This window comes from Chryseobacterium sp. FW101-FHT12H09 (genome assembly GCF_058790395.1).
This window is the reverse complement of the sequence record NZ_JBYTCP010000001.1, coordinates 1114316-1229658: the sequence shown is the minus strand read 5'-3', so window position 1 is coordinate 1229658 and position 115343 is coordinate 1114316. Positions and strand designations below refer to the sequence as shown.

Genomic DNA, 115343 nt, shown 5'->3' with positions numbered 1-115343 from the left:
GAAAAAATAATTAGAATCCAACCGATGAGGTTGGATTTTTTTATTTGAATATTCTTGATATAATATTTTTCAAAAGGATAAAACAGATCACTGTTTTTTTACTTATTTAGAAATTCTTCTCTTTATCTCAGATCTTCTGTTTAATTTAATGACTGACTTGTCTTTTGAGAAAAGCATTTTCATATATCCAAAAAAAGCAGGAATTAAAATGGTAACAAAAAGACTGCATATTCCCAATGCCCAAATTGGCATGTCATCTCTTTTTCCTTGAAAATACTCCCATATCACCCAGGACATTACCCCTATAAAAAAAAGCATTGCAAGTGGAAAGACGATATATACCACAAATCCTAAAGCAATACGGAGAACGATTGAGTAATCTTTACCCACAGCATGTAAGAATATTGCTGATACAGCTAAACCCAGGACGAAAAAGAAAAGAAGAACTGCGCCAACAACAAGCTTTTGCGTTCCAAAACTTAGATTTGTCACGGTTTTATCTCCGTTTTCGTATCCTATTGTAATCATTTTTCCAATTTCGACAGGATCACTTCCACCATAGTTCAGAGGTTTTTTGATCAGTAGGTTATTACTGTCCTTAAATTCCACCACTGCACGATATGTATCTTCAGAACTTGAGGCTTCATGCTCTACAACCCGGGCTTCATACTTAGTTTTGAATAAAAGGGAGCCGATGGTAGAAGAACACATTGCAACAAGTCCAAAGAACAGGGCAGATAATGCATAAACAACTACACCTTGAAAAACAACGGTGAGCAAAGAGATTTTTTCATCTTTCGACTTCTTTTTTCGGTAATTCATAAAAAGAATAAAAGCTGTAAAAGCCAACGGTATGTATAACATGAAATTTCCCATCAATTAAAATTTTCGATTTTGTTTATCTTTTAATTTTGATGCCTCTTTTATAAAGTTTACAGTTTCTTCGGTATTAAATAGTGTGTAGACCGTTACACAAAGTAAGATAGATAAATAAATGAGACTAAGTTTCAACTTATCAAAACCAACAAAAGCCGAGAAAAAAACAAAAGGAATAAGTATGATAATAGATAATCCGAAGGTGAGAATAATAAACTTCAGGATCTTTTTTATAAAAAAAACATTTTTAAAAATACCGTATAAACCAAACAATCCAAAGGTGAAAACCGGAAATCCAATAGCCAGACTTCCAAAAAATTTTTGAGAATTGATAAAACTGCCAATAATACCTAGATCTATTTCCATGATAATGTTTCTTTGCTGTTATGTATTTCTGACTCAGAGAATTTCAACATTTCCTTTTTTTGATAGTTCATCATTTTGGCGAAAATAAAATCAGGAAAGACTTCGATACCCGTATTATATAAATTTACAGATTCGTTGAAATATTCTCTTCGGTCTGCAATGATGTCTTCCAGCTCACTTAATCTTTTCTGAAGCTCAAGAAAAGACTGAGTTGCTTTTATCTCTGGATAGTTTTCTACGGTAATCATAAATGACTTAAGCTTGCTATCGATATGTTCTGCAATTTTCATCTTTTCGTTGTCTTTATTGGAATTAAAATACTGAGAACGGAGTGAAACCAAGTCTTTAAGGGTGGTATTCTCATAAAGAGCAGTTGCTTTCACTGTTTTTACCAGATTAGGAACCTCATCCGCACGTTGTTTTAAAACCACATCAATGTTGGCAAAAGATTTTTGCATGTTATTTTTTAATAATACCAATCGGTTGTAGGTGTTGATTAGAAATGTAACCAGTCCAACGCTAACGATAATTAAAATTAAAAGTGAAATCATATTTAGTTATTTCTTTATGAACCAGTCAAAAGGATTGGACTGAAAGGTTTCTTTCCAGTTTTTTTGTTCTATAATAATTTTATTTCCTACCATCCTGATTGGTGTAAAAAGAATGAATGCTGAGAAAATAGCTATAAAAGATAAAGTAGTTAATGCTCTTAATTTTAAAGGTCTCCATTTATTCGAGAAATTAACAATATCTAATGGTGCAATGCCGAAGACATTCTTGTTTTCATCAAAACGGAAAACCGATTTTGAACCTTCATAAAAAGCCTGACCTATTAAAAGGAAATCCGTTTTTTCGTCAATGATAAATTCCCGGTATCGACGTCCCAGATCTTCTCTGGAATTTGTAGCTGAAAAATTAAGCCATTGCAACTTATCCGGGATAATTTCTATTTTCCCTGTCTCGTCTTCGATGTGGAAGTTTTTAATTTCAGTTTTCCTGGAAATTTCGTGGTATGAAGTTGAGGTTCTGCCATCATCATCTCTGGAAGTACTTATTTCATCAACAGTGTAAATGTATCCTACACATGGAGTATCTGTATCGGGAGAAATAACCGTTTCTATAGCCTTAGCCCTCCCTGAAATTTCAGCAAGACCCATAGCAATACTTTTTATAGTTGAGGTCGGCAAAGTCCTCTGGTAAAAATAAAACCTGTTTTTATTATTGGGAAGTAAAGAGCTTAAGATGATCAGAAAAAAAATAATAAAGAAAGAATAGATTCCCAGATAGAAGAAAGCTAAGTAAGCAAAAAGAGCTAAAAATGCACCGCCAATAATTTTCCATACAGGAGTCTTATTTTTTCGTTGTTCCCTGAAAGATTCTATGGTCGATTCTATTCCGTTTTTAATAAAACCAATGATGGCCATTATAAAAACGGATACAAATAATCCGATAAAAATAATTCCTGATTCTTTTGGGACAAATAAATAAGCAAGGATTAAAATAACCGGATCTATAATGAACATCAACCAGCTTGGCTTTAAATTCACATTAAATATTCCGGATAAAATTAAAGTATGGAATAAGGCAATCCCTAAACTGAATAGGACTAAGAAAGGAAGAATTTCAGGAGAGATCTCAAACATTTATTAGGTTTTGAACAAATGTAAGAATATTCGGTAAAGAATTAAATATCAATTACAAATTGACAAAAACCTTACAGCTAAATAAAATTAAAGCGAGATGAATCTATGTACTCTTACCAGAAAAGGAAATACAGTATAATAAAAAAGCGGTACAGATCATCTGTACCGCTTTGATTGTATTATTTCTCAAGCTGCTTATAACTTCTTTGAATGAAGTCTGTAAGATCTTTCCCTTTTAGTAAATTTTGAGAAAGCTTAGCGAGGTCTAATGCATATTTTATAAGATTTTCTTTTTCTTCAGGGCTCTCTGTTTTCAGGATCTGACCAGCAAATTCACTATTTGAATTCACAGCAAGATTGTACATCTCAGGGAAACCTCCCATTCCGAACATTCCGCCTCCACCGGTTGCCTGCATTTCTTTCATTCTTCTCATGAATTCTGGTTGCGTAATAGTAAAAGGTGCATCCGTACTATCAAGGTCTTCCAGCTGAACAGTGAACTTTTTATCACTAATTGTTTCCTCAACATTCTTTTTCAATGATTCCTTTTCAGTATCATTCAATTTAGAAATAACAGGCTCATCCTTCTTGATCAGATTATTAACGTGATCTGCATCCACTCTTACAAATGAAATTTTCTCTTTTGAACCTTCAAGCTTTTGAATAACGTGAGGTGCGATTGGAGAATCTAACAGAAGAACCTCATAGCCTTTGTCTTTTGCAGACTGAATATAGCTGTGTTGTTCATCAGCATTGGATGCATAAAGAATGATCAGATTGCCGTCTTTGTCAGTTTGTATCGGTTTTACTTTTTCTGTAAGCTCATTCCATAAGAAGTAAGTTCCATCAACAGTAGGGTATAAAGTAAACTTATCAGCTTTTTCATAGAATTTCTCTTCAGAGATCATTCCGTATTCAATTACGATCTTGATATCATTCCACTTTTTCTCGTAGTCTTCACGGCTTTCATTGATAAGAGAAGCCATTTTATCAGCTACTTTTTTAGTAATGTAAGAAGAGATCTTTTTTACTGCGCCATCAGCTTGTAAGTATGAACGGGAAACATTCAACGGGATATCCGGAGAATCAATTACTCCACGAAGAAGCATTAGGAAATCAGGTACAATTCCTTTTACCTCATCAGTAACGAATACCTGATTCTGGTATAACTGGATTTTATCCTTTTCAATATTCAGGTTGTTAGCCAGTTTAGGGAAAAACAATACTCCTGTAAGGTTAAATGGATAGTCAACATTCAGGTGGATATTGAATAATGGTTCTTCAAACTGCATAGGATATAGCTCGTGATAGAACGCTACATAATCCTCTTTCGTTAGATCACTTGGAGCGATCGTCCATGCTGGATTTGGATTATTGATAATATTGTCCACTTCTTCCGTTTCAGCTACAGCATCTTCTGCCGCGTCTTCAGGTAGTGGAAGTGTATGCGTTTTAGTACCGAATTTAATCGGAACAGGCATGAACTTATTGTACTTTAATAGTAATTCACGAATTTTTGATTCCTCAAGAAATTCTGTAGAGTCTTCTGCAATATGAAGAATAATTTCAGTTCCTCTTTCAGTTTTATCTGCAGTTTCCTCAAGAGTAAATTCAGGACTTCCATCACATATCCAACGAACAGCAGGTTCATCACGATATGACTTTGTAAGAATTTCTACTTTTTCAGCAACCATAAATGCAGAATAAAAACCAAGACCAAAATGTCCGATAATTCCTGAATCTTTTGCGCTGTCTTTATATTTTTCTAAAAATTCTTCAGCTCCGGAAAAAGCAACCTGATTGATGTACTTTTCAACCTCCTCTGCAGTCATCCCGATTCCCTGATCAATAATACGAAGTGTTTTTTCTTCCTTATTGATTTTTACTTCAAGCTTAGGATTTCCATATTCTACTTTAGCTTCACCAATGCTTGTTAAGTGTTTTAACTTTAAAGTAGCATCAGTGGCATTGGAAATTAATTCTCTTAAAAATATTTCGTGATCACTGTAAAGAAATTTTTTGATAAGTGGAAAGATATTTTCCACAGAAACATTAATATTTCCTTTAGTCATAATTTTTGGGTTTTAAATTTCCTATAATTTCTCAAAAAAAATACCATACCAAGGAAAGTGACAGATTGACAGGCTTACCTTAATTTAAAAATTTAAAAATTTAAAAATTAAAATAGATAAGAATTAAAACGCGTTTATATATGAATATGATGATTAATCAGAAATAAGTAAACTTTATTATAACAAAAAAGACAGCACGATGGCTGTCTTTAATTATAGTGTTTTGAAAAACTATTTTACTTTGGTTTTCAATTCTGCCTTGATCTTGTTTTCAAGTTCCTCAGAAAGTTCAGGATTGTCTTTCAGAACATCTTTTACGGCATCACGCCCTTGTCCTAATTTTGTTTCTTCGTAGCTGAACCAAGAACCGCTTTTCTTAACAATTCCTAATTCAACAGCCTGGTCAAGAATTTCTCCTGTTTTAGAAACCCCTTCTCCATACATGATATCAAATTCAGCCTGTTTGAAAGGTGGAGCTACTTTATTTTTAACAATCTTCACTTTCACACGGCTTCCAACTGCTTCATCGCCATTTTTAATCGGTGCACTTGCTTTTCTGATATCTACTCTTACAGATGCATAGAATTTCAAAGCATTACCCCCTGTTGTCGTTTCAGGATTTCCAAACATGACACCTATCTTTTCTCTCAACTGGTTGATGAAAATTACGGTACACTTTGTTCTTGAAATAGTAGCCGTTAATTTTCTTAATGCCTGAGACATCAATCTTGCATGAAGACCCATTTTTGAATCTCCCATTTCGCCTTCGATCTCCGCTTTTGGAGTAAGAGCCGCAACAGAGTCAATAACAACAATGTCAATAGCTCCTGAACGGATAAGATTGTCAGCAATTTCCAAAGCTTGCTCACCGTTATCTGGCTGCGATATAATTAAGTTTTCTAGATCAATACCTAATTTTGAAGCATAGCTTCTGTCAAAAGCATGCTCAGCATCAATAAATGCTGCAATTCCACCTGCTTTTTGAGCTTCCGCAATAGCGTGAAGAGTTAAAGTTGTTTTACCAGAAGATTCAGGACCATAAATTTCAATGATTCTTCCCCTTGGGTATCCGCCTACTCCTAGTGCAATATCTAATCCCAAAGATCCAGAAGGGATAACTTCTATTGTGTTATCAACAGAATTATCTCCCAATGTCATTACCGTTCCTTTTCCGTATGTTTTATCTAGTTTATCAAGCACTAATGCCAATGCTTTTTTCTTATCTTCAATGTTACTCATTTCTATAAAATAATTTCTCAAAAGTACATAATTTTGGAATCAAAAACTAATATTTTTCTATTTCAAAATCTCTTTTTAACGTTAAAAATCCAATAAATCCGATTGGCTAAATAAGTGCTATCTTATTCTGAATGAAATGATAGGATACCTAAATTATAGTTTAAGACAATTTGGTTTAATGAAAGTTGGAAGCTGCTGTAATTCTTAGGTAATCCTCCAGAACCTTGAGATGTTTTTTATTGCCGGCTTCAATTCGTGTATTACGGCTTATCAAGGTATTGTAAACTTTGTTGATCATTTTTTTTACTACTGGAAATGCATTCTTATTGGAAACATCGGGTATGCTTAACCGTTTGCACACTTCATCATCCAAAAGATACCAGGTGCAGCAGATATGGAGATATCTCAGATTTTTTCTTTGAAACTTAAACTTTAATATGGGATTCTCTAAAGATTCATTCAGGAGAGAGTGGGCGAGAAGTGCCGAATCTTTATCCGAAGGTGGCTGAATAGCTGTCCATAAATAAAAATATTCTGTAGCCTGCTTTTTATTATCAGGTAAAAGACTCTCCGGTATACCCAATAAATATCCAACATATTTCCAAAGATGGAAAATACCCAACTCTTCTTCCTTAGAAAAAGTGTTTCCCAATTTTTGTAAACTGTGTAGAAAAACCAGGCTAAAACCAATATAGGTTGCCATCATATCCCATGAATTAATGGGTTCACCCCAGTTCTCAGTATCCCAGTTTTGATAATGTTTTTTAATAGAAAGTCTGGCGTAGGAGTGAATAAGGCGAGTTTTGATGGCGAATTCATAACCTTTAGAATGGATTTCTAACGCATTATAGCGAGTAGCATTAACCCAAAAATCAAGGGTTTCAGAAAGACGTTTTACAGCTCCTTTTTTTAAAGCTTCAGTTACAATAAGAGGTTTGTTGAGGTAAGCATAATCGTAACCGCCGATTAAACAATAATCCCGCAAAGAAATTAAGGCATCCAATCCGCTTCTCATACAAAGTTCAGCACCACTTTTCAGTAAATCATCATTCAGCCATTCCGGTTTTCTTTGAGTTTCTATGAAAAGTTTTTTTACACTTTCTGGTACATTGTCATCTTGTAAAACTCCATTACGAATATAGTGTTCAATCTCTCGTGATGCTTCATGAAACTTTTTAGTCAGATAAACATCTTTTACAACCTGGTCACCAATTTCATCTACGTGATAGAAATACGCTGCAAATTTTCCAAAATCTTTGAAACTTATTTCTGCTCCGGAAAACTCAATAAGCTGTTTTCCATTTCCTTTTTCCCAGAAGTCTTTGAAATGAGGTGAATTTTTAAAACGTGGTTGTAAAATAGGTCTTTCCATCTCTTATAAAAGTACAAGTTTTACACCGAAATGTATGAGTGAGATTTATCAGTTGGAGAAATGTTTTTTTATATATACATTAAATAATACCCCATTCGAAAGCTTTTTTTAAAAGTTCTTTGCCGTTCCTTGAATTGGTTTTAGTTAAAATGTTTTTGCGATGAGAGCGAACTGTATGTTGTGATAAAATAAGTATATCCGAGATCTCTGTACCCGAATAACCTTTTGCAATGAGAGATAGTACCTCCACTTCCCGTTTAGTTAAGCTTTCCAAACATTGATGGGTAGCTAGAAAAGGATCTTCTATTTTAATCTGGTGGAAATCATTTCTTGGGCCTATTCCTGACACCAGCACGGTATACGGATTTTGTTTGGTAATGTGATTAATGTTGGTATGTATATTAATTGCCTGAATAAGATTACCATTCTCATCTTCCAGTGTAGGCATCGCCTGATGATGGAACAGTTCATAATTTCCTTTTGCTGTTTTCATCCTGAAACAGTAGCTGGATTTAAGATAAAGATGGTGTTCTACACCTATTTCCAACATTTTTGTAATAACAGCCTGCTCTGCTTTTATAACAAAAGGAATATCTTCTGGATGGGTAAGATCAATGACTTCTTTTAAATTTTCCGGAAACTTCTTTAAACCATGCAATTTTAAAATATTTTCATGGTGGTGAGAAAGGGTACTGTTGGTAAGATTCATTACATAATAGTAAAACTCCCCGATGGCAAACATTTCACCTATGATACGCTCGATAGGAGGCTTTTTCAATATTTCCTTCTTCTCTTTCCTGGTACCTGGATAAGTATTCCAAACCTCGATTAATGGATGTTTTTTTTCAGAATCTTCCATGAATATTGCTTTGTTTTAAAAATAGTTAAAATTTTCTTAAAAAATCCCCCCAAAGGGGGATTTTTTTGCTTTGAAAAAAATGCAAAATTTGTTGTAAACTAATAACCCTGAAAACTTAATTTCCAAAACTGTTTTAGAAATTTTATTTTAATTGTCATTTTAGGTAATTTAATTACAATTCGGAAATATATTAATTTATTAAATTAAAGTAATTATAAAGTAGTATATTATTTCGTAATATTTATTTTTTAATGAATATTTAAACATATATCCTTTTGAGTGTATGTGCAGTATGGAAAAAAGTCTTCAGGAAAATAATAGTTTATACTTTCTTTATTAGTTGTTTGGAAATGATAAACTAAAAACCCCGCTCAAATTCTGAGCGGGGTTTATATATTTAATTGCTTAGTTAATTACTATAAAGAAGCAGCGTGAACAAGCATATCAACTAATTTGTTAGAATAACCCATTTCGTTGTCATACCAAGAAACAAGCTTTACAAAGTTAGGTGAAAGCATGATACCTGCATCTTTGTCGAAGATTGAAGTTCTCTTATCTCCTACAAAATCCTGAGAAACTACTGCATCTTCAGTGTATCCAAGAATACCTTTTAATTCTCCTTCAGAAGCTGCTTTAATGGTAGCACAGATTTCATCGTAAGAAGTCGCTTTTTCAATTCTTACTGTAAGGTCTACTACAGAAACATCTACTGTTGGTACTCTGAAAGACATACCTGTTAGTTTTCCGTTCAATGAAGGGATTACTTTTCCTACTGCTTTAGCAGCACCTGTAGAAGAAGGAATAATATTGTTAAGAGCAGCTCTACCACCTCTCCAGTCTTTTACTGAAGGGCCATCTACTGTTTTTTGAGTAGCTGTTGTAGCGTGTACTGTTGTCATTAGACCTTCAACAATTCCAAAGTTATCGTGGATAACTTTAGCTAAAGGAGCTAAACAGTTTGTAGTACATGAAGCATTAGATAAGATTTTGATATCATCTGTAAGCTCTTTGTGGTTTACACCCATTACAAACATTGGTGTATCATCTTTAGAAGGAGCAGAAAGGATTACTTTTTTTGCACCCGCATTAATGTGAGCCTGAGCAGTATCTTTAGATAAGAAAAGACCTGTAGATTCTACAATATAGTCAGCTCCTATTTCATTCCACTTTAGGTTGTTCGGGTCTCTTTCTGCAGTTACTCTGATTTTTTTCCCGTTTACCACAAGATCGTTACCTTCTACAGATACCTCACCTGGGAAGATTCCGTGTACAGAATCGTATTTTAACATGTAAGCCATGTATTCTGCATTGATAAGGTCATTGATTCCTACTACCTCAATGTTGTCTCTTTCAGTCATTGCTCTGAAAACAAGACGTCCAATTCTACCAAACCCGTTGATACCTACTTTAATTGTTGACATAATATTTTGATTTTTACAATTATAAAAATTAGATTGCTAATATTTCTGAGATCAATAAAAGATCTTTATTAATTTCGTTATGTTTTTTAATGGCTTCTTCAATCGGTGTATAAACCATATCATTAGATCGCATTCCAGCCATTACATTCGTTTTTCCTTCCATTAATCCGACTACAGCTCCATAACCTAATCGACTTGCCAGTACTCTGTCTGCACAACTTGGAGAACCACCTCTCTGGATATGTCCCAAAATAGCAACTCGAATATCGTAATCAGGAAACTCCTGCTTGGTTTTCTCTGCAAGTTCGTAAATATTTGCTAGTCTTTCGCCTTCTGCCACCACAACGATGCTGGAAGCTTTACCCGTTTTTTCAGCATTTCTGAACGTTGCAAAAAGCTCGTCTATGCTGTCTTTTTTCTCGGGAATCAGAATATCTAAAGCACCGGTTGCTAATCCGCTATTCAGAGCGATAAAACCAGCGTCACGACCCATTACCTCAACAAAGAAAACTCTATTGTGAGAAGTTGCAGTATCACGGATCTTATCAATGGCTTCCATAGCAGTATTTAAAGCCGTATCGTAGCCAATAGTATTGTCGGTACCGAAAATATCATTGTCAATAGTTCCCGGAACTCCAATTACTCTGATGCCAAATTCTTCATTGAAGATCTTTGCTCCGGTAAAAGTTCCGTCCCCACCAATACAAACGATGGCCTCAACACCGTGTTTAACACAGTTATTGTAAGCTTTTTTACGGCCTTCTTCAGTTCTAAATTCTACGGATCTGGCGGACTTTAGAATGGTTCCACCCTGGTTGATTATATTTTTTACGGAACGTGGTCCCATTTTTAAGAAATCATCGTTGATAAGGCCATTGTAACCTTCTCTTACTCCGTAACATTCGATATCATAGTAATTTGCCGTTCTTACCACCGCTCTTAATGCGGCATTCATACCCGGAGCGTCTCCTCCGGAAGTAAGAACTGCAATTTTTTTTACAGCACTTTCTTTCATCTAGTAAAAAATTTCGAACACAAATTTACAAAAACAAGTTCAGATTATAGTAGTAACTTGACAATAGTTTGGATATAAATTTTTAAAAACTTCTAAAATTTGTTGGTTTAAAAACATATCTCGCAGTTTTCGTCTCTGGAGCATTTACATCCAAATCGTACCATGGCGAAATATTTTTATCAAAAGGATTGGAAAGAAGGTGGATAGATTGGGCTGGTGTGAAGCCTTCGCTTAACAAAAATAGGCTTTTACCTTCTTTATTTCTGCATATTCCGGTTATCAATACAACATGTCCTGGACTACCGGCTGTTATTAAAATATCCCCGGTTTTTAAGTCTGTATTTTTTGTAATTGGTGTAGTTTCTTTGTTTAAAGAAATGGTTCCTGCATAATTAAAGATCAATTCTAGATAATTCCTGAAATTTTGATAAGAATCGTCGAAACTAGCTGTTTTCCTAAAGCTTACAGAATTACCATTTATATAGGCTCTTATTCCATTTTTATAATCATTCCAACTAACCAGATCTCCGTTGGTAAAATGGAATTTTATGTCATCAAATTTTTTTATTTTGAATAAATACTCAGCCCTTAGTCGAATGACTGCATCAGCACATTGTTGTAAATCTTTATTTCCGGTATCTATATCAAACACAGCTTCATGAAGATGCTGGGTGGAAATAGGAGTTCCGTCATATTTAAGGATTGGACTTTCATAAGGTTTTAGTTTAAAGTTTTCGAGAAAATATCCAAATGTTTCTGGCTTTTCATTGATCCATTCGTAACCATCAGGAGTAGAAAATCTATTCTTGATGGTATTTTTATCTTTATTGATTGTAACTAAAGTTTTTGGAGCTGAATTTTCTTTTGTGCCACTTTTGATACCTGAGGTTTTATCATTGTTACAACTTAGAATTGTTGTTAAAGTGATTGTTAATAGTATTTTTATCATCATAGTTCATTTGCCTAAGCATGTTATCAAATAGTTGGATTTAAAATCTGCATTTTATCTGCAGGAGGACCTATTGTTGAAATTAACTCTTCTCTGTCAGATACTTCCAATACCTTCTTGGAACATGCTGAATATGAAGTTTTAAATTCTTTCTTTCTACAATGTTTGTTTTAGTGAAATAACGCTGCCAGAGTTTTTGATACTGTGCTTCTTCTTCATGGAATTTCTGTTGATACTGATCTAGGTTTAATTTTTCATCGGGATAGAAGAAATCACAGTTTTCAAGATCATATAGGATCCCATAATTTCTTCTGAGATCATAAATCATCCATTTCTGGTCCTGATATCGGTCTTTAAAATGTTTTCTGATCAGCGGGATCACATTGAAATCCGTGTCTATTTTTGCAAAGAAAACACCATCCTGCATTTTTTCAAACCTTACAAAAGCGGTCATCCGATGTCGTTCTCTATCTACAGATTTACAGATCTTTGAGATTTTTAAAATATCATTATCAGCATAATTTTGAAGGATATTTTCTACGGGATGTTGAATGGATTGTTTTATGGCAGATAAAATGATTTGTTCTGACTCTGGGTCTTCTGATAAAAAGACTTTTAATAATTGATTGATTCCGGATTTATCTATATTTTGTTCCAGTTTACTTAAAACCCTTTCTGCTTTATCATTTTGGGTGATTACCTCGTGTATTTCTGCAAAAATATTTTCCTGATGAAACCTTTCTCTATTGAAAATTTCCACATCTTTATAACGGTATTCGAATACTTCAAATACCGCAGTTAAAAGTCCGTCAAAACTGCCGTCATAGAGTAGGGTGATCATTATTTAATATAGCAATGTAAAAGTTTCGTGTTCATTTCTGAAAAAAAATAGTGTCTAAAACAAAGTAAGTTGCTGCGAAAACTGATTTTGAAATTTGGAAGAGCTTCCGCCAATAAGTAGCCTTCTGAAATTCTTATCGGTAAGATATCTTAGGTACATATTTCCAGCATCAAAGTCAATGAAATATTTTGCCCTGTTTACAGCGGCTCCCAGTTTTTTAAGATGATCGATGTTTAAGACCTGAAAACGTCGGGCATGAACGATTTTTTTTGCGGTCTTTACACCAATCCCAGGAATTCTAAGAATCATTCGATAATCTGCTGTTTGCAGGTTTATGGGAAATTGGTTCAGATTTCTGAGTGCCCAACTTAATTTAGGATCAATCTCAAGATCTAGAAACGGCATATTGGGATCTAGAATTTCTTCTGCTTTAAATCCATAAAATCTCATTAGCCAGTCAGATTGATATAATCTGTTTTCCCTCAACATCGGAACTTCTGTTGTTAAGGATGGTAATCTTTTATCTTCTAAAACGGGAACATATCCTGAATAATAAACTCTTTTAAGATTAAAATTTTTATAAAAATGGTCAGCGACTTTTATAATCTGGAGATCATTTTCATTGGTCGCTCCCACAATCATTTGGGTGGACTGTCCAGCTGGAGCAAATTTTGGAACGTTTCGGAAGATTTTCTTTTCGTCATTATACAGCGAAATTCCATTTTGGATATATCGCATTGGACTGATCATATCTGCTCTGTTCTTTTCCGGAGCAAGTAATTTTAATCCACTTTCAGTTGGAATTTCAAGATTTATAGATAGCCGATCTGCATATAAGGCGGCTTCCTGCATCAGTTCATCACTCGCTCCAGGAATAGATTTTAAATGAATATATCCATTAAAGTTTTCTTCCAGACGCAACTTTTTAGCTACTCTTACCAAACGCTCCATGGTAGTATCAGCATTTTTGAAAATACCTGAACTTAGGAAAAGTCCTTCAATATAATTTCTTCGGTAAAAATTTATAGTTAAATCAACCACCTCTTCCACCGTGAAGGCTGCTCTTTTGATATCATTGGAGCTTCTTGAAACACAATAAGCACAATCATAAATACAATGATTGGTTAAAAGAACTTTGAGAAGTGAAACACATCGTCCGTCTTCTGTATAGGTATGACAAATTCCGCTTATGGAACTGTCTCCTAAAGCCCCTTTTTTGTTCTTTCGGGTACCTCCGCTTGAGGAACAGGAAACGTCGTATTTCGCTGCGTCAGCAAGGATTTCAAGTTTTTCTTTTAGACGGTCAAAGTTCATTTGTTATAATGTAACGTCGGTTTAACGTCATGAATTTAAGATCAAATGTAATTCCAAAATTGAGAAATGTCAGGCTTTTTAACATAAAGTTATCAACAGAATAACGCATCAAAATCATTATATTTACGGTTCTTTAAAGTTAAACTATGAATCATCAACCGATTGAAGGTTTTTCCAAGTTGACGAAACAAGGGAAAATGGACTGGCTCGTTAATGAGTATCTTGACGGAAACCAGGAATATCAAAATATATTGCAACAATACTGGAACGAAAATACTGATCTTCAGAAACTTCATGATGAATTTTCCGAAAATACAATTTCCAATTTTTATATGCCTTACGGAATTGCTCCGAACTTTTTAATAGACGGCAAGCTAATCGCTTTGCCAATGGCTGTGGAAGAAAGTTCGGTAGTAGCAGCAGCATCTAAAGCGGCTAAATTCTGGATCGATAAAGGAGGTTTTAAAACAACGATCATTAATACAGAGAAACTGGGACATACCCATTTTATATTTAATGTAGAGGCTCACAAATTGTTACACTTCTTTAATTTTAAATTGAAGAAAAAGTTATTTGAAGCTACGGAAGCAATAACAGCCAACATGAGAAACCGTGGTGGTGGAATTTTAGATATCAAACTGGTAGATAAGACCACTGAGATGGCTAATTACTACCAGTTAAAGGCAAGTTTTGATACCGTAGATTCAATGGGAGCTAATTTCATTAATTCTTGTCTTGAGCAATTTGGAAAGACATTGAAAGAAGAAGTAGCAAAAGAAGAAGATTTTAACCAGGAGGAAAAAGATTCTTTACAGATCGTTATGAATATCCTTTCCAATTTTACGCCTGATTGTATAGTAAGAGCTGAGGTTTCCTGTAAGATTGACGATCTGAAAGATGATAGTGGAATTTCTAACGAAGAATTTGCCAGAAAATTTAAGCAGGCGGTAACCATTGCTGAAATAGAACCGTTTCGTGCGACAACCCATAATAAAGGAGTCATGAATGGGGTAGATGCTGTAGTAATTGCTACAGGTAATGATTTCAGAGCAACGGAAGCTTGTGCTCATGCATATGCTTCGCGAGATGGGCAGTACAGGTCACTGACTCATTGTACTACGGATAATGGGATATTCAGATTCTGGATTGATCTTCCTATTTCTGTTGGAGTTGTAGGAGGGTTAACAAATCTTCATCCTTTGGTAAAATTCTCCTTAGCACTTCTTGGTAAACCATCGGCTCAGGAATTAATGAGTATTCTTGCAGTATCAGGATTGGCACAGAATTTTGGAGCACTCCGTTCCTTAGTGACAACAGGAATTCAAAAAGGACATATGAAAATGCACTTACTGAATATTTTGAATCAGATGGGTGCTACAGAAGATGAAAAACAACACTTTGTCACTTACTTTAAAGATAAAACGGTAACTCATCATGAGGTTATCAATGAATTTAACAGATTAAGGGCCCAATAACATGTTTGGAATTGTATTGTCAGCTTTTATGTTGTTGTTCGGGATCTTTCTAAGCATTACTAAAAATCCGGGTTTTGCAAAGAATAAAAAATTAGCCTGGGTTTTTATTGCCATTGGAGCTTTAGCATTGATATTCAAAATTGTAAACTATAAATAGAAAACAGATTTTCAATTGATCTGTTTTCATAAATTGATAAAATGAAAACAATTACTTTAGTATTTGGTGCCGTTTATGGCATGCTGTCGGTAATTTTAGGTGCATTCGGCGCGCACGCTTTAAAGAAAATTTTATCCGTTGAAAGACTGGAAAGTTTTGAAACTGGTGTAAGATACCAAATGTATGCTGCTTTCTTTCTATTGATTGTAGGGTATATTTTGAAATTTGAAACCTCATCAGAAAAATGGGTTTCCATATTAATGATTGCCGGCACCATGTTATTTTCATTCAGTATTTATTTTCTGAGCCTTCAGGATTATTTAGGTGCTAATCTTAAATTTTTAGGACCAATTACACCACTTGGAGGATTACTAATGATCCTTAGCTGGGGGATGCTTATTCTTTATTTTGCTAAAAATAAGATATAGTTGCAATGAAGATCAACAGAAGAAGGAGGTTAATAAAAACGTTCAATCTTTTAGATCAGCCTATAAAGTTTAATCCTTTTGTATTCAGCCGGACTTTTTTCATGTGGGCACTTACTGGATTGGTGGGCGGTGTGATCGCAGGATTATATTGGATCGTTCTTGAACATTTTACGGAATTTTTAGCACAGTATCAGGGATGGATGGTGATACCAACCATGGCAATCTGCGGATTGTTGGCAGGCCTTGTGATTCATTTTATTGGTGATCCCGGAGAAATCCATTTGATCGTTAATAATATCAGATTTAATAAAGGAAAGCTTGATCCTAAAAATAATCCTTCAATGATTTTGTCATCACTTTTTTGTGTGGCTTCTGGAGGGAGTTTAGGTCCAGAGGCACCATTGGTCCAGGTTACGGGATCTACAGGAACCTGGCTGGGAAAGATTTTCAGATTGAAAGGTGAAGAACTGCGTTCTCTAAGTATTGCAGGAATGGCTTCCGGTTTTACAGCTTTGTTTGGTGCTCCACTTGGAGGGAGTCTTTTTTCACTCGAAATATTACATCACAAACATGCGGTAGAATATTACAGAGCGATAATACCGGCATTGGTTGCTAGCTGCTTTAGCTATGTCATGTTTGCATTGATCATTCACTTGGGTATTGGAGCAACATGGGATCTGAAGGCTTACCATTATTCAGGGGTCTACGATTTTGCCTTCGCTTGTCTGTTTGCGGTTGTAGCTACTTTCGTTGGATGGATCTTTATTTTTGTAGTTAAATTTTTCAAGAAAGTTTTTGAATACAGAAACTTTCCGATCTATATTAAGACATTAGTTGGCGGAATTATTTTAGGAATTATCGCCTATTATTTTCCAATTACAAGATACTTTGGACATCATGAAGTCAATGAACTTATCGGGGGGAATTTTGGATTAAAATTTTTAATTTCGGTTTTGATCTTTAAAATTTTAGCCATAGCCATTACCGTAACTTCTGGTTGGAGGGGAGGCTTTATCATTCCATTATTCTTTGTGGGAACTACTTTAGGTTTAATCATTCATCATCTTTTTCCTTCTGTAGATACCACGTTGGCAATAGTAAGCTGTATGGCGGCAATCAACGCCTGTGTCACAAGAACTCCTATGAGTACGACTATTATTTTGGGGACCTTAACTGGGTTTACTTATTTTGTTCCTATACTTTTTGCGAGCTTAACAGGATATTTCCTGGCGCCTAAAATTCCTTTTATAGGTTCACAGTCTGAAAAATTAACTGAAGAATAAAGAAAATTTCTAAGACCTGTTAAAAATCAAGATGCTTAACCTTTAATTTTTGGACTTAGAATCTTGAACTTCCATGTCTTTTTAGTAAATTTGTCAACCTTTAAAATTTAAAATAAAATAATAAAAATAATATGAATCTTCACGAGTATCAATCAAAAGAGATTTTATCAAAGTACGGAGTAGCAATACAACGTGGTTTCGTAGCTAATAATGTAGACGAAGCTGTTGCAGCTGCTGAAAAATTGACTGCTGAAACCGGAGCACAAGCTTGGGTTGTAAAAGCGCAAATTCACGCAGGTGGTCGTGGTAAAGGTGGTGGTGTAAAGTTCTCTCCAAATATGGATAAACTTAAAGAAAATGCACAGAACATCATCGGAATGCAGTTGGTAACTCCACAAACTTCTGCTGAAGGTAAAAAAGTAAACTCTGTTTTGGTTGCAGAAGACGTTTATTATCCTGGAGAATCTGAAACTAAAGAATTTTATGTTTCTATTCTTTTAGATAGAGCTGAAGGTAAAAATACAATTGTATATTCTACTGAAGGTGGGATGGATATTGAGCACGTTGCAGAAGTAACCCCTCATTTGATCCACAACGAACTTATTGATCCTGCTTTAGGTCTTCAAGGTTTCCAGGCTAGAAAAATTGCTTTCAACCTAGGTCTTGAAGGAAATGCTTTCAAAGAATTTACAAAGTTCATTACTTCTTTATATAACGCTTACGTAGGAATTGATGCTTCTCTTTTTGAGATCAACCCTGTATTGAAAACTTCTGATAACAAAATTATCGCTGTAGATGCTAAAGTAACTTTGGATGGTAACTCATTGTTCCGTCACAAAGATCTTGAAGCTTTAAGAGATACAAGAGAAGAAGATCCTATGGATGTTGAAGCTGGTGAAGCTGGTCTTAACTTCGTAAAACTAGATGGTAACGTTGCTTGTATGGTAAATGGAGCTGGTCTTGCAATGGCAACAATGGATATCATCAAATTATCTGGTGGTAGCCCTGCAAACTTCCTTGACGTTGGTGGTACTGCTGATGCTCAGAGAGTACAAACTGCTTTCGGAATTATCTTGAGAGATCCAAATGTAAAAGCAATCTTGATCAACATCTTCGGAGGTATTGTAAGATGTGACAGAGTTGCCCAGGGTGTTGTAGATGCTTACAAAGCTATGGGAAGCTTACCTGTTCCGTTGATCGTAAGATTACAAGGGACTAACGCTGTAGAAGCTAAAAAATTAATTGATGAGTCTGGTCTTCCAGTACACTCTGCAATTACTTTAGAAGAAGCTGCAAACAAAGTAAAAGAAGTTTTAGCATAAGCCTGAAATTTTTAAATAAATAAAAAAACCGTTTCAAAACTGAAACGGTTTTTTTTATTTTTCTATTGATTTCCTGCCAGATTACTGTCTCCACTTGTAATACTGATACTTGTTGGGGTAACAAGTAAGATATTATCGGAATCGAGGCGTTGTTTGATCTGTAAATAAGCATCACTCTTAACACGGGTGATATTAGCACCTACAGTCATCCAGAATTTAGCCTGAAGATTAAATACTCCCTGTTTAAGATCTGTAAATACAACTTCAGCGGTATCCAGTTTATCGACATATTCTAAGCCTTTTATGACTTCTAAGATTCCTTTTTGAGCTTTGTTGATATCTTCATCTGCAGGAATTTCAAAATTCAATATGATTCTTCTCTGTGGTGAAGCGGTAATATTTGAAAACGGAGAATTGAAAATGACCTGATTAGGAATATATACTTTTTTTCCGTCATCCGTAATTATTTTTGTAGTAAGAAATCCAATCTCCTGTACAGTCCCGGAGTTGGTTCCGATAGATACATAATCACCCACCTTAAAAGCTTTATCAATTCCTATCAGCATCCCAGAAAATATACTGGATACAAGATCTTTTAATGCAACCCCGGCAATCACCCCGGCAACTCCTAAACTTCCGATAAATTTCCAGAGAAAGCCACTGAATCCCATTATTTCTAAAGCTATAAAACTTCCCATCATCATAATGATGAATCGAAAAACAGCTAGTAAAGTAACCAGAGAACTTTCTTTTTGGCTTTTGGGAAATAATTTATGGAAGACCTTAACCGCAATCTTACTCAGATATTTACTTGTAAATAAGAAAAAAGAAAAAACCAGTACTCCAACAATCAATTTAGGGGTAAGTTCTGCAAATTTCAGATACCAGCTTTGCAAGACTTTATAGACCACATCAACATAACTTAAACCAATTTTCTCCATGTATTAATTTTTTTTTAATCTAATATATAATTTTTCATCAAAAAATTTGCCAGTTTGAAAAAGTCTACTAAATTTGTAGACTATAAAAAGAGAATATTATGTCAATTAAACTAGGAGATTCCGCGCCAAACTTTCAGGCAGAAACAACTGCCGGTGATCTTGATTTTTATAATTATCTGGGAGATTCCTGGGGTATTCTATTCTCACACCCTGCAGATTATACTCCTGTTTGCACTACCGAGCTCGGTTTTACTTCTAAACTGAAGTCAGAATTTGAAGCAAGAGATACAAAAGTAATTGCGCTGAGCGTAGATGGAGTGGAAGATCATCAAAGTTGGATCAAAGATATTAATGAGACACAGAATACAGAAGTTCAGTTCCCGATTATCGCAGATAAAGACAGGAAAATTTCAGAGTTGTATGATTTTATCCATCCAAATGCTTCAGCGACTGCTACAGTTCGTTCTTTATTGATTATTGATCCGGCAAAAAAAGTCCGTTTAATTATTACTTATCCGGCATCCACTGGACGGAATTTTAATGAAATTATCCGAGTTCTCGATTCTCTTCAGTTAACAGATTCTCATAAAGTAGCTACCCCTGTAAACTGGAAAAATGGAGAAGATGTTATTATACCACCATCCATATCAACAGAAGATGCTCGTAAAATATTCCCTAAAGGAGTTACAGAAATAAAGCCATATTTAAGATATACACCTCAACCCAATACGTGATTTATTTGATTTTTTATAGTTTAGTTTTAATTTGTACGAAAAGTGCCTCGAAATTCTTCGAGGCACTTTTATGTTTTGTAAAAGCTAATCTTTTTACAGATTAATTTTTTACGTCGTTCATAATTTCTTTTCCTTTAGATGTAGGTAAATAAATACTAAATCCAATATTGAAAGTTAATGTAGATGTTAAACCTTCATTACCAAATCCTGCAACACCATTGTATTTAACCAGACCTTCAACACCGATGTTAGGTGTAATGAAATAAGAATATCCAGGACCAGCACCAAAATCTAAACCTGTTGTAGAATTACTACCTTCAGTAGATGTTCCTCCGATACCAACATTACCTTCAAAGAACCAACGTCCGTGGTGTAAAAGATTATTTATACCTTGTTCTCCTGGCGATACATAATAACGTCCTAAAGCACCAACTTTATATACAAAATTTGTAGGTGTTCCCTTTGTAACTTTATTAAAACCTAAATCAACATAACCACCGACAGCGATATTATCTTCAATAAAATAAGCTGCTTTCGGTTGTAAAGAAATGTTGTATCCGCCACCTGTATTAAGACCAAAATTACTAGCTACAATACTACTACCAACCATCCAGTTACCTTTTTGAATCTGAGCATTCATTGTTGTAGCTAAACCAGCCACTGCTAGTATTCCTGTTAAGATTAGTTTTTTCATAATTTATAATTTTTAATAATTAATGTTTATTATTCTATAGATGGTGAAAATCAATAAATGTGCCATAGTACTCATTTTTAGCTAATTTTACCAAATTAATGTTAAATTAAGAAAAATGAAAATCCAATTTTAAAGGGCGTTTCATTAAGTATTTTATAATTTCTAAATAAAGACCAATATAATAGAAATGATAAGTCCCGCAACAGTAAAAATCATTCCCCGTTTGAAGGCTTTTGTTTTTGGATTGAACATCCAGAAGCTGGAAATAACAAAGAAAAATAAAGCGACTCCGAAAAAAGTATTGAGTGGTGATAGGGTATCTTTAGACTGTGCTTTGTGAAGTTTTGTCATCTTATCAAGTACAAAAGGCAACTCTTTTTTTACATATTTTGCTTCACCGGTTGTCATATTGTAAGCTCCCTGCTTAAAATATGCGATATTGCCAACCTTACTTTCTATTTCAAAATTTTTAATCTTTAGCTCTTTACCTAATGCTTTTTCAGAAAGATCTTTACCGACAATTGTACTGTAATTTTTTTCTTTTTTTAAGAGGTCCGTATCCCTGTAAACGAGGAGAACACCACTTACTCCGTAAACGGCCATAATTCCTGCCAGAAAATAACCCAAATATCGATGGGTAATCCTCATAAAACTTCTTGTATCCTTTATTTTATCCATATCTATTGTTTGTTATTTAAAAAAGTGAAAGCTGCAAAAATGCAACTTCCACTTTAAATGAAAAAATAATTTATGTTATTATTTTTAAAGTTTGTAAGTCAATGTAAAGTAATAGTTTCTTGGAGTTATTGGATTTACAGAGTAATTTTCATGAACGTTGTAACTCAGAGTATCAAATAGGTTTCCTACTTTTCCTTGGATCGTAAACCTTTTCCATTCATATCCTAAACTAAAATCTACTGTGGTAAAACCATTGACGTCAATCATTCGTGTAGTTTGGCTTTGCCCTTTCACATCATTCCATCCAGCTTTTCTGTCTCCTGTATAAAATAGGGATGCTCCGACTTTCAAGCCTTTAGCAAAATCAGTAAAAGTATAAAAAGCAGATGCGTTAGTAGTAAACGCTGGAGTTCTTACTAATCTTTGGTCTTCAACAAAACCATTACCTGGGGTTTTAGTATAAACAGCATTATTATAAGAAATCCCCCCTATTAAAGATAGATTACTCATTGGGTTTCCTGTAATGTCCAATTCCACCCCTCTGCTTCGGATATTTCCTGCATACACTCTATATAGGGCAACAGATCCACTTGGTAAATAAGGTGCAGTATAAGTGTCTCTATTGTTAATTTGATAAGCTGTTAAATTCACTGCTAATGCATTATTCCACAGATTTTTCTTAATTCCTACTTCATATTGATCTACAGTAGAAGCCTTTAAGGCACTTCCTGATTCATCAAATCCTGTGTTTGGAGCAAATGAATTAGTATAAGTGGCAAAAACAGAAAGATTTTCATTAGGATTGTAAATTAAACCAAATTTTGGAGAAAACGCAGTTTCTTTAGTACCACTATTTTGCGTTGGTTTTTCTTCATTTGTTAAAAAGTTTTTCACTTTTGTGTCATCATTCTGGATACTGGACCAACGTAAACCAGCTAGAACTTTAAATTCCTTTGTTAAGCTTATTAAATCCTGCGCATAAAAACCATATCTCGTTGTATTTATCCTATTTCTAGATGTTCTGCTTGTGTTTGGCATTGGACCTTCATTAGTCCATGTTGACGGATTATTGAGGGATAATACAACAGGTGTATTCGTGTCGATTTTATAAGCATAAGTGTCTGCTATTCCATAGTCTCCGTCAGTTCCAAATAAAACTTTATGATTAATGCTTCCCGTATTAAATTCACCATTCAAATTCACTTGTAAAGAAGTATAATTTTGTTCCGTATAACTTCTTCCTAATGGTCTGGTCCAAGTTGGATCTAAATTATTTATTGACGAATTATAAGTCCACTGTACTCTTTCTGTAGAGAAGTAATCTTTTGTATAGTTTTGGTACGAAGCAACTGCGTTCAATGCCCATTTATTGTTAATTTTATGATTTAAAATAACATCTGTAGTAGCTTGTTGATTGGTTTGATATTGCCAGCCTGTTCCAAAAAATTGTTTTCTGTTGACTTCTGTTGCAAGTCTTGATATTCCTGTAGCATTATCTGTAACACTTCCTATTCCAAAATCAGGAGTGAAAGTATGGTATAAATAATCTCCTTCTACAATAAGTTGAGTGTTTTCACTAAGGTTAAATACAAAAGAAGGATTAAAATAATTCTTTTTAGATTCGATGAGGTCTCTGAAGTTTTCAGCATATTCATATGCACCGTTTACTCTGAAAGCAATATTTTTACTTAAGGGACCATAAATGTCTACTGTAGGTTTATATGAATTCCAGCTTCCTGCACTGAATCCAACCATACCTCCAAAATCAAATTTTGGCTTTTTCGTAATAAGATTTATTATTCCGCCAGGACCCACATTCCCATAAAGCATAGCATTTGCTCCTTTTAATACTTCCACTCTTTCTAGACCACTTACTTCGGGAAATACTCCGCTATTAACTCTTGCTCCATTTTTGAAAATATTATCATTCCCAAAAGTAAAACCACGACCACCAAAACTATCTTGAGAGCCTCCTCTTGCAGAAGTAAGATAAAGTCCGTTTACATTTTTTATTACATCACTTAATTGCTTGGCCTGCTGTTGTTCAATTACTTCATGAGTAACTATGGCAATGGGCTGCGGGTTCTCCATTACCGTAAGGTTTGACTTTGTAGATAATGATTTAGCTTTATTTGGATTACCTGTTTTATGGAGATTTACGTCTTCAATAGTTTGAATTCTGATAGTGTCGGTTTCAGATTTATGTCCCATTTGCGCACTTAGCGAAAGGGATATTATCATAAAACCTAAAGTAGTAATTTGTCTTTTCATTTTGTTTTATTTAGAGTGGGTTTAAATAACGCGCAAAAGTAAGTATTTAGCATATCATTATTTAGAATCAATAAAAATGATTGCAGTGATATTTATCATGTTTTAATAAATGATGAATTATTACTATATCAATTATAGTAGTCACAGAGAAAATTTTTCTCAATATCTTTGTTAAAAAATAAAGTATGCAATTGGTAAAAGTGGGTCTTTGTGCCTTTGGAATGAGCGGAAAGGTTTTCCATGCACCTTTTTTGAAAGAACATCCTGGTTTTTTCATGTCTGCTGTAGTAGAAAGAAGTAAAGAAGAATCAAAAGAAAAATATCCTGATGCTACGATTTATCGTTCAGTAGAAGAGATGTTGAATAACTCAGATGTGGAAGTAGTAGTAGTTAACACTCCTGTTCAGACACATTTTGAATATGTAAAAATGGCTCTTGAAGCGGGTAAGAATGTTATTGTAGAAAAACCCTTTACAGTAGATGTTTCAGAAGCTGAGCAATTGGTGAAACTGGCTGAAGAAAAAGGTTTGTTTTTGAGCGTCTACCAAAACAGAAGATTCGATCGTGATTTTCTTCAGGTAAAAAAAATTATTAATAGCAAAAAGCTTGGAGACATCAAAGAGGTTGAAATACGATTCGATAGATTTCGTACGGAGCCGAGTGGAAAACAACATAAAGAAAATCCGCAGCAAACGGGTTCAGGATCACTTCACGATTTAGGTGCTCATCTGGTAGATCAGGCAGTTCAACTTTTTGGATTTCCGGAAAAACTTTTTGCCGATGTTTTTTCAATGAAGGGGGTGGAATATGCGAATGATTATTTTGAGATTCTGTTGTATTATAAAAATAACATGAGGATCAGATTAAAATCATCTGTTTTTAGCAAGGAGGCACATTATGCTTATATTGTTCATGGTAACAAAGGGAGTTTTTTACAGGAAAGGACGGACAATCAGGAAGCTGAATTGGTAGCAGGAACTTTACCTACCTATGGTGAAAACTGGATGGTTCCATTAAAGGATTCTGATGGGATTTTAAATTATATCCGTGACCACTCTGAAACAGAAAGAATTCTAACAACCAGTGAACCTGGAAACTATATGAACTATTACCAGGAGATTTATGAACATATTGTTTTTGGATATGACTTGCCTTCCCCGGGAAAACAAGTCATTCAGAATATGAAACTTATTGATGCTTCTATAAAAAGCTCGAACGAAGAAAAAGTTCTTAACCTGACATAAAAAATTCGGCTTCACTTTAAGTGAAGCCGAATTTTTTTATATTTTAATTGATCATCTTAAGCTTCACCCAGGATTTCCTGAAACTCCAGCCATTTCATCTCATGGTCTTCCAGCTTTCCTGAGATGGTTTCCAATTCCGCAGAAAGTTTTGAAATCTTTTCATAATCTTTCTCATTGTTAAGTTGCTCAAGGATCTTCTCACGCTGTTCTTCCAATTGAGGCATTTCCTTTTCAATAGTTTCCAGCTCTCTTTGTTCTTTAAAAGAAAGTTTTCGCTTCTTGGAATTTGTTGGTGGAGCTATAACAGGAACTGGTGCTGTTTCTTTAACTTCCGTTTTTTGAGGTGCATTTTTTTCTAAAGCATCCTCACGGCTTTTTGCTTCTCTGTATTCTGAGAAAGTTCCAATAAAATCTTTTATTTTTCCTTCACCCTCAAAAGCTAAAATATGATCAACAATTCGATCCATAAAATATCTATCGTGAGAAACAATAATTAATGAGCCTTGAAACTGCTGTAAAAAGTTCTCAAGAACCGTTAATGTGGGAAGATCGAGATCATTGGTAGGCTCATCAAAAATCAGGAAGTTTGGATTCTGATAAAGAATATACATCAAATGCAGTCTTCTTTTTTCACCTCCGGAAAGTTTTGAAATAGGAGAGTATTGTGTTTGATCATCGAATAAAAAGAGTCTTAAAAACTGAGATGCTGAAAGGCTTTTTCCATTCGCTAACGGATAGAATTCTGCAATTTCTTTAATAAAATCAATGACCCTTTCATCCTCTTTATAAGTTAGCCCCTTTTGTGAAAAATAACCGAAAGAAATGGTTTCTCCTGTTTCAATTTCTCCGCTATTGGCCTTTTCAAATCCTTGAATAATATTTAAAAGAGTAGATTTTCCCGCACCATTCTTACCTACAATTCCTACTTTCTCTCCACGTTGGAATGAATAGCTGAAATCTTTTAATAATAATTTATCACCAAAACTCTTGTCAATATTTTTAAGTTCCAGGATTTTATTACCCAGACGTTTCATTTCAAAATCAAGTTCAAGACCCTGTTTTGAAGTGTCTGTTTTAGCTACTTTTTCAGTTTCATAAAAAGCGTCAATTCTACTTTTTGATTTTGTGGTTCTCGCTTTAGGCTGTCTTCGCATCCATTCCAATTCCTTTCTGTAAAGGTTATTTGCCTTATCAATGGTAGAATTGAGATTGTCTTCTCTTATCATTTTATTCTCAAGATAAGTAGCATAAGAACCATTATGGAAATAAAGATTATTGTCTTCCATTTCCCAGATAATATTACATACACCATCCAAAAAGTAACGGTCGTGGGTGACCAGTAGTAGAGTAATTTTAGCTTTATTTAAATAATTTTCAAGCCATTCTACCATTTCCACATCCAGATGGTTGGTTGGCTCATCCATTATTAAAAGAGTATGACGATGCTCCGCTCTGGTTTCTGTTAGTAATTTTGCCAAAGCAACACGTTTGATCTGTCCACCCGAAAGTGTTCCCATCTTAGCTTCCAGATCTGTAATTTTAAGCTGCGAAAGGATCTGTTTCATTTCATTCTCAAGATCCCAGGCTTTATGAACTTCCATATCAGCCAATGCCTTTTCAATAAAATCAAGATCTGTTGAATGTAGGGATTTATGATAATTTTTAAGAGCTGCAATAGGTGCAGAATCAAGAGTCATCATAAATTCATCGATCGTAAGATTGGTATCATAGTCAATCTCCTGATCAAATAAAACAACCTGTATATCTTTATTGATGATTACATTCCCACTGTCAGTAATTTCCTTTCCCATCAATATTTTCAACAGAGTGGACTTTCCACTTCCGTTTTTAGCAACAATAGCTATTTTGTCCCCTTCATTGATATTGAAAGAAATATTTTTAAATAAAACTTTTACCCCATACGATTTAGTAAGGTTCTCAGCCGCAACGTAATTCATTCTATAAAGATTTCGTAGCGCGAAAATACGAAATATTGAAGGTTTTACAGGATAAAATATTTTTAACGATATTTTTGATCCTTAACGTCTATTTAATGCTGCAGTACAGTGATATTTACAACCCTTTTTTTCCTTCTATCCAATACGCTTGTGATCTGATATTTGCAGAACGCACTCCTTTTTCTTTGAGGTATCTTCGTAAAAAAGACATTGTTTTACCATTACCGGTAAGGTAAAATGTAACTTCGTCATTTTCTACAGCTTTCTTTTCCTCTCTTAAAAATTCATTGATTTGATTTAAAATAGACATCCAATTATTTTTGGAAGTGTAATAACCGTAAAGACCAAGATTTTCCAGAACGAAAGGGTCTTCCACCTCATGGAGGCATACAAATGAAGCATTGGATTCTTCAGCGGCTTTCTGAATTGAAATTGAACTTCCTAAAGAAGTTTCATCACCTATTGAGAAGTGGATCTTTGCGTCGGGATCGAAAAATCTTTTTCCTCTGGGGATGATCATTTTAAGAGATTCACCTACAGACAAACGATTGATGAAATTACAACCTACAGCATCTGTATCATGAATATGGAAAAGAACATCAAAGCTTCCTTTTTCTTTGTTAAAATGAAAGGGTGAATAATTACGGAAATCCCGGTCATTAATTCTAAATCCTACAGCATAGGCAGGCTCAAAATATATATCGGAAAGATCAGTCAGGAAAGTTATCCGTTTAAGATAATTTGTGATATAGTTTGTTTCTGTAATGGTACAATCTTTAAATTTGGACGGCAATAGATTCTCGACGGCATCATTGATCCATTTTGGTAAACTTGACATAATAATATTTTATTGCAAAGGAAGCTGCAAACTGAAAAAATACCAATAGTCATTTCATGGAATTGATTGGACTATTCACGGTGAGGGAATTTGTTTTCTGCTCTTTCCTCTAAAAGACAATGGTGTAATTCCTTCCAATTTAGAAAATAAACGGGAAAAATAGGTGTGATCATTGTATCCCAACTGATAGGCAATTTCTTTAACGGTGCAATTGGTGAAAAATAGTAAGCGCTTTGCTTCTACTAAAATTTCCTGCTGAATCCAATATAACGTTGATTTTCCTGTTGTCTTGCTTACGGCTTCATTTAGATAACCTGGTGAAATGTTTAAAAGTTCTGCATATAAAGATGGACTTTTTAGGGTGATAAATTCTTTTCGTACCAAAATTCTAAATTGTCGGGTAAGTTGCCAGGCACGACTTTCTTTTAATTTTTCAGGCTTATTTTCATTTAAAAAAAAAGAGGCAAACATTCCTGTGTAAGCATTAAGTAAAGACTTAGTAATAAAAAAGCCTTCCTTGGTAGACAGCATTTCTTCTGTGTACGAATTGTAAAGTAATTGAGCAAAATCATGAAACTTTCCAGCGCATATACTGTTCAATGGTAAAGGGTTGAAATCCATTATAGATTCTTCAAAAACAGAACGGATAAAATCAGGAACCAGATCTACATTTACTGCAACAAACCATCCGCAAACTTTGTCCATCAGAAGACCCTGATGTACCTGCCCTGGCAAGAGACAGTAGATGTTAGCATTTTCAGCCTCTATAACTTTAAAGTCTACCATCATTTTTGCATATCCGGTTTGCAGGAACATAAAGATATAATGACTGTCCCTGTGAATTCCTTTATCCATAAGGTTGTCATCGGGGCTGCTAATGCGATCTGTAATTTTTTCCACAATGAAACCATGTTTGGAAATAGAATTTAAGCTAAAGGTAGGAATCGTCTGTTTCATCTACTGGAATCAATATGGTAAAGGTAATAATATCCTTAGACCTTCAAAAATTTAGTTTTTAGGTGAGAAGTTGTTTGGAATAATTTAACTAAAAAGTGATAAATTTTAATAACGTGTTGTGATTTTTTAATCAGATAAAAGTAGATTTTTGTGTCAAACTTTTATCATGAAAAAAATCAATTCTTTATTCCTTTTGTTTTTTGCATTCTATCTTAATGCCCAGTTGATTTCCGGAACCGTATTTTCTAAAGAAGAGAATCTTCCAATTCCTTATGTGAAAATAGGTGTGGAAAAAGAAAATATAGGGGTTATCTCTGATGAAAAGGGAAATTTCTCAATTGATCTTTCTAAGGCTAATATGGGTGGGAATATCAGGATTGAAGTAGCTGGATATGAAAGTTATACCGAAACGATTCAGAGCTTTGTAAAGTATAATTCTCAAAAAATACTTTTAAAGGAAAAAGTTAAGAATATTCAAGAGGTGAAACTAACGCCTAAAAAATTAGTCGATAAAAATTGGGGGGTGAATACAAAAACGAAAAGTATTATGTATTCAGTAAATCCGGAATTTAATCAAAAGAACTTTCTTGGAGAAACGGCATTGGAGTTTAATGCAAATAAAAGATCGAAGATCAAAAATATTAATCTGAATATAGCAAGTTATGTTTCTGATCAGCCTGTATTGATGCGTTATACTATTTACAGTGAGAAAAATGGCTTTCCTGATAAGAATATATTAAATGAAGAGATTACAGTTGAGCTTACTGAAGACATGATAAAATCAGGGGCATTTACATTAAATGTAAATGACTATAATATCTGGGTGCAGGGGAAATTCTTTATTGGGATTCAGTTTTTGAAGAAATTCAATGGTAAAATAAATATCAGTGCAGCCCTTTTCAGAACTGGATTTTTAAGAGAATTTTATGGAGACTGGCAAAAAGTAACATTAGCCGCACCTGCCATTAATATTGATGTTAAAGTAGATAAGAGTGGAAATAACATAAAGGATGAATCTGAAAATCAGGATGAAAGTCTTGAAGATCTGATTCCTGACCTCAGTCAGTACCAAAAAGCATCTGAAAACTCTATATATGGGAAAAACTCCTCTGTGGGGAAATTTCTGAAAGTGAAGAATGCCGATTTATATTATGAAGTTTATGGGGAAGGAGAACCCATAGTATTGCTCCATGGAAATAGCGGAAGTATTAAAGATTTCTATCAACAAATTCCTGTATTATCCAAAAAATATAAAGTGATTGCTTTAGACACAAGGGGACAGGGGAGAAGTACAGATACTTCTAAAAATAATTTAACTTATTCCATTTTTGCAGATGATCTTAAAGGATTGACCGATGAATTAGGGTTTAAAAAGATCAATATTGTAGGTTGGAGTGATGGTGGAAATACAGGGCTTGAATTTGTTTTAAAATATCCGGAAAATGTAAGTAAGCTGGTAACAATAGGGGCTAATGTTCAACCTGATGGAGTAGATGAGCGTCTTTTGAATCATATGAAAACGGAGCTTCAGGTTTTAGAGCTTGAAAATAAACCTGAAAAATTTAATCAGACCAGAATTTTGAAAATCATGATTAAAGAACCCAAAATCAGTAAAGGTTCTTTACAAAAAATTCAAAGTCCGGTATTGGTGATAGCAGGAGAAAATGATGTGATAAAAAAAGTGCATACAGAATTTATTGCTAAACAAATTCCCAATGCTAAGCTTAAGATTTATGCAAAGGCGACTCACTTTATCCCATTCGAAAATGCGGATCAACTTAATGCGGATATTTTAGAATTCTTAGGGAAATAACTAATCTAAAGTCAGTCTTTTCAAAGACCAGGAGCTGCCATTGTATATATCCAGATCTACTTTGGTATTGATGCCATGAACAATCCCGCTTTCTGTGAATTGCCAGAAATCCCATTCATCATCAGGAGAAGGGATAGGGACCTCATTATAATTAGCTAACCAAAGTGGGTAGCCATCAAACTCACCTTTTAGAAAATCTTTATAGTAATGATAATACGTATAGATAATGGGTTTTTTACCGTAGGTTTCTTCAATGATTTTACACCAGACTTTTAAATCCTCGATCAGCTTTTTATTAGTTTTACGTTTGGGGATTTTTTCAATGTCTAAAATTGGAGGCAGATCTCCACTTTCCAATTTTACATTGGCTAAAAAATTATTGGCCTGAATAATTGGGTCTTCGTCGGCTCTGTAGAAATGATAAGCTCCCCGAATAAGCTCATGCTTTTTAGCTTGCGTCCAGAATTCATCAAAATGTTTATCCGCATTTTTATTTCCCATTGTCGCTCTCATAACAACAAATTCTAAAGGAATCGTTTTGTTTCCAATGCTTAAGCTGTCCCATTTAATGTCTTCTCTGTTTTGATAATGAGAGACATCAAAACCATAGGTTTTATCGAGATTATCAGAAAGGATTTTTTGAATTCTTAAAGTTTCTTTTTCGCTGTTGTGAAGCTTTTTATGAGTGAATTTATTAAAGTATAAGGCGTAATAATAGCTGATGGATTGCTTTAGATAAAACCCTGTCCCAATAAGAGCTATGATCAGGATAGCCAATACCACCTTGCGACGAAAAAAATAATTCTTCCGTCTTTTCTTATGAACGTTTTTGGCAGTTTTTTTGGTATACTTTTTTCTCGTCATAAAGTTTTGCAAAACTAACTTTTTAACAAGTAAAATGCTAAATAAAATCAGTAAATTTGTATATTATGGAAACACGCGAAAAAATCATCATTATCGGAGGAGGTTTTGCGGGATTGCAGCTTGCGAAAACGTTGAACAATAAAAATAAAAAAGTAATTGTTCTGGATAGGGTAAACCATCATATGTTTCAGCCTTTATTCTATCAAGTAGCGTGTGGGAGGATAGAACCTTCCAATATTTCTTTTCCGTTCAGGAAAATTTTTCAACAATCCAGAAATACTCAATTTCGTTTAACAGAGGTAAAAGAGATCGATCCTTCACAAAATAAGGTGATCACAGATGAGGCTGAATTTCGTTATGATAAGTTAATTATTGCCACCGGTTGTAAGACGAATTTTTTTGGAAATAAGGATCTTGAAGGTAGAGCTTTCGGAATGAAAAATACCCAGGAAGCAATAGGAATCAGAAATCATGTTTTGATGACCTTTGAGAAACTCATTCTGGAAAAGAGCCGAAGTGATGATGGAAACTGGAATATTGTAATTGTAGGTAGCGGTCCAACCGGAGTAGAGCTGGCAGGAGCTTTTGCAGAAATGAAAAAAGATATCCTTCCTAGAGATTATCCTTACATGAGTTTTGATAATCTTAAAATTATTTTAGTGAGTTCTACAGAGAAGCCCCTTGCTGTAATGAGTAGCGAAGCGCAGGAGAAGTCTGAAAAATATCTTAAAGACCTTGGTGTAACGTTCTTAAGTGGAGAAATAGTTACAGATTATGATGGTGATAAAGTGATCATGAAAAGCGGCAAAGAAATTCCGTCCAATAACGTGATCTGGGCAGCTGGAGTAACCGGAAATACAGTAGAAGGATTTCCTGAAGAAAAATTAATTAGAAACAGATATATAGTAGATCGATATAATAAAATAAAAGGTTACGATAATATTTTTGCCATTGGAGATATTGCCTATATGGAAACTCCAAAATATCCACAAGGCCACCCTCAGGTGGCAAATGTAGCAATCAATCAGGCGAAAAATTTAGGTAAGAATCTTTTAAAGAATAATAATGAGTGGACAGAATTTGAATATCATGATAAAGGATCTTTAGCAACTATTGGAAAGCACAGAGCAGTTGTAGATTTGCCATTTATAAAGTTTCAGGGCTTTTTAGCATGGTATTTCTGGATGTTTTTACATTTGATGCTGATTTTAAGTGTTAGAAATAAGCTTGCCGTATTTTTCAATTGGATGTGGAGCTATTTCAATAAAGACTCATCATTACGATTAATTATTTCGCCTACTAAGAAAAATGGAACATTACAATGAGAATTGATATTATAAGCGTACTTCCGGAACTGATGGAAAGTCCATTCAAAACTTCTATTTTGAAAAGGGCAATGGATAAAGGATTAGCAGAAGTACATTTTCACCACTTGAGAGAGTGGGCAATAAATAAGCACAGACAGATAGATGATGAGCCCTATGGTGGTGGAGCAGGAATGGTGATGATGGTTGAACCCTTGGATAAATGTATTTCTAACCTTAAATCCCAAAGGTTATATGATGAGGTTATTTACCTTACACCCGATGGAGTTACATTGAATCAGAAAATAGCTAATTCTCTTTCCATAAAAGGTAATTTAATTTTTATATGTGGACATTATAAGGGGATTGATCAAAGAGTGAGAGATCTGCATGTTACTAAGGAAATTTCGATTGGAGATTATGTTCTTACAGGTGGAGAACTCGCGGCATGTGTTTTAGCAGATTCCATCATAAGATTAATTCCAGGTGTTTTAAATGACGAGCAAAGCGCTCTTACAGATAGCTTCCAGGATGATCTTCTTTCGCCACCGATTTATACGAGACCTGAAAATTATAAAGGCCTGGAGGTTCCTAAAATTTTACTGAGTGGAAATTTTAAACAAATCGAAGAATGGCGTCATGATGAAGCTGTAAGAATAACTAAAGAGAAACGACCTGATCTAATGTAATTTGTTGAGAGATTTCTTTGTTTACTAAATTGTTTTTTTCTTTTTTTGCAAAATTTGTATAAAATGGAATAATAATTGTAATAGAAAGCAAAATAATAAAGTAAAAACTATTATGGATTTATAGTCGTTTTTAATAAATTATTATTATTTTGCTATTTTGATTTTGTTTCTTACGATTTAAGATCGAATTTGTTAAGGGTTTTCACAGATTGTATTTATTAAAATGTCCTTAAAATTTTTTTTTTAGTACAAAATCAAAAACAATATTTTGTAATTTGACCTACCAAAAATTAACAACCTCAAAATCAAGATTATTTAAAAATAGAAATATGCGTTAATGGAGCTTTTCACTTTTTACAATGTAGAAAATTTATTTTTGCCGGATGTAAAACCTGTTCATAAATATGATCCGACAAAATCAGGTTTGAGGAACTGGGATGAAAGAAAGTACTCCAATAAGCTTTTTAAAATTGCGCATGTTTTTCAATTGATAAAAGAAGAAAATGGTGTATTGCCATTTATAATTGGTTTATCTGAAGTTTCCGGAAGGAAAGTTTTAGAAGAGCTTGTGGAGATGGATCCTTTTAATTCTCAATATGGAATTGTACATTACAATTCTATGGATGAAAGAAAGGTTGATGTTGCCATGTTATATGATAAAAGCAAAGTAGAAGTGATAGATTCAGAAACTATTACATTCTTTTTTGAAATTACAAATAAAAACACTGAATATTACGACACAACTAGAGATGTACTTTATTCAAAATTAAAATATAAAGGAGAGATTATTAATGTCTTTATCGCTCACCTTCCCTCTAAGAGAGAGAAAGACGTTAATAAACCAAAAAGAGACTTTATAATGGAAGAAATTCGTAACAGAATTTTGAATATAGTGAGCAGTAGTAGTGAGCATATAATTTTGTGTGGAGATTTTAATGAAAACCCAGATGATGAAAACCTCACTAACATTCTTTATGATAATAATCATGAAAAAATGTTAGAAAACCCCTTTAGTGAACTGTTTTTTACTGGAAATTATTCTACTTTTCATTATAAATCTGGTCTATTGTTTGACCAGATTATATTGTCAAAGTCATTTTTTAATGATCAGAATAATGAAGGTGTGTCATTTGAAAGTGCCGGAATATTTAAGTCTGAAAAGATTAGCAGCCGAAATAAGCAATTTGCAGGCAGGCCTTTCAGAACATATGCTGGTACAAGATATTTAGGAGGTTACAGTGATCATTTTCCGGTTTTTGTGAAATTTAAATAATAAAAAAAACATAAATAAAAAAAAATTACAAGATGAAAAATTCAACAAATGCAAGCTATCATTTAGATTCAATTGACAAAGAAATTATCTACATGCTAATGGATAATGCTAAAACTTCTTTGGCTCACATCTCGAAACATGTAGGGATTTCAACAACTGCAGTACACCAAAGAATTAAAAAACTGGAACATGCTGGGGTTATTGAAAATTCAATTTCTTTTCTGAATCCTAAAAAAATCGGGTATAAAGTAATTTCTTATATCGGTATCTTTTTAGATCAGCCAAGTCATTATCCAGATGTTGTAAAATCTTTAAAAGAGGTAAACGAAGTGGTAGAAGCTCATTATACCACAGGAAACTATACAATTTTCCTTAAGGTTCTTTGCAAAGACAATGATCATTTGATGCAGATTCTTAATAAACTTCAAAAATTAAAAGGAGTAACAAGAACAGAAACTTTCATATCTTTGGAACAAGGTATAAGCAGACAATTGAAAGTATAATTAACTATGGATATTGCCAGATATTTGGACTCAACATATTTGAAAACTCCTCAACAGTCGGGGATTTCAGAAAATGAAACTTTACAGAAAGATAAAGGTCTTACACAGGAAGCCATTGATAATGGTATTTTTGCGGTTATGATCCGTCCGGATTATGTATCAGAGATCAAAAAATATATTCAGGAAAGGAATTCAAATGTTGTAGTAGGTACTGTAATAGGTTTTCATGAAGGAACTTATTCTATTGAAGACAAAATAACAGAAGCTTCTAAGGCAATTGAAGACGGAGCTGATGAATTGGATTTTGTAATTAATTATAAGGCTTACCTTGAAGGAAATCTTCAATTAGTAAAAGATGAATTTGTAAGATGTACCTCATTATGTGTACAAAATCATAAGGCTGTAAAATGGATCATTGAAATTGCAGCTTTAAATGATTCTCAAATTGCCGATCTTACTAAAAATATTTCCGAATGGGCAGAGGAGAATTTTCTTGAAAAGGATTTACATTCTATTTTTGTGAAATCTTCAACAGGATTTTATGTAACCACTGATGGGAAACCTAATGGAGCAACATTTGAAGGCATTAAAATTATGCTGGATAATGCCGGAAAACTTTCCGTGAAAGCTGCAGGTGGTGTAAGGACTCCTGAAGATGCTGAGAAAATGATCAGTATGGGGGTAAAGAGAATTGGAACTTCCTCGGCATTATCTTTAATTAGAAATGAATCTGCTTCAGAAGGTTATTAAAATTATTAAATTTAATTAATCATAAAAAAGCCATCAATATTTTGATGGCTTTTTATTTTTATACTTGTTCCTGATACTCTTCGTAGAAATGTTGTGTTTCTTTTATCAGGGTATCCATTTCGGCTAATGTAAAAACCTCAAGAAACTTTTTTCTGAATTCTTTAAAATGAGGGACACCACGGAAATAATTACTGTAATGTTGTCTCATCTCTATTAAACCCAGTTTTTCACCTTTCCATTCTGCACTCCATTCTGCATGTTGGCGTACGGCCAATAGTCTGTCTGAAATAGTAGGTTCCGGAAGATGTTCGCCCGTTTTAAAGAAGTGTTTTATTTCATTAAAGATCCAAGGGTATCCAATGGCTGCACGGCCTATCATAATTCCGTCACAGGCATATTTCTGTTTATATTCTAATGCTTTTTCAGGAGAATCGATATCTCCATTTCCAAAAATCGGAATTTCTATATTGGGATTTTGTTTGATTCTTGAAATATGTTCCCAGTCAGCTTCCCCTTTGTACATCTGACCTCTGGTTCTTGCATGTATAGTTAAGGCTTTAATCCCTGTTTCCTGCAAACGTTCCGCCACTTCATCAATATTGATAGATGTACTGTCCCATCCTAAACGTGTCTTTACTGTTACAGGTAGATGAGTCGAACTAACAACAGCTTTTGTAAGACGTACCATAAGGTCAATGTCTTTCAGCACTCCAGCTCCAGCACCTTTGCAGACTACTTTCTTTACTGGGCAACCAAAGTTAATGTCAACTAAATCTGGGTTTACGGTTTCCACAATCCTTGCAGACATCGCCATAGCTTCTTCATCACCTCCAAAAATCTGAATTCCAACAGGTCTTTCATAATCGAAGATGTCCAGCTTTTTTCTGCTTTTCATAGCATCGCGAATTAAGCCCTCAGAAGAAATGAATTCTGAGTACATCATATCTGCACCATGCATTTTGCACAAACGTCTGAATGGAGGGTCACTTACATCTTCCATTGGTGCCAGTAAAAGCGGAAATTCCGGCAGTTCTATATTGCCTATTTTTATCATGGTGCAAATTTACGAAATTCTAAACTTTCATAGAGACAGATATTATCTATGGAAATTATCAGTAGAGAAATGACAGATTATTACTGTTTAATTATTGATTAGAAGCTTGCTTTCACCTGCATACTTCCGATATGTATGGTTCGGTCACCTGAATTCCGACCTTCATAGTTTAGGTTTAACTGTAAGAACGAGTTGATCGCTTGCTGAATAAAGACACTCCACACCTGGTTTTTTCCAGGTTTTAACCCGTCAAGCATTTGATTTCCTACTATACTGAAGTTATTTCCGGTGAAATTATTATTGATAAATGAGAAGTTTCCTCTAATGGATGTTTTTTTACGATCCCATTGTATAGTTCCGGTAACATCAAAAGCTTTTAACGATTCTTCACCATCTACTCTCTGTTTTTGGCGGAAAGCAGAAGAAAGCTCAGCTTGTATGGCGTCTGTAAATTTGTAAGTGGCTTTGGGTTTGGTTTCGAAATTATTTAATCTGTAATCTCTCGTTGTAAATAACTGTGATGAATTTTTAATATCGTGAACAGAATTCTCCCAATCTACTCTGAATTCTTTGTTGAACCAATACCCTAAATTTAAGAAATGGGAAGTCTGCTCCCGCTCTTCATTGCTGAAATTGGCATTGATGAGGTTGTCATTTGATATATATCTGTAATTTCCATTCCAACCTGATTTTTCAGTAGGATTAAACTGTACTGAGGCTAAGATATTTTGATTTTTTAAGATCTGATCGCTGTTTTTTTCGAATGGATTTATAACAAGGACCTTGTCTTTTTTATAGAAAGAGTTTTGAGAATTTAGTGAGATATTGAAATTCCAACGTTTTAAAAATGCGTTTTCGGAATTAAAAACGATGGCCGGATTGACAAATAAAGCCAACTGTATCTTATTCTTATTGGAAGGAATATATCGTACAGAGTTGGTATATACCCTGATATATTTGGCTAAGTCGGAATATTCTGCAATTTCGAACTCATCAAGCTGTTGAATACCATCGCCATTATAATCGGTCCATTTGTAGATTCCCTGGCCGTCTGTCACTTTAATATATTGGAATTCCCTTTGAGCCTCCTGTCCATTTCCAAGCTCATAGAAAGCCTGTAAGCGCATACCATTTCTGAAGAGCTGTTGGTTGTAAAGAATGTTTCCAACTACAAAATCATTATTTCTGCTTACCTCCATATCCTGCTGATTCTGATAGAAGAATTTTCTATAATGGATTAAAACATTTAAAGTAGTCTTTTCTGTTTTTATAAGCTGACTTTCTGCCATGATCCCCAAAATATTGTTCATATTTTGAAGCCTGTTATCACGAACCGAGTCATTATCTCTCATGTATACTTTAGCCAACAACTTCGTTCTTGTACTGTCACCGATCTTCTTTTGAACAAATAGTTCTTTCCAGCTGAAACTCGTAACATCCATTAATTGGGTGTCATTGTATTTCTTTTCATTATGCTCCATGCTTCCTCCAAAAGCCCAACTTCCTTTTTTACCTGTATATTCTGTAGAAGCACTCCCTCTGATAAACTTTGTATCCTGTTGGATGGCATTCGTATTCAGATACGATAAAGTTCCTTTGGTGAAAAATTTCCCTTTGATCCAGCCGAAATCTAAATCATTTTTAAAGCCTTTATAAGTATCCTGCTCATCTAAATAATTAAGACGATAGTTTAATGTTGATTTATTATTCCATTTGTTCAGGAAACTAAAAATAAATCTATTCTGAGTTCGCTGGCTGAATTCTTGAGTTAGGTTGAAATCTCTGGAAAATTCTACATCATTAATTCTGTCAAGAATATGAAATTGTTTATCAATATGCTGATATTCGAAACTCGGTGTTCCTTTCCAGTTGTCTTTTGTGAACGTTTTATTACCATAAATACGACCTGCATATCCTATATTCTGATCAGAGTCTTTAGAGGAAAACAAGTTAAGGTCGTAGTTGCTTAAGGCGATATCTGCGCCAATTTTACCGTCTTTCAATAAGAATTCAGAATTTGCTGAAAACACCTGCGATTTTTGTGGTGAAGGAAGTTTTCTTACAGCTCTGTAATCTCCGGAATTAGGACCCACATATTCAAAAACCCGACCATTATTAGTCGTTTGGGATAATTTATAATCCCCAAGATTAGGTCCGAAATAAGTGAAAGAGACCTGATAAAGTGTTTCAGTGGGGGCCGTGGAAAATTCATAATGACTACTTCCTCCGGAATTTTGAACTAAACGATATAAGATTTTATTAACATCATATTCGGTAATTACTCCAGACGGGGCGTACATCAAATTAGGATCATTCCCGGCATTGGCCAAAATCTGTTCATCCTCTTTAGATAAATTTAATGCCAGTGGGGCATTTTTATTATCATTTTCCATGAACCAGCTTAAACCTACTTTCATCTTTTCTCTTCTATGTTCAACCTTACCGGTGAATAGATATCTGGAGTAGTTTCTGTTGGTATAGTTATAAGAAATGGTGATGAAATTCTGTTGGAAAATAGGTCTGAAACTGGTAAAAGTAACTTCTCCTGTATTATAATTAATAGTATAATCCTGGTTCTCTCCACGTTTCATTAAAATACCATCAATAAATACCTGTTCAGAGCCGGAGATCAGAGTAATAAATTGCTCTCCATTTTTACCTGTTAAACGATAGGGCCCCTGGTTACCTTCAACTCCCTGAAAACGGACTCTGTGAAACTCACTTCGTGCAACTCCCATAGAAACATCAACAAACGTTTTGTTATCTTGTCCAAATTCGGTTTGGAACTGAAGTCCCATGCTTCGCCTTTGATATTTTGAAAAATAGTTTTTAGCTTCAACCAAATCCAAATGACCAGCTCTAAGAATTGATTTATCCTTTATATTAAGCTGCATATAGATTTTATCAAATTCCTCCAGGGTCTGCGTATATCCATCTGCCTGAATGGGAAGATTGTGATCTGAGATACTGGCTAATATGGTTACATCTTTAGAAAGCCTTCCTGAGATCTGAAGATCCATTGAACTCTGTACCGACTGCCCCTGATTATTACCAAAAGTAATCCCACGAATAATAGAACCTTTTGAATTTAATTCCCCTAGAAATCTCTTTTTATCATTTTTAGCAAGAACCGCTTCATCTACAATGATCCTGTTTCTTGTTCGTACAAAGTCCAATGTGTCTTTGGCAAAAATATCCTGTTCAAGCTTTGCAGCTAAAATACTATCCTTTTTTATGGTGTCTTCTGGAAGATTGGGATTTTTCCATGAGAAAATTTGAGCATTTGTTGTCAATGTGCCCATAATTAGAAACAAGAATACTAGAATAAAATTCCGCAAATTTTCCAAAATAATTGGTAAAAATACTTAAAAAATGTTAAAGGTGGACGGTTTAGCTTTATTAACAGAAAATTGCTCTAATTATTGTTTTTCGTCAAAAAATACCCTTAAGTTTGATATGAAAATTATTAAGAACACAAAGATGAAAAAGATCTATTCTCTATTTGTTGCTTTGGCAACTACTACAAGTGTGTATTCACAAACCGTAATTACCCAATGGAATTTTGATGGAAGTACAAATGCTGCGACAACAGGTTCTGGAGCTGCCACCATAGTAGTGGCAAGTGGTATACCATCGTTTCCTTCCGGGAATCCCGGTTCGGGTAAGTCATGGAGTGTTTCAGGCTTTCCGGCTCAGGGTTCCGGGTCTGGTACAGCAGGATTTAAATTTGCTGCCAGTACAGTAGGATACACTGGAATTTCTGTGTCACTTAGCATAGTGGGCTCTAATACGAGTTCTAAGTATTTCCAAATGCAATACACCATCAATGGTACAGATTGGGATAACGTAGGTATTGCAACGGAGGTTGGTTCAACTTCAGGTTCTAACTGGACGAGTATGAGCAATGCTATTCCTCCTACAGCCAACAATAATATCGATTTTGCGGTTAGAATTGTATCTGTATTCAATCCTTCTAATAACAATGTATACACACCGATTAGATCATCTTCGAATTATGCAACAGCAGGAGCAATAAGAGTGGATAATGTAACAATATCAGGAACAGGAAATACTTTAGCCGTTTCTAATATTAACAATTTGAAATATAATTTTATTAAAAACACATTCATTAAGGATGGTGGAATTACTTTCGGAACTCCAGTTAAAGATGTGAAAGTATATAATATATATGGTCAGATTGTGAAAACAGCTTCCATAAAAGAAAATGCAACTTTAAATGTTTCAGAATTACAAAAAGGAAACTATTTCGTTACAGGTATTGTGAATGGGCAACCGATCTCTCAAAAAGTCCTAATAGACTAATTTTTACTTTTCATAGATATTTAAAACAGTCACTTTTATAGTGGCTGTTTTTTCATGAATTATATAGCAAGATTTATGATGTTATAATCGATTGAATGTGAATTTTTTAGTACAGGATTATTAATGGAAATTTAATCTATTTACCGTTTTATCGTTTTAAAATACAAGTAATTTTGCCATACTAATTGTTAAAAAACAATAATTATGAAAAAAGTCTTTACAATTTTAAGCGTTACTGCATCATTGGTTTTTGCTACAGCGCAAAATTTAGTACAAAATCCAGGTTTTGAAACTGGAACCTTAGCACCATGGGCTGCTGGTTGGAACACATCCTATACTGCACCTGGTATTATAGCAGATGCTCACACTGGTTCTTTTGGAGCGAATTATGCAGCAACTGCAACAACTGGATTTTATCAAAATGTGAACGTTACTGCAGGACAACAGTACACCTTAAGCTTTTGGTTTAAGATAGGTGGGACAGGTAATGGAGGAAGAATCTGGAGTAACTTTTTAGATGCTGCAGATAATCCGATTAATTTAGTGTCAAATGCAGACAATGATCCATTAAGAACTAATAATCAGTATTTGCCTAAAAGTGCAGCATGGCAACAAAAGACAATTATATTTACTGTGCCTGCTAATGCTACAAGATTACAGTTACACCTTCGTGCATATAATAACTCGAGCGTAAGTTTTGATGATTTTTCGCTAACAACAGGAACATTAGCTATCGGAGAAGTTACAGCATCTAAGTACAGACTTGTTAAAAATACTTTGGTTAAAGATGATGGAATTACTTTCGGAGCTCAGGTTAAAAATGTAAAAGTATATAACATGTTCGGACAGGTTGTAAAAACTGCTTCTGTAAGAGAAAATGAAACTTTAAATGTTGCTGAATTACAGAAAGGAAATTATATCGTTACAGGTATGGTTAACAATGAACCGGTTTCTCAGAAAATCTTAATAGATTAATTTTACTTTTTTAGATTAAAAAACAGCCACTTTATAATGGCTGTTTTTATTTTATCATCGAATAAATTTTAAATGTAAATTAATACCAACCTCTTCTTGCGGCATTAATAATAGAACCCAGATTAAGAATTAAAGTATATCTGATTCGTCTTCCATAATCTTTAAATGCAGGTTCAAAACCTAAAGAGGATTGGATAGGGAAGTAGACTTCAAGAAAATCAGGAACGATCTTTATCTTGATGCCGCTGTCCCAGATAAACTGTGTAGGATTGTTTTTATTTTTATAAAGCCCACCATCTGCATAAATATGGAATATTTTCCAAACACTGGTATCTACATTAACAGAAGTGATCCATTGGTTGACAGTTCCCGGGATAAAAGATTTAAAACCACCATCAGCTAAAATAAACTGTTGAGATAAAAGCCCGCTATTTGCACTTTCCCCTAAGAGATTATAGGAAAAAGAATAATTTGAGACCCTGGAAATTCCATAATTAAATGTATTATTTCGTGTTTCGTTCCTTGCAAAATATCCTGCAAATACTCTGATACTTAGTTTTTGCCTTGGAGCAAATTCCCATCTATAAAATCCTTCTGCCGTTATTTTATTAAAATCTTCCATTCCCTGAGTACTAATGCTGAAACTCTTTTCATGGATCATTTGACTATCTGTGTATCCATATCCTACACTCCACAAGTTATATTTATCATAATCTCTATTGGCGATCCTTAAAGGACTTAGATCTCTTTCAAAATAGTTGTAAGATGCACTTACTCCTCTGCTTACCGTACTTCTAGGGTTTTTCCTAAAATTAATATTCGAAAAAATAGAACCCTTTCTGTAGGCAAGATCGTAGTCGTAGTGAAAATAAGATGCTGAAACACCAAAAGTCAGGCTTCGAATAATACTTTCTGCAGGAAGGAAAGAATAAGATACTGCTCCTGAACCTGTTAGTTTTCCTGTACCTGTACTGTATGTAGGAGTAAAGGAATAGAGGAATTTTTGATCGAAAAAAGATTGATTTTTTATATTAAATCCTAAAAGGAATTTATCATAGGTATTATTGAAACGGATTCTTGGGCTGATATAAATTTCATTAAACTCAGGATTCGGGATATCTTTTATAAGTTTTAGTTTAATTTTTTTTGCATTTGAAAATAAACCTTTGGAGTAAAGAAAATTATCCCGGTATTTTGATTCTGGGAAAATATAATCATTATTCAGTGTGATCTTGTAAATATCCAATGCCGGAATTGAAACTGTTTTTGTCATTTCATCTCCATCCGTTTCTACCCAGTATTCTTTCTTTTCGTCCTCTGTGGTTCTGGTTTCTAGTTTGACAGGAATAGGAGATAAGGTGTTTTTATTGATCTTAATATGCAAAGAGTCGTCCTGTTTTTTGAATTTCTGTAATTTAAAGTTGACCCTGTTTTTTTGTTTTAAAAAATCAGTTAGATAGCTCGTTCTACTATCTTTTTCTGAAAGCTCTTTTAAGAAATCTTTGGGATCGATTTGCTTGTCAGTGTTTTTAGCGATATAATTTTTTAGTAAACTGTTGAAATTCTCGTATCCCATTTTATCTGCAGAATAGTTGAATAAAGTTCCAGTTTCAAAACTACTTATAGCCATCACATTGAAGTTACTTAAGACGGCGAATTTCTCTCCGATTTTTTGATCGAGATTCTGAGACATGATATACTGATAGGTGAGGCCATAACGATCGATCAGCTTTACACTGGAAGCATGGAATAATTTCAAAGGCTTCATTCCAAAAATGGTAGCTTCTGGTAGTTTGCCTAAAAGCTTTGTTTCACCATAGAATTTTTTAAGGTATTGAATTTCTATATATGATTTCAATCCATTTTTAAACCAGTGGTTATCCTGTTTATCTGTAATAATACTTTCATCAAGAATTTTTTTGGCAATAATTCCCAAATAATCAAGATCTACCTTTTCTGCATCACTAAACAATTGAAACTTGAATTTCCAAAAGCTGATATCATTATTTCCAAAAAAATCTTCATCTCTTCTGAATTTCTCAGAAATAAATAATCTGCCAGGTATATAACCGATTTTTTCCTTGATAAATTTTAAATGCAATGGAAGATAAAATTCTAAATTTTCCTTTTCCTGGGGCTTCAGGGCATACCCAAATTGTACTTCCGTATCAATATCTCCGGTATTTATTTTTATGGAAGGATACTTATTTTGAGAGATCACAAACTCTGGATCTGAGTCTAAATATCCTTTAAAGTAATTGTGCTGAATTTCCGGTAAATTACTCTCAATAAAAGAATTGGTAGGGAGGTCAAATTTAACTATCCAATGGGTGTTAAAACTGATAGACTCTTCAATATCATGGTAATTTCTTTCAGAAATATTGTCCGGATCAAAATGATCCGGAACAATAAAGAAATATTTTAAGGCTATATCTTTGTCAGATGTACCATATCCTGTGAATGTTTTATCAGGAAGCTGCATGGTATATTGCAACTGTAACCTGATGCTTTTACCAGATAGTAATGGCTCATTCAGAGAGACAAAAAGATTTTCTTCGGATGTACTCTTGCTGATTGAAACAGTTTGGTCGTCAGAATCTTTGATATTTATCTCTAATAGCTTACCTACCTGTTCAGGTTTTGCGAAATGCAGATCATTATTTCGGTCTTCCAGTTTTCTGTAAACTAATGAGGTTCCTCTTTTCTGGTAAGCAGATACCCAATTTAATAGCTTTATGCTTTTTAAATCTTTTTCAGAATTGTTATAATAAACCAGTTCCTGCTTTATTTCCAGTGTTTTATTATCCAAAGATAATTTAGCTTCAATGTATATGCTGTCTTTTTTTTGTGCAGAAGCCTGTACAATTCCTAAAAATAAAATAAGACAAATAATAATCTTTCTCAATGTGGTGATAAAGGATCAAATATAACTTATTTTAAACAGATTTTGTAAATTTACTATTAAGCTTTTTTTAAGGAATTTACATAGGCATTCCAACCTTCATTTTTATAAGTTACAGCGGCTGATTCAGGATTTTCAGATTTGTAGATCCCTCTTCCTACAATAATAAAATCGGTGTGAAGATTTTTGAAGACGTGTTCCGGTGTATTATATTGCTGTCCTTTTCCATCCCCAGAATCTGCTAAATTTACCCCTGGAGTAAATAACAGTAGTTCTTCAGGGATCTGGTTCTGAGAAACCCCTCCGATAACATTAGGATGAGACAAAGATACTTTAAGAGCTTCTTCACGGTAGCTGTTTGTCGTTAATGTTCCTTTAGAAGACATTCCTATAATAGCAACAACGCCTACATTTTTGAAACAGTCTAAGGATTCAAAACCTCCGATTACCTGCGATGTTACAAAATCTGCCCAATCGGTGATTTTGAAAACACCACTTGTAAATTGTAATTCTTGAGTGTTTCCGATGTCTGCGAATTTTCTGTCTTCCATTAATAAAAACTGATGTTTTGCAGCTAATTCTTTTAATGGAGTAATTGTTTTTTCATACTCAAAATCAGAAATGATATCGATATGTGTTTTTAATGCAATAACGTGTGGACCTACTTTTTCAGCAAGCTCTAACAATTCCCTTGTTGTCGTTACATCTGCAGAAGCGATAAGGTTGGATTGTTTTGTAATAGCTAATTCTAATAATTTTTTAGAAACAGAATGTTGAGATGATTGTAATTTTTGCTCATAAGTGCTTCTTACTTTTTCTTCGAACTGAATGTGATTGCCTAAAAGAAAATCCTGAATTCTTTTTACCTCTTCATCGGAAAGTTCTCCGTTTTCCTGAAGAATAGTACAGACTTCTGAAATATTAAAAAGAGTGTGAACTCTGAAACCTTTACTTTCTAAAAGCTGTTTTCCACCTTGTTCTCTGTCAAGAACAACTACGATATCAGATACTTTAAGATCTTCTTGCTCAACTTCAGCGATGGTTTCTAACAAAGATTTTCCGGAAGTAATTACATCTTCTACCAAAAGACAGTTCTGGCCTTTCTGGTAAATCCCTTCAATCATTTTCTTGGTGCCATAATCTTTCGCTTCTTTTCTTTTAATAATAAGAGGAATATAGCTTTCCAATGACATTGCTGTAGCCATCGGAAGAGCAGCATAAGGAACTCCACATATTAAATCAAAATTATCCAAAGGAAGCATTTCCAATAAATAATTAGCTAGATTTTTTAAAATTTTAGGATCTGAAGCTAAAGGTCTTAGATCTACATAAAACGGACTTTCAATACCGCTTTTTAAAGTGAATCTCCCAAATTTAATGATTCCTAGCTTGTAGCACTCCAAAAAGAATTCTTTTTTACTTTCCATTATTTTTTATTAGATAGTGCAAATTTAAGGATTTGTAATAAGGCTTAAAAATTTATAGGTAAATTATAAATAAAAAGCCATTCCAAGAATATCGGAATGGCCTTAAATAATTGTTGTTTATAAATTATTCTACGATTTGAGCGTTGATTACTTTTGTACTTCCTGCATTTAATTTCTGTTCAGCTTCCCAAAGCAAAAATTTATCTACTTCTTTAATCAGTTTAGGAATAACCAGGTATAAAACCGCCAGATCATCCAACACCCCAAGAACAGGAACAGCTACTTCTGGAATTAAATCAATCGGAGAAATAATATATAAAATTCCTAACATAGGTAGAATGATATCAATGGACCTCATCGGATAGATTCCTCTTTTCCAATATTTGACCATTCTGAAAATGTCGGGTATTTTTTTTACAAAACCTTTATGGTTGATGGCCTCTTTAGCCAGATTTAATTTAGAATATTTCATTTTGTGTTTGGTTTAAATAAATTCTTGACGTAACAAAATTCGCAAATTCTATACCAAATAATTATAAAAATTCGTTAAAAGATTTATTTAATGATATTATCGATAAACTGATGGACTGATTCCGTATTCCAATCTCTGTAAGCATCTTCTTTTATAAGGATTCTCCCGGTTTTATCTAATAAGAATGTAGTAGGGAATACTTTTGGTAATAACTTTTCTGAAATTGGGCTCTGAGCAATGTATACGGGAACAGTATAATTATTTTCTTTAAGAAATTTTCTTACCGCTGATTCTTCATCTTTCATCGCGATCAACACAAAATCTACATTCCCTTTTCTTGTATCATACAATTTTTGAATCGTTGGCCATTCTTTCCTGCAGGGAGGACACCAGGTTCCCCAAAAATTTAAAAAAACAGGTTTATCTTTAAAGTTCTTAAGATTTGTACTGGGAACATTGATTCCCTGAAGGTCAATATCGTAATCATCTTTATTTATGGTAACTGCATTTTCAATGGCAGCAATAGGAAAAAACTGATCTTTCAGAAAATTTCTTACCCCCGGAATAAAAGCAATAATTCCAATAATAACAATAAGTACAAGGTAGATTATATTTTTTTTCATAATAATTCTAAAATTTCCTGAACTGCATCTTTACCTCTGTTTTTAGCATAATAAATCTGCAGATCATTATAGAACTGATCTTTGGGATAGCCTTCAGGATCAGCTTTATATTTTAACAATAATTCTTTGCCATATTTTGGACGTGGGCCCCAAGAGTTTTTTACCGTAAAATCATTATTTAAAATAATGACTTTTGGAATTGATTCTGTTCCGTTGGTAAGAAACTGGTTGATTAAAGTTTTATCACTGTCTCTTAGGAAGATTCTAACTTCGTTATGACCTTCAAAAAATTTCACAAAAGCAGGAACGGTTGCACTGGCATCTCCACACCATACTTCAGAAATAATTAAAATTTTGCCATCAAAGTTTTTAGATTGTAATATATTGAGCTGTTCCTCGTCTGGAATATACTTTTTTAAGGTTCTATCCATTCTCTGAAGACCCAGTTCATAATATTGTTTATAATCTATGTCGTTCTGATTGTCAGGGCTCTCAAGTCTTTGTCTTCCAATATGTACATATTCCTCAAAATTGATCCCTTTATCCCAATAATCTTTCATGACTGATATTATTTGTGTTTAAAAATTATTTAAATTTCTTGTCTTGTTAATTAAAAACAGATCAGCCAATACAAATGCAGCCAAACTTTCTACAACAGGGACAGCTCTTGGAACTACACATGGATCGTGTCTTCCTTTTCCTTCAACAATCACAGCGTTTCCATCTCTGTCGACACTGTCCTGAGGTCTTAAAATAGTGGCTACAGGTTTGAAGGCCACACGAAAATAAATATCCATTCCATTTGAAATTCCGCCCTGGATCCCACCTGAAAGATTAGATTTTGTAGTGAAGTCCTGGTTGAAAGCATCATTATGTTCTTTACCAGTCATTTTAGCACCGCAGAATCCGCTTCCATATTCAAAACCCTTACAGGCATTAATATTAAGCATAGCTTTAGCCAGTTCAGCTTGAAGTTTTGAGAAAATAGGCTCACCAATTCCTACAGGAACATTTTTAATGACGCAGGTAATGGTGCCTCCAATAGTATTTCCTTCTTTTTTTATCTCTTTAATTCTGGAGATCATCTTTTCAGCAGTCTCTGCATCCGGACAACGTACATCATTGCTTTCCGTTTTTGAGAAATCTAAATCCTGGTAAGGTTTTTCACAGAAAATATCGCCAACAGAAGACACATATGCGTTAATTTCTATATCAGATAACATTTGTTTTGCAAGTGCCCCAGCTACCACCCAATTGATAGTCTCTCTTGCCGAAGATTTTCCACCACCACGATAATCCCTTATTCCAAATTTTTGATCATACGTAAAGTCTGCATGACTTGGACGATATGCATTGGCAATATGATCATAATCTTTTGATTTTTGATTTTCATTTTCGATGGTAAAACCAATAGGAGTACCTGTGGTTTTTCCTTCAAATATTCCGGAAAGAAATTTTACGGTGTCACTTTCTTTTCGCTGAGTAACAATTGCTGACTGCCCAGGTTTACGGCGATCCAGTTCATATTGAATTTTATCAAAATCAACTGTTAATCCTGCCGGAAAGTTATTAATTATTCCACCATAAGCCACACCGTGACTTTCTCCAAATGTTGTAAGACTGAGAAGATTACCTAAAGTATTGAACATAGCACAAATTTACGGCTTTTTCTTAATATAATAATGCCTTTGTATTTGTTCTATTTATGGAAAGTAATGATAATATTCATAATAAGTTCCATACTCTCTTTTGAATGGTTGAAATTAATTGTGAATTACAGCTTTTCCAGAATTTTAAATTCAAAACTTCAAATGAAAATAAATATTAACGGGCGTCCTATTAATTAGGTTGAGTGGTCGTGTTAATGATATGGTTTACTTCTTTTTTCTCCTGGGTATTTATATTCTTCCAGATAAAACCCTGCTTGATTTTGTCTTTATTAATAAGCTGTGGGAAGATATGAGCTTTCGTATTATCAATAATTTGATAAGGAGTGATAGCGGGAAGGGGAGTGCCGAAATTATAAGGGTAGTTTTTAGAAACATTGAATTTGAGATTTCCAACCTTAAAAGAGTTAAAAGCTGTATACTTATATCTTGAGGGTTCGTAAATTTGCTTCTTTTCAAAATTTCCCATGAATTGAGCCATTTTGTAACTTGGAATATGGATGCCGATAAATAAAGGGAATGACAAAAAAGAAATAACAGATATGCTAACGATATAAAATGTAATTATTGATTTTTGTCGGGAGAAATAATGTGAAAACAGGATAAAGAAAACAACAAAAAATACATCTATAAAAAATCGATACTGAGCAGAAAATAAAAGTACAAGTATAGTTTTTATAACGAGCGAAATAGCAATTAAATAAACGACAGTATTCTTTTTTCTTATTGAAAATAGGATAAACGTAATGAGGCTTAGGATAAATAAAATATTGATCTTGGATTTAATTCCATTCAGGAAGAGCCAGTTTTTAGCATAATCCAGTGCTGAGAACTTTTGAATTTCTTCAAAAGAGTATTGCATATCATACGTTTTTTGAACGGCGAATTGAGAAGATATTTTTAAAAATTGCGGATTAGGCTTCCAATATACTCCAAGATCGCCAATAGGAACCGGAAAAACAGGATAACCAAATGTCCAGATGTTTTTAATAAAAAATAAAATAAGAACTAAACATCCCAGTATTAGATTTTTAAAATTTGACTTTATGATAAAAATCGAATAAAGTAAACTGAATATCGGAAGCCATATCATTGTTGGCTTTATGGTAAAAACAAAAATAGAAAATGCAAACAAAAGACTAGTCTTATTATTACCTGTAAGTACTTCATTTAATATAATCAATGAAAAAATGATCACGGGAAGATCAGGACTTGGAGACTGGGAAAACAAAAGCATGATGGGAACAAATACCAATTGGATCCACGATTTTTTTTCAACGATATAAAGCACATAAACGATTAGAATAATAACATTAATTCTTAAAAATGGATCACTGAAATTAGAAAATCCTGCCTGAAATATATGCCAAACCGACATTTGTCCCAGAGTCAGATCCAGATTTGATATGCCTTTAATCAGACCATATTCAGAAAGCCATTTTATAGATGGAACATAATATCCAAAATGATCTAATATATAAGGATAATAGGAGCCTGAAAAAAGTATGATCAACGATGTGGCTATGATTAACAGTGTATCTTTTTTAGTGAATTGGTAGAACTCGAGGTAGAGCCTGTCTTTAAAAAAGAAAAAAAGTCCAATTGTAATGGTGGATATCTCTACATATATATTAAGCGGAATAAAAAAGGCAAGAATAGTCCATATGATAGATATTGCGAAAATCCCGGATATGATTTTACCTGATATTCCCTGAAATAATGTTCCTGAAATTAACTCCACAATTCTTCCTAAACCTAATAAGGTCGAAATTATAATAATAGAAGAAAACAGAGTTAATATCATAAAAAAAGATTGCCTAAAAATAAGCAATCTTTTATTCTTTTATAAATAATTATTAATTTCGTGGTTGTACTCTACCATCTTTTCTATCTCCTGATCTTCCGATCGCATAACCAGTAGCTCCACCTACAACACCTCCAATTACAGCTCCCAATCCTCTGTTGTTCTTGCTAATAATAGCACCTGCTGCTGCACCACCAACTGTACCAATAATGGTTCCTTTGGCAGCTTTACTCATTCCTTTTTTCTTAGGTGCTTCCTGAGTGGTTCCTTGTGAAGAGTTACTTTCGTTGTTGGCATAAGACCCATTACTTGAATTTGATTCTCTATCTCTGTATACAGTTCTGGTTCTTGTAATTACTTTTGGCTCCGAATTTCTTGCAGCTGACTTGGCTTTATTGGATTCCACAATACTGTCTGCTTTTTTCTGAGATTCATAGGCCATCTTTTCTTTTTCGATAGCTAATTTTTGTTTTTCTATTTCAAGTTGTTTTGCCTGAAATTCAATTTTCTGCTGTTCCAGAGACTTTTCAGCCACCTGATCATCTTTTTTACAGGCTGTCATTAAAAATACTGATAAGAGACCTGTTAATACTATATTTTTCATAAATCAAATTTTTACAAGGTTGCCAAATCAAAAACGACTTTAGCTGTATAGTTATTTCCAATTTTGAAGCCAAGTTTTAGTTAAGTAATGTTAAAAAATCAAAAAGAAATCAAAAAATATGATTTAATGCTTTAAAAATTTCCGATAATAGATCATTAACTCTGGTATAACCCTCTGTTCTTGGTAGATATGTTTTTTACTATTTATAATTAAATCATAAGAAAGTTAATTTCTGGCAGAAGTTGTTAATTTCTAATATATCAGGCATGAAAATTGCGGCGGTATAATTAGCTTTTAATGATTAAAAAAGTTTATAGTCTTCTAAAATATTATTCATCAATGATCCTCAGTTGTATTACTGAGGATTTTTTTGTTAATAATGTAACCTTCATTTAATTATTAGTTTTAATTATATTCATATAAAATCTCTATTTTTGATTAGCAGATAACAGTAATATGAAAAAGATGTTTTTCAAAGTTTATATTTCATAGAATTATTTTACTTGTAGCATCCTGCTCATGCAGTAATAATATAGTGATAGAAGTACCATCAATATTAAAATTCTATGGCTGCCGGATATATATTCCTGTAAATGGAAAGAATAGGTAATTTGTAAAAAAATTTTATAAAATTAGTTCTATTATAGGATTTTATACAGTTTTTATTCACTGGTTTTAGAAATAAATGCTATTTTTAGATTTTGAAAAACTATAATTATGGAACTTTATGATTACTCATTTGTCTTAGGATCAAGCATTTTATTTCTTTCATCAATGCTTATTATCATAACATTTTACCTGATCCTTAGAAAAAAAAGCTATAAGTCGGGATTTTGGTGCTATAGTATTGATTTCCCACAGTCAAAGAAATATTGGAAAAGATGATATTCTAATTTTAAGATATTCTATTTCGATTCTAGAAATAGATTTTTTTTCATCATTTGTGTTTTTTGCGGCCTCTCTGGAGGCCGTTTGTAGTGATAATGGTGTCCTCATTTTAAGTATGTTTTTAGATTAATTAGTCTATTTGAGCTTTCTGATATCCATAGAAATCCAGATTATATTGGCAGTTAAATTAGAGTTATAATTGGATGTTTTCTTGTATTTTAATTCCTGAATTCTGTTATACACCGATGAATTCTCATTTTTTTTTAATCAACTGTTCTTTTATTTTTATAAAATTCCCACAAAAAATATTAGATTATATACTAAATCTTATGAAAAAACGATTTAGATTTGTAGGATTAATATTAATAATGATAACTTATGAAGAGATTTTCTATTTTTTTAATACTTCTTCTGTGTTTGATCAATGTGGGCCTGTATGCACAGGCACCCGCAACATTGCCGTATGTTCAGGATTTTTCTACGGCAAATGATTTCACACTGTTAAATGGAAGTCAACCAAATAAATGGGAATACGGCTCAGCAACAGGTAATGCGGCCAATTCCATTTATATTTCAAATAATGGTGGTACGGCGAATGCTTATGACGTCAGTAATGAGAGTACAGTTCAGGCTTATAGAGATATTGCTATTCCAGCAGGATCAACCATTGCTACATTTGCATTTGACTGGAAGGCAGCTGGAGAAAGCACTTGGGATTATTTAAGAGTTTGGCTTGTTCCTGCTACTTTTACTCCTACAGTCGGAAATCAAATTGCTGCTGGAGCTGGTAGGATTCAGGTGGGTCAGTTTAATCAACAGTCTACCTGGCAATCATATCTTAATACGACTCTGAATGTTAGCAGCTTTGCAGGTAATACAATGCGTTTGGTATTTGAATGGAGAAATGACACCAGTGCAGGAACACAACCTCCAGTAGCAATTGATAATATCAATTTATCAATTCCTACATGTCTTGTACCTACTGCATCGCCTGTATCTGTGGTAACTTCCAATTCAGCTACATTAGCATGGACGGCTCCAACACCAGTACCAGCTAACGGATACGCGTATTACATTAGTACAACAAATACTCCTCCTGTTGCAGGGACAACGCCTACAGGAACTACAACTGCAACATCTGTGAATATAACTACGCTTGCACCAAATACGACTTATTACTGGTGGGTGAAATCTGTATGTAGTCCAACGGATAGTAGTTTATGGGTTACGGGTGCAAATTTTACAACAACACAAATACCGGCAACACTTCCATATAGCCAGAACTTTTCTACAGGTAATGATTTAGGATTTACCAGTGGAACTCAGCCTAATAAATGGGCTTATGGTCCTGCTACCGGAAATCCCGCAAATTCAATTTATATATCGAATGATAACGGGGCTACCAATGGATATAATACAGGTTCAAATAGTTATGTTCATGCTTATAGAGATATTATTATTCCAGCTGGGACTACAGCTACTACTTTCTCATTCGACTGGAAAGGTGATGGAGAAAGTACTTGGGATTTCTTAAGAGTATGGTTGGTGCCATCATCTTTTATGCCTGTTGCAGGAACTCAGATTACTGCTGGCGCAGGAAGAATTCAGGTAGGAGCTAATTACAATCAGCAAACAAGCTGGCAGACTTATTTTAATACGAATTTAAATTTAAGCAGTTTTGCAGGCACAACAATGCGTTTGGTGTTCGAATGGACAAATGACGGAAGTGGGGGAACTCAACCTCCTGCAGCTGTAGATAATATCAACTTATCCATTCCTACATGTATTGTTCCATCAGCGATGGTGGTAAATGGAGTAACGGCGACAGCAGCTACATTAAGCTGGACAGCACCGACTCCAGCACCAGCTAACGGATATGCATATTATCTTACAACAACGAATACTCCTCCTGTAGCAGGCACACCACCAACAGGAACGAGTGCTACAACATCAGTAAACTTAACTACTTTAACACCAAATACGACTTATTACTGGTGGGTGAAATCTGTTTGTAGCTCAAGTGACAGTAGTTTCTGGATCCCTGGTCCAAGTTTTAGCACAACACAGATACCAGCAACAATTCCATATAATCAAAATTTCTCTACAAATAATGACTTTGGATTTGTAAATGGAACTCAGGTAAACAAATGGTTTTATGGAGCTGCGACAGGAAACACTGCCAATTCCATTTATATTTCAAATACCAATGGAACTACGAATGCCTATGCAACGGGTTCAACAAGTATAGTTCAGGCATATAGAGATATATTAGTTCCAGCAGGAGCTTCCATTGCTACTTTATCTTTTGATTGGAAAGCAGATGGTGAAAGTACTTTTGATTTTTTACGAGTTTGGCTGGTACCAACATCTTTCATGCCTACAGCAGGAACTCTTATCGCTGCAGGTCCGGGAAGAATTCAGTTAGGAAACAACTATAACCAACAAGCTACCTGGCAGTCGTATCTTAACTCGACTTTAAACATCAGTAGCTTTGCAGGAACAACGATGCGTTTGGTGTTCGAATGGAAAAATGATGGCAGTGGAGGTAATCAGCCTCCGGCAGCCGTGGATAACATAAAATTATTAATTTGTAGTACTACAACACCGGTGGTGGCAGTAAGTGGAATTACTCATAATACGGCAACGGTAACATGGCCACAAGATACTGGTGGAGCTTCGTATCTTGTAAGATACAGACCTGTTGGTTCAGGTGGTGCCTGGACATCTGTAGCTGTGCCAGCAGTTGCAGCGCCAGCAACAAACAATTCATATAACTTGCAAGGTTTATTACCTGCAACTTTGTATGAGGTAGAAGTGGCTGCAGTTTGTAACAGCATTCCTGGTACTTATTCACATAATGAGTTTACAACAAAATGTGATCCTACACCTCCGAATGTTACAGTAAGTAATATTACTACAACTTCAGCATTGATTACATGGGGACCACTTGCTGTTAGCTCATCTTATAAAATGAGATACAGAATAGTGGGTAGTGGTAACACAGGATGGAGTGCTGATATTATTCTGCCATTAGCACCAACTAACACCTATCCACTAACGGGTTTAAGTGTTTATACCACTTACGAAGTTCAGATCGCTAATAAATGCGATAATGAAACTACTTACAATGCCTGGTCATCTCCAGCAGTATTTACTACAGAGAGAACGTGTGATCTACCTCCTCCGGGATTAACGATAACTAACTTAACTCCTACAAGTGCTGTTGTGATCTGGGACTCTTTCCCAGGTAGTACTTATACTTTAAGATATAGAAAAGTAGGTATTCCGAGTTGGACATATGTATCTGCACCAACTAATACATACACGATTACAGGATTATTGGAATTAACAAAGTATGAAATGGAGGTTGCTAATATTTGTGGAAGCGCACCTGGAAGCTATACACTTCCTTACTATTTCACTACTCCTACCGTGATCTATTGTCAAATGCAATCAGGAAGTTCAGCATCTGAATTTATTTCAAAGGTTACCGTGAAACCAAATGGTAAACCTACCATGGAGAATTCTTCCAATGCTACAGTATATTCAGATTTTACTGCGACTCCTGCTACATTTATAGAATTGATTCAGGGTTCTACAGGAAATGAGATCTCTATTGAGAAATCATGGCTTGGAAATACATATAATGAAGGGATTGCAGTATGGATTGACTTCAATAGAAACGGAACTTTTGATATAGACGAAAGAATCCTTGTTTCTTCACCCAATACAACAACGCCTATTAAAGGAACATTCAGTGTACCAACCGATGCATTTATCAGTATGACAGATTATAAATATGTTGTCATGAGAGTAGCAATGCAAAGAGATGGTATTCCTGTAAACTGTACAGGTTTTGATAATGGAGAAGTTGAAGATTACACAGTAAGAATTTCTAAAAATCCAGTGGCTAATGCAACTAATCAAACGGAAATTCTTATTTTCCCTAACCCAGTTAGCTCTATACTGAATGTGAAAAATATTAGCAAAAGAGCTAATTATAAAATATACAGTGCGGCGGGTCAGCTTATCACCAGCGGAATTATTTTAAATAATAAAGTTGATGTAAGCAGATTGATAAATGGAGTATATGTAATAGACATCGAAGATGTTCAGGGCAGTGCTCAAAAGAAATTTATCAAAGAATAATATTAATATAATTATTAAATAGAATAAGCTCTCAGAAATGAGAGCTTATTTTTTTTGAGTTTAAATTAGCAGTGAAATAGAATCAAAAATGATCATGACAAAAGTGCCAGAGTATTGTATGATTTATGAGATGTTTACTATAGTAGCAAAATAAAAACTCTCCGGAATTGGAGAGTTTGGGAAATTGACGAACCATGGAATGATTTTATTTTTTAATTAATTTGATACTTTCAGAGCCACCATCTTTATATTGAATGCTTAGAATGTAAACTCCTTTGGTAAGAATTGAGAAATCAATTTTTCCATTCATTATATTAAGATCAGGAAATGTCCGGATTTTTCTTCCGTCCATACTATATACCGTAATTTCCTTAATAGGTTTTGTTGTTTTTATAAATGCTGTATTTTCGACAGGATTTGGGTACAATTCGAATTTTGAGGTTTTATTTTCGGTGACCGATAATAAATTAGTATCAACTTGTTTTGATATGGTTTCGGAACACAAATTTTTATTAACGGTAAGTGTAATTGTATAAATTCCCGGGGATGAATAATGATGAGTAGGGTTCGTGGCTGTAGAAACTGTTCCATCACCAAAATTCCAGTTCACACTACTGTAATTGGTTGATTGATTCTGGAGATCTATATTTTGACCTGAACCTGTGACTAAAAAATTAGCATTCAGATGAAAGATATTGGTATTCCATTGTGCAGGATTATTTAAAAATGTATTACCTGCAATTTGTTGATAGTACTCTGCTTTATCCTGGGCAAGTCCTCCATAAAAAGTAGATGGAAAAACAGAGGTTTGGAAGATTGTGGCATATATTGTTGATGCCACGAGATAGCTTCCCTGCAATCCTGGATGTATATCATTATAAGAACCATGTAATGCGAGATCTTGTGTTACTGTATAATGAGCTCTTGCTGCTTCTCCGGCTGGGATCATTTCCACCTGCATAAGATTGGACATCTTAGTGATAGAATCCTTAATGATCTTTTGATAAGCGAAATAAGTGGCATAATCATTTTGAGCTGGAACTCCATACGGTATTTCATACAGGAAAATTTTAGAGCATGGACTGTATTTTTTGATGGAATCCCGTATTATTCTACCACGTTCTGCGGTTAAAATTACGAGATTGCTTACCCCTGCAGACTCACCTGTTCCTGGTTGCATAACTACATATTTATAGTTTTTAGATCTTATTTTTTGAAATAGTGCTGCATCGTTCACATGATTTAGGAATCCGGCTCCTCCAACGGTGTGAGAAGTAACGTCAACGTTTTTTCCTTTTGAAATGGAGATGCTTTTAAAGAGTTCCGGCATATCATTAAAATAGGTAATACTATTACCAATAAAAAGAACATTATCTGCTTGGGAAAAGAGTGATGTTGAAATATTCAGCAGTAGTATAATGAAGATATTATGTATAGTTTTTTTCATTCTGATCTTATTTTATTGATTAAAAAAAGATAATACCTGCAAATAATAAAGCATTCACAGGTATTAAAAAATAAACTAATTGTACGAAATTATTTTTTGATTAGTTTTGTGTTATAAGTTTTGTTCTCACTCGTAATAGAAATGATATACATTCCTTTTATTAATGAAGCAACATTAATTCTCTGACCATCCAGTTTACCACTTTGTACCAATCTTCCTTCAGCACTGTAAATCTTGTAATCAGCTTTTCCTTTCAGGTTTTTAACCTCTACAAAAGTATCAGCCGGATTTGGATAAATTTCGATTTCAGAGTTTGTTCCTTTTACTTCATTTACAGCAAGAGCATCGGTAATTTTTACAGGAAAGTCTCTGAAAGAACCTGCTGAAATAAACTCATTTGGACCCGTTGGAACGGATGGACTGCCACAAGCATCATCTACACCATTAAAGAAAGTACTAGCCACCCTCATTCTTAAAGTTTTATCTCCGGAATATGCCGTTGCAGGTACCGTAAATACTACTGTTCCTGTGTGTCTTCTGTTTGCTCCAGGAATAGCATTTTTAGCGCCAACTTTTTCTGAAGCTTCAAAAACACCATTTCTGTTATAATCGATCCAAACCTGGAGCCAGTCATTATATTGACCACCTGCTCTGTTTGCATAATCTGAGTACGACAAAGTGTATTGGGTTCCTTTGATTAAGTTGATCAGTTTAGTAGGATCCTCACTGTAATCTCTATAAGTATTTGATATTGAAGATACGGTTTGTCCTTCGGAATGTACCAAGTTAGAAAGTGACAATGAAAGAAGTGCGCTGTAGGCGATGCTAAGCGTACTATTACCTCCAGTAGTCATTAAACAGTAGTCAACTCCAGTCTTCAGTCCTTTCGTTTTGAAAGCATAGTTACTGGAGAATGTCCCCGGAACAGAATTCACTACAGCAGCAACCTGTACTTCGTAATTCGTTTCATCTTCAAGGTTATTAAGAACTACTGAATTGACAGGACTTGTTGCATTTGACCAGTTTGTAGTCCCTGCTTTTCTGTAATTGACTGAATAAGTAGCACCAGGTACACTGTTCCAATCTACTCTTGCTGTTGTTTTGAAAACTTCAGTATCAATAGTTGCCACTCCTGTTGGAGCATTCGTTGTTGATGTTGGAGCTGTTCCTATAGTAATTTGAGGAGATACTGCATAGAAGATGTTTCCAACTGCAGATATTCTGAATTTAACAGTACCTGTTAGGCTACCTGGCATTTGCGCAGAATAGCTACCTGTATTAGGAGCAGAAGCGACCAAGTCCGTCCATGTCGTTCCGTTGTTTGTTGTATAGTCTATTTTGACATTTGTAACATTATATGGAGCAGCGTTTGTATTGGCTACTTCCCACTGAATGGTATTTGTTGCATTATTATACAATACCGAAGAAGCGGTAAGGCCATTGAATTTAAATGGTCCGTCATTTCCAACAGTCACAGTAGTTTCAGAAGAAGATAACATTGGTCTTAGACTATTTTGATCTCTTACTGTTACCGCATAATGTAATGTTCTTGGAATGTATGAAACCGTTTCCCAACCTGCTTTACCTGTTAAGCTTCCACTCATCACTGTCGGCATGCTTGGGAAGTACCTTCTTCCACTTGCCGTTCCTGGCCAAGATCTGGACAAAGCACCCTGGGTGTTATATCCCCATCCACTGTCTCCAGAAATTGAAGCAAAGGTATCTACACTATCATACTGTTCCCAGGTATAATTTAAAGGATCATTTTGTGCGTCGATAGCATTTGCCTCCAGATAATAAGCTGTTCCTTTAGGAATGCTATATGCCGTAAGAGGAGCTATTACCGGAGCATTATTTATTATAATGTCTTGAGCTATTCCACAAGCGGGTTTACCCTCAAGGTTGGTTAGGATCTGATCAATAGAAGCATAATGGAAATAAGCATCAGAATTCATTTGTACATTATCTTGTGTAATTCCTGCATATCCCATAATGGTTGTTCCCCCACCGGGTTCTACATTCACTCCTGAATTCTCAGTGCTTTTTGAAAAGGTATGATTACCTCCTATCTGATGCCCCATTTCATGAGCTACATAATCGATGTCAAAAGAATCGCCACTGGGAACTGCATTGGAAGGTGAAGTGTATCCGGATCCTTTTCCTTCAGGATCTGCAGCTGTAGGATCTACACAGATACATCCAACGCATCCAGCATTTCCTCCACCTCCTGAAGCTCCAAACAAATGCCCAATATCATAAGCAGCATTACCAACATTGGCAGTCAAGGTATTTTGTAACTCTAAATTCCAATTTCCCATATCATCAGCAATAGAATAAGGATCCGTAGCAGCATTTGTATAAATAATTCCCGGTAAGTCCTGAACTATTAATTTAACTCCAAAATCTTTTTCAAATACTCCGTTTACACGAGTCATTGTTGCATTCATTTGCGTTACAGCACCGGCCACGGTACCACCAAAATGCTGAGTATATTCTCCTGTAACAGATAATGCTAACTTATAGGTTCTGTACTTTGTACTTGATGGTCTGCTGGTAATTCCTACACTAGAAAGATTTTTTTTTCCGTTTTTTTCTAAAGCTTTGATAGCACCGAAATTTTTTTCATCCGTAGAGCAGCTGAAGCCATGTTCTCCACCAGTTCTTTTGGTTTTATAGAAAACACCATAAGTCTGCTTATCAGCAGTTACCGGTTCTATAAACTGATATTGCCCGTCTTTAATGATCATAGACTGCATCTCGGTGGGAGAAGTACTGAATCTAAGATATTTTGAAGGATCATCAATTCCTATCCCAACATAAGATCCCAACTGGTATCTGTCTGCCATAGACTTTTCCATAACAGGATTACTGTAAACCGCAAATTTTTCAATCTTACCATCTACGGTTGGTAAAGAAATAACTACAGGTTTCGCTCCATTTCCTGTTTCTACGGCATCTTTTAAAAGATTCCTAAGTGACGCTAAATCTACTCTGTAAGCATATTTAACATCTACCTCTTTTCTCATTGGAGAAACCTTTGAAGCAGGTTCCCATCTCTGTGCATAAGCACCAGTAAAACCAGCAGCCAATACACAAATGAGTAAAATTTTCTTTTTCATAAAATAATACATTTAATATTTATGGGTTTTTATAAATGAATCCCTAAGTAAGCTAAAACGGACTTACAACAATCAATACTTATTAATTGTTAAAATTTGATGGGATTTGTTTTTTTATTTTTTCCAAAACTACTTATTATCTTATTTGTAAATGAGTTTTAATGTATTGATAAACAGATAGTAGTATGTAATACGTATGTTTTTATATGGAATGGTAAAAAATAAGTACATTAGTTTTGCAGTTGAAAAAGAAACTACTTTAAAAACTATGGTTAAAAAATTATTATTGCTTGTATTTGCTTTCTGCTTGTCTGGATTTTCGTTTTCTCAAGTTTTAGGAGAAAAGCATTATAAAGATATGATCTATGGTATCGATTTTTCAACAGCAGGTGATGGGGAAATAAAAAAGATCAAAAATATTATAGAGCAATGTGGGGGAGCAGATTATAAAGATTGTGTTGCTTTAGGTAATCTAAAGATTGCTAATATTTATAATAAAAATAATGATATAGAGAAGTCATTTAATTATGGAGATAAAGTTGAAAAATTAATTACTCCCGATACTGATCCTGAAATTGTCTTCTATTTGCGTGCACTGCAATTTGGTTTATTCATGAAACTAGGGAAAAGAATGGATGCGTTAGGTAAATTAGATGAAATACCTCCAAGAGTAAGAGAAAATCCTTATTTTGATTATTTACTGAATTGGTATTATGGTGAATTCTATAATGATACTGGTGAAAAAGAAAAAGCATTATATGCCTATAAAAAAGCATACAAACGGGCTAAAATATTTAGAAGCAATACTAGTAAGTATCTTTCAAATCCAAGTAAAGATAAGATCAGTAATAGTTATAAACCAACATCTTCTATTGCATGGATGTATCTTGATTTAGGTAAGACGGATTCAGCAAAGGTATACATTGAAGAAGCTATCAGTGATGCGAAGAAAATAAATAATATGGAAAGTACCTATTATTCCTCTTTGTATGCGGCCAGATATTATAAGGCCATTAAAGACTACAAAAAAGCTCAGCAATATTTGTGGACCAGCAAATATATCGCGGGCAAATTCTATAAGAGTGAGGGTTATGTAAAAGCGGTTAATACAGCTTTGTTAATTTTATATAGAGACATGAAGGTGACCGATAGTGTTAATTACTATTCGATGCGGCTTCTTGCTGAAGAAAATATCAACGATAAACAGAATAAAAATCTCAATGATATTATTGACAAGAAGAAAAATATTGACGAAACGGAGCATCAAGAACAGGCTGATAGATTAAAATATATTTTAATTGCCAGTTTTTTAATATGTATTCTATTGGTGTATTTTATTTTCTTTTTTTATAAAAAATATAAAAGTAAAAGCTTAGACAAAATCGATAAACAAGTAGAGCAACCCGTTTTGCATGATAATGGTCTGTTTAATGAAGTAATCCTCTTGGCTAAACAAAATAGCCCTGAATTCCTCACAAGGTTTAATGATTATAATCCTCATTTTACGGAAAAGCTATTAAAAATAAGCAATCTTAAAAGTTCAGAAATAAGGTTTTGTGCCTACCTGTATTTAAATTTTTCAACAAAAGATATTGCAGAATATACCCACACCTCTGTCAGAACCGTTCAGACCAAAAAATATAACCTGCGGAAAAAACTTAGTATTCCCAGTGATGTAGATATATATCTGTGGTTTAGTGATTTATAAAAATGATGGAGTGGTGCTGTTGTCTTTAAACAAGAAATACCCAAACTCTAAGGATAAAGATTTGTATGTAATGGCTCTGTATATTATTGAAACAGGTTGGATTTCTTTTATACAGGAACCTTTGGTTTGCCCAGAATGATATTGCAGGAATTAAAATTATATGTTAAATAATAAAGTCTCCTCTATTGTTTTGTAATGTTCTATAATATAGTTAGTTGTTGCTAAAAAGAAAATATTTTAACTGATTCTTATTGATTTTTTTTTCTTAAAATAATGCTAAAATGGAAATAGATAGCCTTTTTGGCACAATATTTCAATGTAAAATGTAACTCATGTTTAATTTGAGTTTTCATGGTTATTAGTTTTTATCCCCAACTTCGGTTGGGGATTTTTTTATTTAAAAAGGAGTCCTTCATTAAAGAAGAACTCCAAAGGGCAAATGAATGCTATTTTAAAAAGTGTTTTCAGATAAATGCTTCTCAAAAGAAGAGAAGCATTGCAATAGTAAACGATGAAAATTATTATTAGATTGGATTTCTAGTTCAAAACTAGTGATAGATCTTTAAATTTATTTATGATCGCAATCATAAAGAGCTGAATTAAAGTGTTTTTGTTACTTTACTACAAAAATTATTGTTAATGTATGTGAGTATATGGTATAACAGAGAAAAAAACACTTTGTTTTTCTGTAGTAACAGGACAAAATAAAAACACCTTTCAATAATCAACTGATTTACAGTCTCTTAAAGAAAGGCGATGAGGTACCTAGCGGATTCGAACCGCTGTAGATGGTGTTGCAGACCACTGCCTAGCCGCTCGGCCAAAGTACCATTTTTGAGGTGTGCAAATATAAAAATTTTTCTGAATGAAACAAAGTTTTTTAGATATTTTCTTTTGTTCCAAGGGTGTTTATATCGCTTTTCAACTGTAACTCAGCTTCATAATCTTTCTTTATAATAACACAGGTCTGGCTCCATTTGTCATGAAGTCCACTTTTATCAGCTAAGTATGATAGCGGATCTACAAAAGGGATTCCTCGGATAATATTTCTTAGCAAGTAATTACCGACATTAGGTGAGGTTCCATCTGTCATAATTACCTTAGTTCCGGTAATCAATTTACCTAGGCTTCTACCTTGAGTAATTAGCTCGGTTAAAAACATAACAAAAAGATAGGCAGATAAAGTGATCAGCCGATCCAGCATCGGATTCATATTTTCCATCCTGTATCCTATTTCTTCTACAGTACTGCCTGTGATCAATGCATAAGCAACGCCCAGTAATCCGAACAGGATCAGGATCAATATATAGCTGAAAATAAAATCAATTATATAATTAGCCAGTCTAAGGCCTTGTGAAGCCCTATGTCTGTCAACAATTTGTAAATATTTTCTCATGGTGTATAGTTTAGTTTTTAGTTTTACTTAGATTCCATTGATGATTAGTTTTAATGAGGCATTTGTGTCGATGACAGCGGTAATTCCAGAAGTACCTAAAAGGATTTGACTTGGTCTCAGATTGAAGACTCTTCCATTCATTTTTAAACCCTTATAATATTCTTTATTAAAAGCTTCTTCAATACTTTTTTTAGAAGTATCAACCAGTTCCTGTGTAGGAATTCCGTATTCTTCCTCGATCATTTTTACAATTTTCCCCTGAAACAATAGACTGGCTGTTTTTTGCAGGATATTCATTGTTTTCAGCTTGAACTTAGTGTTCGACAGCACAATTTTTTTCTTGATATCATCATACACAGGAATTCCCGAAATAAGTGCTGTTCCTTTTATATATCCTTCAGTCTGGGCTTCGATCATAATTCTGTTTTCAACACCATATACCCTGATATCTGTAATTTTCACTTTAGAATCCCGGACATCATATTCCTTACCCAGGAACATTTTTCGGGCGATATTCGATGCTTCTGTGAAAGGAACATTTGCTGTCGTCTGCAATGAAAACTGATCTCCAAGGGTTGGCGTAAAGTTAAAATTACCTGCCGTTTTTACGGGTAATGAAGATGCCGGTTTACTTCCTGTAAACGTTTCAGAATAAATATCTATACCAATATTGGCATCGATCTGATTACCATAGAATTTAAGTGGTGTGATATTTACATTCACTGGCGTTACTTTTAGCCATGTATTATATTCTTCAGAGATATTAAAAGGTTGGGAGAAAACATTCCACGCCATTACAGCATATTGCTGAAAATTAAGTTGAGTTCCCATTTGCTGATCGATCGTTTTGCAGAATTTTAGCTGCTGCTCTTTCAGGCTTTTTTCAACCAGGGAAGTAATGGGGATCTGCACTTTTCCATAATCTAAAACAGGCTTCGTTACCCATTTGAATCCCATCGGCTGTGTGTTTGTAATAATGGTCCAGTTATTTTTAAAATTTAAGGTTGTATTAAAATACATTACCGTTTCAAAAGTAGTATTCTGATATGAATAAATTCCAAGGGTACCAATCCCTTTCTCTGCCCATATTTTCAAAGGAACTTCGATTAAAAGGTTTTGATTGGTTCCGCCAACAAGTCTTATAGGACGTGTTTTCCAGACTTTCACCTTAAACTGGTCATTATTGTTATCCGTGTACGAATCATCCTGATAGATCAGCTCCTTCACTGAAGAATTGATCATATTGCCAATTTCAGAAAGTGGTATTGTTACCGGCATCGTAATGCTGGATTTTATCTTTGGAAAATTATAATCTGCCAGTTGATTATTAATATTGGTCTGGCCAAAAATACTAACAAATAACAGCGAAAATAATAGGGTCGTGAATTTCAAGTTCATAGGTTGGAAAGTGAAAATAATGTTATTAATTATTAGGGTTGAAACTTTTTTCAAGCTCAATGCTTGCACCTGTCATTTCTCCTTGCATTGGTGGAGCCGTTTTGGTAATTTTTAATTTAATATAAGAAATTTCAGGAAAACTTTCATAAATTTTTGAAATGATCCTTCCTGCAACATGTTCTAAAAGTTTGGATTTAATTTTCATTTCACCATGAATAATATCATTGATGTCGGCATAGCTGATTGTATCATTCAGATCATCAGATTCAGATGCTTTCCAAAGGTCGGTGTGAATTTCTAAATTGAGTAAGTAGTACGTGCCAATGGTGTTTTCTTCAGGTAAAACACCATGGTACGCATATATTTTAACATCCTCTAGAAAGATTTTGCTCATAAAATTCAATTTTTATTTAGCAAAAATCGTTTTAATTCTTCAAAGTCTGAATTAATTTCTACTGTTTTTTTATCCTTGTTCATTAATTCCTTTAATGACGCGGGAATTTTGATTTTTTCTCCAATTGCTTTCTCTACAGAATCAGGAAATTTTACAGGATGAGCCGTTTCCAGAATGAATCCCTTTTTATCAGGATGTTCCTCTAAATAATTTTCCAGGGCTGAATAGGCAACAGCTCCATGAGGTTCAAGAATATAGTTATACTGTTCATAAACTTTCCTTATCGTCTCTAAAGTATCTTCATCATTTACAGAATATCCTGAAATACTGTTTTTTAGATTTTCAAACTGATCCTGAAACAATTCTAAAATACGCACAAAATTACTTGGATTACCAACATCCATTGCATTGGAAAGGGTAGCCACTGTTTCTTTAGGTTCTAAAATTTTTGTTTTTAAATAATAAGGAACAACATCATTAGCATTACAGGCCGCAATAAAATGATCGACTTTCATTCCTCTAAAATGGGCTAGAATTCCGGCGCAGATGTTTCCAAAATTTCCGCTTGGTACACAGATAACAGGATCTCCTTTTTCAGCTTTTTGCCATTTTTTTAAAGCCAGTAAATAATAGATCTGCTGAGGTAGCCATCTTGCAATATTAATAGAATTCGCAGAAGTTAGAAAAATCCTGGAATTAATTTCCTCATCTGAAAAAGCCTGTTTTACAAGATTCTGACAATCATCAAAACTGCCATCCACTTCCAATGCTGTGATATTTTCTCCCAAAGCCGTTAATTGCTTTTCCTGAACAATGCTTACCCTTCCTTTAGGATAAAGAATAATGACATCGATCCCGGGAACCTTATAAAAGCCACCGGCAACAGCACCTCCGGTATCTCCGGAAGTAGCTACTAAAACCGTAACTTTCTTATCATCATCTTTTAAAAAGTAAGATAGACACAGGCTCATAAACCGTGCGCCAATATCTTTAAAGGCAAGGGTAGGACCATGAAACAATTCAAGTACAGAAATTTTATCATTGATCTTCTTAAGTGGGATCTCAAATGAGATGGTTTCCGAGATCATTTTTCGTAATTCCATTTCAGGAATCTCTTCATCCACAAAATCTTTCATACAGCGAAAGGCAATTTCTTCATCTGAAAACCGGTTGAGATCCCGTATGAAATCTTCATCAAACCGAGGAATCGTTTCAGGAAAGAATAGTCCTTTATTTTTCCCCTGACCTTTAGTAGAAGCTGTTTTAAAATTGACCTGCTCTTCTTTATCTTTTAAATTATAATAATTCATCTTTTATAGTTTTGATTAATGATTATGCTCTATAATGGTAATTCCTGTAGGATTAATATCAGAAACATATCCAAAACTTTCCACTTCAATTTTGTCATAGACGGATTTCATCATCCGGACGATTTCTTCTGCCGTTTCTTTCTTTTCCGTAAGCATAAAAATAGAAGGGCCGGATCCCGAAATGCCGCCACCTAATGCGCCAAGCTCCAAACTCTTTCTTTTAATGGTATCAAATTCCGGAATCAAAATACTTCGGACAGGTTCTACAATCACATCATTTAGACTTCTTCCGATCAGCGATAGATCATTTTTCTCAATACCGGCAATTAACCCGGCAATATTTCCCCATTGCGTTACGGCATCTTTCATCATTATATTTTTCTTCAGTATTTGTCTGGCATCAGACGTTTTCACCTCTACCTGAGGATGAACTGCAGCAACAAACAGATCAGGAGTGTTCAAAGGGATAATATCAATGGGGTTTGAAGATTTTACCAAAGCTATACCTCCATATATGCATGGTGCAATATTATCTGCATGCCTGACTCCGGAAGCTAATTCTTCTCCAAACATGGCAAAATGAATGACCTCGTCTCTGGATAAAATATTTCCTAATAAAACATTCGCTGCAAAAGCTGCTCCCGCGGCACTTGCTGCACTGGAACCAAGACCACTGCCCGGTTTTATGTTTTTATGAATAATCACTTCAAATCCATTTTTCAGATTCAGATGCTCCAATATTTTTTTTAATACAACACCTGCTACATTTTTTGAAGCTTCTTCCGGAAGACCAAAATGATCGGTATGCCGGATGATAATATCAGGTATTTGTGTTATTCTTAATTCCATTTCGTCGTATGGCTCATTAATGGCCATTCCTAAAATGTCAAAACCACAAACCAGATTGGCAATTGTTGCCGGAATTTTAATTTTTATACTTTTCATATTTTATGTTTTTAAACTGAACGGACGATATCTGCAAAAACCCCACTCGCAGTAACCTCAGCACCTGCACCAGCTCCTTTTACCACCAATGGCTGTTCGGAGTATCTTAGAGTTTTGAAAATTACAATATTGTCTTTGCCGTATAGATGATACAAATCGCTGTTGGGACTGATATGCTGTAATCCTACTTTTGCTTTTCCATTGTTAAATTCGGCTACATATTTTAAGATTTTACCTTCTTTTTTAGCCTGATCAAATAAGTTTTTAAAATGATCTTCATATTTCACGAGCATTTTATAAAAATAATCTACATCGCCATTCATACATTCCTCCGGAAGGAAACTGACGTTTTCAATTTCATCAAACTGCAACGGGAAACCAGCTTCACGAGCCAGAATTAAAATTTTCCGTGCGACATCTGTTCCTGCAAGGTCCAGTCTTGGATCAGGTTCGGTAAAACCTTCTTTCTGTGCCTGAGCGACTACTTCAGAAAATGGCTGAGTACCATCATAATGATTGAAAACGAAATTTAAAGTGCCACTTAGCACTGCCAGTATTGAAGTAATAATATCTCCACTTCTAACCAGATCATTTATTGTTCCTATAATAGGTAATCCAGCTCCTACATTGGTTTCAAAGAAAAAGTTACAATTGTGATTTTTTGCAAGATTTTTGAGTTTCTTGTAATTTTCAAAATCTGAAGCCGCAGCAATTTTATTACAAGCCACAATGTTGATACTTTTCTTTAGAAGGTCTTCATAAATTTCGGGAATCTCAGGATTAGCGGTAAGGTCAACAAAAACAGAGTTTCGTAAATTTCGGGTTCTGATTTCCTGACTAAACTGATGGGCAGAAGCAGCCTCTCCATTCTCAAGAAAATGTAGATAATCAGTTTCTGGAATTCCATGGTCTGAAAAGACCATTTTCCGGCTATTTGATAAACCTGCAATTCTAAGATTGATCGACAGATTTTCTATCAGGTATTTGTTCTGTGCGTAAACCTGTTGTATTAACTTAGTTCCTACATTTCCTGTTCCACATATATAAAGATGGACCTGTTTTATTTCGGACTCAAAAAATTCTTCGTGCAGAATATTGACTGCTTTTTTAGTATCAATTTCAGAAATAACAATACTGATGTTTTTTTCTGAAGAGCCTTGCGCAATTGCCCTGATATTAATTCCATTGCTTCCCAGGCAACTGAACATTTTTGCACTAACACCGCTTCTGCTTTTCATATTTTCTCCAACTAACGCCACAATAGAAAGCCTGTCTTCAATTTTTACAGGTTCTATTCTTTTCAGCTTAAAATCATCTTCAAATGCCGAATTGATTGCATTTTCAGCGTGGAAAACTTCTTGTTTATTAATAGCAATGGTTATAGAATGTTCCGATGAGCTTTGGGTAATAAGGATGACATTTATTTTTTCATGACTTAAACACTGAAATAATTTAGCTGAGATACCCGGAACACCTACCATCCCGCTTCCTTCCAAAGTAAGAAGAGCGATATGATTCATATTGGAAATACCAACTGCTATTTGTTCTTGCTCCTTATCAGAAGATTTTGAATGTTGTGTAACCAAAGTTCCGGGTGCCTCTGCATCAAAGGTGTTTTTGATCCTAAGATCAATATTTTTTACCATAACCGGCTGAATCGTTGGTGGATAAAGTACTTTTGCTCCAAAATGGGAAAGTTCCATGGCTTCCTGGTAAGATATTTCAGGAATGACTTTAGCTTGGGAAACGAGTCGCGGGTCAGCGGTCATCATTCCACTTACATCGGTCCAGATCTGAAGTTCCCCGGCATCAATTGCGGAAGCAATAATGGAAGCAGAATAATCTGATCCACCTCTTCCTAATGTTGTTCTGTTTCCATTTTCATCACTCGCAATAAATCCGGGAGCTACAAAGATCTGATTGTGGTTATGTTTAAAATAATGTTTCAGGTTTTTTTCGGTAACATCAAAATCCACTTTTGCATGAGTATAGTTGTTATTGGTTCTGATATGATCAGGTGAACTCAGCCATACAGCATCAAATCCTGCAGATTCTAATCTTGCAGTTATGATATTTGATGACAGAAACTCGCCATAAGATGTTATTTTATCTTTAATTCTTGCCGTAAATTCACCCAAAATGAAAATACCATTACATAGATCTTCAATATCATTGAAATGCTTTTTTACAAAACTTAACCAAGAACTTTGCGCTGAAATAGGGAAGATTTCTTTTACGATTGCTAAATGTTTTTCTTCAAGATTTTTAAGATATTGCAGATAGTTTTCATCAGCAATAGATGCAAGTTCTGCTGCTTTAATCAATAGGTCTGTAACTCCGTGTAAGGCTGAAACGACAACAATAATTTTATGGTCAGAAGATTCTTTTTTTATAATATTTTCGACTTGTAGAATGGCCTGTGCATCAGCTACAGAAGTTCCACCAAATTTTAAGACTTTCATCATTTATTTTTTAAGGTTATGAAAAATTGAGAAGGATACCCTTTAAAAAAAAGAGTACAGGTACCTGAAATAATATGTGAAAATCTACCCCGCTATGGGGTTGTAGTTGTAGAAGTAATTGTAATAATAAAGGATGCAGTCGGAATAGAAAATTCCGAGTAAGTAGTTACAGATATGTTTTGTACTAATTGCATCTTTGAAGAGACAAATGTAGAAGTTATTTTGGGAAATAAAAATATTTCAGAGACTTAAATGAAAAATATTTCAAAACAACATGAAAATAAACGGCTTGTATCTTGTTGGTAATCACGGTTTCATTTGATTTCAAAATTTATTTATTTCTCTTGAGAATTGAAAGAAAATAGTAAACATTATTTTCAAAATAATTACTCAAAAGTTTACAAATATTCAGTATTTGCTTTTTTGGAGATGATTGAAGTTAATGTATAATTAACAAATTTCTTGTTATTTTTTACAATAACAATAATAATAGACTTTTTCATTATTTATGAACATTGTCAAATATCTCATTTGCAAATGTTTTTTTATTTTTTATTTGATTTGTAGTGTATGGTTTTTATTAAAGGATACTTAATCTATTACATTAATTTGTTAAGTATAACTTAATATTAAAATTTTACATATATTAAAATTTTTAACTTTTTTTACATGAAAATTTAGCATTTGTAAAAATGAAAGCACGATTAAAGAAATTACATCTCTTATTTTTCATTGTTTCACTGACTGGAGCCAAGCTTAAAAAAGATATGTTACAGAAATTATCTCAGGTAAGAACTAATCTTTTCCCCGAGCTTACATAAAAATAAAAAGTTCATGTGAAAATATAATTACGGACATTAATTATTGTTCCCCAAATCCATGTTGTATTTTTTGATTTTTATAATTTAGCGCTTTAAACTCAGGATAAATGATCGAGTTCAAATACAAAACTATTTCGACAAGAATTGGAATAGTTTTTTTTGTATCTAATATTGATCGTTGATAACTCTTATTTTTCTTTTTTCCAATGATCTGAAGAGAAATACAAAAACCATGGAAATCTTCACACTTACTTAATTATTCTATACAGATATTAAGTCTCACTTTGTTTTTTTATTTTTAATTCTCACTTTCGAGTGAAACAAATATTGAATGATATTCTAAACCTTAAAACAATTAAATCATTTTATTATGAAAAATATTAAAAAACTCTCAAGAGAAGAACAAAAAAAAGTAAATGGCGGATTTACCCAGTTTCAGATAGATACCTGTGGTGGCGCAGCCCTTGTATGTTTCCGATCAGGGGGATGGGGGTGCTGGCGAACTCCGGGAGGAACCTGTTATGCTCCTATGGTATAATTTTTAACATAAAAAAAACTGTTTAACAAAATATCTTTATCATGAAAAAATTATCAAGAACACAATTAAAAACAATTAATGGTTCAGGCTGTCCAGGAGGCTGTCCGGCAGGAAATACGTATGGCCCACCAGGATCAGGTGCAGCTCATTCATGTGCGGCATATCAATCATTATCGCAATGTTGTAAGAATGAAGCATTTCTCAGTCCAGCGTGTGTTGGACCGGTAATATCTTAGGATATAATAAAGGCTGTTCATTTGAACAGCCTTTATTGTGCTCTTTTCACATCTGTAATAATTATCTTAATTTTCATTGTAATCTAATATATTTATTTATATTTATAATTCAAACAAAATTGAATTATATGAAAAATTTAAAGAAATTAAACAGAGGAAATTTAAAATCAATTAATGGAGGAGCTGTTTGTATAGGAAATTGTCCTCCGGGACCTTACGGTCCGGGTTTTCCATCATCTTGTGAAGCTTTTCATGCATTGCCGCAATGTTGCAAATCTAAGGTATTGGTAAGCTCAGAATGTTTTGATCAGACCGTTAATTAGACAGAATTTCTAAAGCTTATTTTTTTAATTTAATCTTTTATTCATGTTTCAAATTCAAACTAATATGAAAAATTTAAAAAAATTAGACAGAGAAAATTTAAAATCGATCAACGGAGGAACGGCATGTAATGAGAATTGTCCTGTAGGACCTTACGGACCGGGTTTTCCAAGATCCTGTGCTGACTTTAATGCATTGCCAAAATGCTGTGAGACCTATGTAAAGGTAAGTATGGATTGCTTTCCTCAATAAAGAAATTAAAGCACTGTTGAGACGGTGCTTTTTTGTCATTTCTTGTTCAAAAATAAAAATATTGGACCTCATCAGAAACTAAATAAATATAAATACTATGAAAAATTCTAAAAAGCTAAGCAGAGAAAATTTGAAATCATTCAATGGAGGTGGAACTTGTAATTATGTTTGTCCTCCAGGGCCATATGGACCAGGTTATCCAAGATCATGTGCTGATTATGATGCCTTACCTGCATGTTGTAAGCCTAAAGTTTTATTGAGTTTCGAATGTGCTCCTGATTAATTTTTATGCTAAACTATAGAACAAATTTAATACGATGAAAAAACTATCAAGATCAAAATTGAAAAATATCAAAGGAGCAATGAACTGTGTTGGATGTCCGGTGAATAATAATTATGGTAACGGTCCAGAGTATTCTAATACTTGTGAGCAGTATCATGCTTTATCGGAGAATTGCAAAAATTGTGTTGATGTAGCTTTCGACTGTTAGTTTAAAATAAACTTAATTTATTATGAAAAAACTATCCAGATTAAAACTGAAAAACATTAAAGGTGCCTCGAACTGTTCTGGCTGCCCTGTAAATAATACGTATGGGCCAGGGCCGGAGTATACTAATTCCTGTGACGATTATTTTAATCTATCAGGAAATTGCAGAGCGTGTGTAGACGTGGCAACCTATTGTTTCGAATAACAATACATAAAAAAAGCACTGTGAAAACAGTGCTTTGAATTTATTTTATACTTTTTGAAAGATCCAGCATCGCTTCGATTGGCTTTAAAGCTCTCAAACGAAGTTCTTCATCGATAAGGATTTCCGGAAGTTCATATTTCATACACAAATACAATTTTTCCATTGTATTACGTTTCATATAGAAACACTCAGAACAGTTACAGCTTTCATCAAAAACCAAAGCTGGAATCAATTCTTTATGTGGAGCACGTTTTCTCATTTCATGAAGAATACCTTCTTCAGTTGCAATAATGAATTTCTGACACTCGTCTTTTTCTACATAGTTTAACAATGCAGAAGTTGAACCTATAAAATAAGCAAGCTTTAAAACAGCTTCTTCACTCTCAGGGTGTGCAATCAGTTTTGCATCCGGATTGTCTGCCAATTGCTGAGCAATTCTTTCCATTGAGAAAGCTTCATGAACGATGCAACTTCCATCCCAAAGGATCATATCACGACCTGTTTTTTTAGAAAGGTATCTTCCTAAGTTTTTATCAGGTGCAAAAATGATAGGTCTGTCTTTCGGTAAAGCTTCAATTACCGTTTCAGCATTGGAACTTGTTACAATAATATCACTTTCAGCTTTAGTTTCAGCATTACAGTTGATGTATGTTGCAATTAAAGCATTTGGATGCTGCTCTCGCATTTTTCTCAATCCTTCACCGCTACAGCCATCAGCTAAAGAACATCCTGCCATTGTATCTGGAAGAACTACTTTTTTGGTAGGGTTTAAGATTTTTGCCGCTTCTGCCATAAAGTGAACACCACAGAAAACGATCATATCAGCGTTCGTATCTTTTGCCTGTCTTGCCAACTGTAAAGAATCTCCAAGGAAATCAGCAATATCCTGAATTTCTCCAGGTTGGTAATAATGCGCTAAAATAACCGCATTTTTTTCTTCTTTAAGTTTAAGAATAGCTTTCACTAATTCTTCTCCTTGAGGAATCGCTATATCTTTTATATCTAAAAATCCCCTAACAGGAATAGCAGATTTAGCTCTTTCTAATGTTTCGGTACTCATATCAACCTCAATGTTTTTGTTTTTAAAAGTAGAAATTTTTAACTGCTTTTTAATGACTACTGATAAAATTTTTTATTAAACTTTCTATTTCTATTTTTGCTTCACCCAAATCCGTATTGATCACGATTTTATCAAATTCGCTGGCATAGGTCATTTCTTCTTCTGCCTTTTCTACACGGGTTTTAATGGTTTCTGCATCATCTGTATTTCTTGAAATCAATCTTCGTTCCAATTCTTCAATAGAAGGGGGTTCAATGAAGATAGATAAGGCTTTTTTACCAAAATATTTTTTTAAAGAAATTCCTCCCTTCACATCAACATCAAAAATAACTACTTTGCCTTGATTCCAGATTTTCTCTACCTCAGATTTTAAAGTACCGTAATATTTATCGGTATATACTTCTTCATATTCTACAAAAGCACCCTCAGTGATCTTTTGTCTGAATTCATCCGGAGTTAAAAAATGATAATCCACAGCATGTACTTCAGTTCCCCTCGGCTGTCTCGTAGTACAGGAGATCGAGAATTTAAGTTCCGGAAATATATCTAAAGAATGTTTTACTAATGTTGTTTTTCCGCTCCCGGATGGCGCTGAAAATATGATAACTTTTTCCATGGTTGATGGGTTTCAAGTTTCGGATTCCGGATTTTGGGTTTTATCTTCTGATTGAAATTCAGATATTACCCTGCATCTCGGACCACGTAACTATCTATAATACATTTAACGTTTGTTCTTTAATTTTTTCCAGGTCATCCTTCATCATTACTACTAATTTCTGAATTTCAGCATGATTGGCTTTTGAACCTAATGTATTGATTTCTCTTCCGATCTCCTGAGAAATAAAACCTAATTTCTTTCCATTAAAATCTTCATTATCCATTACTTCTTTATAGTATTTCAAATGCTGGGAAAGTCTGACTTTCTCTTCAGAAATATCTAATTTTTCCGTAAAATATGCCATTTCCTGATAGAAACGGGTTTCATCTACATTTTCAAATTCTTTTAAAGATTTTTGATAACGCTCTTTTACACTATTAATTCTTACCTCTTCATAAGGAATAACTTCAGATAAATATTTATCGATATTCTGAATATTTTTCTCCAGTTCCAAATGCAGGGTCTTGCCTTCAGTTTTTCTGAATTCTTCGAATCTATCAACAGAATTGTTTACGATTCTTGCCAGGTTTTCCCATTCTCCATCTGTAAGTTCATCAGGTCTTGATGTAATAGCATCAGGAAGCCTTACTGCCATTTTTAGATATTCAAAGTCAGGTCCATCAGAGGCTATATTACGGAGTTCACTCATGTATGAATCGATGAGGTTTCTATTGATTTTTACATCATTGCTTTCCTCAAGATTCTCCACTGAAATGTAGCAATCCACTTTTCCACGGATAATTCTGTCGTTAAGAATTTTTCTGATTTCGAATTCTTTTTCTTTATAGCGTAACGGTATTTTAATATTTAAATCAAAGCTCTTACTGTTCAGTGATTTAATATCTACGCATATTTTTTTACCTTCAAAAACATCTTCAGCTCTACCGAAGCCAGTCATTGATAAAATCATAGTTTTTTATTGTCTTACAAAGATAAACATTTAAATTAGCACTGTGAAAAACATATTCACTGATCAAGATTTAGATTTCATATGACCATTAAAAAAGATAATTAGCCTACCGATGAAAAATTTGATTTCTATAGTAGGACCCACAGGAATTGGAAAAACAAGATTGGCAATTGATCTGGCCAAACATTTCAATACGGAAATTGTTTCCTGTGATTCGCGTCAGTTTTTTAAAGAAATGAAAATAGGCACTGCTTCACCGTCTGTAGAAGAACTGGCTGAAGCACCCCACCACTTTATTGGAAATCTTTCTGTTAAAGAATATTATTCTATTGGGCAGTATGAGGAAGATGCTTTACAAAAACTTAACGAACTTTTTAAAAAATATGATACCGTTATCCTTGTGGGTGGAAGTATGATGTATGAAAAAGCAGTCATTGAAGGATTGAACGATCTTCCTGAGGCTAATATTGAAAATCAAAAGAAACTACAAGAGATTCTGGATTCAGAAGGAGTTGAGAAATTACAGGATATCTTGAAAGAATTAGATCCTGAATACTATGCAGTGGTAGATTTTCATAATCATAGAAGACTTTTGAGGGCAATCGATATCATTTGGCAAACCAATAAAAAATATTCAGACTTAATTGCGGTTTCTCAGGATTCCAGAGATTTTAATGTAATCAGGGTTGGAATTGAAGCTCCAAGAGAAGAGTTGTATGATAGAATCAACAGGAGAGTGGATATTATGATGGAAAAAGGTTTGTTGGAAGAGGCAAGAGGTCTTGAAGAATTTAAAGGACTTACAGCTTTGAATACAGTTGGCTATGCGGAATTGTTTAAATATTTCGAAGGAATCTGGGATCTGGACTTTGCTGTTGGGGAAATCAAAAAGAACAGTCGCAGATATGCAAAAAGACAATTGACCTGGTATCGTAAAGCGGATGACATTCATTATTTACCATTAGGATACACACCACAAGATTTTGATGATTTAATTGAGTGGCTTTCTCAACAACAATAAAAAATGCGACCCGCTAAGGCCGCATTCAACAATATAAATTAAATTTACTACTACTTCCAACCGCCACCTAAAGCTCTGTATAGATCAACAATACTGCTTAATCTCTGTCTTTTTACGGATGCCAGATTCAATTCTGCCTGAAGAGAGTTGGCTTGCGCCGTGATCACTTCAAGGTAGTTTGCCAAGCCTCCTTTATATAACATTTGAGCGCTCTTAATTCCATCTTTCAATGTAGTTACCTGTTCTGTTGCTTTTTGCTCCTGAACTTTTAAATTTTCATTAGAAACCAATGCGTCAGAAACTTCTCCCATTGCATTTAAAACAGATTGACGAAACGCCAATACATTTTTCTCTCTTTGAATTTTAGCAACTGCCAAATCGGTCTTCAACTGTCTCTTTTGGAAGATAGGCTGAGTAATTCCACCTAAAACAGATCCGAATAAAGATGCCGGGATCTGAAACCAGTTATCAAATTTAAAAGAGTTTACTCCTCCATTAGCTGTAATTTTTAATGAAGGATACATATTTGCCTGAGCAATTCCTACTAGTGAATTTGATTCTAGTAAAACCAACTCCTGCTGACGAACATCAGGACGACGGCTTACCATTTTTGCCGGAAGTCCTGTAGACAGATCCTGAGACAAAGAAGTGTCGGACATTTCAATACCTCTGCTTACTTTATTCGGAGCCTCACCAACCAGAATACTCAATGCATTTTCCTGAATAGCAATATTCTGCTGTAACTGGGAAATTAAAAGTTCTGTAGACTGCTTTTGTGCAGTTGCCTGCTGAACTCCTAATGAAGTAGTATCTCCACTTTCCCACATTTTTTCAGTAATAGATAATGTATTGGAGCTTAGTTCCAAATTAGACTGCGCAATTGTTAATTGCTTATCCAGCATTAATAAATTGTAATATCCTTGAGCAATAGCGGCAACAACCTGGGTCTGAATAGCTTTGGTTGCTTCATAAGTTTGCAGATACTGCATTCTTGAAACTTCCTGTTGATTTTTTATCTTACCCCAGATATCTGCCTCCCATGAAAGATTGAATGCTGCATTATAATCTTCTACATGATTTTTTCCTATAAATAGATTAAGGCTTTGTCCATTCATACTATTTTTCGAAGGTCTTGAAATCTGTCCTGTAACACCAAAACCGATGTCCGGATATTGAAGATATTTCGCTTGAAGTAATCTTTCCTGTGAAGAAGCAACTTGTTTTAAAGCAATCTGCAGATCAAGGTTATGAGCGATTCCTTTTTCAATCAATCCCTGCAAAGCGGGATCTTTGAAAAATTCTTTCCATTCCAAATTCGCAACGCTAGCCGTATCGGCTGTAGCTGTAAAGCGGAATTCTTCCGGAAGCTGTAAGTCCGGTTCCGTGTAGGCGACTTTTGTCTTACACGAAACCGCAGTTACAACCAATATAAAAATTAGAAAAATATTCTTTATTATTTTCATTGTTTTTCTTTTAAATAGACTTTAGTGACCGGTTGTTAAAGCCTGTTCATGATTTTGTTTTTGAAGTCTGCGTTTTTTTCTGCTTGGCATTTTTTCATGCAGATATTGGAAAATCACATACATTACAGGGATAATGAAGATCCCGAATACAACTCCTGTCAACATTCCACCTACAGTACTGATCCCGATAGAATGGTTACCTTTTGCTGAAGCTCCCTGTGTCCAAACCAAAGGAAGCATACCGATGATAAAAGCAAATGAGGTCATCAAAATTGGTCTCAAACGTAATCTTGAAGCCTGAAGAGCAGATTCTATCAATGTTTTGCCTGCTTTTCTTCTTTGAACGGCAAACTCTACAATCAAAATCGCATTTTTCGCCAGCAATCCGACAAGCATGATCAATCCAACCTGTACATAAATGTTATTATCAATGCCAGCTAATCCTGTGAAAGCAAATACTCCAAATATCCCTGTTGGAACAGTAAGAATAATAGCAAAAGGCAGAATGTAACTTTCATACTGGGCTGCCAATAAGAAATACACGAACAAAATACTTAGCATAAAGATGAAAGCAGTCTGTCCACCTGTTTTAATTTCCTCACGGGTAATACCAGTCCATTCATAACCATATCCGCGTGGAAGTGATTGTTTTGCCACCTCTTCAACAGCCTTAATTGCATCTCCCGTACTGTATCCAGGTTTAGGAGTTCCATTGATCGTTACGGCGTTGAATAAGTTATTTCTTGTTACTGTTTCAGGTCCGAAAGTTCTTTTTAAAGTCACCAGCGTTTTGGTTGGAACCATCTCTCCCTGTTTGTTTTTAACATAAATTCCTTCAAGAGAATTGATGTCTGTACGGTAAGGAATATCAGCCTGAGCCATTACTCTGTAATATTTACCAAATCTGTTGAAATCTGAAACGAAGCTACTACCAAAATAGATCTGCATCGTCTGCATAAGATCAGTAACAGATACTCCAAGCTGATTGGCTTTATCCGCATCTACTTCAATAGTATATTGTGGATTTCCTGCTGCATACGTAGTAAAGGCAAATGCAATTTCTTTACGTTTCATCAGTTCCCCAATAAAGGCTTGGGTATTAGCTCCCAATTGTTCAAAAGATCCATTGGTTTTATCCTGTAGCATAAACTCAAATCCACTTACGTTACCAAAACCTTGGATCGTAGGGAAGTTAAAGAAGAATGCGTTGGCGTCTTTTACCTGACTTACTTTTCCTGTTAAACCTGCCGCAATCTGATCAGGATCTTTAATATCACCTCGTTTATCAATATCTTTTAATTTGATAAACCCGGCAGAGTAAGGAGAAGCATTAGCATTACTGATGAAGTTTACCCCATCTGCTACCCATAAGTGGTTAGTTGCTTTTTCAGCGTTTACTATTTTATCGATTTGTTTCGTTGCACGTTGTGTTCTATCCAATGAACTTCCTGGAGGAGTATTTACCGCATATAAAACGAAACCCTGGTCTTCAGTTGGAATAAATCCTGAAGGTGCTTTTTTAATTAAGATAACACTTGCTGCAATTAATAGGGCTAAACCTCCTACAGCCACCCATTTATTTTTAATTAAAAATTTAAGGCTATAGATATACTTCTGTGTCATATTATTGAAGCTGGAATTGAATGCGTTGAAAAACTTCGCTCCAAATCCTTTCTTTAGATGACCATGTTCTCCATCTTGAGGATCTTTCAGGAAAAGGGCACATAAAGCAGGGCTTAATGTTAATGCATTCACAGCCGAAATTAAGATCGCAATAACCAATGTGAAAGCGAACTGTCTGTAAAAGACTCCGGCAGGTCCCTGCATGAAACCAACAGGAATAAACACGGCACACATTACCAAAGTAATCGAAATAATCGCTCCTGAGATTTCACTCATAGAGTTTACTGTTGCCTGCTCTACAGGCATTCCTGTATGTTCCATCTTAGAATGGACTGCTTCTACTACCACAATGGCGTCATCCACCACAATACCAATAGCCAGAATTAAGGCAAACAAGGTAAGCATGTTGATACTGAAACCAAATAGCTGCAGGAAGAAGAAGGTACCAATAATTGCTACCGGAACAGCAATGGCTGGAATTAGAGTAGATCTAAAATCCTGAAGGAAGATATATACTACAATAAATACCAGAATAAATGCAATGATCAATGTTTCTACTACCTGGTCAATAGAAGCATCCAGGAAGTCTTTAGAGTTATACATGATGATTGGATTTACTCCTTTTGGCAGAGTCGTTTTAAGCTCATCTACCTGCTTTTCAATTTGTGTCAGAATCTCATTAGCATTCGAACCTGCAGTCTGTAAAATCGCAAAACCTGCTACTGGTTTTCCATCAACTCTGTTTGTTGCAGTATAGGTATAAGAACCGAATTCTACTCTTGCAACATCTTTTAATCTTAGGAATGAACCGTCATTATTGGCTTTAATAGCGATATTTTCATAGTCTGCATTCTTGCTTAGCTTCCCTTTATATTTAAGGATATATTCATAAGTTTCCTTACTTCCCTGACCAAGACGTCCGGGAGCTGCTTCAAGGTTATGATCTTTGATAGCTGCCATTACTTCCTGTGGAGAAAGATTATTAGCTGCTAAACGATCTGGTTTTAACCAAATACGCATTGAATAATCTTGAGTACCGAATACCTGAGCCTGTGCAACACCGGGAATACGTTGTATCTGTGGAATTACGTTGATCTTAAGGTAGTTCTGTAAAAACAGTTCATCATATTGTTTTGGATCATCACTTGATAATCCCATAAACATGATCATACTGTTCTGTACTTTTTGAGTTGATATTCCGGCTTGAACAACCTCCTGTGGAAGCTGGCTCATTGCCTTTGATACTCTGTTTTGAACGTTTACGGCTGCATTATCAGGATCTGAACCCTGTTTGAAGTAAACGCTCAAAGTCATCGAACCGTCATTACTTGAATTAGAGGTCATATACGTCATGTTCTCAACACCGTTCACTGCTTCCTCAATAGGGACAGCTACTGAACGAGCGACTACTTCCGCATTAGCTCCTGGATAAAATGCCGTTACCTGAACGGTTGGAGGCGCAATATCCGGAAATAATGTAATCGGAAGATTGAAAACCGATAGTATTCCCAGCAATAGTAATATTATGGAGATAACCGTAGAGAGTACTGGTCTTTCTATAAATTGTTTTAACATAAGAAGTTTATTTTTTTAAGTCTTCTGTATCGGATAAGTATGTTTACAAAGGTTTTGATTTGAACAAGCTGTCAGAAGATACTGCTTTCGGTTGTATTGAAGCACCATCTTTTAAGCTTCCAAGACCTTGATATACAATTTTATCACCTACAGAAATTCCATTGGAAACGAAGTAATAGCTTTCTGTTTTTCCAGAAATAGTTATTGGTTTGCTGGTTACTTTTTTATCCTTTCCAACGACATATACATATGTTTTATCTTGAATCTCAAAAGTGGATTCTTGAGGGATAACTAAAATATTGGTAAGAAGCTGAGGCATACGTACTCTTCCTGTATTTCCTGTTCTCAGTGCTCCTTGAGCATTTGGAAATACCGCACGTACACTGATTGCTCCTGTGCTTTTGTCAAACTGACCATCTACAATGCTCATTCTTCCTTTTTCAGAATAGATACTGTTGTCAGCAATTACCAATTCTACCATTGGCATATTTTTTAGTTTCTCCTCTAAAGTAGCTCCAGGATATTTCTTTTGAAAAGCAATGAAATCCAGTTCACTTAAAGAAAAGTAAGCATATATTTCACTGATGTCAGACAATAGAGTTAAAGGGCTTGGATCTGTTCTTGAAATTAAACTTCCTTTTTTATAAGGAATTCTTCCAATATAACCGCTTACGGGAGCTGTAATGGTTGTAAATCCTACATTAATTCTTGCACTTCCAATAGAAGCCTGTGCTTGTGATGCTGCTGCAACTGCAGCTGCATAATTAGCTTTAGCGGTTTTCAGCTGTACATCGGAAACTACTTTTGCAGCTACCAATGGCTGAAGACGGTCGACTTCCACTTTGGCTTTCTGAATATTTGCATTAGCTACTTGTAAGTTAGCCTGTGCCATATTCATTTGCTCACCATAAGCTCTAGAGTCGATTTTGAATAAAGGTTGTCCCGCTCTTACGAAAGCTCCTTCTTCTACATATATCTTATCCAGGTAACCATCTACCTGAGATCTTATTTCTACGTTGTTCTTTCCTTCCAATGCGGTAGGAAATTCCTGATATGTTGTAGCTGGAGAAGTCGTTACAGTATAAACCGGCAATTCTGGAGCAGGAGGCGCTTGGTTCGAATTTTCCGCGGCCTTACTGCAATTCTGTAAAAGGATAATACTTGTTATAAGTAATAAGATCCTCATTGTTCCAGGTATTTTCATTAAAATTTAATTTGTTTTGTTGATTGTTTTGAAATTAATAAGGTTTTTAATAATTCCCGTTATTTTTTCTAACGGTGTTAATGTTTAATTCAAAAAAAATTACAGAATTATTAATAGTAAGTTAGATCGTCATTTCCATAATTAGAGATTTTTTAATGTTGTTTTTATGTATATAAAAGTGAGGTGTGTTGCGTTAATTTTACTAACAGTGTTAATAGTTAAGATTGATGTTACTATTTTAATATGATAAAACCTTAAATTTTTTGTTGATTTAGTTTAAAAATTTAATCTTTCTCTTGATATTTTTCCTAACGGTGTTAATGTTTGATTCAAAAAAAATTTACAATGATTTAACAAAAGCAGAAACCGTCTCGTCTAAAGTGGTTTTGTTCATTGTTGCAGGAATATCAGAGTTTCGCATCATCATAATAGATATTAAACCATGTACTGCAGAAAATAAGGCATGTGACATATGGCATGCATTGTCCGGATTGGATCCATTTTTTATAATAATATTATAAGTACAATCGTAGATCATATCCTGAAATGACGAAAACTCTTCTTTCATTTGTCCTTTACCACTACATTGCATTCCCAAACCAAACATTAATTGGTAATATTCTTTATTTTTAAAAGCAAATTTCCAATAAGTATCTACAATAGCAGTAAGTTGTTCCTCTGGACTATCATATTTTTTTTGAGCCTTTACCAATTCTTTGTGTAAAAGATTGAATCCATTGATAGAGATTTCAAATAAAATAGCTTCTTTATTTTCAAAGTAATCATAAACTACTGGTGCACTGTATTCAATCGCATCGGCTATCTTTCTTATTGAAAGTGAAGCCCAGCCCTCTGTTTTAGCCAAAGTGAAAGCTTCCTGCAAAATATTTGCACGGATAGATTCCTTTTCTCTTTGACGACGTTCATGTAATCCCATGATATTTTTTTACTAACAGCGTTAGCAAAACTACGAAGATTAACTAATATCTTCCAAATAATTCTAAATATTATTTAAACTTTAACATTTAACTGAACTTTATAAAAACCGGAATTGGCAAATCATAAAAGAAACTTTATCTTTGTAATCAAAGAAAATAAAGGATATGAATACTCCCTCAAATATGCTGGCATTAGGAACAAGAGCTCCGTTTTTCGAGCTTCCTAACCCGTCAAAAAGTAACGAAATTCAGTCATTAAATGATCTGAAAGGAGAAAAAGGAACATTGGTGATCTTCATGTGCAACCATTGTCCGTTTGTTCTTCATGTGATCGATAAGCTTAATGAATTATACGAAGATTATCAGGAAAAGGGAATTGAATTCATCGCTATTAACGCGAATGATGTAGAAAAATATCCAGCTGATTCTCCAGAAAAGATGATCGAATTTCAGATTGAAAGAAATTTTGACTTTCCTTATTTATATGATGAGAGTCAAAGTATAGCCAAAGCATACGAGGCGGCATGTACTCCTGATTTCTATTTCTTTGATGATAAATTGGATCTTATATACAGGGGACAAATGGATGATTCAAGACCAGGAAACAATAAAGATGTAACCGGTGAAGATTTAATCATAGCTTTTGAAAACCTTTTACTGGGAGAACCTCAGGAGGAAATTCAGAGACCAAGTATGGGTTGCAATATTAAGTGGAAATAAGTATTGAATTGAAAATGGAGAATTGAAAGTTAAAAATGACTTTTGATTGTCTTTCTTTTTCAATGTGTAATAATAAGATATAAAGCTGTTCTTTTGTGGAACGGCTTTTTTTGTTTTAAATCTTGCAGATTAAGCTGATAACGTATATTTTATAATATTAGCTTTATACTCAATAAAACTACTAAAACGACTTCTGAACTATTTTGATATTTGAATCCGCACTTTCAATCTTATCATGTGAAGAATTCTTAATAAATTCCGAAGGCGTCTTCTCAGTATATTTTTTAAACATCCTGTTAAAGTAAGTCACATTATTAAAGCCACAGCTGTAACAGCATTCTGAAATACTTTTATCCTGAACCATTAATAGACAAGCCTTGTTAATCCGATACCGGTTTACAAACTCTGTAAAAGTAATCTGAGTAGCCTTTTTAAAGAAATTACAAAACGCAGGCAAAGTTAGATTCGCAAGTTTTGCGACATCTTCAATATTGATGTCCTTATCATAATGATGTTCCACGTAGGTGAATATATTTTCCAGCCGGGTCTTATTTTTTGAAATAATCGTATAAGGCATGATTTCCTTGTTGAGGAGATCATAGTCTTTACATGTGGAAAGTTCAAAAAGGATATCCAATAACAGCAGATATCTCTTATAACCCTCAGATTCAAGCATTTTTTTTAATTTGGGAAGCATAGCTTTTTTTGTAGCGGGACTGAAATGAATTCCATATTTGGATAATTCCAAAAGGTTTTTAATAGACCTTGCCTCGACTTCTTCCTGAGGGAACTGTAAGATCTCTTCCCGGAATTGTAATACAATTTCCTCATGTGGATCTATAGAATTAAGTCCAAATCCGGAATGGGGAATATTAGAGCCTATCAAAACCAGATCTCCATTAGAGTAATTGCTTTTATGGTAACCTACATGGCGGGTTCCGCTTCCTGAAATAACACATACCAATTCAATTTCCGGATGGTAATGATATTCCCACTTGAATTCAGAAATAGGAGAATTGTTATGTAGTGTGCGAAAAGAACTCTTCTCACTAGGGATAACTCTTTCAAAACTGACTTTCATTAAATTAATGCTATTTGTGCTATAAAAATAATAATTATATTAATATAGTTCAAATATTTGTTTACTATGTTAAATTAACGTTAAGGCAAATGCTTCTATCTTAGCCACCAAGAAATTAATTTAATGCGAAATTTCAATATAAAAGCCATTTTATTTTTAAACTATTTCGTTTTTGCGATTCTATTGAATTCCGTGGGAACAGTGATTCTACAGGTTCAGCAGAATTTTGGAATTTCGAAATCTTCAGCGAGTGTCCTGGAAGGATTTAAAGATCTTCCCATTGCTATTTGCTCGTTCATTCTGGCTTCTTTTTTACCAAAGATCGGAATTAAAAATTCCATGTTGATCGCACTCTTTCTGGTAAGCTGTATGTGTTTTGTAATGCCTTTTTCAAATGATTTCTGGTTCTTCAAGTTGTTATTTTCTATTGTTGGAATTTCTTTCGCATTAATAAAAATTTCGGTTTTTACATCCATAGGTCTGGTGACGAATACGGATAAAGAACACTCCAGCTTTATGGGGTTTTTAGAGGGCTTTTTTATGATCGGTGTATTGGCAGGAAATGTTCTTTTCAGCTTATTTATAGATGACCATAATCCAAAATCTACCCATTGGTTGAATGTATATTGGGTATTGGGAGCTTTGTCGGCTTTATCATTTTTGTTTTTATTCTTTTCTAAATTAGATGAAAACGAAGCGAAAAATGAAAAAACAGATTTAATAGGAGATATTAAGAACAGTATAAGCTTATTTAGTTATAAAAAAGTATTGTTTTTTTTAGTGTGCGCCTTTCTTTTTGTTTTAGTGGAACAGAGTTTTCAGACCTGGACCCCTACTTTTTATAAAGAAATATTAAAATTACCAACTTCCATGAGTATACAGGCGGGAGCTGTTTTAGCAGGAGCTTTTGCATTGGGAAGATTTTTATCAGGATTCTTTTCTAAGAAATTCAGTTGGATCTATGTGGTTTCTTTTTGTGTGATCGGTTTTGCTTTAAGCCTGTTATTTGTTTTACCACTCACTCATAATACGACTATAAGCGCAAATACGACATGGCTGAATGCTCCGGTTGTAGTTTATCTTTTCCCCTTGATGGGAGGCTTATTAGCACCCATTTATCCAAGTATCAATTCTGTTATTTTGGCTTCAATACCTAAATATTTACACAGTGCTATGTCGGGGCTTATCGTAGTTTTCTCTGCAATTGGAGGAACAATAGGTTCTATAATTACAGGTTTTGTATTTCAGGAATTCAGTGGGCAGAGGGCGTTCTATCTTTCCCTGATACCGCTTTCATTACTGATTATATCGGCTATTATCATGAATAAATTAAAAATAAATCCTAAAAAATAAAATGAATACACAGCTTTACATTAAAGATATCCAAACTCTGTTTGACGATGTTCAGAGATCACAAATTTTTGAAGATCAAAAAATGATGACGGATGCGGTGCCTTTATTTTCTGTATCTGAGATCAATGAAAAATATGAAAAGGAGAAGCTCGTGTCTGGTTTCGATCTTAAAGTGTTTGTGCTTTCAAATTTTGATTTTTTAGGAGCAAAGGTTTCTATTCGGCAAGATGATCATTTGCCTATACAGCAGCATATAGAAAAGCTGTGGGATGAACTTACCAGAACTTCATATGAAGAAAGAGGAACATTGCTAAAACTTCCAAAACCTTATATCGTTCCAGGAGGACGCTTTAATGAATTTTTCTATTGGGACAGCTATTTCATAATGCTTGGATTGCAGGTTTCAGGAAGAATAGAAATGATGAGGAATATTGTTGAAAACTGTTCTTATCTGATTCAAAATATTGGATTTATTCCGAATGCAAGCAGAACGCATTTCTTAAGTCGTTCACAGCCACCTTATTTTTCATTGATGCTAGATCTGCTGGTGGAGAGCACAAGTGACGAAAAACTTTACATTCAATATTACGATACATTAGAAAAGGAATACAATTTCTGGATGAATGGAGAAAGTAAATTAGAAAATAATATGCAGTCTGAAAGGGTCTTAAAAACGAATAATGGAGATATTCTGAATAGATATTACGATGCAGAAAATACCCCGCGTCCTGAAAGTTATTTAATAGATATTGAAGATCACGAAAATGCTTCCGGGGAAGAGTTTTACAGAAATATAAGAAGCGGCTGCGAGTCAGGATGGGATTTTTCCAGCAGATGGTTTTCAGACGAAGAAACAATACAGACTATAGAAACACTGAATATTGCTCAGGTCGACGTGAATTGCCTTTTATGGCATTTGGAAAAGACATTGGCTAAAACTTCAGGACTTCAGAATTCTAAAGAAAAAGAAAATTATTTTAATGAAAGAGCAGCAAAAAGGAGACAACTGATTGATGTATATTTTTGGGATGAAAATGCCAAAACATATAAGGATTATCACATAAAAAAACACAAAAACACAACCTCCGAACATATTGCTGCTCTTTATCCTTTATTCTTGGGTCTTGCCAGCGAGGAACAGGCAAAAGCAGTTTCAGAAATTATTACTGAAAAGTTTCTTTATAAAGGCGGCCTTGTTACCACAACGAAACAAACCGGTCAACAATGGGATCTACCGAATGCCTGGGCGCCATACCAATGGCTAGGATTTGTTTCTATGAAAAACTATGGTTTTACACAATTAGCGGATGAAATAAAAAACAATTGGTGCTCTAATGTCGAAAGGGTTTATAATAATACGGGCAAACTAATGGAAAAATACAATGCATTAGATAATGAAACGATTGCCGGAGGAGGAGAGTACCCTAATCAGGATGGATTTGGTTGGACAAACGGAGTCTATTTAAAATTAAAACAATAATTAAATCTATAAGGGTATGAAAAACAAATCAATCTTTTTACTTGCTGGAGTAGCCACGCTTTACTTTAATAATGCGTATGCACAGGAAACAGTTCAGGATTCCACGAGAACAGCATCTATCGATCAGGTAGTTATTACGGGTAATGCAAATCCGAAAAAGAAAATAGAATCCAGTACGGCAATATCTACTTTTAATGCAAAAGAAATTCAAAAACAGAATCCTATCAGTGCTGCGGCTTTATTACAAAGGGTTCCTGGTTTTGCTGTAGAAACATCAGGAGGTGAAGTTGGAAATAACCTTTTTGCGAGAGGAATCCCTTCGGCGGGTGCTTATGAATTTGTACAGGTACAGGAAGATGGTTTACCGGTATTTGAAGATGGTGCTTTACAGTTTGCCAATGCAGATAATTTCTTCCGTGTTGATAATTCTGTGAACAGATTAGAGGCATTAAGAGGAGGTTCAGGATCTATCTATGCAAATAACTCTCCAGGTGGTCTTATTAACTTTATTACTAAAGAAGGAGGTAATGATTTCAGAGGAACCGCTAAATTGGAAACAAGTACATATGGATTAATGCGTACGGATGTGAATGTGGGTGGAGCTTTGGTTCAGGATAAATTGTTCTTTAATGTCGGTGGTTTTTACAGAACCGATAGTGGAATCAGAAAAACCGGCTTTAAAGCTAATGAAGGTGGACAGATCAGAATGAATTTAAAATATGTATTTGATAAAGGATATGCTAAGGTTTATTATAAAAAACTAGATGACAGGAATACATTTTATCTGCCTATTCCTTTGGTTCAGAATGGAAATGACCTGAAAGAATTTCCTGGTTTTGATGCGAATTATGGAACGTACAGTTACAGATCAATTGGGCAGCTTAATATTCCACAACCAGGTGGTGGATTTTTCAAAAGAAATTTGGAGGATGGAATTCACCCGAAAGTTGATGTTGTAGGTGCAGAATTTAAATATGATCTTGGAAATAACTTTACAGTTTTAAATAAAACCAGGTATACCAATATCAACATGAATTATACGGGTATATTTCCGGCAGGTGGACCTCAGCAAGCTGGGGCTTTTGCAAATAGCAATGGAATCACAGGAAATAATTATCAGTATTCTTTAGTTAGTAGTGGGGCTGTTGTAAATCCCCAGTACGTACAGAAGTTAGGATTCTGGGCTATTGATAAGCAGATGAATAATTTTGTTAATGATTTACAATTCAATTATAAATTTGACAAAGGGAATGTAACGGCAGGATTTTATAAATCCAACTGGAAATCCCAGCAGAACTGGAACTGGAGTAATATTTTGACAACAGCTACGGATAGGCCTCAATTGCTTAATCTGGTAGATAAATCTCTTAGTCCTACAGATGTTGGATACTCCAAAACCTATAATGGGGTGACAGATATGTCATTCCTGGTTAGAGATTCTCAAATCCAGGGAAGTTTAAATGATATTTATTTAAATCTGGATTACAATATTACAGATAACTTAAGTTTTAATGGTGGAATTCGCTATAGCCGCGATTATTATAAAGGATATGGAGTGAATACAACTACTGCCAATCTTAATAATTCCGGATTAACAACAGACGGTACCCATAGTTTTGCTACTACGACTGCGGATGATAATATGTCGGTTTTAGGAAATAAATATACCTACTGGAATTATGATGTCGATAAAGTATCATTCACAGTAGCATCAAACTATAAGATCAATAACGAAAATGCGGTATATGCACGTTTTTCAAATGGATTCAGATCACCTAATGAAGAGTCGTATTACAATAATATGGCAGATTTAAGCAAGATCAAACCAGTACAGACTAACCAGCTGGAGATAGGGTATAAATATTACTCACGTACTTTCGATATTGGTGTAATTCCTTTTTATTCAACTTTAAAGAATCTTTCATTTACCGATGTATATTCTGATGGAACATCAGAAAATAAATTCGCGAACACGACCAATATGGGAGTAGAGTTAGAAGGGTATGCCAGATTGTTTAATAATCTACTTGAATTGACATTTAATGGGACTTTCCAAAATCCAAAATATAAAGACTTTACAGGAACAAATGCAGACGGAACCAGGTTTGATTATGATGGTAATCAGGTAAGAAGAATACCGAAATTCTATTTCAATATCTCACCTGCTGTTAATATTACTAAGCAGTGGAGAGCTTATGTAAGTTATAATTATTATGGAAAGCGTTTCCAGGATGAAGCGAATAGTGATAAAAATATTTTACCATCATTTAGTGAATTTGGTGCCGGTACTTCCTACCAGCTTGGTAAAATACGTTTTGCTATTGACGGAACAAATATCTTCAATACCATCGGTATTACTGAGGGGGATCCAAGATCCCCGCTAACAGGAGCCGGAGATATAAGAATGGCGAGACCGATTATGGGAGCTGCTGTAAGAGGTTCAGTATCATTTGATTTCTAAATTCTATTTCTTATAAAAGTAGAAACCGTCAGATTTTTCTGACGGTTTTTTTATTAAGCGTTAAAATAATTAAGTCTTTTAAAGTGAATAGTGAACATAATATTAATGTCATTCAGAGTGGAGCGAAGAATCTCAAGGATTAGATGGGATTTGTCCTGTCGTAGAAATGACAAAAAAGTAGTCATTGGTACTTTGCTGTTAATTAGCCTAAATCCGACTAACCTGTAACCCGGATCCAAAACTATCTATCTCAAAAACGGATTATACTGTTTTTCAAAACCAATACTTGTCGGATTTCCGTGTCCTGAAAACACTTTTGTTTCATCATCTAAAACAAATAGTTTTTTTCTGATTCCATCAAGAAGTTGTTCGTAATTTCCTTTGTATAGGTCGGTTCTTCCAATACTTCCTTCAAATAAAACATCTCCGGAAATCATAAATTTCTGATTTTCATTATGATAAACAATGCTGCCTGGAGAATGTCCGGGAACATGGTATATTTTGAATTTCTCACCATCGAAATCAAGTTCATCTCCTTCATTGATATATTCGACATCAACCTTAACAGGATTTATGTTCATTCCAAACCTCATTCCACTCATTTGAAGCATATCCAGAACCTCTTGGTCTTCTTTATGCATAATTACTGGAAGTTTAAATGTATCGTAAGCCCACTGAAGCCCGAAAACGTGATCAATATGAGCATGAGTAAGCAGTATTTTCTGAATTTTTAATTCATTGTCTTTGATGAAATTACTGATCAGGTTAGTTTCCTGCTCATTCATATTTCCCGGATCTATTAACCAGGCGTTTTTATTTTCGTTATAAAGGATATAAGTATTTTCGCTCGCAAAGTTGAATACAAAAGCTTGGATATTAAGCATATTCTGTTTTATTTTTTTTGTCAAAAATACGATATTCTTAAGTAATTGGTGATTTTTCGTTATCTTCGTCATAATGAAAACTTTGCGAATACTTTTACTTTCTTTAGGGGGATTGGTTTTTGGACAGAACATCCAAAGCATTCAGTTATTCAATCCTCAGACGAATGATGAAACCCCTGTGATCAACTTTAACCAGACATTGGTTCTTAGTTTTGATGACCTTACGAATGCCAGCGAAATCTACCGATATACCATAAAGCATTACGACCGGAACTGGAATGATGATAATCTTTTTTTTACGGAAATTGCTAATGGAAGCTTAAACGGATTGCTTGATAAATTCCAGTATTCATTTAATACATTACAGGCCTATACTCATTATACACTTACTTTTCCGAATGAAAAAATACAGCCGAAAATTTCAGGGAATTTTGAGCTGATTGTGTACAAAGATTCTGCAGAAAAGCCGCTTTTTAAAAAGAGATTCTACTTAGTAGAAGATAATGTTTCTTTGGCATTAAATGTATCCAGGATAGCAGATGCTAAAAATCCGAATATCAACCAAAGGGTAGAAGTACAGGCTGTTGCCAAGGGAAATGATTTGTCATCCAACGTCAATTCAATGAGCTTGAATGTGATGCAGAATAACAACCTTAATGTTGCTGTTAATAATTTAAAACCAAGTTCGACACTTGGAAATAAATTACTTTTCCAACAGATGAACCTTACGTTTCCAGGGAATAATGAATTTTATTATTTTGATAATAAAAACATGAATATGGCAGCGGATATGGTTCGTGCTACAGAAATAAAAGACGGGGTAAATCAGACCTATTTACATCCTGTTTGGGCATTTCCTCTTAATTATCAATATCAGCCCGACGTGAACGGAGCTTTTTATTATCGAAGAAATGATTTGGGACTTGAAAGAAATGCCGAAAGAGAGGCCGACTACTCTTGGGTGTATTTCTCTTTAGATTCAGATCCTGTAGATAAAGAAATATATGTACTGGGAGGATTTAACAATTTTATGCCGAGTAAAGAAAATCAGATGCAGTATGATGCAGCTAATAAAAAGTATGTTGCAAAAATATTTCTAAAACAGGGTTTCTATAACTACATTCTGGCTACAAAAGAAGGTAATGGGGCATTGAACTTTGGCGAGATCAACGGGAACTTCTGGCAAACAGAAAACCTGTATCAGGCATTTTTATACTATACTCCTTTCGGAAGAAATTATGATGGTTTGATGGGATATGGTGAATTCAGAACTCCTATTGGAAAGTAAAAATAAATGATTTTCATATAAATAAAAGTTTGAATTTACATCAAAATAAAAAAGCTAAAGCTATCTCCAAAGAGATGGCTTATTTTTTTTATAAAACTCCCGTTAACCAAAAGGTTTTTACGCGTTTCGGGATGATTTTATGAGATAATATATAGCGTATTGCATAGTAAATAAAAATAATTCACGTATAGATGATTTTTGATTTAATTTATTCGTTAAAATATACATATGTGGTTAAATAATACTTAGCTTATTTTCTTTTTTTTGAATATGTTATTGTGTTTTATTTATCTATTTGTGTTATTGATTGAATTTTATTTATATTTTTTATCATTTTATTATGAAAAGTTTATAAATTCGTTTTACCATTTAATAAATATTTTTATGAAAACAAAATTTATTCTAGTAGCAAGTGTTGCTGCTTGCTCTTTCGTTTTTGGGCAAAACAAGCCATCAAAATTAATTCCCGGTAAAAACGGATTACACGCAGAATTTTTAAGATTTGATAAAAGCGGGCCTGCTTTTCAGGGAAGTCCTGTTTTATTTGATGAAACCTCTCAGAGCTATGTTGCGGGACAAGCCCGTAAATTAGGAGTTGAAAAAGATCAATTGGGTTTTGAGACCCACAGATTTCAACAAACAGTCAATAATATTCCTGTAGAATATGGAATGATGGCAGTACAAACTAAAGGAGGAAAAGTTATTGGAGAAACAGGAAACTGGATTCTTAAAGTTCCGGAAGGGATTGAAAAAAAAGCCAATATTTCTGAAAGTATAGCATTGCAAAATGCCTTATCATTTGTAGGAGCAGATTCATATAAATGGCAAAATAGGGAAGAAGAAGATTTCATTAAAAAAGAACTCAATGATGCTAATGCAAGCTTTGCCCCAAAAGGAGAACTGGTCTATTATTCAGATCCTACTGATGAAAAGCTGCGTGATTTAAAACTGGCGTATAAGTTTGATATTTATTCTGAAAAACCATTAAGCAGACAATATGTTTTTGTAGATGCTAAAGGTGGAAAAATCTTAGGAACAGATGCTATAATTCATGATGTAAATGCTCCGGGAACGGCTACAACAGGTTATAGCGGCAGCCGGAATATTACTACAGATTCTTATAACGGAAGTTACAGATTAAGAGAATCGGGAAGAAATGCGGGAACAGGAACAGGAACAAATGTAGAAACATATAATCTAAAAAAAGGAACCAATTATTCATCTGCCGTAGACTTTACAGATGCCGATAATGCCTGGAATAATGTAAACACCAATAAAGATCAATATGCTACCGATGCACATTGGGGGGCAGAAATGACTGTAGATTATTACTATACAAAATTTAACAGAAAAAGTATTGACAACAATAACTTTGCTATAAAATCCTATGTTCATTACTCTACTAATTATTTCAATGCGTTTTGGGATGGATCCAGAATGACTTATGGCGATGGCAGCTCGAGCACAAACGGAGGGTTACCATTAACTGCTATTGATGTTTGCGGACATGAAATTACTCATGGGATGACCTCTAAAACTGCGAATCTGGCTTATCAAAGAGAGCCGGGAGCTTTGAATGAAGGTTTTTCCGATATTTTTGGAAATTCAATAGAACTTTGGGCAAGACCTAATCAGGCAAGCTGGAAGTTGGGCGAAGATTTCAATTATGTGATCAGAGATATGTCAAACCCGAATGCGTATCGCCAACCTGATACTTATAAAGGAACGTATTGGAAAGATGCTACAACTACGGGTTGTGCGGTGCCTGGACAAACAACAAATGACTATTGCGGAGTCCACACTAATTCGGGAGTTCTCAACTTTTGGTATTATTTATTAGTAACCGGAGGTACGGGAACTAACGATAATGGTTTTGCTTATAATGTCTCTGGAATAGGGTTAGATAAAGCAGGAGCAATTGCTTACAGAACATTAACTTCTTATCTTACTTCTTCTTCTACCTATGCCAATGCAAGAACTTCTTCTATACAGGCTGCGAAAGATTTGTATGGGGTGAGCAGTAATGAGGTGACACAAGTAACTAACGCTTGGAATGCAGTGGGAGTTGGTGGAGGCACCTCTTCTGCAGGACGTGTTGCTGGTGCACCAGATGCTTCTCTTTATACCATTAGTCCAAATCCGGCAACAGACAGATTTACTGTGACATTTGATGGAAAGGCAGGAAAAGGAATCGTAGAATTGATAAGTTTAACAGGTAAGAAAGAAATTTCTGAAAAAGTTGAGCTTACAGATGGTGTAAATAAACTGAATCTACAGCTTCCGTCTAATATGCTTCCTGGAGTTTATGTAGTAATAGTGAATGGTCAAAAAGCAGGAAACTTAATTAAAAAATAAATTTTTAATATATCTCTATTGAAAAAGGACACAAGTATTTCTTGTGTCCTTTCTCTATTTTTGTCATTAAGATGATTTATACAAGATAAAATTCATTCAATTTTTCTTCACATAAAGTTTTTACCACATCAATCCATCGGTCCTCATCATTTAAACATGGGATATAATGGAAGTTTTCTCCACCTCCATGTAAAAACTGCTCTTTACCTTCTACGGAAATTTCTTCTAAAGTTTCAAGGCAATCAGAAACGAATGCAGGACAAACCACAGCTAAGTTTTTTACCCCTTTTTTAGGAATAGTTTCCAGTGTTTCATCAGTATAAGGCTCAATCCATTTATCTTTTCCTAATCTGGACTGAAATGAAACAATAGTTTTTTCTTTAGGTAATCCCATTTTTGCTATTACGGATTCAGTGGTTTTATAACACTGATGTCTGTAGCAACGGGCATTATGAGCTTCAATTTTACTGTTGATACAGTTTGCATCATCTATCTTACATGTATTGGAAGGGTCTGTTTTATAAATATGCCTTTCAGGAACTCCATGGTAAGAAAACTGTAAAGCATCGAAATTTTCAGGAAGTTTTTCCTTAATACTTTCGGCTAAACAATTGATGTAAATTTCCCTGTCGTAAAAAGGTTGTATATAGTTAATCTTTACGGTCGGAAATTTTTTCTTTCTTACTTCCTCGGCCTTTTCAATAACCGTCTCCGTCGTACTCATGGCATATTGAGGATACAATGGGAAAAGTACGATCTCAGAAACTCCCTGATCAACTAATTTTTGAATACCCGCTTCAATACTTGGCTGTGCATAACGCATTCCAATTTCCACAGGAACATCAACCAGTTTTTGCAGCTTTTTCTGAATTTTTTCAGTAATCACCACCAATGGAGAACCTTCATCTGTCCAAACTGTTTTATAGGCTTCAGCAGATTTTGCGGGTCTAGTATTAAGAATGATACCACGAACCAAAAGGGCCCTGAAAATCCAACGATAATCAATTACCTTTTCATCCATTAAAAATTCATCAAGATACTCCTTTACATCTTTTACGCTCGTAGATCTTGGTGAACCAAGATTCACTAATAGAATTCCCTTCATTATTTATTTAAATTTTCCAATTGACCATCAATAGTTGGACCGTATTTTTTCTTTAAGTGAAAAATATATACTTCTCTGGAAAGCATTTCTTCTTCTTGGCTGATGCCGAAAGATTTTAAATATTTGTCACCTTTTTCAGACATTATTTCGGCAAATAATTTATAGTATTCCTCGGGATTTTCATTCAGAAAATTCTCTCCTTTTGATTTCTTTATTTCATCCTGGGTTTCTTTATCAAACTTATAGAAATAAGTAATATAGAAATCCAAAAATGGGGTGTTCCTTTTATCTAGCTTACTCAAGAATACATCCATTTTTTGAAGGCTGTCTTTTGCTAACCCCGATTGTACAAGATCTTCATGAAGCCCAACATTGATATTTGTTTTTGAATTCGTAGTTTCTTTCTTACATGAAAGAATGCTGATGCTGAAACAAATTAAAAGAAATACTATTCTCATATATAAAATTATCCGTTTACCGCTTCCACTCTTTCGACTAGTTCGGGAACGAATTGTTTTAAAATACTCTCGATTCCATTTTTTAATGTTGCCGTAGAACTTGGACAACCTGAGCAAGCTCCTTGTAAAAGCATTTTTGCAGTTTTATTGGCTTCATCATATTCCATCAAAGAAATTTTTCCACCATCATTTTCTACTGCAGGAGCAACGTATTCATTTAATATATCAGAAATCTTTTGCTCATCATCTGTATAATCTCTGTTGATGATTTTTTCAACCGGATTTTCGTGTGTCTGAGGGGCAAGATTTGAGATTGCACCTCCATTTTGAAGATATTCAGCAATAAGACCACGCACAGCCATCATTACCTGATGCCATTCTACAGAATGATCTCTGGTTACCGCAACGAAATTATCTGAGATAAAAACTTCCTTAGCAAAATCAAATTCTTTAAAAATAGCCTCTGCTAAAGGAACACCCTCTGCTTCAGTTCGGGATTTTACTTCTACAAACCCTTCCAATAATAATTTACTGGAAACGAATTTCATCACATTTGGGTTTGGAGTCATTTCAGCATAGATCTGATACATCTCTTTTTTCTTCTGAAGGTAAATTCTCGGGTTGGCAAGCAATTCATCTTCAATTACATTTTTCAGACTTTCAGTAACATGTTCCCATTCCATAGTATCCTGCTTTGCAATAGCTACAAAATTAGCTGTAATGAAAATTTTTTCTACAAAGGGATAATTAAAAAGTTCCTGAGCTAAAGGAATTTCTGAAATATCTGAACTTCTGTCCAACTCAAGAGACCCTGGAATCAAGTTGTAGTCAGCGACAAATTTCATCACTTTTGGGTTTTCTGTTGGCTCTATAAGTATCTTACGCATTTTTTCTTTAAATTTGAGTTACAAAAATACGCAATTAGAAGTTAGGAGTTAGGAAGAAGAAGTTAGATTTTTGCTATCACTGTAATTTAAAAATAGTGATTGTACCCATTTAATTTTCAAATTAGCTCATTTTCAAAATATCAAATTAAAAATATGGCACTTATAAAAGAACTTTTGGGCAAAGCACCACAAATCGGAGAAAATACTTTTCTGGCAGAAACTGCAACTATTATTGGAGATGTTACCATGGGAAAAGAATGTAGTGTTTGGTATAATGCAGTAATAAGAGGGGATGTTAATTACATTAAAATGGGGGATAAAGTAAATGTTCAGGATAATGTAATGTTGCACTGTACTTATGAGAAGTTTCCTTTAGTGATTGGAAATAATGTTTCAATAGGACATAATGCAATTGTACATGGATGTACTGTTCAGGATAATGTCTTGATAGGAATGGGAGCAATCGTTATGGACGACTGCTTGGTGGAGGAAAATTCCATTATTGGTGCCGGTTCGGTAGTTACTCAGGGAACTCATATTAAATCTGGAGAAGTTTGGGGTGGTGTTCCAGCCAGAAAAATTAAAGATATTTCATCGCAGTTACTTGAAGGAGAAGTAAACAGGATAGCAGATAATTATGTGAAATACTCTTCATGGTATAAAGATTAAAATTTAGTTATATCACTAAAAGCTCTGTCAATTGACAGAGCTTTTTATGATCGGGTTTATATAATATATTTTTTATTGCCCAGCATATATCAGTTCTGCTTTTCCATTATTACATTTTATTCCCTGTGGTTCCGCTACCATTGCACAATCTGAAGTGATGCCATATTTTATGTTGAAGTCAGCCTCTTTTTTATTATAAGCTTCAATTTTAGATAAGATTTCAGTCTCCATTGTTTTAGGATAAGCAATATAAGATTTTGGTCCGCCACAAGCTTTAGAACCTATTGGAGCTGATTTCCAATCATCGGCATTTGTGCATTTTTCTTTGGCAATTTCTGATTCTATAGCTGTTTTTGTTTTTTCCAATTGAACTTCATCGTACTTCTTGCTATTTTCATCTGCCGGTCTCTCTGAAATATCTTTTGGTAAATTATCCGTAACATTTTTTGTTCCGCAAGAAACTAAAGCCAGTGTTATGCATAGTGTTATCACAGAAATTCGAGCGTGTACTTTTCCCATATTAGTTTTTTATTTGAAAAACGAACTCAAAAGTTATGCCATAAGAAGGATTTCAAATTCATTTTCCGTAATTTTGGCAACGATGAACAATCATTTTTTTGACATAATAGAACATACCAACAGAAGTGTTTTCCTTACAGGAAAAGCAGGAACCGGTAAGACAACTTTTCTTAATGACTTTGTAAAAAGAACAAAGAAAAAACACATTGTAATAGCTCCTACAGGAATAGCCGCTATTAATGCGGGTGGTGTTACCATTCATTCTATGTTTGGGTTGCCGTTAAGGACTTTCTTACCCACTACGGAAAGAATAGATAGCAGTTTGGCAAATAATATTGCTGATCTGATGCATCATTTTAAGTATCGAAAAGATAAACTTAAGCTTTTAAGAGAAGTTGAGATCATCATTATTGATGAGGTTTCTATGTTGCGGGCTGATGTTCTGGATATGATGGATTTTTCATTAAGATTTGTAAGAAGGAACAACCAAAGATTTGGAGGTGTTCAGATGTTGTTCATTGGTGATCTTTATCAGCTTCCGCCAGTAGTAAGAGATGAGCATGTTTTGAAACTTTATTATCAATCTCCTTTCTTTTTTGATAGTCATGCGATCAAAGAAATTCCTTTAATTACCATTGAATTGACAAAGGTTTACCGACAGTCTGATCAGGAATTTCTTGAAATTTTAAATGCCATCCGAGACGGTGATGTTGCCAATATCGATTTTGACCATTTAAACGAAAGATATGATCCTGATTTTCAAACAGGGCAGGATTCCTATGTGTACCTGTGTTCCCATAACAGAATGGCAGATGAGATCAATCAACAGAAATTAACAGAAATAAAAGTTGATCCGAGCACTTATGAAGCTAAACTTTTTGGTGAATTTAAAGAAAATCAGTTTCCTAACGAGCAGTTTCTGGAATTGAAGATCGGAGCTCAGGTCATGTTTATAAGAAATGATATTTCTCCGGAGAAAAAATATTTTAACGGAAAACTTGGGGAGATTATTGGTCTTGATGAAAATGAAATTAGGGTTGTTTTAGAAGGAAGTGAAAGAGAAATTGTGGTAAAGAGAGAAGTCTGGGAACAGAAGAAATATTTTCTTGATACCGATAAAAATATTAAAGAAGAGGTTTTAGGAAGTTTTGAACAGTTTCCTATCAAATTGGCTTGGGCTGTAACCATTCATAAAAGTCAGGGTTTGACATTTGATAAAGTGATTATTGACGCTGGAAAAAGTTTTACAGCCGGACAGGTGTATGTTGCTTTATCACGTTGCAGAACGCTGGAGGGGATTATTCTAAAATCTAAAATCACTCCCGAAGTGATATTTAAAGATACACGTATACTACAATTTCAGGGAGATACATTTGCTAATGATCAGGTTGAAACTATTTTAAATAAAGAGAAATACGATTACAGTATTAAAAAAGTGCTTCGTACACTGGATAGTCTTTGGTTTCTTAAAGAGATTGAAGAGTGGAATAACTTATCCATTACCACCAAAAGTATTGACCATGTAAAAACCAATCAGCTTTATCTTCAATTAAAGCATGAGATCGTACAACTTGGAAAGATCTTCGGAAAATTAGAACGTGTCTTAAATCAGAAAATAGATCTTTTTGTCAGTAAGGAAGAGGAGTGGTCTGAGATCGAAAGCAAAGCGAAAGGGGCGGTTAATTTCTTTTTCACTGAAATACGAGACAAGATTTTTAATCCTTTGAAGGAATTTTATGCTGAAATAAAAGGAGCAAAAGGATTAAAACAATATAATGAAGATTTCAGAAACTGGTTGGAAGATATTGAAGAATATTTAAATAGTTTAAAAGAGGTTCATTTATTGGAGACAAAGCTTTTAGATGAAAAAAATGATAAAGAAATTAATTTAAAAATTGCAAAAGTTCCTTCCCAGGTTTTGACGTTTCAATTGTTTGAACAGGGAAAAACCATTGGTGAAATTTCTTTAGAAAGAGGGCTGGTTAAGGAAACGGTAATCGGGCATCTGGCAAAGTTTGCAGAGCAGGGGTTATTGGATATTTCCAGAGTGATTACTTCAGATAAGATCAAAGCTTTTGAAAAAGAATTTTATAAAAAACCACATGAGACACTTACAGAATGGAAAGGTGCTTTACCGAATGATTTTGAGTTTAATGAAATAAGAATTTTGATCAATCATTATAATTACAAAAAGGAAAAGAATTCATAAAAATTCTTTTCCCCAATTATATGATAAACCTTTGGCTGAAAACTAAGGATACATGGTATCGATCGTATTGATATCACCAGTTGTAAATCCGGTTCTATTATATGTAAAGTTTGTGTTATTCGCCCTTTTAATGGTAGGTTGTCCGTTTTTAGAATACGAGTCTGGCCAGTACATCATCACAGAATTAATATTGAATGGACCTATGTCTGTTCCTGAATCATAGATGTCGAAATTATAGGCCTGCCCATTTTGAATATTGTTCCATTGGATACTTACATACTGATCTCTGTCTTTGCGACAATGTTCATGATAAAGTCCTACAGTATGCCCCATTTCATGAATTACTGATCCTAAAGAAATATTTTGATCCAGAGAAATGTTTTGCTTTCCGCCTCTGTATCCAATATGTGCCCATCCATCATATCCTGATGAACTTCCGAAAATAAATTCGACATAGTTGGTCTGATTGGTACGGGGAATCCATTGAGTATTTGTTTTATTATTATACTCATTAACTGCATTAGTGATTTTATTTGCATTTATGGAACCCATATTACTGGCAACGGTATAATAAATTTTGCCCCCTGGCCATCTTGAAGGGCTGGCGCCTCCTTTATTAACTGAATTATCTTCCGTTAACTGCCGGTCCGAAAGAACAATATCTCCCTGGAAAAAATTCATTCCATTCCTTCTCTCATAAGTAATGGCCTGGCCTCCAAACTGTCCTTTTTTAATAAAGGTATTTGTTTGAGGCTCCTCCATAATATCTTCATTGTTCTTATTGCAAGAAGCTAAAGTAAGGGCAATGATAAAACTTACCATGACCGCTTTTTTTGTCAATACTTTCTGAAATAAGTCATTTAAATTTTTGTTCATAATAATACTTTTTAAGTGGTGTTAAAATTTGATCTATTTGAATCTTAAATACAAATTTAATATTTTATTTCTCTTATTGATGAATTATTAGCACTAATAATATGTGGTTTTTAATAATGATTAGCCGATTGTAATAGTTTGAAATGAAAGTGTAAAATAAGATGTGTGTTGAAGATCTTTCCAAAACAAAATAGCTATATACCGGCAAAATTTTTTACATACCCAGCTTTCTAAAATTCATTTACGAAAGATGTACTTAATATTTAAAAATTTTCAATAGTTTTTGCCTGAACTAGGCAATCAGACTTATCAATTACAAAAAGTAACTAATGTGATTTTTATGTTTTAAATTTGTTCGGTTTTTTAAACCTCAAGTTTATATTTATGAAATTGACAAAGGAGATTCTATATCACCTTTAAAAAAATTAACATCTCGATATGAAAAATTTTGAAATATCTGTTTTGGACCTTGCACCAGTAAAACAGGGGAAAAGTATTCATGATAGTTTTCAGGACAGTTTATCTTTAGCAAACTTTACTGAAAATCTTGATTATAAAAGATTCTGGCTTGCCGAACATCATAATATGGAAAGCATTGCCAGTTCCGCTACTTCAGTTCTTATTGGTTTTATTGCCAATGGTACAAAAAAAATAAGAGTAGGTTCCGGGGGAATTATGCTTCCAAATCATAGCTCTCTTGTCATTGCTGAACAATTCGGAACATTGGAATCTCTTTTTCCTGGAAGAATTGATCTTGGTCTTGGGAGAGCACCAGGAACTGATGGTTTGACGGCTCAGGCTTTAGGAAGAAATCCTGCTATTATTAATGAACAATTTCCAAGACAAATTTTAGAACTGCAAAAATACTTTTCTAAAGAAAATTCAAATGCCTTGGTTCGTGCCATTCCGGGAGAAGGTTTAGATATACCTCTTTATATTTTGGGATCTAGTACAGATAGTGCATGGCTGGCTGCAGAACTTGGACTTCCTTATGCTTTTGCGGGACATTTTGCCCCAGAGCAAATGGAAATGGCCTTCAATATTTATAGAGAACATTTCGAACCCTCAAAACAGTTAGATAAACCATATATTTTAGCTTGTGTCAATGGAACTGCCGCTGAAACTTCGGAAGAAGCTCACCAACTATCTACTACATTATTTCAGGCATTCCTTAATATAATAAGAAATGATAGAAAACCTTTTGCTCCGCCCGTCGCTGATATGGATGATGTTTGGTCTCCTATGGAAAAATCGGCTGTATTGCAGAAATTGAGATATAGCTTTATTGGAGATCAGTCAGAAATTGAAGAAAAGTTAAAAAGCTTTCAGGAAAAATTTAATGTAGATGAGCTGATCATCAATTCTCATATTTACGATCATCAAAAAAGACTTGATTCTTATGACATTTTCAGAAAAGCTAAAGACTCTTTAATCAAAGCCTAACAAACCATTTATATTAATTGGGAGATGCTTATTTTTATAAGTATCTTTGCACAAATTTAAAGTAAAAATGTCTGATATTAAATTAAATACTATTCCTGAGGCTATTGATGACCTTAAAAATGGTAAGATAATCATAGTAGTAGATGATGAGAACAGAGAAAATGAAGGTGATTTTCTATGTGCTGCAGAACTTACGACTCCTGAATTGATCAATTTTATGGCGGTTCATGGTAGAGGTCTTATCTGTATGCCGCTTCCTGAAAAAAGATGTGATGAGCTTGGCTTAGATATTATGGTAAGCAGAAGCAGTGATCCAAAAGAAACAGCTTTTACAGTATCTGTTGACCTTTTAGGAAATGGTACTTCTACCGGGATTTCTGCTGGAGACAGAGCGAAGACAATCCTGGCTTTGATGGATGAAAATTCCAAGCCAACTGATTTCATGAGACCAGGGCACATTTTTCCGCTTCGTGCAAAGAAAGGAGGGGTATTAAAAAGAGCCGGACATACAGAAGCTGCAATTGATCTTACTCATTTAGCAGGATTAAAAGAGGGTGGAGTTATTTGTGAAATTATGAATGAAGACGGTACCATGTCTCGTCTTCCTGATTTGTATGCATTCGCTCAAAAGCATGATATGAAAATTGTTTCTATTGAAGATCTAATTCATTATCAGCTTAAAAAAGGAAATCTTGTTGACAGAATTGAAGAGAGAAAGGTAAAAACTCATTACGGGGAATTTGATTTTTTCGCTTTCAGAGAAACATCTAACGAGCAGATTCATTTTGTATTGACAAAAGGAGCTTGGACAGTAGATGAACCTGTATTGGTAAGAGTTCAGTCTTCTGATTCTTATTTTGATGTATTAACGAGATTGAATAATGGGGAAACTCCTTTACTGGAAAAAGTAACCAAAATGATCAATGAAGAAGGAAAAGGAGTTATTATTTTTATAAATAACGTCTCCAATTCTGAAAATACGTTAAAGAAATTACAACAGTTTCTGGATTATCAGGATGGTCAGCAACAACATCCAACATTAGCCTATAATTATAGGGACTATGGTATTGGAACGCAGATTTTGAAAAACCTAGGAATCAATAAATTCAAAGTATTAACTCAGAATCCAGATATAAAACCTCAGGTTGGAGGATACGATGTAGAAGTTACAGAAATGGTTCAATTGTAGAATATTTAATCTACTTTAATAATATAGAAAATGGCTTGAGTAATCAAGCCATTTTTATTTCGTCAAAATTTCTGAAACCATTCAGGAAATCTTTAATAGTCATTCTTTTCTTACCCTCTAACTGAAGCTCTAAAGGTTCATAGATTCCATCTTGGGTATAAATTTTAAAAGTATTTTTAGAAATTTCTAATGTTCCTGGCATCTTATCATGACCTGAAACTTCGAACTTACCCCCAAATATTTTCAATCCTTTATCCTCCTCACCAATTTTTAAGACTGTAAAAGCAGCTGGATAAGGAGACATTCCCAGGATAAACTGATGGACAGTTTTTGAAGGTGTATTCCAATTGATTTTGGTATCTTCTTTAAAAATTTTAAAAGCATTTTTTGGATGCTCAACGTGAGGCTGTGGTCTTTCCTCAATAGAGTTTTCAGCAAGTCCATTCAGTGTAGTAACAACGAGTTCTGAACCTACTATCATTAGTCGGTCATGAAGACTTCCCGCACTTTCATCTTGAAGTATTTCTAATTCTCTCTGAAGCAAAATATTTCCTTCATCTATTTTCTCATTAATAAAGAATGTGGTTACTCCTGTTTTTTCTTCACCATTGATCACTGCGTAATTAATAGGTGCAGCTCCTCTATAATCAGGAAGGAGAGATGCATGAAGATTGAAAGTTCCGATTTTAGGCATTTCAAAAAGAACTTTGGGCATCATCCTAAAGGCAACCACCACAAAAACATCAGCATCAAGGTCTTTTATTTCCTTTAAAAATTCGGGATTCCTTAATTTTTCAGGTTGAAAAACAGTTAAATTATTTTCCTCTGCAAATATTTTTACAGGTGACTGATGAATCTTCTGGCCACGTCCGCTTGCTTTGTCAGCCACGGTTACAACGCCTACGACTTTATGATGTGATTGATGAATGGCTTCTAATGCATTTTTTGCAAACTCTGGAGTGCCTAAAAAAACGACTTTCAATGATTTCATATGACAAAGATAAGGGGTCTTTTAGTAATTGAAAAATTTAATGATTTAAAAATTCGAAATGGAGGTTTAGATTCTATTGAGGATTGGAAATTAAATATTAGTATATCTTATTTGCGCTTTTTACGAAATTTATGCGAGCGAATAGGTTCTAAAGTTCAACATTTTTACTTTTCCCAAATCTAAAAGATAGATGAGGTTCTCTAAAATATTCTCTTTTGAATGATAACTTAGTTGGATGGAAAGCTCTTCTATAGTTGATGGTTTTTTAGCTAGTAATGAAATAAGGTGAGTAGAAATATTCTTTCCGAAAATGGTTTGCTTATTTTTTTCACAAACAGAACACTGTCCACATGTCTTAGAATTCTTTTCCCCAAAATAAGACAAAATAAGCTTCATTTTACAATAGTCATTATTTTCGACATAGAATTTCATCTCCTCCCATTTCTGGATTTTATTTCTTTGAATATGTTCAAATAACTTCCAATATGCACCATTAATAGTTCTTTCATCTCTTGGTTTTAGAAATTTAATGCTTGATAAAGCTCCGTCTACATATTCAAGATAGTTCTTCTGTTGAAGTTCTTTAAGGCGTTCTTTTATTAATGGAATTCCTACTCCAATCTTATTGCTTACGTTTTGCTCACTGAACATTACCTTATGTGTTGTGATTCCAGAAACAGTACGAAGCATTAGCTCAATAAAATAAGCATCTTTTTTGGGAAGTTGCTCTATTTCATCTGCCTGCATAAGGAGTTCCAAAGAAGACAGGCTTTTATTATCATTAAAATAGATGATTTCCTGGTTATGCAGAAAGTTCAGAACATTTTTGATCTTTGCTATCGATAATTTGGTGAAATTTTGAATTCCGTTGATATTTAATTGAAACACTTTTTCAGGAAGCTCATATTCTGCAACCTGGAAAATAGAGTAGACATACGTGATGATCCTGAGGAACTCTGATTTATTAGGAATCTGATTTTTTAAGATCTGTTCAAAATTGGCGATCTCCTGCTTGTTCCAGAGTAAAAAAGCAAAACTATCCTGTCCATCTCTTCCGGCTCTACCTATTTCCTGATAATAATTTTCCAGTGATGGTGAGGGAGAGTAGTGGACAACAAAACGTACATTATCTTTATCGATACCCATACCAAAAGCATTGGTTGAAATCAGAACATAATTATTACTGGTATTCCATAGATTCTGTTTTGCATTTTTTTCCTTAGTAGTTAATCCAGCATGAAAGTAATCAACATTTTTCAGTTGATTTTTATGTAAAAATTCAGTTAGTAATTCCGCTTCTTTTCTTGTACGGACATATATAATTCCCGAGCTATTACTGTATTTCAAAATATCAAAGACACGCTGATATTTATCGGAAACCTCTTCGGTGAAGATTCTGATATTCTCTCTCTTAAAACTCTTTTGAAAAACTACCGGATTTTTGAGCTCAAGTTTAGTTTTTATTTCTTCCAGAACTTTTGGAGTAGCCGTAGCGGTTAGAGCTAAGCACGGAATGTCTGGATTATTTTTTCTAAATTCTTTTATGTTTTGATAGGATGGACGAAAATCCTGACCCCATTCGGAAATACAATGTGCTTCATCCACGGCAATAAAGGACAGCTGTATCTCTTCCATATTTTGGAGGAACTGGCGGTTAGTTAATCTTTCAGGAGATATATAAAGTAATTTGGTCAAACTGTCTTTGCACCGGTTAAAAATGACTTCAGCATCATAATCATCGAGCTCCGATGAAAGATATTCTGCTTCGATTCCTCTAAACTTAAGTTGATTGACCTGATCTTTCATTAATGCGAGCAATGGCGAAATCACCAGGCATACTCCTTCTCTGAATAAAGCGGGAAGCTGATAGCACAGTGATTTTCCTGCTCCTGTAGGAAGCAGTACCAATGTGTCCTTTTCGTTGATAATGGAATTAATAATTTCTTCCTGAGAATCTCTGAAACTATCATAACCCCAAAAGTATTTCAGGGTTTTATATTTTAACTGGTCAAAATCGTTGGAAGAAATCATGGTATAAAAATAAGGAAAGTATTATAACAAAAAAAGTCACGCGAAGCGTGACTTTTATATAATTGAATAAATAGTTTATTATTTAGCCTCAAAGTAAACTCTTCTGTTTGCTCTGTTTTTCCATTCAGGACATTTAGTAGCAGGTTCACATTCAGGATATTTAAGATCTTTCTCTCCTTTACCTATAGCGTTTAATTTACCTGTCTGAACACCATTTTTGATTAAGTAATTCTTAACGTTATTAGCTCTTCTTTCAGATAATTTTTGGTTATAAGCATCAGTTCCTCTTGTATCTGTTGCTCCAACTACGCTGTAAGAACCAGTTGAAGAATTGATATAAGTAACTGCATTGTTAAGGATAGGAGTATTTGAAGGTAAAATTCTATCAGAATTTAAATCAAATTCAATTCCTTCTAAAGTTCTTTCTTCTTCTTTTACAGGCCCTGTCGTTGCTGTAGGACAACCGTTGTTTTCAACAGGTCCAGGAACAGTAACACATTTGTCGTAAAGATCAATTACACCGTCCAAGTCAGTGTCAAGGGCAACACCTGCACCGTCAACTCTTGCACCAGCAGGAGTATCAAGTTGTCTGTCCCAATCGTCACAAACTCCATCGTTATCAGCATCTCCTTTTTTACAAACTTCGATATCTTGGTTTTTGTTAGCTAAAACATCCAGTTTATAATAGATCTCCTGCAATGGGTCATGCCACATTAAGTGAGATTCGTGTTTTCCTAATTTTAAAGAAACCCCTAAAGTAGCATTGAAGAAGTTATCAGATGTGTTTTCCTCACGTTGGTTAATTGCACTGTATTGTGCACCACCACCGTCGAATGTATCATCACCGGTAACCACATACATTACTCTACCTTCGATATCAAGACGTCTATTCACTTTGAATTTAAGACCTGCACCTGCCTGACCGAATAAAGAATTAAATTTGAAAGGTTTGATTTCAGTCATTAATCTTTGATTATTCGAAGCATCTTTTAGATATGCTCTGTAGGCTAAAGTACCAATACCTGCATAACCGTGAAGTGCCCATCTATAAGTTGAATGATTATCTACTCTTCTTAATAAATTAGAGAAGTTAACATCTCCTAAGATAGAGATCGCATCATATTGAGTTCTCGCTCCAAGTCTGTCTCTTACAGCTAAATCTGTAGGAGCAGAGTTTTTTGAGTTGAAGAATCCCTGTCTGGTTTCCCCTCTGTCATATTGTAAGTTAATACCAAAAGCATGGGTAATTGCTTTATCAATACTCACATATGCAGAATATCCAAAAAGATTTTTACCATTACCATTTTTGATAGATGTTAAATCCGCTGATTGCATCAATGGTACACCGGCACCAAACGAAATTGCCCAATCATTAAATCTTTTAGATTTTTGCGTAAAAGGCGAAACATTAGCAGAACCGGAAGAAAATGTATTAGGATATTCTCCATTTGAAACTGCCGTAGAGTCTTGTGCAAAAGAAGCTGTTGGTACAGCCAGTGCTAATGCTACAATTGCTAAACTTAATTTCATAGTGTATTTTTTTATTTAGTTAATTAAATGATTTATTTTTTTCAGAATGATTACTTTCCTGTTGGGCAACCGTTATTTTCAGCTGGTCCCGGAACTGTAACACATTTGTCATACAAGTCAATAACTCCATCAAGGTCCATGTCTAATGCAACACCAGCTCCATCTACTCTTGCACCAGCAGGAGTATTAAGTTCTCTGTCCCAATCATCACAAACTCCGTCGTTATCGTTGTCTCCTTTTTCACAAACTACAAGATCAGTTGTAGCTTTTTCAAGTTCACCTGTTCTATAATAAGCCTCTTGTAAAGGATCATGCCATGCTAAATGAGACATATGCTTTCCTAATTTGAAAGATACCCCTAAGTTTACAGTCCACATATTATCAGATCTTGATTTGTTGATCATATTATACTTAGACACTGTAGAAGCAGGATCGTAATCAGCAGGACCTGCATTACCACCACCATCAAATTCATCATCACCGCTTAAGATATACATTGTTCTTGCTTCAATATCAATAAGTTTCGAAACATTATACTTTAAACCAAATCCAAATTGGTAGAAAATAGAATTAATATCGAAATCCTGTTTGATAAATAAAGGAACTCTTCTAGGAGCATTACTCCATCTGAACTCATTGTTGTCGTGTAAGGATGTATTATATCCCATAACACCAATTCCTCCATACCCATGGAATGCCCATCTGTATGGAGAGTGATTATCAACTCTTCTTAATAGATTCGAAAAATTTACATCACCTAATAAAGCTACCTGGTCGTATCTTGTGTTGGCTACACCTACACCAGCGGCTGCACCTGCAGCACCATCTAATTTAGCTTTTTGATTAGTTTCTCCTCTTTGGTAAATTAAACTAACACCGAAAACGTGAGAGATCTGTTTATCCAAACTGATATATGCATTATATCCCCAATTGATCTTTCCATCATAAAATGAAGTAAGATCAGCATGTGACATAAATGCAGCACCACCACCGATTGAAATAGACCAATCGTTAAATCTTCTTGCCTTATTGTCAAAAGGCTGAACATTAGCGGAACCCGAAGAGAATGTATTAGGGTATTTGTCCGACGAATTTACTGTAGTACTGTCCTGAGCATAAGTAGCAATAGGCAGCGCGGCCAATAATAATAAACCTAATTTCATACAATATGTTTTATGTTTTATTTAAATAAAATCTTTTAATAATATTCTGGAAAAATCCCTTTCAAAAAGATGTTTTAAATGTGGGATTTCCAATCTTTCTGATATAAATTTTAACTCATCATATTTAACGATATCAATGTCAATAATACGGTCATTGTAACCTCCTAATGCTTTTGAATCGTTAACTCTTCCCATTTCAAATTCAATACTTTTAACAAAATCAAGTAGTTGAATAGGCGAAAGATGTGTGCATATTATTGTTGCAATATTACAAAAAATATTAGAACTAACAAACTCTACGGGCTCAGATGTTAAAAAAACGCTAATATTTAACATTTCAATTCCACCCGATTTTAACATTTCAAGAGCCTGTTCTATATTTTTTTTTCCATCCCCAAGGTTACTCCCTAGTAACAAAACGACCTTATGTTGCGACATATTAAAAAATGATTGATATATGAAAAGTTTTTTTAAAAATGTTTTAGCAAATATAGTGGCTATTGTCATACTATGTGCTGTATTTTTCTTCTTTTTTATCATAATGCTGGTGTTTAGTTCTATGAGTAGTGATAAATCGGTAGTGGTAAAAAAGAACTCTGTTTTAACTATAAATTTAAAGACCATTATAATTGATAGTCCTACAGAAGAGCAAACTGGAATATTTAATATCAGCAATCAGAACAAAAGCATTTTAATATATGAGGCGTTAGAAGCAATTGAAAAAGCTAAAACGGATGATAATATTAAAGGAATAAGCATTGAAGCTGATGATCTTAATGCAGGTATCACTCAGATTGATGATTTAAGAAATGCAATTCAGGATTTTAAGAAAAGTGGAAAGTTTGTATATGCATACGGAAATGCAGCTTCACAAATTTCTTATTATCTGGGGTCTGTTGCTGACAAATATTTCCTTAATCCATCTGGAATGATAGAGTTGAAGGGATTAGCTACAGAGGTTACTTTCTTCAAAGATTTTGCTGATAAATATGGAATTGGAATTGAGGTAATTCGTCATGGTAAGTTTAAATCAGCAGTAGAACCTTTTTTACGAAATGATATTTCGCCTGAAAATAAGGAGCAGCTTAGTACGCTTTTAAATGATATCTGGAAGAACACATCAACAAAAATTGCAACTTCCAGAAAAATTGATTCTACACAGTTCAGAACTATTGTGGACAGTTTGTATGGGATGATTCCTGAACAAAGTTTAAAATATAGACTTGCAGATAAGTTGATTCAGAAAACAGAATATGATGAGCTTATTAAATCTAAATTAAGCCTGACAGAAAAGGATAAACTGAATAAAATTTCACTTGGTAAGTATATCAATTCTTATTCTGATGAAGATAAATCAGGTGATAAGATTGCTGTATTGTATGCATCAGGATCCATTAATAATGGGGATGGGTATAATGAAATTTATTCTGAGAAATATATTAAGTATATCAGAGATCTTCAGGAAAATGATAAAGTAAAAGCTGTTGTATTCAGAATTAATTCTCCCGGAGGAAGCGCTAATGCTTCAGATGAGATTTTGTTTGAACTTCAGCAATTAAAAAAGAAAAAACCTCTTATTGTTTCTTTTGGTGATTATGCTGCATCAGGTGGTTATTATATTGCTATGGCTGCAGATAAAATTTATTCAGAACCTAATACATTAACTGGATCCATAGGTGTTTTTGGTGTAATACCTTATTATAAAGATATTGCCAATAAAAATGGAATCCGTTCAGATATTGTTGCTACGAATGCCAACTCCCAATATTATTCGGGGTTAAATGGGGTAACACCTTACGGCGTGAGTATGATCACAAGAAGTGTTGAAGGAACGTATAAGAGATTCGTACATTTTGTTACACAAAATAGAAAACAGACTTTTGAACAGATTGATAGTGTAGGTGGAGGTAGAGTATGGAGTGGTACACGAGCTAAACAAATTGGTTTGGTAGATGAACTTGGAACATTAAATGATGCAGTGAAATTTGCAGCACAAAAAGCAGGATTGAAATCTTATAATGTAGCTTCATATCCAAAGAAAATGTCTCCATTTGAACAAATCTTCAAGGATTTAAATGAAGATGATATTTCTGCCAGAGTTATTAAAAGTAAAATAGGAAAGGCTAATTACGAAATCTTACAACAGATTACCGATGAGAAATTAAGATCTGAGGTAAAAATGGAAATGCCTTATCAAATAAAGATCAACTAAATTATATATATTGTTTTAAAAAAAGACCGGCTTGAATTTCAAGTCGGTCTTTTTAATTTTGATAAATATTTTTTTAGCTTTTCTTCGAGGCCATTCCAAATATCCAAAGGACAATAAGGGCACCACCTACCGCTAATAGCATGCTTCTAAAGTCGAAATTTTCAACTGTTCCCCAGCCGATTAAACTTCCAACAAATCCTCCTACGAAAGCTCCAACGATTCCTAATATGATAGTCATTAACCAACCACCACCTTGTGTTCCAGGCATAATAAGTTTTGCAATTGCACCTGCGATAAGACCGAAAATGATCCAAGTTAAAATTCCCATAGTTCTAAATTTTTAATTGTTAATATACATGAATTGTGTTTGTAAACTCAAGGAGAATATGATATAAATCATCTCTTCTTGAAGAATGAGTCAACAAATTCCGTACCATTAAACAATTGCAAATCCTGCATTTTCTCTCCAACCCCTATGTATTTGACAGGAATTTGAAACTGATCAGAGATGCCAATTACCACACCTCCTTTGGCAGTTCCATCTAGTTTCGTAACTGCTAAAGCATTTACTTCTGTAGCTGCTGTGAACTGTTTTGCCTGTTCGAAAGCATTCTGTCCTGTAGAACCGTCTAGAACCAATAAGATCTCATGAGGAGCGTCTGGAATAACCTTTTGCATCACTCTTTTGATCTTTGAAAGTTCATTCATTAAATTTATTTTATTATGAAGCCTTCCTGCTGTATCAATGATTACAACATCAGCTCCTTGGGCAACTGCACTCTGAACAGTATCGAAAGCAACAGATGCAGGATCTGAACCCATTTCTTGTTTAACAATGGGTACACCAACTCTTTCACTCCAGATTGTTAATTGATCTACAGCTGCAGCTCTAAAGGTATCTCCAGCACCAAGTACTACTTTTTTACCTTCGGATTTAAATTGGTGGGCTAATTTTCCTATAGTTGTTGTTTTTCCTACTCCGTTTACACCAACCACCATTATTACATAAGGCTTTTTGGTGGAATCTATATTACCGGTTCCTGCATGAGGGTTTTCTAATAATAATTTGGAAATTTCTTCACGGAGGATATTATCGAGTTCACTTACATTGACGTATTTATCTTTCGCAACACGCTCTTCAATCCTTTCGATAATTTTGATAGTAGTAGACGCACCTACATCCGATGCAATAAGTATTTCTTCAAGATCATCAAGCACTTCGTCATCTACCGTGCTTTTACCGACTACGGCTTTTGTTATTTTTTCGAAGAAACCCTGACTGGATTTTTCCAATCCTTTGTCTAAAGTTTCTTTTTCTTCTTTTTTGAAAATATTTTTAAACCAACTCATAGTTCCGTTCTTATTTATTTTTTTTAATCACTGCAGTGGCTTCTACTTCAATAAGCACGTCATCTCGGAAGAGTTTACTTACTTCTATAAGACTGCTCACAGGAGGATTCTGGAGATTGATATACCGATCTCTGATTTTTCTAAAATCTGGTGTTTTGGAAATATCGGTAACAAAAATCCCAAGCTTTACAATATCTTTTCCTGTCCCGCCATATTCTTTTAAAATAATCTCAATATTTTTAAAGATCTGCTCTGTTTGCTTTTCTACGTTATCAGTCCCTACTAAATTACCTTTAGCATCTAAAGGAATCTGTCCTGATAAAAGGATCATATTAGAACTTCCACAATCTATGCTTACAGATTGCGAGAGACCTTTTATAGTGAAAACTTTTTCTGTGTTTTTATATTCTATACTATTCATTGTGCTTTGGCCAAATGAAAACAGAAACATTGACGTAAAAACCAGAACAGCAATCTTTTTCATATTAAATTGATTAAAGCATCTGGTGAGCAAAGATAACAAAAAAACTACCCAAAATATGAGTAGTTTTTATATTGTAAATAAA

97 protein-coding genes, 1 tRNA gene and 1 pseudogene (1 of these 99 cut by a window edge) are annotated in these 115343 nt (G+C 34.3%); 37 read left to right on the top strand and 62 right to left on the bottom strand.

Going from position 1 to position 115343, the window contains the following annotated elements; genetic code table 11:
- On the top strand, positions 1-10 hold the 3' portion of the coding sequence (locus tag AC3WRL_RS05620; RefSeq protein ID WP_214833162.1) for a S9 family peptidase. 2129 nt of this gene lie to the left of the window's left edge; only the last 10 of its 2139 coding nucleotides appear in the window; the start codon falls outside the window, past its left edge; its stop codon occupies positions 8-10.
- Positions 11-102: 92 nt separating this feature from the next.
- On the opposite strand, the gene AC3WRL_RS05615 is transcribed toward AC3WRL_RS05620, so the two are convergent.
- From AC3WRL_RS05615 to AC3WRL_RS05555, 13 genes are all read right to left on the bottom strand, one after another.
- Positions 103-876, bottom strand: a complete 774-nt coding sequence (locus tag AC3WRL_RS05615; RefSeq protein WP_214833160.1) for a hypothetical protein — start codon at positions 874-876, stop codon at positions 103-105.
- A 3-nt stretch (positions 877-879) separates the two neighbouring features.
- Positions 880-1242, bottom strand: coding sequence for a hypothetical protein (locus AC3WRL_RS05610; protein ID WP_214833158.1), 363 nt, complete (start codon positions 1240-1242; stop codon positions 880-882).
- Positions 1233-1793: a LemA family protein gene (locus tag AC3WRL_RS05605; protein ID WP_214833156.1), complete on the bottom strand. Its 561-nt coding sequence runs from the start codon at positions 1791-1793 to the stop codon at positions 1233-1235. The genes AC3WRL_RS05610 and AC3WRL_RS05605 overlap by 10 nt, the downstream gene beginning before the upstream one ends.
- A 6-nt stretch (positions 1794-1799) precedes the next feature.
- Entirely contained in the window at positions 1800-2885 is a 1086-nt protein-coding gene (locus tag AC3WRL_RS05600; RefSeq protein ID WP_214833154.1) for a hypothetical protein, read from the bottom strand.
- A gap of 179 nt (positions 2886-3064) precedes the next feature.
- The gene (gene htpG / locus AC3WRL_RS05595) at positions 3065-4957 is read right to left on the bottom strand and encodes a molecular chaperone HtpG (protein WP_492329884.1); all 1893 of its coding nucleotides are present in this window, start codon (positions 4955-4957) and stop codon (positions 3065-3067) included.
- A 231-nt stretch (positions 4958-5188) separates the two neighbouring features.
- On the bottom strand, positions 5189-6196 hold the full coding sequence (gene recA / locus AC3WRL_RS05590; protein WP_214833150.1) for a recombinase RecA: 1008 nt from the start codon (positions 6194-6196) through the stop codon (positions 5189-5191).
- A 175-nt stretch (positions 6197-6371) separates the two neighbouring features.
- A complete protein-coding gene (locus AC3WRL_RS05585; RefSeq protein WP_214833148.1) occupies positions 6372-7568 on the bottom strand; it encodes an oxygenase MpaB family protein in 1197 nt (398 codons plus the stop codon).
- A gap of 79 nt (positions 7569-7647) precedes the next feature.
- Positions 7648-8427 carry a LuxR C-terminal-related transcriptional regulator gene (locus tag AC3WRL_RS05580; protein ID WP_492329883.1) on the bottom strand — a complete coding sequence of 260 codons (780 nt, stop codon included), beginning with the start codon at positions 8425-8427 and terminating at the stop codon, positions 7648-7650.
- Between the two features lie 416 nt (positions 8428-8843).
- On the bottom strand, positions 8844-9848 hold the full coding sequence (gene gap / locus AC3WRL_RS05575) for a type I glyceraldehyde-3-phosphate dehydrogenase (RefSeq protein WP_214833144.1): 1005 nt from the start codon (positions 9846-9848) through the stop codon (positions 8844-8846).
- Between the two features lie 28 nt (positions 9849-9876).
- Positions 9877-10863 carry a 6-phosphofructokinase gene (gene pfkA / locus AC3WRL_RS05570; RefSeq protein WP_214833142.1) on the bottom strand — a complete coding sequence of 329 codons (987 nt, stop codon included), beginning with the start codon at positions 10861-10863 and terminating at the stop codon, positions 9877-9879.
- A gap of 82 nt (positions 10864-10945) precedes the next feature.
- Positions 10946-11812 carry a DUF4846 domain-containing protein gene (locus tag AC3WRL_RS05565; RefSeq protein ID WP_261511036.1) on the bottom strand — a complete coding sequence of 289 codons (867 nt, stop codon included), beginning with the start codon at positions 11810-11812 and terminating at the stop codon, positions 10946-10948.
- An 82-nt stretch (positions 11813-11894) separates the two neighbouring features.
- The gene (locus AC3WRL_RS05560; protein WP_492329882.1) at positions 11895-12653 is read right to left on the bottom strand and encodes a TIGR03915 family putative DNA repair protein; all 759 of its coding nucleotides are present in this window, start codon (positions 12651-12653) and stop codon (positions 11895-11897) included.
- 54 nt (positions 12654-12707) lie between these two features.
- Positions 12708-13967, bottom strand: coding sequence for a putative DNA modification/repair radical SAM protein (locus AC3WRL_RS05555; RefSeq protein ID WP_492329881.1), 1260 nt, complete (start codon positions 13965-13967; stop codon positions 12708-12710).
- A gap of 146 nt (positions 13968-14113) precedes the next feature.
- Here AC3WRL_RS05555 and AC3WRL_RS05550 point away from each other — a divergent pair, with 146 nt between their 5' ends.
- The 4 genes from AC3WRL_RS05550 to sucC all read left to right on the top strand — a co-directional run bounded on the left by AC3WRL_RS05550 (position 14114) and on the right by sucC (position 18632).
- The gene (locus AC3WRL_RS05550) at positions 14114-15442 is read left to right on the top strand and encodes a hydroxymethylglutaryl-CoA reductase, degradative (RefSeq protein WP_261511038.1); all 1329 of its coding nucleotides are present in this window, start codon (positions 14114-14116) and stop codon (positions 15440-15442) included.
- Positions 15443-15640: 198 nt separating this feature from the next.
- A complete protein-coding gene (locus AC3WRL_RS05545) occupies positions 15641-16027 on the top strand; it encodes a DUF423 domain-containing protein (protein WP_214833134.1) in 387 nt (128 codons plus the stop codon).
- 5 nt (positions 16028-16032) lie between these two features.
- Positions 16033-17310 (top strand): chloride channel protein, encoded by a 1278-nt coding sequence (locus tag AC3WRL_RS05540; protein WP_261511039.1) that lies wholly within the window; start codon positions 16033-16035, stop codon positions 17308-17310.
- A gap of 131 nt (positions 17311-17441) precedes the next feature.
- Entirely contained in the window at positions 17442-18632 is a 1191-nt protein-coding gene (gene sucC, locus AC3WRL_RS05535; RefSeq protein ID WP_214833132.1) for an ADP-forming succinate--CoA ligase subunit beta, read from the top strand.
- A 62-nt stretch (positions 18633-18694) separates the two neighbouring features.
- Here the strand turns inward: sucC and AC3WRL_RS05530 are convergent, their stop codons facing one another.
- Positions 18695-19573 (bottom strand): mechanosensitive ion channel family protein, encoded by an 879-nt coding sequence (locus tag AC3WRL_RS05530; protein ID WP_214833131.1) that lies wholly within the window; start codon positions 19571-19573, stop codon positions 18695-18697.
- Positions 19574-19671: 98 nt separating this feature from the next.
- On the opposite strand from AC3WRL_RS05530, the gene AC3WRL_RS05525 reads away from it, so the two are divergent.
- A complete protein-coding gene (locus AC3WRL_RS05525; RefSeq protein WP_214833130.1) occupies positions 19672-20307 on the top strand; it encodes a peroxiredoxin in 636 nt (211 codons plus the stop codon).
- A 100-nt stretch (positions 20308-20407) separates the two neighbouring features.
- Here the strand turns inward: AC3WRL_RS05525 and AC3WRL_RS05520 are convergent, their stop codons facing one another.
- From AC3WRL_RS05520 to AC3WRL_RS05510, 3 genes are all read right to left on the bottom strand, one after another.
- Positions 20408-21001, bottom strand: a complete 594-nt coding sequence (locus tag AC3WRL_RS05520; protein WP_214833129.1) for a hypothetical protein — start codon at positions 20999-21001, stop codon at positions 20408-20410.
- 162 nt (positions 21002-21163) lie between these two features.
- On the bottom strand, positions 21164-21679 hold the full coding sequence (locus AC3WRL_RS05515; protein ID WP_261511040.1) for a hypothetical protein: 516 nt from the start codon (positions 21677-21679) through the stop codon (positions 21164-21166).
- 84 nt (positions 21680-21763) lie between these two features.
- On the bottom strand, positions 21764-23950 hold the full coding sequence (locus tag AC3WRL_RS05510) for a TonB-dependent siderophore receptor (protein WP_492329880.1): 2187 nt from the start codon (positions 23948-23950) through the stop codon (positions 21764-21766).
- A 185-nt stretch (positions 23951-24135) separates the two neighbouring features.
- On the opposite strand from AC3WRL_RS05510, the gene AC3WRL_RS05505 reads away from it, so the two are divergent.
- A complete protein-coding gene (locus tag AC3WRL_RS05505) occupies positions 24136-25194 on the top strand; it encodes a Gfo/Idh/MocA family oxidoreductase (RefSeq protein WP_492329879.1) in 1059 nt (352 codons plus the stop codon).
- Between the two features lie 56 nt (positions 25195-25250).
- Here AC3WRL_RS05505 and AC3WRL_RS05500 read toward each other — a convergent pair whose 3' ends face one another.
- The 3 genes from AC3WRL_RS05500 to AC3WRL_RS05490 form a co-directional block, all read right to left on the bottom strand.
- The gene (locus AC3WRL_RS05500; protein ID WP_492329878.1) at positions 25251-27152 is read right to left on the bottom strand and encodes an ABC-F family ATP-binding cassette domain-containing protein; all 1902 of its coding nucleotides are present in this window, start codon (positions 27150-27152) and stop codon (positions 25251-25253) included.
- A gap of 115 nt (positions 27153-27267) precedes the next feature.
- Positions 27268-27990, bottom strand: a complete 723-nt coding sequence (locus tag AC3WRL_RS05495; RefSeq protein WP_492329877.1) for a ferredoxin reductase domain-containing protein — start codon at positions 27988-27990, stop codon at positions 27268-27270.
- A 75-nt stretch (positions 27991-28065) separates the two neighbouring features.
- Entirely contained in the window at positions 28066-28947 is an 882-nt protein-coding gene (locus tag AC3WRL_RS05490; protein WP_492329876.1) for a helix-turn-helix domain-containing protein, read from the bottom strand.
- Positions 28948-29113: 166 nt separating this feature from the next.
- Between AC3WRL_RS05490 and AC3WRL_RS05485 the strand changes: the two genes are divergently transcribed.
- Complete coding sequence (locus AC3WRL_RS05485) at positions 29114-30760, top strand: alpha/beta fold hydrolase (RefSeq protein WP_492329875.1); 1647 nt, start codon at positions 29114-29116, stop codon at positions 30758-30760.
- Here AC3WRL_RS05485 and AC3WRL_RS05480 read toward each other — a convergent pair whose 3' ends face one another.
- Positions 30761-31624, bottom strand: coding sequence for a glycoside hydrolase family 25 protein (locus tag AC3WRL_RS05480; protein ID WP_214833116.1), 864 nt, complete (start codon positions 31622-31624; stop codon positions 30761-30763).
- A gap of 65 nt (positions 31625-31689) precedes the next feature.
- On the opposite strand from AC3WRL_RS05480, the gene AC3WRL_RS05475 reads away from it, so the two are divergent.
- The 5 genes from AC3WRL_RS05475 to deoC all read left to right on the top strand — a co-directional run bounded on the left by AC3WRL_RS05475 (position 31690) and on the right by deoC (position 36143).
- Positions 31690-32949: an NAD(P)/FAD-dependent oxidoreductase gene (locus tag AC3WRL_RS05475; RefSeq protein WP_214833114.1), complete on the top strand. Its 1260-nt coding sequence runs from the start codon at positions 31690-31692 to the stop codon at positions 32947-32949.
- A complete protein-coding gene (gene trmD, locus AC3WRL_RS05470; protein ID WP_214833112.1) occupies positions 32946-33617 on the top strand; it encodes a tRNA (guanosine(37)-N1)-methyltransferase TrmD in 672 nt (223 codons plus the stop codon). Before AC3WRL_RS05475 ends, trmD begins: the two co-directional genes overlap by 4 nt.
- A gap of 337 nt (positions 33618-33954) precedes the next feature.
- Complete coding sequence (locus AC3WRL_RS05465; protein WP_492329874.1) at positions 33955-34890, top strand: endonuclease/exonuclease/phosphatase family protein; 936 nt, start codon at positions 33955-33957, stop codon at positions 34888-34890.
- A 32-nt stretch (positions 34891-34922) separates the two neighbouring features.
- Entirely contained in the window at positions 34923-35393 is a 471-nt protein-coding gene (locus AC3WRL_RS05460; RefSeq protein ID WP_214833108.1) for an Lrp/AsnC ligand binding domain-containing protein, read from the top strand.
- A gap of 6 nt (positions 35394-35399) precedes the next feature.
- Positions 35400-36143 (top strand): deoxyribose-phosphate aldolase, encoded by a 744-nt coding sequence (gene deoC, locus AC3WRL_RS05455; RefSeq protein WP_492329873.1) that lies wholly within the window; start codon positions 35400-35402, stop codon positions 36141-36143.
- 58 nt (positions 36144-36201) lie between these two features.
- On the opposite strand, the gene dusB is transcribed toward deoC, so the two are convergent.
- Complete coding sequence (gene dusB / locus AC3WRL_RS05450; protein ID WP_214833104.1) at positions 36202-37197, bottom strand: tRNA dihydrouridine synthase DusB; 996 nt, start codon at positions 37195-37197, stop codon at positions 36202-36204.
- Between the two features lie 98 nt (positions 37198-37295).
- A complete protein-coding gene (locus AC3WRL_RS05445; protein ID WP_214833102.1) occupies positions 37296-40499 on the bottom strand; it encodes a DUF8818 domain-containing protein in 3204 nt (1067 codons plus the stop codon).
- Between the two features lie 178 nt (positions 40500-40677).
- Between AC3WRL_RS05445 and AC3WRL_RS05440 the strand changes: the two genes are divergently transcribed.
- Positions 40678-41520 carry a T9SS type A sorting domain-containing protein gene (locus tag AC3WRL_RS05440; RefSeq protein ID WP_214833100.1) on the top strand — a complete coding sequence of 281 codons (843 nt, stop codon included), beginning with the start codon at positions 40678-40680 and terminating at the stop codon, positions 41518-41520.
- 204 nt (positions 41521-41724) lie between these two features.
- The gene (locus AC3WRL_RS05435) at positions 41725-42495 is read left to right on the top strand and encodes a T9SS type A sorting domain-containing protein (RefSeq protein ID WP_214833098.1); all 771 of its coding nucleotides are present in this window, start codon (positions 41725-41727) and stop codon (positions 42493-42495) included.
- Positions 42496-42574: 79 nt separating this feature from the next.
- Here the strand turns inward: AC3WRL_RS05435 and AC3WRL_RS05430 are convergent, their stop codons facing one another.
- The 8 genes from AC3WRL_RS05430 to AC3WRL_RS05395 all read right to left on the bottom strand — a co-directional run bounded on the left by AC3WRL_RS05430 (position 42575) and on the right by AC3WRL_RS05395 (position 51994).
- Entirely contained in the window at positions 42575-45400 is a 2826-nt protein-coding gene (locus AC3WRL_RS05430; RefSeq protein WP_261511053.1) for an aminopeptidase, read from the bottom strand.
- A 56-nt stretch (positions 45401-45456) separates the two neighbouring features.
- Positions 45457-46824 (bottom strand): orotidine-5'-phosphate decarboxylase, encoded by a 1368-nt coding sequence (pyrF, locus tag AC3WRL_RS05425; RefSeq protein WP_214833096.1) that lies wholly within the window; start codon positions 46822-46824, stop codon positions 45457-45459.
- A gap of 124 nt (positions 46825-46948) precedes the next feature.
- Positions 46949-47296, bottom strand: coding sequence for a YkvA family protein (locus AC3WRL_RS05420; protein WP_214833094.1), 348 nt, complete (start codon positions 47294-47296; stop codon positions 46949-46951).
- A gap of 83 nt (positions 47297-47379) precedes the next feature.
- Complete coding sequence (locus tag AC3WRL_RS05415) at positions 47380-47919, bottom strand: TlpA family protein disulfide reductase (protein ID WP_492329872.1); 540 nt, start codon at positions 47917-47919, stop codon at positions 47380-47382.
- Complete coding sequence (locus AC3WRL_RS05410) at positions 47916-48479, bottom strand: thioredoxin family protein (RefSeq protein WP_214833090.1); 564 nt, start codon at positions 48477-48479, stop codon at positions 47916-47918. Before AC3WRL_RS05410 ends, AC3WRL_RS05415 begins: the two co-directional genes overlap by 4 nt.
- Positions 48480-48497: 18 nt before the next feature.
- Complete coding sequence (aroC, locus tag AC3WRL_RS05405) at positions 48498-49568, bottom strand: chorismate synthase (protein WP_214833088.1); 1071 nt, start codon at positions 49566-49568, stop codon at positions 48498-48500.
- A 190-nt stretch (positions 49569-49758) separates the two neighbouring features.
- Positions 49759-51390, bottom strand: coding sequence for an LIC_10190 family membrane protein (locus tag AC3WRL_RS05400; protein WP_492329871.1), 1632 nt, complete (start codon positions 51388-51390; stop codon positions 49759-49761).
- Between the two features lie 52 nt (positions 51391-51442).
- Positions 51443-51994 carry a YMGG-like glycine zipper-containing protein gene (locus tag AC3WRL_RS05395; protein WP_261511055.1) on the bottom strand — a complete coding sequence of 184 codons (552 nt, stop codon included), beginning with the start codon at positions 51992-51994 and terminating at the stop codon, positions 51443-51445.
- Positions 51995-53260: 1266 nt separating this feature from the next.
- On the opposite strand from AC3WRL_RS05395, the gene AC3WRL_RS05390 reads away from it, so the two are divergent.
- Positions 53261-57031: a fibronectin type III domain-containing protein gene (locus tag AC3WRL_RS05390; RefSeq protein ID WP_261511056.1), complete on the top strand. Its 3771-nt coding sequence runs from the start codon at positions 53261-53263 to the stop codon at positions 57029-57031.
- A gap of 205 nt (positions 57032-57236) precedes the next feature.
- Here AC3WRL_RS05390 and AC3WRL_RS05385 read toward each other — a convergent pair whose 3' ends face one another.
- Complete coding sequence (locus AC3WRL_RS05385) at positions 57237-58478, bottom strand: PKD domain-containing protein (RefSeq protein WP_492329870.1); 1242 nt, start codon at positions 58476-58478, stop codon at positions 57237-57239.
- Positions 58479-58567: 89 nt separating this feature from the next.
- Positions 58568-61597, bottom strand: a complete 3030-nt coding sequence (locus tag AC3WRL_RS05380) for a reprolysin-like metallopeptidase (RefSeq protein WP_492329869.1) — start codon at positions 61595-61597, stop codon at positions 58568-58570.
- 268 nt (positions 61598-61865) lie between these two features.
- On the opposite strand from AC3WRL_RS05380, the gene AC3WRL_RS05375 reads away from it, so the two are divergent.
- On the top strand, positions 61866-63305 hold the full coding sequence (locus AC3WRL_RS05375) for a LuxR C-terminal-related transcriptional regulator (RefSeq protein WP_261511059.1): 1440 nt from the start codon (positions 61866-61868) through the stop codon (positions 63303-63305).
- Between the two features lie 759 nt (positions 63306-64064).
- Here the strand turns inward: AC3WRL_RS05375 and AC3WRL_RS05370 are convergent.
- The 7 genes from AC3WRL_RS05370 to thrA all read right to left on the bottom strand — a co-directional run bounded on the left by AC3WRL_RS05370 (position 64065) and on the right by thrA (position 71210).
- Positions 64065-64135 (bottom strand) — tRNA-Cys (locus AC3WRL_RS05370).
- 50 nt (positions 64136-64185) lie between these two features.
- On the bottom strand, positions 64186-64701 hold the full coding sequence (locus AC3WRL_RS05365; protein WP_214833074.1) for an RDD family protein: 516 nt from the start codon (positions 64699-64701) through the stop codon (positions 64186-64188).
- 27 nt (positions 64702-64728) lie between these two features.
- A complete protein-coding gene (locus AC3WRL_RS05360) occupies positions 64729-66099 on the bottom strand; it encodes a DUF4403 family protein (RefSeq protein ID WP_251040633.1) in 1371 nt (456 codons plus the stop codon).
- Between the two features lie 25 nt (positions 66100-66124).
- Entirely contained in the window at positions 66125-66493 is a 369-nt protein-coding gene (gene folB / locus AC3WRL_RS05355; RefSeq protein ID WP_214833072.1) for a dihydroneopterin aldolase, read from the bottom strand.
- 5 nt (positions 66494-66498) lie between these two features.
- Entirely contained in the window at positions 66499-67803 is a 1305-nt protein-coding gene (gene thrC, locus AC3WRL_RS05350) for a threonine synthase (protein WP_492329868.1), read from the bottom strand.
- 15 nt (positions 67804-67818) lie between these two features.
- The gene (locus AC3WRL_RS05345) at positions 67819-68748 is read right to left on the bottom strand and encodes a homoserine kinase (protein ID WP_261511062.1); all 930 of its coding nucleotides are present in this window, start codon (positions 68746-68748) and stop codon (positions 67819-67821) included.
- Between the two features lie 11 nt (positions 68749-68759).
- On the bottom strand, positions 68760-71210 hold the full coding sequence (thrA, locus tag AC3WRL_RS05340; RefSeq protein WP_492329867.1) for a bifunctional aspartate kinase/homoserine dehydrogenase I: 2451 nt from the start codon (positions 71208-71210) through the stop codon (positions 68760-68762).
- A 692-nt stretch (positions 71211-71902) separates the two neighbouring features.
- Between thrA and AC3WRL_RS05335 the strand changes: the two genes are divergently transcribed.
- The 8 genes from AC3WRL_RS05335 (at position 71903) to AC3WRL_RS05300 (ending at position 74071) form a co-directional block, all read left to right on the top strand.
- Entirely contained in the window at positions 71903-72031 is a 129-nt protein-coding gene (locus AC3WRL_RS05335) for a hypothetical protein (protein WP_261511064.1), read from the top strand.
- Between the two features lie 370 nt (positions 72032-72401).
- On the top strand, positions 72402-72569 hold the full coding sequence (locus AC3WRL_RS05330) for a bacteriocin-like protein (RefSeq protein WP_492329866.1): 168 nt from the start codon (positions 72402-72404) through the stop codon (positions 72567-72569).
- A 41-nt stretch (positions 72570-72610) separates the two neighbouring features.
- Positions 72611-72805, top strand: coding sequence for a bacteriocin-like protein (locus tag AC3WRL_RS05325; RefSeq protein WP_214833064.1), 195 nt, complete (start codon positions 72611-72613; stop codon positions 72803-72805).
- A 128-nt stretch (positions 72806-72933) separates the two neighbouring features.
- Complete coding sequence (locus AC3WRL_RS05320; protein WP_214833062.1) at positions 72934-73128, top strand: bacteriocin-like protein; 195 nt, start codon at positions 72934-72936, stop codon at positions 73126-73128.
- A gap of 64 nt (positions 73129-73192) precedes the next feature.
- Positions 73193-73378, top strand: a complete 186-nt coding sequence (locus AC3WRL_RS05315) for a bacteriocin-like protein (RefSeq protein WP_214833061.1) — start codon at positions 73193-73195, stop codon at positions 73376-73378.
- Positions 73379-73475: 97 nt separating this feature from the next.
- Entirely contained in the window at positions 73476-73661 is a 186-nt protein-coding gene (locus tag AC3WRL_RS05310) for a bacteriocin-like protein (protein ID WP_214833059.1), read from the top strand.
- Positions 73662-73695: 34 nt separating this feature from the next.
- Positions 73696-73869: a hypothetical protein gene (locus tag AC3WRL_RS05305; RefSeq protein WP_214833057.1), complete on the top strand. Its 174-nt coding sequence runs from the start codon at positions 73696-73698 to the stop codon at positions 73867-73869.
- 22 nt (positions 73870-73891) lie between these two features.
- Positions 73892-74071: a hypothetical protein gene (locus AC3WRL_RS05300; RefSeq protein ID WP_492329865.1), complete on the top strand. Its 180-nt coding sequence runs from the start codon at positions 73892-73894 to the stop codon at positions 74069-74071.
- Positions 74072-74111: 40 nt separating this feature from the next.
- Here the strand turns inward: AC3WRL_RS05300 and nadA are convergent, their stop codons facing one another.
- The 3 genes from nadA to AC3WRL_RS05285 form a co-directional block, all read right to left on the bottom strand.
- Positions 74112-75131 (bottom strand): quinolinate synthase NadA, encoded by a 1020-nt coding sequence (nadA, locus tag AC3WRL_RS05295; RefSeq protein WP_492329864.1) that lies wholly within the window; start codon positions 75129-75131, stop codon positions 74112-74114.
- A 49-nt stretch (positions 75132-75180) separates the two neighbouring features.
- Positions 75181-75747 (bottom strand): guanylate kinase, encoded by a 567-nt coding sequence (gmk, locus tag AC3WRL_RS05290; protein ID WP_214833050.1) that lies wholly within the window; start codon positions 75745-75747, stop codon positions 75181-75183.
- Between the two features lie 94 nt (positions 75748-75841).
- Positions 75842-76699, bottom strand: a complete 858-nt coding sequence (locus tag AC3WRL_RS05285) for a YicC family protein (RefSeq protein WP_214833048.1) — start codon at positions 76697-76699, stop codon at positions 75842-75844.
- A 112-nt stretch (positions 76700-76811) separates the two neighbouring features.
- Between AC3WRL_RS05285 and miaA the strand changes: the two genes are divergently transcribed.
- Positions 76812-77720: a tRNA (adenosine(37)-N6)-dimethylallyltransferase MiaA gene (miaA, locus tag AC3WRL_RS05280; protein WP_214833045.1), complete on the top strand. Its 909-nt coding sequence runs from the start codon at positions 76812-76814 to the stop codon at positions 77718-77720.
- Positions 77721-77770: 50 nt separating this feature from the next.
- On the opposite strand, the gene AC3WRL_RS05275 is transcribed toward miaA, so the two are convergent.
- The 4 genes from AC3WRL_RS05275 to AC3WRL_RS05260 all read right to left on the bottom strand — a co-directional run bounded on the left by AC3WRL_RS05275 (position 77771) and on the right by AC3WRL_RS05260 (position 84522).
- Positions 77771-79183, bottom strand: coding sequence for an efflux transporter outer membrane subunit (locus AC3WRL_RS05275; protein ID WP_214833043.1), 1413 nt, complete (start codon positions 79181-79183; stop codon positions 77771-77773).
- 21 nt (positions 79184-79204) lie between these two features.
- Positions 79205-82381 (bottom strand): efflux RND transporter permease subunit, encoded by a 3177-nt coding sequence (locus AC3WRL_RS05270; RefSeq protein WP_214833042.1) that lies wholly within the window; start codon positions 82379-82381, stop codon positions 79205-79207.
- A gap of 43 nt (positions 82382-82424) precedes the next feature.
- On the bottom strand, positions 82425-83585 hold the full coding sequence (locus tag AC3WRL_RS05265) for an efflux RND transporter periplasmic adaptor subunit (protein ID WP_214833040.1): 1161 nt from the start codon (positions 83583-83585) through the stop codon (positions 82425-82427).
- Positions 83586-83925: 340 nt separating this feature from the next.
- Positions 83926-84522 carry a TetR/AcrR family transcriptional regulator gene (locus AC3WRL_RS05260; RefSeq protein ID WP_214833038.1) on the bottom strand — a complete coding sequence of 199 codons (597 nt, stop codon included), beginning with the start codon at positions 84520-84522 and terminating at the stop codon, positions 83926-83928.
- Between the two features lie 166 nt (positions 84523-84688).
- Here AC3WRL_RS05260 and AC3WRL_RS05255 point away from each other — a divergent pair, with 166 nt between their 5' ends.
- Positions 84689-85243, top strand: a complete 555-nt coding sequence (locus AC3WRL_RS05255; RefSeq protein ID WP_214833036.1) for a thioredoxin family protein — start codon at positions 84689-84691, stop codon at positions 85241-85243.
- A 181-nt stretch (positions 85244-85424) separates the two neighbouring features.
- Here AC3WRL_RS05255 and AC3WRL_RS05250 read toward each other — a convergent pair whose 3' ends face one another.
- Positions 85425-86324 carry an AraC family transcriptional regulator gene (locus AC3WRL_RS05250; RefSeq protein ID WP_214833034.1) on the bottom strand — a complete coding sequence of 300 codons (900 nt, stop codon included), beginning with the start codon at positions 86322-86324 and terminating at the stop codon, positions 85425-85427.
- A gap of 123 nt (positions 86325-86447) precedes the next feature.
- Between AC3WRL_RS05250 and AC3WRL_RS05245 the strand changes: the two genes are divergently transcribed.
- The 3 genes from AC3WRL_RS05245 to AC3WRL_RS05235 are packed head-to-tail and all read left to right on the top strand — an operon-like array spanning position 86448 to position 91618.
- Positions 86448-87677, top strand: a complete 1230-nt coding sequence (locus tag AC3WRL_RS05245) for an MFS transporter (protein WP_261511071.1) — start codon at positions 86448-86450, stop codon at positions 87675-87677.
- Position 87678: 1 nt separating this feature from the next.
- The gene (locus tag AC3WRL_RS05240; protein WP_492329863.1) at positions 87679-89157 is read left to right on the top strand and encodes a trehalase family glycosidase; all 1479 of its coding nucleotides are present in this window, start codon (positions 87679-87681) and stop codon (positions 89155-89157) included.
- A gap of 16 nt (positions 89158-89173) precedes the next feature.
- The gene (locus AC3WRL_RS05235) at positions 89174-91618 is read left to right on the top strand and encodes a TonB-dependent receptor (RefSeq protein ID WP_492329862.1); all 2445 of its coding nucleotides are present in this window, start codon (positions 89174-89176) and stop codon (positions 91616-91618) included.
- 245 nt (positions 91619-91863) lie between these two features.
- On the opposite strand, the gene AC3WRL_RS05230 is transcribed toward AC3WRL_RS05235, so the two are convergent.
- Positions 91864-92502 (bottom strand): MBL fold metallo-hydrolase, encoded by a 639-nt coding sequence (locus AC3WRL_RS05230; protein ID WP_492329893.1) that lies wholly within the window; start codon positions 92500-92502, stop codon positions 91864-91866.
- A gap of 73 nt (positions 92503-92575) precedes the next feature.
- Between AC3WRL_RS05230 and AC3WRL_RS05225 the strand changes: the two genes are divergently transcribed.
- Complete coding sequence (locus AC3WRL_RS05225) at positions 92576-93790, top strand: type IX secretion system plug protein (protein WP_261511075.1); 1215 nt, start codon at positions 92576-92578, stop codon at positions 93788-93790.
- Positions 93791-94174: 384 nt separating this feature from the next.
- Entirely contained in the window at positions 94175-96145 is a 1971-nt protein-coding gene (locus AC3WRL_RS05220; protein WP_492329861.1) for a M4 family metallopeptidase, read from the top strand.
- A 76-nt stretch (positions 96146-96221) separates the two neighbouring features.
- Here AC3WRL_RS05220 and hemH read toward each other — a convergent pair whose 3' ends face one another.
- Genes hemH through AC3WRL_RS05205 form a run of 3 tightly spaced genes read right to left on the bottom strand, consistent with a single transcriptional unit; the run spans position 96222 to position 98595 of the window.
- Positions 96222-97250, bottom strand: coding sequence for a ferrochelatase (hemH, locus tag AC3WRL_RS05215; RefSeq protein WP_214833020.1), 1029 nt, complete (start codon positions 97248-97250; stop codon positions 96222-96224).
- Positions 97250-97708, bottom strand: a complete 459-nt coding sequence (locus AC3WRL_RS05210; protein ID WP_214833018.1) for a hypothetical protein — start codon at positions 97706-97708, stop codon at positions 97250-97252. The genes hemH and AC3WRL_RS05210 overlap by 1 nt, the downstream gene beginning before the upstream one ends.
- A gap of 8 nt (positions 97709-97716) precedes the next feature.
- Positions 97717-98595 (bottom strand): NifU family protein, encoded by an 879-nt coding sequence (locus tag AC3WRL_RS05205; RefSeq protein WP_214833016.1) that lies wholly within the window; start codon positions 98593-98595, stop codon positions 97717-97719.
- A 153-nt stretch (positions 98596-98748) separates the two neighbouring features.
- Here AC3WRL_RS05205 and AC3WRL_RS05200 point away from each other — a divergent pair, with 153 nt between their 5' ends.
- On the top strand, positions 98749-99264 hold the full coding sequence (locus AC3WRL_RS05200) for a gamma carbonic anhydrase family protein (protein ID WP_214833014.1): 516 nt from the start codon (positions 98749-98751) through the stop codon (positions 99262-99264).
- Between the two features lie 72 nt (positions 99265-99336).
- Here the strand turns inward: AC3WRL_RS05200 and AC3WRL_RS05195 are convergent, their stop codons facing one another.
- Positions 99337-99783, bottom strand: coding sequence for a hypothetical protein (locus AC3WRL_RS05195; RefSeq protein WP_261511077.1), 447 nt, complete (start codon positions 99781-99783; stop codon positions 99337-99339).
- A gap of 82 nt (positions 99784-99865) precedes the next feature.
- Between AC3WRL_RS05195 and AC3WRL_RS05190 the strand changes: the two genes are divergently transcribed.
- Positions 99866-101992 carry a helix-turn-helix domain-containing protein gene (locus tag AC3WRL_RS05190; protein ID WP_214833010.1) on the top strand — a complete coding sequence of 709 codons (2127 nt, stop codon included), beginning with the start codon at positions 99866-99868 and terminating at the stop codon, positions 101990-101992.
- Positions 101993-102034: 42 nt separating this feature from the next.
- On the opposite strand, the gene AC3WRL_RS05185 is transcribed toward AC3WRL_RS05190, so the two are convergent.
- Positions 102035-102868 (bottom strand): M12 family metallopeptidase, encoded by an 834-nt coding sequence (locus tag AC3WRL_RS05185; RefSeq protein ID WP_492329860.1) that lies wholly within the window; start codon positions 102866-102868, stop codon positions 102035-102037.
- Between the two features lie 438 nt (positions 102869-103306).
- Between AC3WRL_RS05185 and AC3WRL_RS05180 the strand changes: the two genes are divergently transcribed.
- Entirely contained in the window at positions 103307-104311 is a 1005-nt protein-coding gene (locus tag AC3WRL_RS05180) for an LLM class flavin-dependent oxidoreductase (protein ID WP_492329859.1), read from the top strand.
- Between the two features lie 67 nt (positions 104312-104378).
- Positions 104379-105500: a 3,4-dihydroxy-2-butanone-4-phosphate synthase gene (gene ribB, locus AC3WRL_RS05175; RefSeq protein ID WP_214833004.1), complete on the top strand. Its 1122-nt coding sequence runs from the start codon at positions 104379-104381 to the stop codon at positions 105498-105500.
- 43 nt (positions 105501-105543) lie between these two features.
- Here the strand turns inward: ribB and fmt are convergent, their stop codons facing one another.
- The 5 genes and pseudogenes from fmt to folK form a co-directional block, all read right to left on the bottom strand.
- Entirely contained in the window at positions 105544-106491 is a 948-nt protein-coding gene (gene fmt, locus AC3WRL_RS05170; RefSeq protein WP_214833002.1) for a methionyl-tRNA formyltransferase, read from the bottom strand.
- A 129-nt stretch (positions 106492-106620) separates the two neighbouring features.
- Positions 106621-108522 (bottom strand): RecQ family ATP-dependent DNA helicase, encoded by a 1902-nt coding sequence (locus tag AC3WRL_RS05165; RefSeq protein WP_492329858.1) that lies wholly within the window; start codon positions 108520-108522, stop codon positions 106621-106623.
- A gap of 78 nt (positions 108523-108600) precedes the next feature.
- Positions 108601-110052 (bottom strand): OmpA family protein, encoded by a 1452-nt coding sequence (locus AC3WRL_RS05160; protein WP_214832998.1) that lies wholly within the window; start codon positions 110050-110052, stop codon positions 108601-108603.
- 59 nt (positions 110053-110111) lie between these two features.
- Positions 110112-111215 (bottom strand): annotated as a pseudogene (locus tag AC3WRL_RS05155) (OmpA family protein); the annotation flags it as partial.
- Between the two features lie 21 nt (positions 111216-111236).
- Complete coding sequence (gene folK, locus AC3WRL_RS05150; RefSeq protein WP_214833221.1) at positions 111237-111653, bottom strand: 2-amino-4-hydroxy-6-hydroxymethyldihydropteridine diphosphokinase; 417 nt, start codon at positions 111651-111653, stop codon at positions 111237-111239.
- A 19-nt stretch (positions 111654-111672) separates the two neighbouring features.
- Between folK and sppA the strand changes: the two genes are divergently transcribed.
- Positions 111673-113427, top strand: coding sequence for a signal peptide peptidase SppA (sppA, locus tag AC3WRL_RS05145; protein WP_492329857.1), 1755 nt, complete (start codon positions 111673-111675; stop codon positions 113425-113427).
- 73 nt (positions 113428-113500) lie between these two features.
- Here sppA and AC3WRL_RS05140 read toward each other — a convergent pair whose 3' ends face one another.
- The 3 genes from AC3WRL_RS05140 to AC3WRL_RS05130 all read right to left on the bottom strand — a co-directional run bounded on the left by AC3WRL_RS05140 (position 113501) and on the right by AC3WRL_RS05130 (position 115261).
- Complete coding sequence (locus tag AC3WRL_RS05140) at positions 113501-113755, bottom strand: GlsB/YeaQ/YmgE family stress response membrane protein (protein WP_214832992.1); 255 nt, start codon at positions 113753-113755, stop codon at positions 113501-113503.
- Positions 113756-113823: 68 nt separating this feature from the next.
- Entirely contained in the window at positions 113824-114777 is a 954-nt protein-coding gene (gene ftsY, locus AC3WRL_RS05135; RefSeq protein ID WP_492329856.1) for a signal recognition particle-docking protein FtsY, read from the bottom strand.
- A 10-nt stretch (positions 114778-114787) separates the two neighbouring features.
- The gene (locus tag AC3WRL_RS05130; RefSeq protein ID WP_214832988.1) at positions 114788-115261 is read right to left on the bottom strand and encodes a RidA family protein; all 474 of its coding nucleotides are present in this window, start codon (positions 115259-115261) and stop codon (positions 114788-114790) included.
- Positions 115262-115343: the final 82 nt, after the last annotated feature.

Excerpts from the sequence above, each read along its gene's own strand:
- AC3WRL_RS05615 (WP_214833160.1), bottom strand. The coding sequence starts at position 876 with ATGGGAAATTTCATGTTATACATACCGTTGGCTTTTACAGCTTTTATT.
- AC3WRL_RS05610 (WP_214833158.1), bottom strand. The coding sequence starts at position 1,242 with ATGGAAATAGATCTAGGTATTATTGGCAGTTTTATCAATTCTCAAAAA.
- AC3WRL_RS05605 (WP_214833156.1), bottom strand. The coding sequence starts at position 1,793 with ATGATTTCACTTTTAATTTTAATTATCGTTAGCGTTGGACTGGTTACA.
- AC3WRL_RS05600 (WP_214833154.1), bottom strand. The coding sequence starts at position 2,885 with ATGTTTGAGATCTCTCCTGAAATTCTTCCTTTCTTAGTCCTATTCAGT.
- htpG (WP_492329884.1), bottom strand. The coding sequence starts at position 4,957 with ATGACTAAAGGAAATATTAATGTTTCTGTGGAAAATATCTTTCCACTT.
- recA (WP_214833150.1), bottom strand. The coding sequence starts at position 6,196 with ATGAGTAACATTGAAGATAAGAAAAAAGCATTGGCATTAGTGCTTGAT.
- AC3WRL_RS05585 (WP_214833148.1), bottom strand. The coding sequence starts at position 7,568 with ATGGAAAGACCTATTTTACAACCACGTTTTAAAAATTCACCTCATTTC.
- AC3WRL_RS05580 (WP_492329883.1), bottom strand. The coding sequence starts at position 8,427 with ATGGAAGATTCTGAAAAAAAACATCCATTAATCGAGGTTTGGAATACT.
- gap (WP_214833144.1), bottom strand. The coding sequence starts at position 9,848 with ATGTCAACAATTAAAGTAGGTATCAACGGGTTTGGTAGAATTGGACGT.
- pfkA (WP_214833142.1), bottom strand. The coding sequence starts at position 10,863 with ATGAAAGAAAGTGCTGTAAAAAAAATTGCAGTTCTTACTTCCGGAGGA.
- AC3WRL_RS05565 (WP_261511036.1), bottom strand. The coding sequence starts at position 11,812 with ATGATAAAAATACTATTAACAATCACTTTAACAACAATTCTAAGTTGT.
- AC3WRL_RS05560 (WP_492329882.1), bottom strand. The coding sequence starts at position 12,653 with ATGATCACCCTACTCTATGACGGCAGTTTTGACGGACTTTTAACTGCG.
- AC3WRL_RS05555 (WP_492329881.1), bottom strand. The coding sequence starts at position 13,967 with ATGAACTTTGACCGTCTAAAAGAAAAACTTGAAATCCTTGCTGACGCA.
- AC3WRL_RS05550 (WP_261511038.1), top strand. The coding sequence starts at position 14,114 with ATGAATCATCAACCGATTGAAGGTTTTTCCAAGTTGACGAAACAAGGG.
- AC3WRL_RS05545 (WP_214833134.1), top strand. The coding sequence starts at position 15,641 with ATGAAAACAATTACTTTAGTATTTGGTGCCGTTTATGGCATGCTGTCG.
- AC3WRL_RS05540 (WP_261511039.1), top strand. The coding sequence starts at position 16,033 with ATGAAGATCAACAGAAGAAGGAGGTTAATAAAAACGTTCAATCTTTTA.
- sucC (WP_214833132.1), top strand. The coding sequence starts at position 17,442 with ATGAATCTTCACGAGTATCAATCAAAAGAGATTTTATCAAAGTACGGA.
- AC3WRL_RS05530 (WP_214833131.1), bottom strand. The coding sequence starts at position 19,573 with ATGGAGAAAATTGGTTTAAGTTATGTTGATGTGGTCTATAAAGTCTTG.
- AC3WRL_RS05525 (WP_214833130.1), top strand. The coding sequence starts at position 19,672 with ATGTCAATTAAACTAGGAGATTCCGCGCCAAACTTTCAGGCAGAAACA.
- AC3WRL_RS05520 (WP_214833129.1), bottom strand. The coding sequence starts at position 21,001 with ATGAAAAAACTAATCTTAACAGGAATACTAGCAGTGGCTGGTTTAGCT.
- AC3WRL_RS05515 (WP_261511040.1), bottom strand. The coding sequence starts at position 21,679 with ATGGATAAAATAAAGGATACAAGAAGTTTTATGAGGATTACCCATCGA.
- AC3WRL_RS05510 (WP_492329880.1), bottom strand. The coding sequence starts at position 23,950 with ATGAAAAGACAAATTACTACTTTAGGTTTTATGATAATATCCCTTTCG.
- AC3WRL_RS05505 (WP_492329879.1), top strand. The coding sequence starts at position 24,136 with ATGCAATTGGTAAAAGTGGGTCTTTGTGCCTTTGGAATGAGCGGAAAG.
- AC3WRL_RS05500 (WP_492329878.1), bottom strand. The coding sequence starts at position 27,152 with ATGAATTACGTTGCGGCTGAGAACCTTACTAAATCGTATGGGGTAAAA.
- AC3WRL_RS05495 (WP_492329877.1), bottom strand. The coding sequence starts at position 27,990 with ATGTCAAGTTTACCAAAATGGATCAATGATGCCGTCGAGAATCTATTG.
- AC3WRL_RS05490 (WP_492329876.1), bottom strand. The coding sequence starts at position 28,947 with ATGAAACAGACGATTCCTACCTTTAGCTTAAATTCTATTTCCAAACAT.
- AC3WRL_RS05485 (WP_492329875.1), top strand. The coding sequence starts at position 29,114 with ATGAAAAAAATCAATTCTTTATTCCTTTTGTTTTTTGCATTCTATCTT.
- AC3WRL_RS05480 (WP_214833116.1), bottom strand. The coding sequence starts at position 31,624 with ATGACGAGAAAAAAGTATACCAAAAAAACTGCCAAAAACGTTCATAAG.
- AC3WRL_RS05475 (WP_214833114.1), top strand. The coding sequence starts at position 31,690 with ATGGAAACACGCGAAAAAATCATCATTATCGGAGGAGGTTTTGCGGGA.
- trmD (WP_214833112.1), top strand. The coding sequence starts at position 32,946 with ATGAGAATTGATATTATAAGCGTACTTCCGGAACTGATGGAAAGTCCA.
- AC3WRL_RS05465 (WP_492329874.1), top strand. The coding sequence starts at position 33,955 with ATGGAGCTTTTCACTTTTTACAATGTAGAAAATTTATTTTTGCCGGAT.
- AC3WRL_RS05460 (WP_214833108.1), top strand. The coding sequence starts at position 34,923 with ATGAAAAATTCAACAAATGCAAGCTATCATTTAGATTCAATTGACAAA.
- deoC (WP_492329873.1), top strand. The coding sequence starts at position 35,400 with ATGGATATTGCCAGATATTTGGACTCAACATATTTGAAAACTCCTCAA.
- dusB (WP_214833104.1), bottom strand. The coding sequence starts at position 37,197 with ATGATAAAAATAGGCAATATAGAACTGCCGGAATTTCCGCTTTTACTG.
- AC3WRL_RS05445 (WP_214833102.1), bottom strand. The coding sequence starts at position 40,499 with ATGGGCACATTGACAACAAATGCTCAAATTTTCTCATGGAAAAATCCC.
- AC3WRL_RS05440 (WP_214833100.1), top strand. The coding sequence starts at position 40,678 with ATGAAAAAGATCTATTCTCTATTTGTTGCTTTGGCAACTACTACAAGT.
- AC3WRL_RS05435 (WP_214833098.1), top strand. The coding sequence starts at position 41,725 with ATGAAAAAAGTCTTTACAATTTTAAGCGTTACTGCATCATTGGTTTTT.
- pyrF (WP_214833096.1), bottom strand. The coding sequence starts at position 46,824 with ATGGAAAGTAAAAAAGAATTCTTTTTGGAGTGCTACAAGCTAGGAATC.
- AC3WRL_RS05420 (WP_214833094.1), bottom strand. The coding sequence starts at position 47,296 with ATGAAATATTCTAAATTAAATCTGGCTAAAGAGGCCATCAACCATAAA.
- AC3WRL_RS05415 (WP_492329872.1), bottom strand. The coding sequence starts at position 47,919 with ATGAAAAAAAATATAATCTACCTTGTACTTATTGTTATTATTGGAATT.
- AC3WRL_RS05410 (WP_214833090.1), bottom strand. The coding sequence starts at position 48,479 with ATGAAAGATTATTGGGATAAAGGGATCAATTTTGAGGAATATGTACAT.
- aroC (WP_214833088.1), bottom strand. The coding sequence starts at position 49,568 with ATGTTCAATACTTTAGGTAATCTTCTCAGTCTTACAACATTTGGAGAA.
- AC3WRL_RS05400 (WP_492329871.1), bottom strand. The coding sequence starts at position 51,390 with ATGATATTAACTCTGTTTTCTTCTATTATTATAATTTCGACCTTATTA.
- AC3WRL_RS05395 (WP_261511055.1), bottom strand. The coding sequence starts at position 51,994 with ATGAAAAATATAGTATTAACAGGTCTCTTATCAGTATTTTTAATGACA.
- AC3WRL_RS05390 (WP_261511056.1), top strand. The coding sequence starts at position 53,261 with ATGAAGAGATTTTCTATTTTTTTAATACTTCTTCTGTGTTTGATCAAT.
- AC3WRL_RS05385 (WP_492329870.1), bottom strand. The coding sequence starts at position 58,478 with ATGAAAAAAACTATACATAATATCTTCATTATACTACTGCTGAATATT.
- AC3WRL_RS05380 (WP_492329869.1), bottom strand. The coding sequence starts at position 61,597 with ATGAAAAAGAAAATTTTACTCATTTGTGTATTGGCTGCTGGTTTTACT.
- AC3WRL_RS05375 (WP_261511059.1), top strand. The coding sequence starts at position 61,866 with ATGGTTAAAAAATTATTATTGCTTGTATTTGCTTTCTGCTTGTCTGGA.
- AC3WRL_RS05365 (WP_214833074.1), bottom strand. The coding sequence starts at position 64,701 with ATGAGAAAATATTTACAAATTGTTGACAGACATAGGGCTTCACAAGGC.
- AC3WRL_RS05360 (WP_251040633.1), bottom strand. The coding sequence starts at position 66,099 with ATGAACTTGAAATTCACGACCCTATTATTTTCGCTGTTATTTGTTAGT.
- folB (WP_214833072.1), bottom strand. The coding sequence starts at position 66,493 with ATGAGCAAAATCTTTCTAGAGGATGTTAAAATATATGCGTACCATGGT.
- thrC (WP_492329868.1), bottom strand. The coding sequence starts at position 67,803 with ATGAATTATTATAATTTAAAAGATAAAGAAGAGCAGGTCAATTTTAAA.
- AC3WRL_RS05345 (WP_261511062.1), bottom strand. The coding sequence starts at position 68,748 with ATGAAAAGTATAAAAATTAAAATTCCGGCAACAATTGCCAATCTGGTT.
- thrA (WP_492329867.1), bottom strand. The coding sequence starts at position 71,210 with ATGAAAGTCTTAAAATTTGGTGGAACTTCTGTAGCTGATGCACAGGCC.
- AC3WRL_RS05335 (WP_261511064.1), top strand. The coding sequence starts at position 71,903 with ATGAAAGCACGATTAAAGAAATTACATCTCTTATTTTTCATTGTTTCA.
- AC3WRL_RS05330 (WP_492329866.1), top strand. The coding sequence starts at position 72,402 with ATGAAAAATATTAAAAAACTCTCAAGAGAAGAACAAAAAAAAGTAAAT.
- AC3WRL_RS05325 (WP_214833064.1), top strand. The coding sequence starts at position 72,611 with ATGAAAAAATTATCAAGAACACAATTAAAAACAATTAATGGTTCAGGC.
- AC3WRL_RS05320 (WP_214833062.1), top strand. The coding sequence starts at position 72,934 with ATGAAAAATTTAAAGAAATTAAACAGAGGAAATTTAAAATCAATTAAT.
- AC3WRL_RS05315 (WP_214833061.1), top strand. The coding sequence starts at position 73,193 with ATGAAAAATTTAAAAAAATTAGACAGAGAAAATTTAAAATCGATCAAC.
- AC3WRL_RS05310 (WP_214833059.1), top strand. The coding sequence starts at position 73,476 with ATGAAAAATTCTAAAAAGCTAAGCAGAGAAAATTTGAAATCATTCAAT.
- AC3WRL_RS05305 (WP_214833057.1), top strand. The coding sequence starts at position 73,696 with ATGAAAAAACTATCAAGATCAAAATTGAAAAATATCAAAGGAGCAATG.
- AC3WRL_RS05300 (WP_492329865.1), top strand. The coding sequence starts at position 73,892 with ATGAAAAAACTATCCAGATTAAAACTGAAAAACATTAAAGGTGCCTCG.
- nadA (WP_492329864.1), bottom strand. The coding sequence starts at position 75,131 with ATGAGTACCGAAACATTAGAAAGAGCTAAATCTGCTATTCCTGTTAGG.
- gmk (WP_214833050.1), bottom strand. The coding sequence starts at position 75,747 with ATGGAAAAAGTTATCATATTTTCAGCGCCATCCGGGAGCGGAAAAACA.
- AC3WRL_RS05285 (WP_214833048.1), bottom strand. The coding sequence starts at position 76,699 with ATGATTTTATCAATGACTGGCTTCGGTAGAGCTGAAGATGTTTTTGAA.
- miaA (WP_214833045.1), top strand. The coding sequence starts at position 76,812 with ATGAAAAATTTGATTTCTATAGTAGGACCCACAGGAATTGGAAAAACA.
- AC3WRL_RS05275 (WP_214833043.1), bottom strand. The coding sequence starts at position 79,183 with ATGAAAATAATAAAGAATATTTTTCTAATTTTTATATTGGTTGTAACT.
- AC3WRL_RS05270 (WP_214833042.1), bottom strand. The coding sequence starts at position 82,381 with ATGTTAAAACAATTTATAGAAAGACCAGTACTCTCTACGGTTATCTCC.
- AC3WRL_RS05265 (WP_214833040.1), bottom strand. The coding sequence starts at position 83,585 with ATGAAAATACCTGGAACAATGAGGATCTTATTACTTATAACAAGTATT.
- AC3WRL_RS05260 (WP_214833038.1), bottom strand. The coding sequence starts at position 84,522 with ATGGGATTACATGAACGTCGTCAAAGAGAAAAGGAATCTATCCGTGCA.
- AC3WRL_RS05255 (WP_214833036.1), top strand. The coding sequence starts at position 84,689 with ATGAATACTCCCTCAAATATGCTGGCATTAGGAACAAGAGCTCCGTTT.
- AC3WRL_RS05250 (WP_214833034.1), bottom strand. The coding sequence starts at position 86,324 with ATGAAAGTCAGTTTTGAAAGAGTTATCCCTAGTGAGAAGAGTTCTTTT.
- AC3WRL_RS05245 (WP_261511071.1), top strand. The coding sequence starts at position 86,448 with ATGCGAAATTTCAATATAAAAGCCATTTTATTTTTAAACTATTTCGTT.
- AC3WRL_RS05240 (WP_492329863.1), top strand. The coding sequence starts at position 87,679 with ATGAATACACAGCTTTACATTAAAGATATCCAAACTCTGTTTGACGAT.
- AC3WRL_RS05235 (WP_492329862.1), top strand. The coding sequence starts at position 89,174 with ATGAAAAACAAATCAATCTTTTTACTTGCTGGAGTAGCCACGCTTTAC.
- AC3WRL_RS05230 (WP_492329893.1), bottom strand. The coding sequence starts at position 92,502 with ATGCTTAATATCCAAGCTTTTGTATTCAACTTTGCGAGCGAAAATACT.
- AC3WRL_RS05225 (WP_261511075.1), top strand. The coding sequence starts at position 92,576 with ATGAAAACTTTGCGAATACTTTTACTTTCTTTAGGGGGATTGGTTTTT.
- AC3WRL_RS05220 (WP_492329861.1), top strand. The coding sequence starts at position 94,175 with ATGAAAACAAAATTTATTCTAGTAGCAAGTGTTGCTGCTTGCTCTTTC.
- hemH (WP_214833020.1), bottom strand. The coding sequence starts at position 97,250 with ATGAAGGGAATTCTATTAGTGAATCTTGGTTCACCAAGATCTACGAGC.
- AC3WRL_RS05210 (WP_214833018.1), bottom strand. The coding sequence starts at position 97,708 with ATGAGAATAGTATTTCTTTTAATTTGTTTCAGCATCAGCATTCTTTCA.
- AC3WRL_RS05205 (WP_214833016.1), bottom strand. The coding sequence starts at position 98,595 with ATGCGTAAGATACTTATAGAGCCAACAGAAAACCCAAAAGTGATGAAA.
- AC3WRL_RS05200 (WP_214833014.1), top strand. The coding sequence starts at position 98,749 with ATGGCACTTATAAAAGAACTTTTGGGCAAAGCACCACAAATCGGAGAA.
- AC3WRL_RS05195 (WP_261511077.1), bottom strand. The coding sequence starts at position 99,783 with ATGGGAAAAGTACACGCTCGAATTTCTGTGATAACACTATGCATAACA.
- AC3WRL_RS05190 (WP_214833010.1), top strand. The coding sequence starts at position 99,866 with ATGAACAATCATTTTTTTGACATAATAGAACATACCAACAGAAGTGTT.
- AC3WRL_RS05185 (WP_492329860.1), bottom strand. The coding sequence starts at position 102,868 with ATGAACAAAAATTTAAATGACTTATTTCAGAAAGTATTGACAAAAAAA.
- AC3WRL_RS05180 (WP_492329859.1), top strand. The coding sequence starts at position 103,307 with ATGAAAAATTTTGAAATATCTGTTTTGGACCTTGCACCAGTAAAACAG.
- ribB (WP_214833004.1), top strand. The coding sequence starts at position 104,379 with ATGTCTGATATTAAATTAAATACTATTCCTGAGGCTATTGATGACCTT.
- fmt (WP_214833002.1), bottom strand. The coding sequence starts at position 106,491 with ATGAAATCATTGAAAGTCGTTTTTTTAGGCACTCCAGAGTTTGCAAAA.
- AC3WRL_RS05165 (WP_492329858.1), bottom strand. The coding sequence starts at position 108,522 with ATGATTTCTTCCAACGATTTTGACCAGTTAAAATATAAAACCCTGAAA.
- AC3WRL_RS05160 (WP_214832998.1), bottom strand. The coding sequence starts at position 110,052 with ATGAAATTAAGTTTAGCAATTGTAGCATTAGCACTGGCTGTACCAACA.
- folK (WP_214833221.1), bottom strand. The coding sequence starts at position 111,653 with ATGTCGCAACATAAGGTCGTTTTGTTACTAGGGAGTAACCTTGGGGAT.
- sppA (WP_492329857.1), top strand. The coding sequence starts at position 111,673 with ATGAAAAGTTTTTTTAAAAATGTTTTAGCAAATATAGTGGCTATTGTC.
- AC3WRL_RS05140 (WP_214832992.1), bottom strand. The coding sequence starts at position 113,755 with ATGGGAATTTTAACTTGGATCATTTTCGGTCTTATCGCAGGTGCAATT.
- ftsY (WP_492329856.1), bottom strand. The coding sequence starts at position 114,777 with ATGAGTTGGTTTAAAAATATTTTCAAAAAAGAAGAAAAAGAAACTTTA.
- AC3WRL_RS05130 (WP_214832988.1), bottom strand. The coding sequence starts at position 115,261 with ATGAAAAAGATTGCTGTTCTGGTTTTTACGTCAATGTTTCTGTTTTCA.